The 115,343-nt window shown below is 66.2% G+C and carries 90 protein-coding genes and 1 pseudogene (1 of these 91 running past the window's edge); 47 read left to right on the forward strand and 44 right to left on the reverse strand.

Going from position 1 to position 115,343, the window contains the following annotated elements:
* Positions 1–1,544: ORC-CDC6 family AAA ATPase (locus tag HF203_RS04325; protein ID WP_210424634.1), on the forward strand; the 1,544-nt coding region annotated here is incomplete at its 5' end.
* Between the two features lie 25 nt (positions 1,545–1,569).
* Here HF203_RS04325 and HF203_RS04330 read toward each other — a convergent pair.
* A pseudogene (locus HF203_RS04330) lies at positions 1,570–1,737 on the reverse strand (transposase); the annotation flags it as partial.
* A 298-nt stretch (positions 1,738–2,035) separates the two neighbouring features.
* On the opposite strand from HF203_RS04330, the gene HF203_RS16325 reads away from it, so the two are divergent.
* The 4 genes from HF203_RS16325 (at position 2,036) to HF203_RS04340 (ending at position 3,300) form a co-directional block, all read left to right on the forward strand.
* The gene (locus tag HF203_RS16325) at positions 2,036–2,332 is read left to right on the forward strand and encodes a transposase (RefSeq protein WP_425483197.1); all 297 of its coding nucleotides are present in this window, start codon (positions 2,036–2,038) and stop codon (positions 2,330–2,332) included.
* Between the two features lie 4 nt (positions 2,333–2,336).
* On the forward strand, positions 2,337–2,600 hold the full coding sequence (locus tag HF203_RS16330; protein WP_425483198.1) for a hypothetical protein: 264 nt from the start codon (positions 2,337–2,339) through the stop codon (positions 2,598–2,600).
* A gap of 9 nt (positions 2,601–2,609) precedes the next feature.
* Positions 2,610–2,780, forward strand: coding sequence for a hypothetical protein (locus tag HF203_RS16335; RefSeq protein WP_425483199.1), 171 nt, complete (start codon positions 2,610–2,612; stop codon positions 2,778–2,780).
* 82 nt (positions 2,781–2,862) lie between these two features.
* Positions 2,863–3,300, forward strand: coding sequence for a GNAT family N-acetyltransferase (locus tag HF203_RS04340; RefSeq protein WP_168666954.1), 438 nt, complete (start codon positions 2,863–2,865; stop codon positions 3,298–3,300).
* Between the two features lie 260 nt (positions 3,301–3,560).
* On the opposite strand, the gene zwf is transcribed toward HF203_RS04340, so the two are convergent.
* The 3 genes from zwf to glgX are packed head-to-tail and all read right to left on the reverse strand — an operon-like array spanning position 3,561 to position 8,255.
* A complete protein-coding gene (gene zwf / locus HF203_RS04345) occupies positions 3,561–5,108 on the reverse strand; it encodes a glucose-6-phosphate dehydrogenase (protein WP_168666956.1) in 1,548 nt (515 codons plus the stop codon).
* Positions 5,109–5,136: 28 nt separating this feature from the next.
* Positions 5,137–6,150, reverse strand: coding sequence for a phosphogluconate dehydrogenase (NAD(+)-dependent, decarboxylating) (gnd, locus tag HF203_RS04350; protein WP_168666958.1), 1,014 nt, complete (start codon positions 6,148–6,150; stop codon positions 5,137–5,139).
* Positions 6,151–6,176: 26 nt separating this feature from the next.
* Positions 6,177–8,255, reverse strand: a complete 2,079-nt coding sequence (gene glgX, locus HF203_RS04355; protein WP_168666960.1) for a glycogen debranching protein GlgX — start codon at positions 8,253–8,255, stop codon at positions 6,177–6,179.
* A gap of 282 nt (positions 8,256–8,537) precedes the next feature.
* Between glgX and HF203_RS04360 the strand changes: the two genes are divergently transcribed.
* The 3 genes from HF203_RS04360 (at position 8,538) to HF203_RS04370 (ending at position 13,610) form a co-directional block, all read left to right on the forward strand.
* A complete protein-coding gene (locus HF203_RS04360) occupies positions 8,538–8,906 on the forward strand; it encodes a hypothetical protein (RefSeq protein WP_168666962.1) in 369 nt (122 codons plus the stop codon).
* A 93-nt stretch (positions 8,907–8,999) separates the two neighbouring features.
* Positions 9,000–10,298, forward strand: a complete 1,299-nt coding sequence (locus tag HF203_RS04365; RefSeq protein WP_168666965.1) for an efflux RND transporter periplasmic adaptor subunit — start codon at positions 9,000–9,002, stop codon at positions 10,296–10,298.
* A gap of 27 nt (positions 10,299–10,325) precedes the next feature.
* The gene (locus tag HF203_RS04370; protein WP_168666967.1) at positions 10,326–13,610 is read left to right on the forward strand and encodes an efflux RND transporter permease subunit; all 3,285 of its coding nucleotides are present in this window, start codon (positions 10,326–10,328) and stop codon (positions 13,608–13,610) included.
* A 21-nt stretch (positions 13,611–13,631) separates the two neighbouring features.
* Here HF203_RS04370 and HF203_RS04375 read toward each other — a convergent pair whose 3' ends face one another.
* Positions 13,632–14,486 (reverse strand): damage-control phosphatase ARMT1 family protein, encoded by an 855-nt coding sequence (locus HF203_RS04375; protein ID WP_168666969.1) that lies wholly within the window; start codon positions 14,484–14,486, stop codon positions 13,632–13,634.
* 235 nt (positions 14,487–14,721) lie between these two features.
* Between HF203_RS04375 and HF203_RS04380 the strand changes: the two genes are divergently transcribed.
* A complete protein-coding gene (locus tag HF203_RS04380; RefSeq protein WP_168666971.1) occupies positions 14,722–15,420 on the forward strand; it encodes a response regulator transcription factor in 699 nt (232 codons plus the stop codon).
* A 152-nt stretch (positions 15,421–15,572) separates the two neighbouring features.
* A complete protein-coding gene (locus tag HF203_RS04385; protein ID WP_168666973.1) occupies positions 15,573–16,001 on the forward strand; it encodes a DUF1842 domain-containing protein in 429 nt (142 codons plus the stop codon).
* Between the two features lie 251 nt (positions 16,002–16,252).
* Here the strand turns inward: HF203_RS04385 and HF203_RS04390 are convergent, their stop codons facing one another.
* From HF203_RS04390 to HF203_RS04400, 3 genes are all read right to left on the reverse strand, one after another.
* Positions 16,253–16,402, reverse strand: coding sequence for a hypothetical protein (locus HF203_RS04390; protein ID WP_168666975.1), 150 nt, complete (start codon positions 16,400–16,402; stop codon positions 16,253–16,255).
* A 301-nt stretch (positions 16,403–16,703) separates the two neighbouring features.
* Positions 16,704–17,378: a cysteine hydrolase family protein gene (locus HF203_RS04395; RefSeq protein ID WP_168666977.1), complete on the reverse strand. Its 675-nt coding sequence runs from the start codon at positions 17,376–17,378 to the stop codon at positions 16,704–16,706.
* A gap of 833 nt (positions 17,379–18,211) precedes the next feature.
* Positions 18,212–19,600, reverse strand: a complete 1,389-nt coding sequence (locus HF203_RS04400) for an MATE family efflux transporter (RefSeq protein ID WP_168666979.1) — start codon at positions 19,598–19,600, stop codon at positions 18,212–18,214.
* 660 nt (positions 19,601–20,260) lie between these two features.
* Between HF203_RS04400 and HF203_RS04405 the strand changes: the two genes are divergently transcribed.
* From HF203_RS04405 to HF203_RS04425, 5 genes are all read left to right on the forward strand, one after another.
* Positions 20,261–20,575: a hypothetical protein gene (locus tag HF203_RS04405; RefSeq protein ID WP_168666980.1), complete on the forward strand. Its 315-nt coding sequence runs from the start codon at positions 20,261–20,263 to the stop codon at positions 20,573–20,575.
* Between the two features lie 77 nt (positions 20,576–20,652).
* Positions 20,653–22,158 (forward strand): TonB-dependent receptor, encoded by a 1,506-nt coding sequence (locus HF203_RS04410; RefSeq protein ID WP_168666982.1) that lies wholly within the window; start codon positions 20,653–20,655, stop codon positions 22,156–22,158.
* Between the two features lie 17 nt (positions 22,159–22,175).
* A complete protein-coding gene (locus tag HF203_RS04415) occupies positions 22,176–23,075 on the forward strand; it encodes a metal ABC transporter substrate-binding protein (protein ID WP_168666989.1) in 900 nt (299 codons plus the stop codon).
* On the forward strand, positions 23,072–23,650 hold the full coding sequence (locus HF203_RS04420) for an ATP-binding cassette domain-containing protein (RefSeq protein WP_168666991.1): 579 nt from the start codon (positions 23,072–23,074) through the stop codon (positions 23,648–23,650). The genes HF203_RS04415 and HF203_RS04420 overlap by 4 nt, the downstream gene beginning before the upstream one ends.
* A complete protein-coding gene (locus HF203_RS04425; RefSeq protein ID WP_168666993.1) occupies positions 23,647–24,465 on the forward strand; it encodes a metal ABC transporter permease in 819 nt (272 codons plus the stop codon). Before HF203_RS04420 ends, HF203_RS04425 begins: the two co-directional genes overlap by 4 nt.
* Before the next feature lie 6 nt (positions 24,466–24,471).
* On the opposite strand, the gene HF203_RS04430 is transcribed toward HF203_RS04425, so the two are convergent.
* Positions 24,472–25,146 (reverse strand): histidine phosphatase family protein, encoded by a 675-nt coding sequence (locus HF203_RS04430; protein ID WP_168666995.1) that lies wholly within the window; start codon positions 25,144–25,146, stop codon positions 24,472–24,474.
* Positions 25,147–25,350: 204 nt separating this feature from the next.
* Here HF203_RS04430 and mtgA point away from each other — a divergent pair, with 204 nt between their 5' ends.
* The gene (gene mtgA / locus HF203_RS04435) at positions 25,351–26,109 is read left to right on the forward strand and encodes a monofunctional biosynthetic peptidoglycan transglycosylase (RefSeq protein ID WP_168666997.1); all 759 of its coding nucleotides are present in this window, start codon (positions 25,351–25,353) and stop codon (positions 26,107–26,109) included.
* Positions 26,110–26,217: 108 nt separating this feature from the next.
* A complete protein-coding gene (locus HF203_RS04440; protein WP_168666999.1) occupies positions 26,218–28,686 on the forward strand; it encodes a penicillin-binding protein 1A in 2,469 nt (822 codons plus the stop codon).
* Between the two features lie 8 nt (positions 28,687–28,694).
* Here HF203_RS04440 and HF203_RS04445 read toward each other — a convergent pair whose 3' ends face one another.
* Complete coding sequence (locus HF203_RS04445; protein ID WP_168667001.1) at positions 28,695–29,564, reverse strand: DUF6279 family lipoprotein; 870 nt, start codon at positions 29,562–29,564, stop codon at positions 28,695–28,697.
* The gene (locus HF203_RS04450; protein WP_168667003.1) at positions 29,561–31,426 is read right to left on the reverse strand and encodes a putative bifunctional diguanylate cyclase/phosphodiesterase; all 1,866 of its coding nucleotides are present in this window, start codon (positions 31,424–31,426) and stop codon (positions 29,561–29,563) included. The genes HF203_RS04445 and HF203_RS04450 overlap by 4 nt, the downstream gene beginning before the upstream one ends.
* Positions 31,427–31,524: 98 nt before the next feature.
* Here HF203_RS04450 and alaC point away from each other — a divergent pair, with 98 nt between their 5' ends.
* A complete protein-coding gene (gene alaC, locus HF203_RS04455; RefSeq protein WP_168667005.1) occupies positions 31,525–32,727 on the forward strand; it encodes an alanine transaminase in 1,203 nt (400 codons plus the stop codon).
* A 105-nt stretch (positions 32,728–32,832) separates the two neighbouring features.
* Positions 32,833–34,149, forward strand: coding sequence for a homoserine dehydrogenase (locus HF203_RS04460; RefSeq protein ID WP_168667007.1), 1,317 nt, complete (start codon positions 32,833–32,835; stop codon positions 34,147–34,149).
* Between the two features lie 19 nt (positions 34,150–34,168).
* On the opposite strand, the gene HF203_RS04465 is transcribed toward HF203_RS04460, so the two are convergent.
* From HF203_RS04465 to HF203_RS04485, 5 genes are read right to left on the reverse strand one after another with little or no spacing between them, the layout of a single operon-like run.
* On the reverse strand, positions 34,169–35,722 hold the full coding sequence (locus tag HF203_RS04465) for an FAD-binding oxidoreductase (protein WP_168667009.1): 1,554 nt from the start codon (positions 35,720–35,722) through the stop codon (positions 34,169–34,171).
* Positions 35,722–36,213, reverse strand: a complete 492-nt coding sequence (locus HF203_RS04470; RefSeq protein ID WP_168667011.1) for a hypothetical protein — start codon at positions 36,211–36,213, stop codon at positions 35,722–35,724. Before HF203_RS04470 ends, HF203_RS04465 begins: the two co-directional genes overlap by 1 nt.
* A complete protein-coding gene (locus tag HF203_RS04475) occupies positions 36,200–36,490 on the reverse strand; it encodes a c-type cytochrome (protein ID WP_168667013.1) in 291 nt (96 codons plus the stop codon). The genes HF203_RS04470 and HF203_RS04475 overlap by 14 nt, the downstream gene beginning before the upstream one ends.
* The gene (locus HF203_RS04480; protein WP_168667015.1) at positions 36,487–37,194 is read right to left on the reverse strand and encodes a c-type cytochrome; all 708 of its coding nucleotides are present in this window, start codon (positions 37,192–37,194) and stop codon (positions 36,487–36,489) included. Before HF203_RS04480 ends, HF203_RS04475 begins: the two co-directional genes overlap by 4 nt.
* 19 nt (positions 37,195–37,213) lie before the next feature.
* Positions 37,214–38,668, reverse strand: coding sequence for an aldehyde dehydrogenase (locus tag HF203_RS04485; RefSeq protein WP_168667017.1), 1,455 nt, complete (start codon positions 38,666–38,668; stop codon positions 37,214–37,216).
* A 156-nt stretch (positions 38,669–38,824) separates the two neighbouring features.
* Here HF203_RS04485 and HF203_RS04490 point away from each other — a divergent pair, with 156 nt between their 5' ends.
* Positions 38,825–39,880 (forward strand): helix-turn-helix domain-containing protein, encoded by a 1,056-nt coding sequence (locus tag HF203_RS04490; RefSeq protein ID WP_168667019.1) that lies wholly within the window; start codon positions 38,825–38,827, stop codon positions 39,878–39,880.
* On the opposite strand, the gene HF203_RS04495 is transcribed toward HF203_RS04490, so the two are convergent.
* On the reverse strand, positions 39,820–40,917 hold the full coding sequence (locus HF203_RS04495; protein ID WP_168667021.1) for a DNA-binding protein: 1,098 nt from the start codon (positions 40,915–40,917) through the stop codon (positions 39,820–39,822). The two genes, HF203_RS04490 and HF203_RS04495, sit on opposite strands and share 61 nt — an antisense overlap.
* 234 nt (positions 40,918–41,151) lie before the next feature.
* Between HF203_RS04495 and HF203_RS04500 the strand changes: the two genes are divergently transcribed.
* Genes HF203_RS04500 through HF203_RS04510 form a run of 3 tightly spaced genes read left to right on the forward strand, consistent with a single transcriptional unit; the run spans position 41,152 to position 45,079 of the window.
* A complete protein-coding gene (locus HF203_RS04500) occupies positions 41,152–42,093 on the forward strand; it encodes a site-specific integrase (RefSeq protein WP_168667022.1) in 942 nt (313 codons plus the stop codon).
* 58 nt (positions 42,094–42,151) lie between these two features.
* Positions 42,152–44,230, forward strand: coding sequence for a molybdopterin-containing oxidoreductase family protein (locus HF203_RS04505; protein ID WP_168667024.1), 2,079 nt, complete (start codon positions 42,152–42,154; stop codon positions 44,228–44,230).
* Between the two features lie 9 nt (positions 44,231–44,239).
* Positions 44,240–45,079: a hypothetical protein gene (locus HF203_RS04510; RefSeq protein ID WP_168667026.1), complete on the forward strand. Its 840-nt coding sequence runs from the start codon at positions 44,240–44,242 to the stop codon at positions 45,077–45,079.
* Here the strand turns inward: HF203_RS04510 and yhbY are convergent, their stop codons facing one another.
* Positions 45,080–45,382 carry a ribosome assembly RNA-binding protein YhbY gene (gene yhbY, locus HF203_RS04515; RefSeq protein ID WP_062276170.1) on the reverse strand — a complete coding sequence of 101 codons (303 nt, stop codon included), beginning with the start codon at positions 45,380–45,382 and terminating at the stop codon, positions 45,080–45,082. It lies immediately after the preceding gene.
* Positions 45,383–45,489: 107 nt separating this feature from the next.
* Positions 45,490–46,158 (reverse strand): SOUL family heme-binding protein, encoded by a 669-nt coding sequence (locus tag HF203_RS04520; protein ID WP_168667028.1) that lies wholly within the window; start codon positions 46,156–46,158, stop codon positions 45,490–45,492.
* A 134-nt stretch (positions 46,159–46,292) separates the two neighbouring features.
* Between HF203_RS04520 and hisC the strand changes: the two genes are divergently transcribed.
* The 7 genes from hisC (at position 46,293) to HF203_RS04555 (ending at position 53,592) form a co-directional block, all read left to right on the forward strand.
* The gene (hisC, locus tag HF203_RS04525) at positions 46,293–47,351 is read left to right on the forward strand and encodes a histidinol-phosphate transaminase (RefSeq protein ID WP_168667030.1); all 1,059 of its coding nucleotides are present in this window, start codon (positions 46,293–46,295) and stop codon (positions 47,349–47,351) included.
* A gap of 127 nt (positions 47,352–47,478) precedes the next feature.
* Positions 47,479–48,816: a 3-phosphoshikimate 1-carboxyvinyltransferase gene (gene aroA, locus HF203_RS04530; protein ID WP_168667032.1), complete on the forward strand. Its 1,338-nt coding sequence runs from the start codon at positions 47,479–47,481 to the stop codon at positions 48,814–48,816.
* A complete protein-coding gene (gene cmk / locus HF203_RS04535) occupies positions 48,813–49,481 on the forward strand; it encodes a (d)CMP kinase (RefSeq protein WP_168667034.1) in 669 nt (222 codons plus the stop codon). The genes aroA and cmk overlap by 4 nt, the downstream gene beginning before the upstream one ends.
* A 133-nt stretch (positions 49,482–49,614) precedes the next feature.
* The gene (rpsA, locus tag HF203_RS04540; protein WP_168667036.1) at positions 49,615–51,297 is read left to right on the forward strand and encodes a 30S ribosomal protein S1; all 1,683 of its coding nucleotides are present in this window, start codon (positions 49,615–49,617) and stop codon (positions 51,295–51,297) included.
* Between the two features lie 77 nt (positions 51,298–51,374).
* Entirely contained in the window at positions 51,375–51,740 is a 366-nt protein-coding gene (gene ihfB, locus HF203_RS04545) for an integration host factor subunit beta (protein ID WP_168667038.1), read from the forward strand.
* A 69-nt stretch (positions 51,741–51,809) separates the two neighbouring features.
* Positions 51,810–52,562: a helix-turn-helix transcriptional regulator gene (locus HF203_RS04550; protein WP_168667040.1), complete on the forward strand. Its 753-nt coding sequence runs from the start codon at positions 51,810–51,812 to the stop codon at positions 52,560–52,562.
* A 94-nt stretch (positions 52,563–52,656) separates the two neighbouring features.
* Entirely contained in the window at positions 52,657–53,592 is a 936-nt protein-coding gene (locus tag HF203_RS04555) for a DMT family transporter (RefSeq protein WP_168667042.1), read from the forward strand.
* Here HF203_RS04555 and HF203_RS04560 read toward each other — a convergent pair.
* The 4 genes from HF203_RS04560 to HF203_RS04575 form a co-directional block, all read right to left on the reverse strand.
* Complete coding sequence (locus tag HF203_RS04560; protein ID WP_168667044.1) at positions 53,537–54,190, reverse strand: cytochrome b/b6 domain-containing protein; 654 nt, start codon at positions 54,188–54,190, stop codon at positions 53,537–53,539. The genes HF203_RS04555 and HF203_RS04560 overlap by 56 nt on opposite strands.
* On the reverse strand, positions 54,190–55,839 hold the full coding sequence (locus HF203_RS04565; protein WP_168667046.1) for a tetrathionate reductase family octaheme c-type cytochrome: 1,650 nt from the start codon (positions 55,837–55,839) through the stop codon (positions 54,190–54,192). The genes HF203_RS04560 and HF203_RS04565 overlap by 1 nt, the downstream gene beginning before the upstream one ends.
* 346 nt (positions 55,840–56,185) lie before the next feature.
* Positions 56,186–57,331 carry an aminotransferase class V-fold PLP-dependent enzyme gene (locus HF203_RS04570; protein ID WP_168667048.1) on the reverse strand — a complete coding sequence of 382 codons (1,146 nt, stop codon included), beginning with the start codon at positions 57,329–57,331 and terminating at the stop codon, positions 56,186–56,188.
* Positions 57,328–58,128, reverse strand: a complete 801-nt coding sequence (locus HF203_RS04575; protein WP_210424635.1) for a L,D-transpeptidase — start codon at positions 58,126–58,128, stop codon at positions 57,328–57,330. Before HF203_RS04575 ends, HF203_RS04570 begins: the two co-directional genes overlap by 4 nt.
* A gap of 428 nt (positions 58,129–58,556) precedes the next feature.
* On the opposite strand from HF203_RS04575, the gene HF203_RS04580 reads away from it, so the two are divergent.
* The 3 genes from HF203_RS04580 to HF203_RS04590 all read left to right on the forward strand — a co-directional run bounded on the left by HF203_RS04580 (position 58,557) and on the right by HF203_RS04590 (position 64,475).
* Positions 58,557–59,789 carry a metallophosphoesterase gene (locus HF203_RS04580; RefSeq protein WP_168667052.1) on the forward strand — a complete coding sequence of 411 codons (1,233 nt, stop codon included), beginning with the start codon at positions 58,557–58,559 and terminating at the stop codon, positions 59,787–59,789.
* Positions 59,786–63,286 (forward strand): YhaN family protein, encoded by a 3,501-nt coding sequence (locus HF203_RS04585; RefSeq protein ID WP_168667054.1) that lies wholly within the window; start codon positions 59,786–59,788, stop codon positions 63,284–63,286. The genes HF203_RS04580 and HF203_RS04585 overlap by 4 nt, the downstream gene beginning before the upstream one ends.
* Positions 63,287–63,584: 298 nt before the next feature.
* Positions 63,585–64,475, forward strand: coding sequence for a TetR/AcrR family transcriptional regulator (locus tag HF203_RS04590; RefSeq protein WP_168667056.1), 891 nt, complete (start codon positions 63,585–63,587; stop codon positions 64,473–64,475).
* Between the two features lie 44 nt (positions 64,476–64,519).
* On the opposite strand, the gene HF203_RS04595 is transcribed toward HF203_RS04590, so the two are convergent.
* The 6 genes from HF203_RS04595 to HF203_RS04620 all read right to left on the reverse strand — a co-directional run bounded on the left by HF203_RS04595 (position 64,520) and on the right by HF203_RS04620 (position 71,831).
* Complete coding sequence (locus tag HF203_RS04595) at positions 64,520–64,933, reverse strand: MaoC family dehydratase (RefSeq protein WP_168667058.1); 414 nt, start codon at positions 64,931–64,933, stop codon at positions 64,520–64,522.
* A gap of 14 nt (positions 64,934–64,947) precedes the next feature.
* Positions 64,948–66,588, reverse strand: coding sequence for an electron transfer flavoprotein-ubiquinone oxidoreductase (locus HF203_RS04600; RefSeq protein WP_168667060.1), 1,641 nt, complete (start codon positions 66,586–66,588; stop codon positions 64,948–64,950).
* Between the two features lie 10 nt (positions 66,589–66,598).
* Positions 66,599–68,368 (reverse strand): acyl-CoA dehydrogenase family protein, encoded by a 1,770-nt coding sequence (locus HF203_RS04605; RefSeq protein WP_168667062.1) that lies wholly within the window; start codon positions 68,366–68,368, stop codon positions 66,599–66,601.
* Positions 68,369–68,385: 17 nt separating this feature from the next.
* Complete coding sequence (locus HF203_RS04610) at positions 68,386–69,315, reverse strand: electron transfer flavoprotein subunit alpha/FixB family protein (protein WP_168667290.1); 930 nt, start codon at positions 69,313–69,315, stop codon at positions 68,386–68,388.
* 15 nt (positions 69,316–69,330) lie between these two features.
* Complete coding sequence (locus tag HF203_RS04615; RefSeq protein WP_168667064.1) at positions 69,331–70,092, reverse strand: electron transfer flavoprotein subunit beta/FixA family protein; 762 nt, start codon at positions 70,090–70,092, stop codon at positions 69,331–69,333.
* 77 nt (positions 70,093–70,169) lie between these two features.
* Complete coding sequence (locus HF203_RS04620; protein ID WP_168667066.1) at positions 70,170–71,831, reverse strand: acyl-CoA synthetase; 1,662 nt, start codon at positions 71,829–71,831, stop codon at positions 70,170–70,172.
* A gap of 450 nt (positions 71,832–72,281) precedes the next feature.
* Between HF203_RS04620 and recC the strand changes: the two genes are divergently transcribed.
* Genes recC through HF203_RS04640 form a run of 4 tightly spaced genes read left to right on the forward strand, consistent with a single transcriptional unit; the run spans position 72,282 to position 83,858 of the window.
* Entirely contained in the window at positions 72,282–75,776 is a 3,495-nt protein-coding gene (recC, locus tag HF203_RS04625; RefSeq protein ID WP_168667068.1) for an exodeoxyribonuclease V subunit gamma, read from the forward strand.
* Positions 75,766–79,458, forward strand: a complete 3,693-nt coding sequence (gene recB, locus HF203_RS04630) for an exodeoxyribonuclease V subunit beta (protein ID WP_168667070.1) — start codon at positions 75,766–75,768, stop codon at positions 79,456–79,458. The genes recC and recB overlap by 11 nt, the downstream gene beginning before the upstream one ends.
* Positions 79,455–81,485 (forward strand): exodeoxyribonuclease V subunit alpha, encoded by a 2,031-nt coding sequence (recD, locus tag HF203_RS04635; RefSeq protein WP_168667072.1) that lies wholly within the window; start codon positions 79,455–79,457, stop codon positions 81,483–81,485. The genes recB and recD overlap by 4 nt, the downstream gene beginning before the upstream one ends.
* Positions 81,486–81,488: 3 nt before the next feature.
* Entirely contained in the window at positions 81,489–83,858 is a 2,370-nt protein-coding gene (locus HF203_RS04640; protein WP_168667074.1) for a Lon protease family protein, read from the forward strand.
* Between the two features lie 3 nt (positions 83,859–83,861).
* On the opposite strand, the gene HF203_RS04645 is transcribed toward HF203_RS04640, so the two are convergent.
* The 4 genes from HF203_RS04645 to amrS all read right to left on the reverse strand — a co-directional run bounded on the left by HF203_RS04645 (position 83,862) and on the right by amrS (position 91,054).
* On the reverse strand, positions 83,862–85,037 hold the full coding sequence (locus HF203_RS04645) for a response regulator (RefSeq protein WP_168667076.1): 1,176 nt from the start codon (positions 85,035–85,037) through the stop codon (positions 83,862–83,864).
* A gap of 24 nt (positions 85,038–85,061) precedes the next feature.
* Positions 85,062–85,973 carry a response regulator gene (locus tag HF203_RS04650; protein ID WP_168667078.1) on the reverse strand — a complete coding sequence of 304 codons (912 nt, stop codon included), beginning with the start codon at positions 85,971–85,973 and terminating at the stop codon, positions 85,062–85,064.
* A 29-nt stretch (positions 85,974–86,002) separates the two neighbouring features.
* Positions 86,003–89,884, reverse strand: a complete 3,882-nt coding sequence (locus HF203_RS04655; protein WP_168667080.1) for a PAS domain S-box protein — start codon at positions 89,882–89,884, stop codon at positions 86,003–86,005.
* A 129-nt stretch (positions 89,885–90,013) separates the two neighbouring features.
* Positions 90,014–91,054, reverse strand: coding sequence for an AmmeMemoRadiSam system radical SAM enzyme (gene amrS, locus HF203_RS04660; protein ID WP_168667082.1), 1,041 nt, complete (start codon positions 91,052–91,054; stop codon positions 90,014–90,016).
* Positions 91,055–91,244: 190 nt separating this feature from the next.
* On the opposite strand from amrS, the gene cysZ reads away from it, so the two are divergent.
* On the forward strand, positions 91,245–92,468 hold the full coding sequence (gene cysZ, locus HF203_RS04665; protein WP_168667084.1) for a sulfate transporter CysZ: 1,224 nt from the start codon (positions 91,245–91,247) through the stop codon (positions 92,466–92,468).
* A gap of 9 nt (positions 92,469–92,477) precedes the next feature.
* Here the strand turns inward: cysZ and HF203_RS04670 are convergent, their stop codons facing one another.
* Positions 92,478–93,188 carry a class I SAM-dependent methyltransferase gene (locus HF203_RS04670; protein ID WP_168667085.1) on the reverse strand — a complete coding sequence of 237 codons (711 nt, stop codon included), beginning with the start codon at positions 93,186–93,188 and terminating at the stop codon, positions 92,478–92,480.
* A 219-nt stretch (positions 93,189–93,407) separates the two neighbouring features.
* Between HF203_RS04670 and HF203_RS04675 the strand changes: the two genes are divergently transcribed.
* Both HF203_RS04675 and HF203_RS04680 read left to right on the forward strand, forming a co-directional pair.
* A complete protein-coding gene (locus tag HF203_RS04675) occupies positions 93,408–94,502 on the forward strand; it encodes an efflux RND transporter periplasmic adaptor subunit (protein WP_168667087.1) in 1,095 nt (364 codons plus the stop codon).
* Entirely contained in the window at positions 94,499–97,585 is a 3,087-nt protein-coding gene (locus HF203_RS04680; RefSeq protein ID WP_168667089.1) for an efflux RND transporter permease subunit, read from the forward strand. The genes HF203_RS04675 and HF203_RS04680 overlap by 4 nt, the downstream gene beginning before the upstream one ends.
* A gap of 42 nt (positions 97,586–97,627) precedes the next feature.
* Here the strand turns inward: HF203_RS04680 and HF203_RS04685 are convergent, their stop codons facing one another.
* Positions 97,628–98,356, reverse strand: coding sequence for a nuclease-related domain-containing protein (locus tag HF203_RS04685; RefSeq protein WP_168667091.1), 729 nt, complete (start codon positions 98,354–98,356; stop codon positions 97,628–97,630).
* A 188-nt stretch (positions 98,357–98,544) separates the two neighbouring features.
* Here HF203_RS04685 and HF203_RS04690 point away from each other — a divergent pair, with 188 nt between their 5' ends.
* A complete protein-coding gene (locus tag HF203_RS04690) occupies positions 98,545–98,766 on the forward strand; it encodes a hypothetical protein (RefSeq protein WP_168667093.1) in 222 nt (73 codons plus the stop codon).
* Between the two features lie 68 nt (positions 98,767–98,834).
* Positions 98,835–99,698, forward strand: a complete 864-nt coding sequence (locus HF203_RS04695) for a tetratricopeptide repeat protein (protein WP_168667095.1) — start codon at positions 98,835–98,837, stop codon at positions 99,696–99,698.
* A gap of 195 nt (positions 99,699–99,893) precedes the next feature.
* Here HF203_RS04695 and HF203_RS04700 read toward each other — a convergent pair whose 3' ends face one another.
* Positions 99,894–100,553, reverse strand: a complete 660-nt coding sequence (locus HF203_RS04700) for a class I SAM-dependent DNA methyltransferase (RefSeq protein ID WP_168667097.1) — start codon at positions 100,551–100,553, stop codon at positions 99,894–99,896.
* A gap of 1,328 nt (positions 100,554–101,881) precedes the next feature.
* Here HF203_RS04700 and HF203_RS04705 point away from each other — a divergent pair.
* Positions 101,882–102,208 carry a hypothetical protein gene (locus HF203_RS04705; RefSeq protein ID WP_168667099.1) on the forward strand — a complete coding sequence of 109 codons (327 nt, stop codon included), beginning with the start codon at positions 101,882–101,884 and terminating at the stop codon, positions 102,206–102,208.
* Here the strand turns inward: HF203_RS04705 and HF203_RS04710 are convergent.
* The 4 genes from HF203_RS04710 to HF203_RS04725 form a co-directional block, all read right to left on the reverse strand.
* Positions 102,160–102,810, reverse strand: a complete 651-nt coding sequence (locus HF203_RS04710; protein WP_168667101.1) for a protein-methionine-sulfoxide reductase heme-binding subunit MsrQ — start codon at positions 102,808–102,810, stop codon at positions 102,160–102,162. The two genes, HF203_RS04705 and HF203_RS04710, sit on opposite strands and share 49 nt — an antisense overlap.
* Positions 102,810–103,736, reverse strand: coding sequence for a protein-methionine-sulfoxide reductase catalytic subunit MsrP (gene msrP / locus HF203_RS04715; protein WP_168667103.1), 927 nt, complete (start codon positions 103,734–103,736; stop codon positions 102,810–102,812). Before msrP ends, HF203_RS04710 begins: the two co-directional genes overlap by 1 nt.
* Before the next feature lie 821 nt (positions 103,737–104,557).
* On the reverse strand, positions 104,558–105,475 hold the full coding sequence (locus tag HF203_RS04720) for a bile acid:sodium symporter family protein (protein WP_168667105.1): 918 nt from the start codon (positions 105,473–105,475) through the stop codon (positions 104,558–104,560).
* 37 nt (positions 105,476–105,512) lie between these two features.
* Positions 105,513–106,793 (reverse strand): bifunctional O-acetylhomoserine aminocarboxypropyltransferase/cysteine synthase, encoded by a 1,281-nt coding sequence (locus HF203_RS04725; RefSeq protein WP_168667107.1) that lies wholly within the window; start codon positions 106,791–106,793, stop codon positions 105,513–105,515.
* Positions 106,794–106,970: 177 nt separating this feature from the next.
* On the opposite strand from HF203_RS04725, the gene HF203_RS04730 reads away from it, so the two are divergent.
* Both HF203_RS04730 and HF203_RS04735 read left to right on the forward strand, forming a co-directional pair.
* The gene (locus tag HF203_RS04730) at positions 106,971–107,825 is read left to right on the forward strand and encodes a pentapeptide repeat-containing protein (protein WP_168667108.1); all 855 of its coding nucleotides are present in this window, start codon (positions 106,971–106,973) and stop codon (positions 107,823–107,825) included.
* Positions 107,826–107,886: 61 nt separating this feature from the next.
* Positions 107,887–108,108: a hypothetical protein gene (locus HF203_RS04735; RefSeq protein ID WP_168667109.1), complete on the forward strand. Its 222-nt coding sequence runs from the start codon at positions 107,887–107,889 to the stop codon at positions 108,106–108,108.
* A gap of 12 nt (positions 108,109–108,120) precedes the next feature.
* Here the strand turns inward: HF203_RS04735 and HF203_RS04740 are convergent, their stop codons facing one another.
* Positions 108,121–108,801, reverse strand: coding sequence for a lytic transglycosylase domain-containing protein (locus tag HF203_RS04740; protein WP_343043881.1), 681 nt, complete (start codon positions 108,799–108,801; stop codon positions 108,121–108,123).
* 780 nt (positions 108,802–109,581) lie between these two features.
* Here HF203_RS04740 and mepK point away from each other — a divergent pair.
* Positions 109,582–110,109, forward strand: coding sequence for a peptidoglycan L,D-endopeptidase MepK (mepK, locus tag HF203_RS04745; protein ID WP_168667110.1), 528 nt, complete (start codon positions 109,582–109,584; stop codon positions 110,107–110,109).
* A gap of 110 nt (positions 110,110–110,219) precedes the next feature.
* Here mepK and HF203_RS04750 read toward each other — a convergent pair whose 3' ends face one another.
* The gene (locus HF203_RS04750; RefSeq protein ID WP_168667111.1) at positions 110,220–112,052 is read right to left on the reverse strand and encodes an RNB domain-containing ribonuclease; all 1,833 of its coding nucleotides are present in this window, start codon (positions 112,050–112,052) and stop codon (positions 110,220–110,222) included.
* A gap of 211 nt (positions 112,053–112,263) precedes the next feature.
* Here HF203_RS04750 and ygfZ point away from each other — a divergent pair, with 211 nt between their 5' ends.
* Positions 112,264–113,304, forward strand: a complete 1,041-nt coding sequence (gene ygfZ / locus HF203_RS04755; RefSeq protein ID WP_168667112.1) for a CAF17-like 4Fe-4S cluster assembly/insertion protein YgfZ — start codon at positions 112,264–112,266, stop codon at positions 113,302–113,304.
* Between the two features lie 21 nt (positions 113,305–113,325).
* Here ygfZ and lysS read toward each other — a convergent pair whose 3' ends face one another.
* Together lysS and prfB are read right to left on the reverse strand one after the other, a co-directional pair.
* Positions 113,326–114,855: a lysine--tRNA ligase gene (gene lysS, locus HF203_RS04760; RefSeq protein ID WP_168667113.1), complete on the reverse strand. Its 1,530-nt coding sequence runs from the start codon at positions 114,853–114,855 to the stop codon at positions 113,326–113,328.
* A gap of 17 nt (positions 114,856–114,872) precedes the next feature.
* The gene (gene prfB / locus HF203_RS04765) for a peptide chain release factor 2 (RefSeq protein WP_168667114.1) occupies positions 114,873–115,343 on the reverse strand; it runs 628 nt beyond the window's last position. Within the gene, positions 114,873–115,343 belong to an annotated coding region that runs on past the window's edge; the region does not span the whole gene.

Here is a 115,343-nt window from a genome sequence, read left to right on the forward strand (position 1 = left end):
CCCGCATCATGCAGCGGTCCGAGCGGCAGACAGACATGGGTAAGCTTTTGAGTACCTATGTCGATGTCGGTCTTCTCCCCCAACTGCAAAACAGGAATCACCAAATATTCTATGGTCGCAGAGGTACGGGCAAGACCCATGTGCTAAAAGTTCTAGAAACGCGATTTAGAGATGATGAAAGCCTCACAGTTGTCTATATAGATTGTCGGACCCTTGGTAGCACGACTCAATTTTCTGACACATCGTTGCCAATCGAGCGGAGATGCTTGGCGCTTTTTCGAGACTTCTTGTTGGAGATCCACCATTCATTGCTTGAACATATCGTTGAGGCACCAAACGACAACGCAACCCAGGCATTTGAGGCGGCTGACCAGCTCGCAACCTTGATCACCGAGCCGCTTACGACCTTGAAAACAAATAGAATGGAAGTTGAGGCAGAGCGAAAAAGCACTTTCGGGCGGGCCGCCGAGGCCAGTACTGGTATCTCCAGTGGGAACGCTAAAGCAAGCTTTTACTTCCAAGCAAATGAGGGAAAAGGAGCGAAAGACAGTAGCAACATCGAGTATTTAGTCGAGTCGGAAGAAAAGATCGTTTTTCCAGAGTTACATCGACACCTTAAGCGCGTGTTAGCCTTGGCTGAAACGAATCTTGTTGTGCTAGTGGATGAGTGGTCCTCGCTACCCTCTGATGTTCAGCCATATCTAGCAGAGTTCCTTAAGCGTGGCATCCTTCCGCTTAACGAAGCGACTTTAAAGATTTCGGCGCTAGAGTATCGCTGCAGATTCGTTGAAGGTGGCCCCGACAATTATGTGGGATTCGAGCTAGGTGCAGATATTGCGACGGCGCCTGACCTTGATGACTACTTCGTATATGACCGGAATCCCGAGCACATTACAGACGTATATGCCGATGTCCTGTATCGGCACTTGGCGAGCGAGCTAGAAGATGGTTATCTTAAGGAGCATGGCGTTTCCTCTGGGCGGCAACTAGCTTCTCGACTTTTTACCGAGAGAGCTACGTGCGGAGAACTTGCAAGATCTAGCGAGGGCGTTGTTCGTGATCTGATCAACATCTTCACAAAAGCGTTCTTTGATTCCCATAGACGTAGAAGGAAAACCATAGACAAGCAAGCCGTCTTGGATAGCGCTCGACAGTGGTTCGAGCAGGATAAGGCCCAGTATCTTGATGAGGAACTACAAAATATCCTACGGCGAATCGTTGATGACGTCATTGGAAAAAGAAAGGCTCGTTCATTCTTATTGCCTCGCGAGTTAGAACGAAACCCAATTGTTCAGCGCCTATTCGATGCTCGCGTGATCCATCATATGCAGAGAGGATACGCAGACAAGGATAATCCCGGTGTGCGTTATAATATTTATTCCATCGACTACGGGACTTACGTCGACCTGCTGGGCACAACTAAGGAGCCCGAATTAGAGCTTTTGGAGGTCGTGGAGCGTGTGGAACCAGATGTGATCGTTCCTTTTGATGACAAGCGAAGCATTCGAAGGATCATTCTGCACCCCGATGTTTTGGAGGCATGAGTTCTAAGGGCTTTATCAAAAAGCCCTACGCCCACTCCAAGGCATTCCAGCAAATGAGTGCGAGTCCCAGGAAGAGAAACGCCTCGTGAATATCGGCTCGGCGCTCAAAGCGCACCCGCAGTCGGCGGAACTGATGCAACCACGCCAGCGAGCGTTCAACGACCCAGCGGGTCGTTCCCAGCCCGCAGCCATGTGGCAGAGGAAGGGGACACCCAGAGCGCCGGGAAAAGCCGGCAAGAGATTGGAGGTGAAAGCCCTCTCCCCGGAAAGGTGTAGCGAACCGCCGGGACCTCGAGTCATGGGCCGGACTGTCCGCGAGGGCAGCGGTTAAGCGTTGACAGGGGCATGCATAGGCTCGGTATGGAGCTCCGAAATCAAGGTTGGGAACGCTGACCGCGTTGGGTGAGCGGGAATGTCCCCTTCCCCGAAAATAGGTCCAGCGAAAAGTAGAGACTGGCGGCCTGATGGTGGCCGAGCAGAGGAGCGCCCACATGCGCAAGAGCAAGTACAGCGAGCAGCAGATCGTTGACACACTGCGTCGTGCTGAGTCTGGAATGGCCGTCAAGGACGTGTGCCGGGAGCTGGGGATCAGCGCGGCGACCTTCTATCAATGGCGCTCGAAGTACGGGGGGATGGAGGCTTCGGACCTGAAGCGGCTGCGCGCGCTGGAGGAGGAGAACCGCCGGCTCAAGCACATGTACGCCGATCTGAGCCTGGATCACAAGATCCTGAAGGAGATCGTCGAAAAAAGCGCTGAGCGCCAGGGCGCGGCGCGCCCTGGCGGGTGAGTCCATGGCCGAGGGTGTGAGCAAACGGCGCGTCTGTCGGCTGCTCGGGATGAGCCGTTCGGTGCTCGACTATCACGCCCGCCCGCGTGACGACGGGCCGCTGATCAAGGCGCTGAGCGCGCTGGCCGAGCGCTATCCATGCGCCGGTTTCCGCAAGCTCTATGCGCGGCTGCGCCGCGCCGGACATTCCTGGAACCACAAGCGGCTCCGTGCGCTCCGCCCGCCGCAACCGCTGGCGCAACCGATCCGTCCCAAACTGCAATGGTAGGCCGGCTTCATGAGCGATGCGCTGAGCAGCGGCATGAGCGATCGCACCTTCAACGCCATCGACGACTACAACCTGCGCCGACCGCACGAATCGCTCAGCGATCTTTCACCAATCGAGTTTCTTAACCGCCGCGGACATGCCAGTGTGTCTATTTATGGATGGACCTATATAAGGGGGTGACACTTGCCCCCTTCGGTCGCTGGACGCTGCGCGATAAAGCCGCGCAACGCCGGTTAGCTCTACCGTTAAGACTAATATGAAAATGGAATATTCCTTTCGACCTGCAAATCCTGAGGATCAAGCGCAATTGTTCGAGCTATACCAAGCAGTGATGAGTGGGTACATCGAACAGATCTGGGGCTGGGATAGTCGATGGCAGAAAGATGATTTTTCAGAGCACTTTGATCCAGAGCAGATAACGGTGGTTTTGCGCAAAAGTCAACCGATAGGTTATGTTCAAGTAGAGACGCATAGTGATGAACTCTACATCCGAATGCTTTTAATCGCTCCGGAGCATCAAAAGAAGGGTCTTGGAGCAAACATTTTGAAGCGGATTGTCTCCTCTGCATCGAAGCAGCATCTCGGAGTCAAGTTGCAGGTTTTCAAAATCAACGCGCCGGCAAGGCGTTTTTATGAGCGCCATGGGTTCACAGTAGTTGGTGAAACCCCAGCGAGTTTAGAGATGGCGTTCGATGCCTAATGAGGGTCCCTGTTTTTTCGTCCCCCAAGTGGGGGGCATGCGACCGTCTGATCGCGGCTCTGTCTCGCCTCCCACCGTTGCATGAACTCGATGGGTGAACGGTAGCCAAGTGTCGACTGCAGTCGCTTGCGGTTGTTGAAGACCTCCGAAGGCCGTAGCGCGCATCGCCTCGCGGGTCGGGAAGCGCTGACCGACATGGGGGCTGGTTGCTGAAGGCTGGCCGCTTTCTTTACGGTTCAAGCGTCTTCAGCCGCTGGCGCTCAACTCGTCGAATCCGCCCCTGGCGTGAGGATGCGCCGCCAGCGGCGTCCGTCGTTGCGCAGCAGGTCGCCGGCGGCGGCGGGGCCCCAGGTGCCGGCGGCGTAGTTGGGGAAGTCGCGTGCCGGTAGCGCCGACCACACGTCCTGTACCGACTCGACGATCTCCCAGCCCTTCTCGACGGTGTCGGCGTGCTTGAACAGGGTGGCGTCACCGTGCATGCAGTCGTAGATCAGGGTCTCGTAGCCGGTGGCCGGGGCGTTGCCGAAGTAGTCGGCGTAGCAGAAGTCCATGTTGACGGTGCCAACGCGCATCTTGGGCCCGGGGACCTTGGCCCCGAAGCTCATCTGGATGCCCTCGTTAGGCTGGATGCGCAGCACCAGCATGTCGGGGTCGAGCTGGTCGACATCGGTGTCCTTGAACATGATCTTGGGGGCGCGCTTGAACTGGATGACGACCTCGGTGTACTGGGCGTTGAGCCGCTTGCCGGTGCGCAGATAGAAGGGCACCCCGGCCCAGCGCCAGTTGTCCATGCTGAGCTTGAGCGCGGCGAAGGTCTCGGTGCGCGAGTTGGGCGCCACCCCGGGCGAGGAGCGGTAGGCCGGCACCCGCTCGCCGCTCGGCATCAGCCCCTCGCCGTATTGACCGCGTACGGCGTGGGTGAGCACCTGCTCCGGGGTGAGCGGCTGGAGCGCGTCGAGCACCTTGTTGATCTCGTCGCGTACCGCCTCGGAGTCGAACGAGTTGGGTGGTTCCATCGCCAGGAAGCCGAGCAGCACCAGCAGGTGGTTGGGGATCATGTCGCGCAGCGCGCCGGCCTTGTCGTAGTACTCGCCGCGGTGTTCGACCCCGACGGACTCGGCCACGGTGATCTGCACATGGTCGATGTGCTGGCGGTTCCACAGCGGTTCGATGAAGGCGTTGGCGAAGCGGAACACCATGATGTTCTGCACCGTCTCCTTGCCGAGGTAGTGATCGATGCGATAGATCTGCTCCTCGTCGAGGTTCTGGTGGAGCATGCGGTTGAGCGCCTGGGCCGACTCCAGGTCGTCGCCGAAGGGCTTCTCGATGATCACCCGGCGCCAGTCGTCCGGGGTCTCGGTGGTGAGACCGACGGCGCCGAGCAGCCGGGTGATGTCGCCGAACAGCGCCGGTGGCACCGCGAGATAGAACAGATAGTTGCCGTCGGTGCCGCGCTCGGCGTCGATCCGGGTGAGGCGCTCACAGAGTGCGACATAGCTTTCGCGCTCGGTGATGTTGCAGCGCATGTAGTGGATGCGCTCGCACAGCCGCTCCCAGACGTCCTGATCCCAGGCCGCGCCGACGTGGTTGCGCACCGCCTCGGCCATGCGGTCGCGGAAGGCCGCGTCGTCGAGTTCGAGGCGATCGACCCCGAGCACCGCGAAGGTCTCGGGCAGCAGCCCGCCGCGCGAGAGGTGATAGAGCGCCGGGACCAGCTTGCGCCGGGTGAGGTCGCCACCGGCGCCGAAGATGATCATCACGTTCGGCGGCGCCGGCGGGGCGTTGTCGGAGGTCAGTCGTTGTTGCATGGGAATCGCTCCTTGATGGGCGGGGCGCTCAGGCGGACTTCTCGTGGTGACCGCCGAACTGGTAGCGCATCGCCGAGAGGATGCGATTGGCGAATTCCGCCTCGCCCTGGGAGTTGAAGCGCTCGTAGAGCGCGGTGGTGAGCAGCGGGGTCGGGGTGCCGGTCTCGATCGCGGCGATGCTGGTCCAGCGTCCCTCGCCGGAGTCCGACACCCGTCCGCTGAAGTTACCGAGTTCGGCGTCCTCGGCGAGCGCGTTGGCGGTGAGATCGAGCAGCCAGGAGGAGACCACGCTGCCACGCCGCCACAGCTCGGCGACCTCGGCCAGGTCGATGTCGTACTGGTAGTGCTCGGGGTTGGCCAGGGGCGCGGTCTCGGCGTCGGTGGCGCGCTCGGCGCGCCCGGCGCCGGCGTGGCGCAGCAGGTTGAAGCCCTCGGCATAGGCGGCCATGAGGGCGTATTCGATACCGTTGTGGACCATCTTGACGAAGTGTCCGGCGCCGCTCGGTCCGCAGTGGAGATAGCCCAGCTCGGCGCCGCGCGGCGGGCCCTCGCGCCCGGCGGTGCGGGGGATGTCGCCGGGGCCTGGGGCGAGATCGGCGAGGATGGGTTCGAGTCGGGCGACGGCCTCGGTGGCGCCGCCGACCATCAGGCAGTAGCCGCGCTCGCGCCCCCACACCCCGCCGCTGGTGCCGCAATCGATGAAGTGGATGCCCGCAGGCGCGAGCCGCGCGGCATGGGCGATGTCGTCGCGGTAATTGGAGTTGCCGCCGTCGATGATCGCATCCCCCGCCGCGAGCTGGGGTTCGAGCACGTCGATCACCGAGTCGACCACGCTCGCCGGGACCATGATCCAGACATGGCGGGGGGCCTCGAGTTGGGCGCACAGCTCGGCGATGTCCGCCGCGCCGCTCGCGCCGCGCTCGACCAGGGCGGCGACCGCCGCCGGGTCGCGATCGTAGACCACGCACTGGTGGCCGGCGGCGAGCAGTCGCTGCACCATGTTCGCGCCCATGCGGCCGAGTCCGATCATTCCGAGTTGCATCACTCTCTCTCCGTTGCCTGTTGCACTCAATGGAAGAAGCCCTCGAGCACTATGACCCCGTGCGCCGCGACCTGTAACCGTGGCTGTTCGATCAAGGGCTGTGCGCCCGGGGCGAACACCCCAGGCTCGCGGGCGGTATCGACGGCCAGATACCAGCTCATGCCGGCCACCGGCGGTAGTGCGAAATCGTGTGGTTGGTCGCTCATGTTGAGCATGACATGCAGGGGCGCCTCGCCCTCTTCAAGACCGTCGAGGGTGAAGGCGAGGGCACGATTGTCCGGCTCGTCCCAGTTCGGTTGTTCGAGTCCGACCCCATGCCAGCGAATATCGGGCAGGGCATGACCGGGGGCGCGCTCGCCGGTGAGAAAGCGCTTGCGGCACAGCGCCGGGTGACGGCGGCGCAGCGCGATCATGGCGCGCACGAACTCGAGCATGACGGTGCTGTCCTCGAGCCGCTGCCAGTCGATCCAACCGAGCGGGTTGTTCTGGCAGTAGGTGTTGTTGTTGCCCTGTTTGGTGCGCAGCAGCTCATCGCCGGCGTGGAGCATCGGCACCCCCTGGCTGAGCATCAGGATGGCGATGAAGTTGCGCGCCTGGCGTTGGCGCAGGGCGAGGATGGCGGGGTCGTGGGTGGGACCCTCGACGCCGCAGTTCCAGCTCAGGTTGTGGTTGTGGCCGTCGCGGTTGTCCTCGCCGTTGGCCTCGTTGTGCTTGTGGTCGTAGCTGACTAGGTCGTAGAGACTGAAGCCGTCGTGGCAGGTGACGAAGTTGATGCTGTTGGTCGGCAGTCGGGCGCGGCTCTCGTAAAGATCGCTGGAGCCGGCGATGCGGGTGGCGACCTCGGCCACCAGCCCGGGGTCGCCGCGCACGAAGCCGCGGATCACGTCGCGATAGCGCCCGTTCCACTCCGCCCAGCGATAACCGGGGAAGTCGCCGACCTGATAGAGCCCGGCCGCGTCCCAGGCCTCGGCGATGATGTGCGCGCGATTGAGTGCCGGGGAGAGCTCGATGGCCCAGAGCACCGGCGCGTGATACTGCGGGTTGCCGTCCTCGCCCCGGGCCAGCGCGCTGGCGAGGTCGAAGCGGAAGCCGTCGACGTGCATCTCGCGGCTCCAGTAGAGCAACGAGTCGATGAGAAAGCGGGTGACGATCGGGTGGTTGCAGTTGAGGGTGTTGCCACAGCCGGTGTAGTCGCGGTAACGGCGCCGATCGACGAAGTCGAGGTGGTAGTACATCTCGTTGCCGAGTGCCTTGAAGCTGATGATCGGGCCATGCTCGCCACCCTCGGCGGTGTGGTTGAACACCACGTCCATGATCACCCCGATGCCGGCGCGATGCAGCGCCTTGACCAGGTCGCGGAATTCGTTGCGAGCCTGGCTGACATCGACGGCAAAGCCTGGATGGGGCGCGAAATAACTGTGGGTGCTGTAGCCCCAGAAGTTCTCCAGTCCGCGCGCGGCGGTCGCCGGGGGTACATCCTGGGTGTCGAAGGCCATCACCGGCATCAACTCGACATGGGTGATGCCGAGCGATTGCAGATAAGGGATCTTCTCGATTACGCCGAGGAAGCTGCCTGGGTGTGCCACCCCGGAGGAGGGGTGGCGGGTGAAGCCGCCGACGTGCATCTCGTAGATGACTGATGCGTTGAGCGGGATGTGCAGCGAATGGTCGTCCTCCCAGTCGTAGTCATCACGCACCACCTGGGCGCGCATCGCGGTGGTGGTGTTGGGGCCGGACTGGCAGGCGGCAGCGCGGTCCCACAGCAGATCGCTGACGGTGGTCGCCCAAGGATCGAGCAGGGCCTTGTCGCTATCGAGTCGGCAACCGCTCTCGCGGGTCTTGCAGTGACCCTGGACGCGCCAGTTGTAGTAGGTGCCGTCGGGCAGGTCCTCGACGAAGACGTGCCAGAAGAAGAAGGTCCGATTGACCCTGGGGTCGAGTGCGATGACCTCATCGGGCTCGGGGCTGTCGGCGCGCTCGAACAGCAGCAGCTCCATCGACTCGGCGTAGCGCGAGAAGACGCAGAAGTTGACGCCGCCCTCCATGGGGGTTGCGCCGGTGTTGTCCCAGACACCGGGCTGCACGGAAGATCTCTGTCGCGTCATCTTGTTACCGCTCCTGCTTGTGATCGCTGCCGGCTGCCATCCTGGGCGCCCGCGGCTCGACGGTTGTTGGCCGTCGTTGATGGCCTCGGGCGGGTAGCGCCCGAGGGTTGGGTGTGGGGTGCGGTCCCGGATCCCTGTGCCGCACTGTCCAACGAAACATGCATCTCACTCCGTCCCGATTGATCGAACCGGCGTCTTGAAGTCTAGACCCTGGAGGCGATGTTCGCTCAATACTAAGGGGACAGATTGAAAAATGCCTGTATGAGCGATAGCTTGGAGAGCATGAAACGATCCGGGCGCACACTCCCGCTGTTGCTGGTGCTCTGTCTACTCGCCTTCCAGGCGCAGACGGTGGCCGCGCGTGCGCTCGATTGTCTCCACCTTGATGCGCCCGTCACCGAGGTCGCCTGTCCCGGCCACCTCCAGCCTGCGGGGGGGATCGACCGACAACCCGCAGCGCCCGTGGACAGGGGCAGCCCCTTCGACTGCGCCAAGTGCGCGCTGGCGCTCACCCTTGGCGTACTGCAGGCGCCACCGACAGGCCCGTCGCTGCAGCTTGCAGACCGTGGCGCGGTACATCGGCCGCGTCCTCCCGTGCACTTCTATCTGCACGACCCCGAACACCTGCTGCGTCCACCGCGGATCGACTGACACCGAACCGAGCCATCGCGGGGTCCCGATCGACCCCGTGCCGACCCAGTGTCAGCGGGGCGCGCCCGGTGCGTGCCCCTCGAGGTGTGAACTATGTATCGACGTCATCTATCCTGCCGAGGCGGTGCGCCGACGCGCTATCTCTCGGTCTCGCTACTGGTGCTGGCGCTCGCCGGTTGCGACGCCACCCCCCCGACTCCCCCCCCTACCGCAGGGGCCGAGCACGACCACAGCGCCGAGGCGGCGCCTGCCGCGCGACCGCTCGAAACCCGCTATGTCTGCCCGATGCACCCGCAGATCGTGCGCGATGCCCCCGGCACCTGCCCGATCTGCGGCATGGATCTGGTGGAGCGTGCGCTCGATCCCCTGGCCGGGCGCGGACCCGAGGTGCGACTTGCCCCGGGGCTGGCGCAGACGCTCGGGGTCCGCACCGCCACGGTCGAGCGCGGCACCCTGTGGAAGTACGTCCGCACCCCGGGCCGAATCAGTTATGACGAGACCCGGCTGGCGCATCTCCACCCGCGCGCGCCGGGCTGGATCGAGGGGTTGAGCGTGCGCGCCCTCGGTGAGCCGGTCGGCGCCGGGCAGGAGCTTGCGAAGCTCTATGCCCCGGAGATCCTCTCCGCCCAGGTCGATTTCCTGCTCGCGCTCGCGCCCCAGCCCGAGGGCGTGGCCCGGGTGCGGGTCGATCAGGCGCGCAACATCCTCCGTCTGCTCGATGTCCCCGAGGCCGACATCCGCGCCATTGAGCGCAGCGGCGAGACCCGCCAGACGGTGCCGGTGCTGGCGCCGATCGACGGCGTGGTCACCGAGATGAAGGCGCGCGAGGGGATGTACGTCACCGCCGCCGATGCCATGTACACCATCGCCGATCTCAGCCGGGTGTGGGTGCTGGTCGATGTCTTCGAGCACCAGATCGACTGGATCGCCCCCGGCCAGGGCGCCGAGATCCGGGTCCCGGCCTATCCCGGACGCAGTTGGGAGGGCGAGGTCGATTATCTCTACCCGGCGCTCGATCCGCAGACGCGCACCCTGCGGGTGCGACTGGTGTTCGACAACCCCGAGGGTCTGCTGCGCCCCAACATGTTCGCCAAGGTGGTGATCTACGGCGGTCCCAGGCGCGATGTGCTGAAGATCCCCGCCGAGGCGCTGATCGAGACCGGCACCGCCACCCGAGTGGTGCGCGCGCTCGACGACGGGCGCTTCGCCCCGGTCGAGGTGGTGGCGGGGATGCGACGCGAGGGCGAGGTCGAGATCCTCTCCGGGCTCGACGCGGGCGATCGCGTGGTGACCTCGGGGCAGTTCCTGCTCGACTCCGAATCGAGCCTGCGCGCCGGACTCGACCGGCTCTCGGGCCAGACGCAGGGAGGGCACGATCATGCCGGTCACTGATCCCCGTCACCGCCCGGAGGTGTCGCGATGAAGGCCGTGATCCTCTGGTCGATCCGCCAGCGGGTGCTGGTGCTGCTCGGCGCGCTGGCGCTCGCCGTCTGGGGCGCGCAGGCGCTGCGTACCATCCCGCTCGATGCCATCCCCGATCTCTCCGACGTGCAGGTGATCGTGCGCACCAGCTTCCCCGGCCAGTCGCCGCGGGTGGTCGAGGAGCAGGTCACCTATCCGCTCACCACCACCATGCTGGCCGTCCCCGGCGCCAAGGTGGTGCGCGGTTACAGCTTCTTCGGCGACAGCTATGTCTATGTGCTGTTCGAGGACGGCACCGATCTCTACTGGGCGCGCTCGCGGGTGCTCGAGTATCTCAACCAGGCCGCCGCGAGCCTCCCCGAGGGGGTCCAGCCCCGGCTCGGGCCGGATGCCTCCGGGGTCGGCTGGATCTACAGCTATGCCTTGGTCGATCGCAGCGGACGGCACGATATCGCCGAGCTGCGCAGTCTCCAGGACTGGTTCCTCAAGTTCGAGCTGCAGGCGGTGCCGGGGGTGGCCGAGGTGGCCACGGTCGGCGGCATGGTGCGCCAGTACCAGGTGGTGGTCGATCCCGACCGGCTGCGTGCCTATGGCATCCCGCTGGCGCGGGTGGCCGAGGCGCTGCGCGCGGCCAATGCCGAGGTCGGCGGCTCGGTGCTGGAGCTGGCCGAGGCCGAGTATATGATCCGCACTCGCGGCTATCTGCGCGGGATCGAGGACATCGAGACCATCCCGCTGGGCGCCACCGAGGGCGGCACCCCGATCCTGCTGCGCGACCTGGCGCGGGTGCGGATCGGGCCGCAGATGCGCCGCGCGGTGGCCGATCTCGACGGCGAGGGCGAGGTCACCGGGGGCATCGTGGTGATGCGCTCGGGCGAGAACGCGCTGGCCACCATCGCCGCCGTCGAGGCGCGCCTCAATGCGCTCGCCACCGGGCTCCCCGAGGGCGTGGAGATCGTCGAGACCTATGACCGCTCGCGGCTGATCCGCGCCGCCGTCGACAACCTCGGCGACAAGCTCGTCGAGGAGTTCATCGTCGTCGCCCTGGTCTGCGTGCTCTTCCTCGTCCACCTGCGCTCGGCGCTGGTGGCCATCGTCAGCCTGCCGCTGGGGGTGCTGGCCGCCTTCCTGGTGATGAACACGCAGGGGATCAACGCCAACATCATGTCGCTCGGCGGTATCGCCATCGCCATCGGCGCCATGGTCGATGCCGCCATCGTGATGGTGGAGAACGCCCACAAGCACCTCGAACGCGCCGGCCCCGGCATCGACCGCGCCACCCACTGGCGGGTGATCGGCGAGGCGGCCACCGAGGTCGGACCGGCGCTGTTCTTCTCGCTGTTGATCATCACCCTGAGCTTCCTGCCGGTGTTCGCGCTCGAGGCGCAGGAGGGACGGCTGTTCGCCCCCCTGGCCTATACCAAGACCTATGCGATGGCCGCGGCGGCGGGGCTCGCCGTCACCCTGGTGCCGGTGCTGATGGGCTATCTGGTGCGTGGCCGCATCCCGCGCGAGCAGGCCAATCCGCTCAACCGCGCGCTGATCGCCGGCTACCGGCCCGTGCTCGGCGCGGTGCTGCGTCGCCCCTGGACGACGCTGGTGGCAGCCGGGGTGCTGCTCTACAGCAGCCTGATCCCGCTCGGCGGGGTGGGCGGGCTGCTTGCGCCGCTCAAGTGGCCCTTCCAGCTCGCCTCGGCGGTGGTCGAGACCCCGCTCGCCGAACGCGCCGAGGCCCGGGTGGGGCAGTGGCAGCAGGCGCTCGCCGAGGGTTGGCGCGCGCACCTCGGCGCGCTGCCGGTGATCGGCGGTTGGGATCGCGGGTTGGGCTCGGAGTTCATGCCCGAACTCGACGAGGGCGATCTGATGTACATGCCGACCACGCTGCCCGGAATCTCGATCGGCAAGGCGCGCGAGCTGTTGCAGCTCACCGACCGGCTGATCGCCTCGGTGCCCGAGGTCGAGCGGGTGTTCGGCAAGGTCGGGCGCGCCGAGACCGCCACCGACCCGGCGCCGCTGACCATGATCGAGACCTTCATCCATCTCAAGCCGCGCGAGGCGTGGCGCGAGGGGATGACGCTCGCGCGGCTGATCGACGAACTCGACGAACGCGTCCAGGTGCCCGGCGTGACCAACGCCTGGGTGATGCCGATCAAGACCCGCATCGACATGCTCGCCACCGGCATCAAGACCCCGATCGGGGTGAAGATCTCGGGGCCGGATCTGGCCGAGATCGAGCGGCTGGGCCAGGCGCTGGAGCCGATCCTGATGGGGATCGAGGGCACGGTCTCGGCCTATTCCGAGCGTGTCGCCGGGGGGCGCTATGTCGAGATCCGCCCCGACCGCCTGGCCGCCGCGCGCTTCGGGCTGAACATCGACGACATCAACCAGGTGGTGGCCGCCGGGATCGGCGGCATCGAGGTCACCCGCACCGTCGAGGGGCTGGAGCGCTATCCGGTCAATCTGCGCTTCCCGCGCGATCGGCGCGCCGATCTCGAGGCGCTGCGCGAGCTTCCGATCGTCACCCCGAGCGGGGCGCAGGTCGCGCTCGGGCAGGTCGCCGAGGTGGTGATCGTCGACGGACCGCCGCTGCTCAAGAGCGAGAACGCGCGGCTCACCGGCTGGACCTTCGTCGACATCCGCGGCCGTGATCTCGGCGGCTATGTCGCCGAGGCGCGGGTGCGGGTGCAGGAGGCGCTGGCGCTGCCGCCGGGCTATTCGCTCGACTGGTCGGGCCAGTACGAGTCGATGGAGCGCGCCCAGGCGCGGCTGGCGCAGGTGCTGCCGCTGACCCTGGCGATCATCCTGGTGCTGCTCTATCTCGCCTTCGGCTCGCTCGGGCGGGCGCTGCTGGTGCTCGGCTCGCTGCCGCTGGCGCTGGTCGGCGGGCTGTGGCTGATCTATCTGCTCGACTACAACCTCTCGGTGGCGGTCGCGGTGGGCTTCATCGCCCTGGCCGGGGTGGCGGCGGAGTTCGGCGTGGTGATGCTGGTCTATCTCGACGCGGCGCTCGCGCGTCGCCGCGCCGAGGGACGGCTCGATGACCGCGCGGCGCTCCACGCCGGGCTGATCGAGGGCGCGGTGCTGCGCATCCGTCCCAAGGCGATGACGGTGGCGACCATCTTCGCCGGGTTGCTGCCGATCATGCTCGGCGCCGGGGTCGGCTCGGAGGTGATGCGCCGCATCGCCGCGCCCATGGTCGGCGGCATGATCACCGCGCCGCTGCTCAGCCTGCTGTTGCTGCCGGCGGCCTACGCCCTCTGGTACCGGCGCGGGCTGCGCTGAGCGGGGCCGCGTCCGGGGCGCCTAGCGCGCGAGCCCGGGCGCGGCCTTGACGATCAACCCGCCGGTCGGCACCCCGATGTCGTCGGCGATCACCCCGCACTTGGCCTGGAGCAGGAAGACGATGGGCGCCTCGACCTCGCTCAGGCTCTCGTAGTTGGCCTGACCCTTGGCGATGATCAGGGGCGCGGCGGCGAAGCGCGCGCCGAACTCGGCCGAGCAGCGATCGAGCAGGGTGCCGACGGCGTCCGAGCCGTTGTCGACGAGGCTGGCGCAGCCGTCGAGCCCGGCGGCGCGCGCGTCCTCCAGGGTGGCGTCGTTGATCGCCGGGCCGCCCTTGCAGACATAGGTCACCGGCTGGTCGAGCTGTTCGATCAGGGCGCGGTCGAACACCGTCTCGCCGGCGTTGTCGCCGAGATAGAGCACCCAGTCGACGCGTGCGAGCGCGGCGCGCAGCACCGCCAAGTCGTCGATGGCGAAGGGCTGGCGCAGCACCCGCTCGAGGGTGGCCTCGAGGTCGTAGTGCTCGAACACCCCGAAGTCGATGATGTTGCCCGCGATCGCGCCGCGCACCGCCGTCTCCAGCGGATCGGCCGAGGCGGCGATGGCGGCGACCAGCCGTGGGTAGAGGTCGAGGGCGCGGCGCGTCGCCTCCTGCTTGGCCGCGAGATAGGGATCGACGGCGCCGGTGCGGGTGCGCACCAGACGGTGGATGGTCTCGGCCATCCGTGGCGGTGTGGTGTCGAGCGGCAGCCTCTGCAGCTCGGCCATGGTCTCGACCAGGATCGCGTGCTGCAGCGCCTGATCGGCGCCGGCGCGCCGCGCCGCGCTCAGCGCCTGGCGCAGGAAGCAGGGATAACAGTCGAGATGAGTGTGCATGACGGCTCCGTCGGTTGCTGGCAGGGAGCGGCGACCCTAGCACGGGGTGGCGACGCGGCGCCTTGACGACTGTCGCCGGCCCGTTCTCGGCCCTGAGGTTCTGAACGGCGAGAACGCTGTGCGTTGGTCAGTTACGCCTTGAGGATCAAGGGATTGGCCCCATGAACGATCACCTCTCCATCATCAACATCCGTGAGTAGTGGCGCGGAATGGATCGGACACAGGGAGGATCGACATGACTGAGCCGACTTGCGTGATCCTGATCGAGGGCGATGCCGAGCTGCGGGCCACCCTCTCCGCGGCCCTCGAGGAGGCCGGTTGTGCGGTCACGACCGCAGGCGATGCGGTCTCTGGCTATCGTCAACTGAATGAACAGGGGTTTGCCGTGGTGATCGTCGGCCTGGCGCTCCCCGATCAGCCGGGACAGGTCTTGATCGACTACACCAGACGCAATACCGCTAGCGCCGTCGTTGCCCTGGGGCAGCGTGGTGGGGTCGAGGTCCGGGTCGATTGCTACCGTGCTGGCGCCGACTTGTTCCTGCAGGGGCCCGTCGACCCAGAAGAACTGGCCGCTGCCGTCTCCAGTCTGACCCGGCGCTATGCCCAGCTGCGCGCGTCCGCGCCGCGGTTCGTCGGTTGGCGCCTGCTGGTGCAGCGTCGGGCGTTGGCCATTCCTGGCGCCGGTACCCTCGAACTCAGCCCGCGTGAGTGCCAATTGCTCGATCTGCTCTCCCCGGGCGCGGGTGAGGCGGTACGCCGTTGTGAGTTGCTCGATCGGCTCTACGCGCGGCGCGACGAGAGCGCCGAGCGTGCCCTCGAGACCTTGGTGCGCCGCACACGTCGCAAGATCGCCGGCCACCACCCTGGGCCGAGCCCGATCCTCACCCAGCACGGCGTCGGCTACGCCTTTGCCACCCCGTTGATGCGGGCCTGAGCACAATGGTCAGATTCGGTCAGATGGGGTCGGATCCCGTGGGTTGAACATCAGCGTCCGGGCTGTCACCTTAGCTGCCCAGCGTTCCGGGGGCGACTGCCCAAGGGATGCGGGTTGGCTCAGAGCAATGGTGATCAATGGGGGAATCTGGAATGAAGACCTTCAGCGCGGTGGCCATGCTGGCCCTGATCGGTAGCGCCTCGGGCGCGGTGTTTGCCGGGGACATGGAGAAGGGGGTGAACGCCTTTCGCGCCTGCTATGGCAGCGACATCCCGTCGGGGATGACCGGTGCGCCGGAGTTGACCATCGAGGTGGTGGTCGACTCCCAGCCCGAGCACAAGGCGATGGGCACGGGTAAGGTGACCTGGGGCTCGGTGCAGGGCTTCGAGCCGATCGAGACCGAGATCAGCGGTCCCTGGTACTACATGTGCACCATGGACGCCTGCTCGATCCGCTTCGACTTCTCCGGCGAGGGGCTGGACGGCATGCTGGTGGCGACCAACTGGGGCTCGCCCGGCACCTTCAAGTACAGCTTCAACGATGGCGACCCCGTCGAGCAGGAGGCGATGGTGTGTAACTGAGGCAACCACCGTCCGGTCCTGGATCAGCCTCCAGCGACCAGCCGACAGCTTCCGGTGGAGAAGCGTGGCTGACCGCTGGAAGCTGATCGCTCATTTTTCAGCCTCCAGCGGCCACGGCCAGCTGACAGTCTCCAGTGGGGAGGGCCGACGTCATGATTTGGCGAGAGAAGGCGTCCCGCTGGTCGCTGACGACTGGATGCTTACCGCTTTATCCCTTCGCGTCCTTTGCGGTTCGAGTCAGCTTCCAGCGATCAGCCTTCAGCCTCCAGCCTCCAGCCTCCAGCCTCCAGTGTCGGTGTGCAGTCGACCGCGACGCGACGAGACCAGTCAGCCTCTTCACTGGAGGCTGGCGGCTGGAAGCCTTTCTTCATCTTCGCGCTCTTGGCGTCTTTGCGGTTCATGCCTCGAAGCTCGGCGCTCGCGCCCCGGTGTTGGGTTAACCGTCGACGAATGCCGCAGCTTCGTCGATGGCATGGTGGGCGGACGGTTAACCCAACCTACGAGATCAGCTCTCAGCCGCCAGCCTCCAGCCGCCCGCCGTTGCGCAGGTGTTTGGCGGCTGTGTGCCACCACTGGTGGCTGGCGGCTGACCGCTGGGGGCACTTCTCTCCTTTGCGCCCTTGGTTTGCGGTTCAATCTCCTGGCGGCTGGCGGTTCGGCCGATGGGCACGCTGCGCTTTGCCCATCCTACCGGCTGGCGGTTCAGCCGAGCCCCATCTCCTCGAGCAGCTCGTCGCTGCGCATCACCTGGCAGTAGATCATGTTGAGGATCTCCAGCTCGTGCTGGTGCAGGCTGTCGGTGCCGGCGGCGCAGCAGTCCTCGAGGAGGATGACGTGGAAGCTCTCGTCGGCGAGACTGCGCACTGTCGAGGAGACGCACTGGTCGGTGTAGACGCCGGTGACGATGACGTTGCGGATGCCCATGTTGTTGAGCACCAGGCGCAGGTTGGTCCCGGTGAGGGCGCTGTCGGTGGTCTTGGTGACGACGATCTCGCCCGGTTCCGGGGCCAGCTCGGGGACGATCTGCGAGGCCTCGGTGTCGAGCGGCATCAGCAGGTTGTTCCAGCCCGGCAGCCTCTGGCTCAGTGAGCGGTCGCGACCGTCATCGAGCAGACAGGCGATGCGGGCGTGGATGACATCAATCCCCGCGGCGCGGAAGCGTTGCTGGAGGGCGCGGAGGTTGGGGATCAGGGTCTCGCGCATGCGTTGCTGGAAGGGGGCCCAGCGTGCGCGTTCATCGGGGTCGTCGGCGAGCACCATACCGTAGTTCTGCACGTCGATGCAGAGCAGCGCGGTCTCCTCGGGAATGAGGGTGGGGAGTTCGGGGGCCGGTGCCTTGGCGTAGTAGAAGGAGCGGTGTCGCGTCTTCCAGGTCATGCGCGGTGCCTCCTTGATGCGCGGGCGGGGCGGCGCGCGGCTTGTCCCCAGACCCTGTGGTTCGTCCTGTGGATAAGTTGTGACGAGTTGCGCTAGGTCACTGAGATACAAGCCTATGAAACGGATTGGTCGAATCCTGTCCACTTAGACCAATCAATTAGCCTAGTCGAGAAAGATTCTCTCTGCCAGTGATCCAGGACAAACGGGCGTGAGATGGGAGCAGCGACCAGCGGCATTGAACCGCCAAGATACCGTCTTGCCTGTCAATCGACGATCAGGCAACACCAGCCTCCCCGACTGGAGTCTGGAAGCTGGTTTGAACCGCGAAGACACGAAGCGCGCAAAGGAGAGAAGTGCCCCCAGCGGTCAGCCGCCAGCCACCAGTGGTGGCCTCCCCTCAAACACCGCCGCCAGACACCTGCGCAACGGCGGGCGGCTGGAGGCTGAGAGCTGATCTCGTAGGTTGGGTTAACCGTCCGCCCACCATGGCATCGACGAAGCTGCGGCATTCGTCGACGGTTAACCCAACATCGGGACGCGAGCGCCGAGCTTCGAGGCATGAACCGCCAAGTCGCCAGTCGCCAGTGATGGGGCTGGGTTGTCTCGTCGTGTCGCGGTTGACTGCACGCCGACACTGGAGGCTGCTTGCTGGAAGCTGGTCGCTTTCTTCGCGTCCTTTGTGTCTTTGCGGTTCAATCTCCCGGCGGCTGGCGGCTGGCGGCTGGCGGCTGGCGGCTGGCGGCTGGCGGCTGGCGGCTGGCGGCTGGCGGCTGGCGGCTGGCGGCTGGCGGCTGGCGGCTGGCGGCTGGCGGCTGGCGGTTGGCGGTTGGCGGCTACTGCAGGGCCGGGACCAACCGCTGTCGTCGCCGCGCGGTGGCTACTAGGGCGATACCGAGCATCACCGCCGCAGCGGTCAATCCGGCCACGAGCCCCAGCCACAGACCAGCCGGGCCTCGTGCCGGGCCGAGCAGGTCGGTGAGCGCAAGGCTGTAGCCGATCGGCAGGCCGATAGCCCAGTAGGCGACCAGGGTGATGATCATCGGCGTGCGGGTGTTCTGATAGCCACGCAGGGCGCCGGCGGCGGTGACCTGGATGGCGTCGGAGAACTGGTAGAGCGCTGCGTAGACGATCAACTGGGTGGCGATGGCGATCACCGCCGGGTCGGGGGTGTAGAGGCGAGCCACCCAGTCACGCCCGAGCAGGATCAGCGTCGCCGAGCAGCAGGCCAGGGTCAGCGCCGTACCCAGTGCGACCCGGGTACTGAATCGTGCCTGTCGCGCCGAGCCGCGCCCGAGCGCTTGGCCGACGCGTACCGTGGTCGCCATCGACAGCGAGTAGGGCACCATGAAGATCATGCTGGAGAAGTTGAGCGCCACTTGATGCCCGGCCACCACTACCGGGCCGAGACCGCCGATGAGTAGGGCGATGACGGCAAAGATGCTGGCCTCGGCGAATACGGCGATGCCGATCGGCACGCCGAGCGCGAGTAGCGCGCCGAGGGTGGGGAGGTCGGGGGCCTCGACCCGGGCGAAGGGGGCGCAGGGGCGATAACGTGGAGCGAGCGCGATCCAGCTCGCCAGCCCGATGAGCATGAACCACATCACCAGCGCCGTCGCCCAGCCGCAGCCGACACCGCCAAGGGCCGGCAGCCCGAACCAGCCCCCATGGATGAAGATGTAGTTGGCCGGGATGTTGAGCAACAGCCCGAGTAGCCCGAGCACCATATAGGGACGCGGCTGTCCCAACCCGTCGCTGAAGCTGCGCAGTACCTGGAACAGGGCCGCGGCGGGAAAGCCGAAGGCGACGGCTTGGAGATAGCCCATGGTCGGGGTGATGAGTGCGGGATCGACCTGCATCAGCTCGAGCAAGGGCTGCGCCGAGGCCAGTATCGTGGCGGCCAGCGCCCCGAGTGCGAGTGCCAGCCACAGTGCTTGACGCACCAGGGGACCGGTCGCAGCCAACCGCCCTGCACCGACGAGATGAGCGACCTTGGGGGTCGTGGCCATCAGCACACCGTTCATCAGCAGGAAGACCGGGATCCATACCGAGTTGCCGAGCGCTACTGCGGCAAGATCGCGCGCGCCGACCCGACCGGCCATCAGGGTGTCGACGAAGCCCATCGCGGTGTGCGAGAGCTGGGTGATGAGGATCGGCCAGGCAAGGGCGATCAAGGCGATGAACTCGACGCGGACGCGTTGAGCGGTGGTGCGCTGGGAAGACATGAAAACCGTCTTGAAAAACAGTTAATTATCTTCCTTTTGATTGCGGGTTGTCAATCGTCTCGAAACGTGTATCTAGCTGTCGAGCAGCGACCAGCGGGGTTGAACCGCAAAGCCGCCAAGAGCGCAAAGATGAGAAAGGCTTCCAGCTGCCAGCCTCCTTCCAGCTGCCAGCCTCCAGTGATGGGGCGGGGTTGTCTCGTCGCGTCGCGGTTGACCGCACACCGACACTGGAGGCTGCTTGCTGGAGACTGGCCGCTTCCTTCGCGTCCTTTGCGGCTTTGCGGTTCCATCTTCAAACCACAAAGCCGCCAAGAGCGCGAAGATGAGGAAAGGCTTCCAGCTGCCAGTCTCCAGTGATGGGGCGGGGTTGTCTCGTCGCGTCGCGGTTGACCGCACACCGACACTGGAGGCTGCTTGCTGAAGACTGGTCGCTTTCTTCGCGTCCTTTGCGGCTTTGCGGTTCAATCTCCTGGCGGCTGGCGGCTGGCGGCTGGCGGCTGGCGGCTGGCGGCTGGCGGCTGGCGGCTGGCGGCTGGCGGCTGGCGGCTGGCGGCTGGCGGCTGGCGGCTGGCGGCTTGAATCTCCGCACCGACTTGCACGCAGTGAGTGTAATGCTATAACGTCCCGCGCTCTGTCTTGCGATTTGTCAACGCCTCCTCCATGCCGTCTCTCGTCCAGCCACAACCCCGTCGTGCCCCATTGGTCGCGTTGCTGCTCGGTGCCGTGTTGTTGTGGACGCAGACAGCGCTGGCAGTGCATCAGCTCGAGCACCTGGTCATCGATGCCGATGAGCCCTGCCTGATCTGTCTGGGGGGCGTCGGGATCGGCTCGCCGCTCGGGGCGGCGGCGCCGTTGCTGTACCAGGCGCGCCTGCGCGAGGTCGGACGGCTGCGTTCGGCACCGCTCGTCTGGCCGGGTGCGCACTCCTTCCTGCCGCAGCGCGCTCGCGCGCCCCCCGGCTCGGTTCGCTGTTGATCGCTGTGACGCTTTCGATCACCCGCTGGTGACCGTTGGCGTCCTTGTGCTCCACCCAATGATCAGGAACCGAAGCCATGTCCACACCGAACCTGGTGCGTGGCGGAGCGGGCGCGCTCGCGCTGCTGCTGCCGCTGTGTGCCGCCGCCACCACCGATGAGGCCGAGATCGCCGAGCTGCGCGCGATGATCGAGGCGATGAAGGACCAGTACGAGACCCGTATCCAGTCGCTCGAACGCCGTCTCGCCGAGGCCGAGTCGCGGACGCCGTCACGGGCGACCGTCGCCCCCAGTGACACCGAGTCGCGTCCGATGCGCGCGCCCGTGGTGCACCAAGCGCCGACACCCGCGCCGAGGCGTGGCGCACTGAGCGCGGCCAATGCCTTCAATCCGCGGATCTCGGTGATCCTCGACGGCAATTACTATCACGACGATCTCGACGGCGGTGGCTCGGGCCTGGTCGGCCACGCCTTCCAGCCCTCCGGCGGCGACCATCACGATCACGACCACGCCGGTCACAGCCACGGCACTTTCGACAACGGCTTCAACATGCGCGAGGCGGAGCTGAGCTTCGCCGCGACCATCGACCCCTATTTCGATGCTGCCATGCACATGGCCGTCGACAGCGACGGCAACGTCGAACTCGAAGAGGCCTATCTGCAGACCCGCGCGTTGCCGCACGGGCTGCGGGTCAAGGCCGGACGCTTCCTCAGCGGCTTCGGTTATGCCAACGCCCAGCACCCACACCAGTGGGCCTTCGTCGACCAGAACCTGCCCTACCTCAATCTGCTCGGGGTGCACGGCCTGCAGGACACCGGGGTGCAGTTGACCTGGCTGCCGGCGCTGCCGGTCTACACCCTGGTCGGGGTCGAGGCGCTGCAGGGCGATCAGGAGCGCTTCGGCGCCACCTTCGGCGGCGAAACCCTGGAATCGCTCGGGGTCGATGAGGCCGACGACGGCCCGCGGCTGTGGACCGCCTTCGCCAAGATCGCCCCTGACCTCGGCGACCAGCACGCGCTGCAGTTCGGTGTCTCCTTCGCCCATGGCGACCGTCAGCAGGAGCTGCTTGCCCATACCCATGGGCATGACCACGACGCCGAGGTGCACCAGACCGCGCTCGACGGTGACGCCGATCTCTGGGGTGTCGATCTGGTCTACGCCTATGACGCGCCCGGCTACGGCGGCAAGGGCGACCTGCGGCTGCAGAGCGAGTATCTGCGCTCGATCAAGGACCTCGGCATCATCGCCAGCGCCCATCCCGAGCAGCTCGGCGAGCGGCGCACCTTCACCACCGACGGGCTCTACGCCCAGCTCACCTATGGGATCGCGCCGCGCTGGACCCTGGGGCTGCGCTATGACGTGCTCGGCCTGACCAACAGCGTCGGTGGCGACGCCGATGCCGACTACGGCAGCTCCGAGCGCTGGACCCTGGGGCTGACCTGGGGGCTGACGGAGTTCTCCCAGCTGCGCGCGCAGTACGCCCGCAACGACATCCTGGTGGCCGAGGATACGCGCGAGCGCTTCGACGCCTTCTATCTGCAGTTCCTGATGAGCATGGGCAGCCACGGCGCCCACGCCTTCTAGTGCCCCGGAGGAACACCATGAACAGCTCACTGATGATCCGCGCGGGCGTGCTGCTCGCGGCCCTGGTCGCGCTGCCGGCGCAGGCGCTCGAGGTGGTGGCCACCAGCCCGAGCATGGGCGCGCTGGTGCGCGCGGTCGGCGGCGCGGACACCGCGCTGACGGTGCTCTCCGGGCCCGAGCGCGACCTGCACCGGTTGCAGGCGCGCCCGAGCATGATCGGCGCGCTGCGTCGCGCCGATCTGGTGGTGGCGGTCGGCGCCGAACTGGAGATCGGCTGGCTGCCGCTGGCGATCGCCAGCGCCGCCAACCCGGCGATCCGCCCCGAGACCCCGGGCTACTTCGAGGCCGCCGCCCAGGTCGCGCTGCTCGATGTCGGCACCCCGGCCGATCGCGCGCTCGGTGACGTCCACCCGCTCGGCAACCCGCACCTCAACCTCGATCCGTTGCGCATGGCGACGGTGGCGCGGGCGCTGGCCGAGCGCATGGCCGCCCTCGACCCGGCCGGTGGCCCCGACTATCGCGCCGGCGCCGCGCGCTTTGCCGCCGCCGTCGAGCGGCGCCTGCCGGCGTGGTCGGCGCGGCTCGACGGCGCGCCGGGCGCAGTGCTCCATCACCGCGACGGCGTCTATCTGCTCGATCGCTTTGGCGTGCCGCTGCTCGGCACCATCGAGCCGGTGCCCGGGGTGCCGCCGAGCGGTCGTCAGCTGAACGCGCTTACCGAGCGGCTGCGGGGCCAGGCCGGGGTGGTGATCCACACCCCCTATCAGCCGGCGCGCCCGGCCGAGCGGGTCGCCGCCGCGCTCGACTGGCCGGTGGCGGTGCTGGCGCTGGAGCCGGCACGCGCGGCCGACGGCGCGGCCTATCTGGCGCACATCGACCGCTGGGTCGAGGTGCTCGCCGGGGCGGCGCGGCGATGAGCGAGGCGCTGTTGCGGCTCGACGGACTGGTCGCGGGCCATCGCGCGCCCGTGGTCGGTCCGCTCTCGTTCGCCCTGGGGCGTGGCGAGGTGCTGGGGTTGTGGGGCGGTAATGGCAGTGGCAAGTCGACCTTGCTCAACGCCATCGCCCGCGCCGCGCGGGTGTTCGCCGGGACGATCCGGCGCGCACCTGGGTTGCGCCTGAGCTATCAGGAGCAGCGCCCGGTGCGTCTCGACCCCATGCCAATGACCGGCGCCGATCTGCTGCGTGCCGCCGGGCTCGACCCGCGCCGCGCGCCGGCGCCCTTGGTCGCGCTGCTCGGCCAGCGACTCGATCGGCTCAGCGGGGGGCAGTACCAGCTGCTCTGCGTGTGGTGCGCGCTCGGCGCCGAGGTCGATCTGGTGCTGCTCGACGAGCCGACCAACAACCTCGATCCCGGCGCCGAGCGGTCGCTGCGCGCGCTGCTGGAGACGGCGCGTGCAGACCGAGCGGTGTTGCTGGTCAGTCACGAGCGCGCCTTTCTCGAGGCGGTGAGCACCCGGGTGCTGACGCTCGAGGCCGGGGGGCGGTCATGAACGAGGGACTCGCGCTGCTCGTCGACCCGCTGTTCCGGGTGCCGCTGCTCACCGGGCTGGCGGCGAGCCTCGCGCTCGCGCCGATCGGGGTGCTGTTGATGCTCCGCGACGAGTGGCTGGCGGCGCTGGGGCTGGCGCATCTGGCGGCCGCCGGCGCCCTCGGCGGGCTCGCGCTCGGTGCGCCGGGGCTGGCCGGTGCCGGGCTCGGCGCGCTCGGCGGTGGACTGATCAAGGGCGCGTTGGGCCGGCGTGGCAACGGTGTCTACGGCTTCATGATCCTGATCGGCTGGGCGTTACTGCTGCTGATTGCGGCCAACAGCGCGGTGGGCGAGGGGCTGGGGCAGGCGCTGATCGACGGCCAGCTCTACTTCGCCCGCTGGCCCGAGCTGATCGCGGCCCTGGCGCTGGCGCTGGCGCTGCTGTGGGCGTTGCCCCGGCTGGCCTGGCCGCTGTTGCGCGCGCGTCTGCTGCCCCGGCTCGATCGCGCCAATGGTCGCGCGGCCTGGCGCACCCACCTGGGGATGGATCTCGTTGCTGCGCTCGGCATGGCGGTGGGCACCGCCACGGTTGGGTTGATGGGGGCCTTCGCGCTGGTGTTCGTGCCGGCCTGGGTGGCCTTCCGGGTGGCGCACGGCTGGCGCGCGACCTGGGTGGTGGCGGGGGGGATCGGGGTCGCTGGTTATCTCGGCGCCTTCGTGCTGGCGCTGGCGCTCGATCAGCCGTTTGGCCCGGTGCTGGTGGCGGTGCTGGTCGTGTTGGCCTGGGGCGCGAGCGCGCTCCAGGCGGGGTGGCGATTGCTGACGGGCTGGCGCTGAACGGGTTCAGTGGCAGGGGTCGCTCCACCAGTGCGAGAGCCGCTGTTCGAGTTCCCGCGCCGGCAGCCCCTCGTAGTGTGAGATGTCGTTGAACAGCCGCAGCCGCGCGCGTACCTCGCTGGCGAAGTCGAGGATGGTCAGCCCCGCCGGGCTCTGGTCGAGCCGGTCGCGATAGCCGCGCGCATCGAAGCCGAGCAGACTACTGACCAGTAGCCGGTTGGTGCCCTTGTGGGCGACCACCAGCACCGAGCGGTCGTGGTGATCGTGGACGATGCGGCGCATCACCGGCAGGGCGCGGGCGAGCACGTCGATCCCCGACTCGCCGCCCTTGGGCGCGCTGGTCAGCGGGTCTTCCTGCCAGGCGCTGTACTCATCGGCGAAGTCGGCGGCGACCTGCTCGCGGGTCAGGCCCTCCCAGTGGCCGTAGTCGATCTCGCGCAGCCCAGGCTCAGGGGTGGGTTCGAGACCGTGTGACTCGGCGATGATCCGTGCCGTCTCCATGGTGCGCCCCATCGGGCTGGCGAAGACCGCATCGAGGCTGTCGCAGCGCAACCGCGCGGCGAGCGCGCGGACCTGGGTGCGGCCCTGTTCGGAGAGTGGTACGTCGGTGGAGCCGGCAAAGCGGTCCTCGGCGGTGAGTTCGGTGGCGCCGTGGCGCACCAGATAGATTCGGGTCGGCATCGGTGTTCTCCTCGTTGGCACCCGGTTATCCTCGTGACCCCATGGTCGGGCTGTGCACAGGCGTTGTCCAGATCGGATCTGCTCGGCGCTGTGCGCGAAAAGTGTACTGGGGCTGTGTCAAAATGGACGATCGAATCGGCGGCCGGTCCCGCAATGAGGGGTGGCGATCGGTGGCACGGCGATGACGGAGGTCTGGATCTGCTCATGAGCGCACGGAAAACGCGCAAACGCCCCGGCAAGGGGCGGGCTCGTAAGCAACGACACGACACACCGGGGATTCTGCGGCTGCTGGTGCTGGCGCCCTTGGTACTGGCGCTGTGTTCGGTGGTGATGGTCGGTGCGTTGCGTTGGCTCGATCCGCCGAGTTCGGCTTTCATGCTCGAACACCGACTCGCCGGGTTGTGGGCAGAGGGCCGCGCGCCGCGACTGGAGTACCGCTGGGTCGATCTCGACGACATCGACCCGGCGCTGGCGCTGGCGGTGATCGCCGCCGAGGACCAGCGCTTCCCCGAGCACCACGGCTTCGACCTGGTCGAGCTGCGCAAGGTCCTCGCCGATCTGGGCGAGGGCGGTCCCAGCCGGGGGGCGAGCACGCTGACCCAGCAGACGGCGAAGAACCTCTTCCTGTGGCCGGGGCGGGACTATCTGCGCAAGGGCATCGAGGCCTGGTTCACGGTGCTGATCGAGACGCTGTGGCCGAAGCGACGCATCCTCGAGGTCTATCTCAACATCGCCCAGTTCGGTCCCGAGGTCTATGGCGCCGAGGCCGCCAGCCGTCGCTACTTCGACCGTTCCGCGGCCAACCTCGGGCGGTCACGCGCCGCCCGGCTCGCGGCGGTGCTGCCCGATCCACGCGGCTATCGGCTCGATCGCCCCAGTGAGCGACGGGAGCGGCGTGTGGGCTGGATCCTCGCCCAGATGCGCCAGCTCGGCGGTATCGCCTATCTCGAGCGGCTGCGCTGAGCGCGGCCTTGCGGGGCGGGACGCGATCGCGCAGGATGTCGCCGCCGGTGCCGCGCTGATGGGGTATCGGGATGAGGCGTGCCCGGCGCGCGCGCCCTGGAGTCGCCCTTGGAACACGCAGCCGATCAGCAGCCCGCTCCGGAACAGCCACCTTCGTCCGCGCCGCGGCGTCTCGCGCCGGGGCGCTGGCTGCTGCGCCTGTCGAGCGCGCTGCTCGGCGCCGGGTTGCAGCTCATGCTGCTGGGGCTGCTCGGTGCCGCGGCCTTCGTCCACTTCACCCTGCCCGAGCTGCCCGACGTCGAGCAGCTGCGCGACGTCCAGCTCCAGGAACCGTTGCGCGTCTACAGCGCCGATGGTGCGCTGATCGGTGAGTTCGGGGTGCAGCGCCGTCGCCCGGTGCGTTATCGCGATGTCCCGGCGCTGGTGGTGCAGGCGGTGCTCGCCACCGAGGACAGTCGCTTCTTCGAACATCGGGGGATCGACCTGATGGGGCTGGCGCGGGCCTCGTTGAGCTATGCCCTGACCGGGGAGAAGACCCAGGGCGGCAGCACCATCAGCATGCAGCTCACCCGCAACTTCTTCCTCACCCGGGAGAAGACCTTCGCGCGCAAGCTCGCCGAGGTGCTGCTGACCCTGCACGTCGAGCGGACCCTGACCAAGCAGCAGATCCTCGAGCTCTATCTCAACAAGATCTTCTTCGGTCATCGCGCCTACGGTATCTCGGCGGCCGCCGCGCTCTACTACGACAAGCCGCTCGAGGCGCTGACCCTGCCCGAGGTGGCGATGCTCGCCGGCATCCCCCAGGCGCCCTCGAGCAACAACCCGGTGACCGACCCGGCGCGCGCGCTGGAGCGGCGCAACCATGTGCTGGGGCGAATGCACGCACTCGGCTATATCGACACGCCGCGCTACGAGCAGGCGATCCGTACCCCCGACAGGGCGCGGCTGCATCGCCGCCTGCCCGACCTGGAGGCCGGTCACGTTGCCGAGATGGCGCGCCAGGAGATCATCGAGCACTACGGCGAGGCCGCGCTCGGGCACGGCTATCGGGTCATCACCACCCTCGACACCCGGCTGCAACGGGCAGCGCAGGGCGCGGTACGCGAGGCGCTGCACGACTACGACCGGCGGCACGGTTATCGCGGCGCCGAGGCACGCATCGCGCTTGCCGGTCGCACCGAGGCGGCGCTCGACGCGCTGCTCGCCGCCCACCCGCCGCTCGGCGGGCTGCGCGCGGCGCTGGTCACCGCGGTCTCGGCGGGCGCCGCCGAGCTCTATCTCGGGCGCGGCGAGCGCGCGCGGCTCGATCTGGGGGCCGTCGCCTGGGCGCGGCCGTTGATCGACGAGAACCGGCGCGGACGGCGGCCGCGGCGCGTCTCCGACGTGCTCACCGTCGGTGACCTGGTGCGACTCTCGCGCGCCGAGGACGGCAACTGGCGGCTCGATCAGCTCCCGGCGGTCGCCGGCGCGCTGGTCTCGATCGATCCGCGCGACGGCGCGGTGCGGGCGCTGATCGGGGGCTACGACTTCGCGGCGAGCAAGTTCAACCGCGCGCTCGACATGCGTCGTCAGCCCGGTTCGAGCTTCAAACCCTTCATCTATGCCGCCGCGCTCGCCGAGGGCTGGACCCCGGCGAGCCTGGTGCGCGATGGTCCGGTGGAGCTACCGCGCGGTTCGCGCTGGAACCCGCAGAACGCCGATCGTCGCGCGCTCGGTCCGATCCGGTTGCGCCCAGCGTTGGCGCGCTCGCGCAACCTCGCCACCATCAATCTGCTGCAGAGTGTCGGGGTGGAGGACGCCAAGCGCTATCTCGAGCGCTTCGGCTTCGCCCTGGTCGATAACCCGGTGGGACTGTCGTTGGCTCTCGGGACCGTCGAACTCTCGCCGGTGAGCCTGGCCGAGGGCTATGCGGTGTTCGCCAATGGCGGCTATCACGTCCATCCGCACTTCATTCGCCGGATCGAGGACGGTGAGGGGCACGTGATCTTCGAGGCCATGCCCCCGCGCGCCTGTGACGACTGCTGGTATCGGCGCGAGGCGCAAGCGTCCCGCCCCGCTGCGCCCTCGGTCGCCGCCGAACAGGTGATCGATCCGCGTATCGCCTATCAGCTCACCTCGATGCTGCGTGATGTGATCGAGGTCGGTACCGGGCGCCGCGCCCGTGTCCTTGGGCGTGCCGATGTGGTTGGCAAGACCGGGACCACCAACGATCTGCGCGATTCCTGGTTCGCGGGTTATCAGGCCGACTTCGTCACCATTGCCTGGATGGGGTTCGACGACTTCTCCGAGCTGGGACGTGGCGAGTACGGCGGCGTGGCGGCGTTGGGGATGTGGGTCGAGTTCATGCGTCAGGCGCTCGCCGAACGACCGGAATTACGGCTGGCGCCGCCACGGGGGATGGTGCGGGTGCGGATCGATCCGGCACGTGGGGTCGAGTTGCGTGGGCCAGGTGGCATCACCGAGTGGGTGCGCGAGGAATATCGTTTGATGTTGCTCGGCCCCGACCCGATCCGTGCGACACCTGCGCCAGTGGTCGAGGACAGTGCGACCCCTCGGGTCCTCGACGCGCTGTTCTGAGCCCGGGCTCAGCTGCTACAGGGTAGCGGCCTGGGGGTGGTGTGGCCGCGTTGCAGTCGGCGCAGGGTATCGCGCAGTTCACCGAGGCGGTGCTGCACTCGGGCGCGCTGTTCGGGGGCGAGACTGGCGCCGAGCCGGGCGGCAAGGGTGACGAGCTGCTCGGTCAGGCGCTCGCCATCGCGGCGCAGTTCGATCGGCATGGCGTCGAAATCGGTCAGCCACGCCCGCAGGAAGGCGGCGATGCGCCGCTCCCCGGCGCCCTCCTCGAGCAAGGTCATCAACCGCCTGCGCTGGGCGGCGCGATAGGCATCGAGCGCCGGTTGACTGTGTGGCATCGCGGCGGTGATCTCGCCGATCAGTTGCTGTTGCTCGGGGGTGAGGGGGCCGGTCCAGTCGCTGATGTTACGGATATAACGCCGGGCACGCCGCTGGCGTTCGCGCGCGGCGTCGGGCGGTGCGCCGCGCTCGGTCTCTCTCTCGTGCCACCGCTGCTCGAGACGGGTGCGCTGGGGCGGGGTGAGCGCGGCGAGCAGCGGGGCTGCGGCGGTGATGAAGAGCTCGGCGTGGTGGCGATAGACTGGCGCGGCGGCGGCCATCAGGCAGGCGAGATCGCTGCGTGCAGGGCCTGTCGCGGTCGCCTGGAGTAGTCGCTCGAGGAGGGCGACGAGTTCGGGTAGGGCCTCGCGGCGGTGGCGCTCCTGGACCGTCTGGAGTACCGGTTTCCAGCCACGCAGCTGTTGAGGGTCGAGATCGAGCTGGTGATCGACATAGACCCCGGTGAGAAAGGGGGCGTTGTCGTAGACCAGCGAGATCCGGCTGCAACCGACAGCGAGGAACAAGCAGGCGAGTGCCACTAGGGGGCGTCGTACGCGACTCATGAGGCGTACTCCGTCTCCAGGACCGGGGCCGAGAACAGATAGCCCTGGGCCCAGTGGACACCAAGGTCACACAGGGTGTGGGCGGTGGCCTCGTCCTCGACGCACTCGGCGATGGTGGTGATGCCGAGCGAGTCGGCGGTGTACTGGATACTGGCCACCAGGGCCCTGGACTTGGGCTGGGAGTGGATCTGGGCGATGAGCTGGCGATCGATCTTGATGAACGAGATCGGCAGCTCGGCGAGATAGCCGAGTGAGGAGTAACCGCCGCCGAAGTCGTCGATGGCCAACCGAAAGCCACGTTCGATGAAGGGGGCGAGGGTCGTGCGGAGCTGGCGCGCCTGGCCGAGTGGTTCGCGTTCGGTGATCTGTAGTACCAGGGATCGGGTCTGGCCCCTGGGGCCGAGTCGGGGACAGTGCGCGGCGGCATGGTCGGCGAGGGCGGCGACCTGCTCCGGGCGGCGCAGCAGGTCGCCCGAGAGGTTGATGAAGCGCTTGATGGCAAGCCGTCGCCCGTTCTCGGTGGCGCAGCGGGTGATGGCGCGTCGAGCGAGGATATCGTCGATGTGATGAAGCAAGCTGAGGCGATCGGCGACCTCGATGAACTCCTGGGCGCAGAGTACGTGCTCGGGGGCGGTGACGATGCGGGCGAGGACCTCTTCGCCGACCACGGTGCGACTGTCGAGGTCGATGATCGGCTGATAGGCCGGGCGGAGCAGTCCCCCGCCGATCGCGCGTTGGACCAAGGCCGCGGTGGTGAGTGCATGGGCCTGTTCGGCATTGGTGACACAGCTGCGATTGCGCCCACGTAGTTTGGCCTCGTAGAGCCCGGCATCGGCGCGGGCGAGGACCTCGTCGATACCGTCCTTGCCCGGGCTACTCACGGCGATCCCTGCGCTCACCGTGACCTTGAGCGTCTGCCCGGCAAACTCCGTGCGGGTGTGTTCGACGCTCTTGCGCATGCGCTCGATGCCCTGATGGGCCTGTTCGACGCGGGTTACCGGGAGCACCACCAGGAACTCCTCGCCGCCCCAGCGCCCGAGCCAATCGCCCTGGCGGATGCTGCGTCTGAGGGCGAGGGCGACCTGCTTGAGGACCTGATCGCCGGCGCCATGGCCGTGGATGTCGTTGATCAACTTGAAGCGATCGATATCGAACAGGCCGAGGCAGTAGGCCACGCCTGAGCGCTCGCTGCGAGCCTGCTCGAGACGCAGATAACCATTGAGCGCGCGTCGGTTGGGTAACCCGGTGAGGTCGTCGTGGGTGGCCATCTGGAACATGCGTTGTTCGAGTCGTCGTAGCCGCTCGCCCTGCACCGAGGCGCCGAGGACGTTGGCCGCCGCGCGCAGTGCCTGGACCTCGAGTTCGCTCCAGTGCCGCTCGTGTTCGCAGTCGTCGAGTCCGATAAAGCCCCACCAGTGCTTGACGACGAACACCGGCACCACCACCAGAGAACGAATGTCCTGGGCCTCGAGGGGGGCGCGTTCGGCCGTCGGGAAGGTGTTGATGCTTCCGTGGACCACGCCGCCGGCGCTGAGTATCTGGCACCAGTGGTCGAAGCCGGCCTCGAGCGGGAGGCGTTGCAATTCGGGGTTGTCGAGCTGACTCTCGATCCCGGGGGCAGAGAACTCGTGACGTTGGCTGGTGTAGAGTACGCCATCAATACCGAGCTGGTTCTCGAAGACATAGGCACGGCTCGCATGGGTCGCACGTGCCAGGTGTTCGAGCATGCGTGGGACGTATTCGCCCCAGTTGGGGTGACCGAAGTATTCGGCCGCCAGACCGACGGCCTTGAAGATTGCCGTGGCGCTGTCGTGTGCCGGAGCGGCATCATCGTCATGACCAGTGCAGGGTTGCGGTTGCATGGGGTGCCAGTAGGCCGATGCATCGTCTTGCTTGCTTCTTTCCCTGCTGGCTGTACACTCTGAACCTTTTTCCAACTTCATCTTCAACGAGGTCCCCCGTGGTCGCCCCCGAGTCAGATTTCCATCGCATCAAGCGCTTGCCGCCCTATGTCTTCAACATCGTCAACGAGTTGAAGGCCGCGGCTCGAGCGCGGGGCGAGGACATCATCGATTTCGGCATGGGCAACCCCGATCAGCCGACGCCACAGCACATCGTCGATAAGCTGATCGAGGTCTCGGCGCGCGGCAACACCCATCGCTACTCGGTCTCGCGAGGTATCCCGCGGCTGCGTCGTGCCATCTGCCACTGGTACCGCGATCGCTTCGATGTGCACCTCGACCCCGAGACCGAGGCCATCGTCACCATCGGCTCCAAGGAGGGGCTCGCTCACTTGGCGATGGCGACCATGGATGCCGGCGATACGGTATTGGTGCCCAACCCGGCCTATCCGATCCATCCCTACGGTTTCATCATCGCTGGCGCCGACGTGCGTCATGTGCGCTTGACCCCCGAGGTCGACTTCTTCGAGGAGCTGCGCCGCGCCATCCAGGACTCCTGGCCCAAGCCCAAGATGTTGGTGCTCAACTTCCCTGGCAACCCCACCGGGCAGTGTGTCGAGCTGGAGTTCTTCGAGAAGGTCATCGACATCGCTCGCGAGCACGGCATCTGGGTGGTGCACGACATCGCCTATGCCGATATCGCCTTCGACGGTTACAAGGCACCCTCGATCCTGCAAGTGCCCGGGGCCAAGGAGATCGCCGTCGAGTTCTTCTCGATGTCGAAGAGCTACAACATGCCCGGTTGGCGGGTCGGTTTCATGTGCGGTAACCCGACCCTGGTTGCGGCGCTGGCGCGGATCAAGTCCTATCTCGATTACGGCACCTTCACCCCGATCCAGGTCGCGGCGATCGCTGCGCTCGAGGGGCCGCAGGAGTGCGTACGCGAGATCAGCGACATGTATCAGAGCCGACGTGACGTCCTCTGCAGCGGGCTCAATGCCGCCGGTTGGGCGGTCGAGCCGCCCAAGGCGACGATGTTCGTGTGGGCGCCGATCCCCGAGCCCTACCGGGAGATGGGGTCGCTGGAGTTCTCGAAAAAGCTCTTGCGCGAGGCCAAGGTAGCCGTCTCCCCCGGCATCGGCTTCGGTGAATATGGCGACACCCATGTGCGTTTCGGTCTGATCGAGAACGAGCATCGCACGCGTCAGGCGATCCGCGGTATCAAGGAGATGCTGCGTCGGGAGTCGCAGGCCGGCGCCTGATCCCCGTCTAGAGCGGTGGCGCGCGTCCATCACGGACGCGCCTAGCCCGATTCCAACCAGGATACAGCGCTCCGCCCGCTCGGCGGGCGACGAAGAGGTAATATGATGAAACCGGTGAAAATCGGACTCTTGGGCTTGGGTACGGTCGGTGGCGGCACGGTCAGCGTGCTCACCAACAATGCCGCTGAGATCGCGCGCCGCGCCGGTCGCCAGATCGAGATCGCGCATGCCGCAGCTCGCACCTATGACGCCACCGCTATTGACGGGCTGGAGCAGATCGGACAGATCGGCGAGGATGCCTTCGCGGTGGTCGAAGATCCCGAGGTCGAGATCGTCATTGAGCTGATCGGTGGCTATTCGCCGGCGCGCGAGCTGGTGCTGCGTGCGATCGAGAACGGCAAGCACGTGGTCACCGCCAACAAGGCGTTGATCGCGTTGCACGGCAACGAGATCTTTGCCGCTGCGCGCACGCACGGCGTGATGGTCGGCTTCGAGGCGGCGGTGGCCGGCGGTATCCCGATCATCAAGGCGGTGCGCGAGGGGCTGGCGGCCAATCACATCGAGTGGATCGCCGGGATCATCAATGGCACCGGCAACTTCATCCTCTCCGAGATGCGTGACAAGGGGCGTGCGTTCGCCGACGTGCTCGCCGAGGCGCAGGCACGCGGCTACGCCGAGGCCGACCCGACCTTCGATGTCGAGGGGATCGATGCGGCGCACAAGCTCACCATCCTCGGCGCGCTCGCCTTTGGTATCCCGCTGCAGTTCGAGCGTTGTTTCACCGAGGGCATCTCCGAGATCGATGCCCTCGACGTCGCCTATGCCGCCGAGCTTGGTTATCGCATCAAGCATCTCGGCATTGCCCGGCGCGGGGCCGAGGGGATCGAGCTGCGCGTCCACCCGACGCTGATCCCCGAGCGCCGCCTGCTGGCCAATGTCGACGGGGTGATGAACGCGGTCTTGGTCAAGGGGGATGCGGTCGGGCCGACGCTCTACTACGGCGCCGGCGCTGGCGCCCTGCCGACGGCCTCGGCGGTGGTCGCGGATCTGGTCGACGTGGTGCGTGCCCTGGCGACCGCGCCGGGTGATCGGGTGCCGCACCTCGGCTTCCAGTCCGATGCCCTGGTCGACACCCCGGTGCTGGAGATGGAGGCCGTCGAGACCGCTTATTATCTGCGTCTCTCCGCGCTCGATCAGCCCGGGGTGATGGCGCGTATCGCCAGCATCCTCGGCGAGCACGGCATCAGCATCGAGGCGATCAAGCAGCAGGAGCCGGCCGAGGGCGAGACCCATGTGCCCTTGGTGATGCTCTCCCACCGGGTGCTCGAGCGGCAGATGAATGCCGCGATCGCGCAGATCGAGGCACTCGACTCGGTACAGGGTGCGGTGACCCGCATCCGCATGGAGACGCTCTCGGGCTGACGCCCGCTGCTCCAGTCGTTCAGCCACGGATCCCGCAACGCCCAGGGGCGAGGATGCCGTTGGGGTCGAGCGCACGCTTGAGGGTGCGTTCGACCTCGCGCTTGACCGGTCCATAGCTCTGCGCCACCCGCTCTTGGAAGGCGGTGTTGACACGATAGACGGCATAGCCCTCGGCCTCGAAGACATCGAGCAGGGTGGCGAAGCAGTCATGGGCGCGCCGCATCTCCTCGGGGTCGCTGCGGTCGTAGAGCAGATCGATCACATGGTGCATGTCGCGCCAGCCGACGATGAATTCACCGACATAGTCGAACCCATGGTGTTCGAGCACCGTGGTGGCGAGTTCGACCTGTTTACCGCACTCGCTGCCGCGCGCCTGACTCACCGGCGCGAACCACATCGACCCACCGCCGCCTCGCCAGTTGTAGAGCCCGAACTCCTGGAGGTTGGGGATCCCTGACATCAGCTCCGCCCGATACTGGAACGGTTGGGTCTGGCCGGCCTCCTCGGCGGTGATCAGGGTGCCGCGACCGTTGCGCTCGACCGCCTCGGTGACGATCCGCCAATTGACCTCGACTTGCTCTGGCGTGCCGTAGAGTGCGGCATAGACGTTCCAGGCACCGAGCCCGTGGTCGCGCCGGATCTGTTCGATCACCGCGCGCGGCGTGCTGCCCGGGGTGTCGAGATAGTCGCTGCGGCGCAGGTTACAGCCGCCGGCCTCCCACAGGGTCCCGGCGATCACTACCGCATTGGGGATCACCTGGGCGATGCGCAACGGGCGTAACAGCTCGACGATGTCGGCGATATCGGTATCGTCCGCGTAGCGGATCGAGAACGGCTTGATCACCGGAGGTCGTGGCATCAGCCAGAATCCCATCTTGGTGCAGATGCCGTAGTTCGATTGGGTGAAGAGCCCATCGAGGGTCGGCCCATACCCCCACTTGAACACCTGCCAGGCGCGATCGCCCTCGACCCCGCCCATCCCGGTGCGCAACACCTCGCCGTTGGCCAGCACCACCTCCATCCCGCACTGCATCAAGAAGTGTTCGCCATAGGGGGTGTAACCGACCCCGCGATCCAAGGTATTGCCGACCGGCCCGGCGATCGCCGAGGGGGCGGAGAAGGAGAGCATCAGCGGTCGTTCGTGCTCCTGGAGGTGGTCGTAGAGCTGTTGATAGGTGACGCCCGGCTCGACCAAGGCGGTACAGAGTTCGGGATCGATCTCGAGGATCCGGTTCATGCGTCGCAGGTCGAGCACGACCTGTCCGCGCTCGCCAGGGGCGGCCGAACCGTAGCCGAAGTTGCGCCCGGTGGAGATCGGCCACAGCGGGATGCGGTAGCGGTTGCAGATGCTGACCACCGCCTGGACCTGCTCGACGGTGGTGGCGAGCAGGACCGCAGAGGGTCGGTGCGCCTCGGTCTCGACCGCCATCATGATCTTGGTGTAGGGGCGCAGATGGGCCGTCGAGGTCAGCACCTGGTCGGCGCCGAGGACTGCGCCGAAGTCGGCGAGGGCGCGGGAAAAGGTTGCGGCATCGATGCCCTGTGGTCGTACTTGATGGGGGGTGGTCTTCATCACGACTCCCGAGACGCTGCGGGTTGAATCCAGGCGCTCAGCGCCAAGCGTGCAGAGTGGTGCGGTGGTGTGGAGGCTTCTGGTGGGTGCAGTAGAATTCGCGCCAGGTGTGTTGCTGCTCGTGTCGGTGGTGGTTGTAGCCGTTGTTCGAGCAACAGGTGACCGGCGTGGTCGCGGACGCACTCGCCGACCAGCAGCGCGTTGGCATCGTCGAGCCAGCCGATCAGTCGGGTTGGTGTGATGGCGTGCGCGAGCCGGTGATCGAGCGCGGCGAGTGCCGGGGCGTCGAGTCCGTGTAGTGGCCAAGGCGTTACCGCTGCGGGTGTCTGGGTGGTCACGGCACTCGCTAGGGCGGTATCGAGCCTGCCGCCATCAAGGAGCAAGATCACCGGCGCGGTTGGCCTGGGGGGCGCGGGTGCGGGCGCGCTGACGGCGGCCAATGCCGGGGTGCTGGCGAGTAGCCGTAGCAGGTTGCGTCTAGTGATCGGCATGGGCCGTCTCCGGTGGCGGCGGGGTGGCCGCAAGATACTCGGCGAGTTCGAGCAGGGTCTGGTCGTCGATGTCGGTGACGCGGAAGGCGGGCATGGCATTGCGCCCACTGCGGGCGATGATGATGTAGGTGGCCACCGGCAGGTCGCGCCCTGTGATCACCGGGCCGATGCCGGTCTCGTGGCAGCGTGCACAGACCTTCTCGAAGACCTCGATAGCTGGTGCGGCGATGGCTGTCGGGGCGGCTGTTATGAGTGTGATGAGCAACAGGGTCCTCATCGCGGCCTCCTCCCGGCACGGGCTGATAGGGTGGCGATATGCGCGATCACCGCCTCGAGTTCGGGGTCGCTGTAGTGGGCGATCGTCTCGACCATCTCGGGGTCGGCATTGCGCCGCACCCGATCGCGAATACCTTGCGCCTGGCGCAACAGATAGGCTGGGTGCTGATCGGCGAGTCGGGGGTAGAAGGCGTTGGCATCGCCCTGAGCGTGCTCGCCATGGCAGTGCAGGCAATCGCGTCGATAGAGTCGCGCGCCCAGCGTTGGGGCGGTGGTGTGGGGCGGTGCAGGTGTCGAGGTGGGCGGATCGAGCCGCTCGAGATGGAGGGCGATGTCGGCGAGCTGGCGCGCCGAGACCTGGTGCTCGGAGACGGCGGGATACATCTGGGCGTTGTCGCGTTGTCCAGCGCGGATGTCGTTGAGCTGCTTGATGAGCACGGTTGCGTGCTGCCCGGCCAGCCGTGGATAGCGTCCCGCAGTATCGCCCTCGCCAGCGTGGCCGTGGCAGCGCCGACAGACCAGATAGGCATAGGCACCGCGCTCGGGGTCGGCGTGATCGCGTAATGCCTGCAGCATGGTCGCGCGTTCGGCGTTCCAGACATAGTCCGGTGACTCGATCCCGGGGGCGTGTGGCAGCGACATCGGTTGGGCCTGGGCGAGGACGCTCGGTATCGCCGCGGCGATCAGCAAGAGCAATCGATCCATGTCCCGATCCTCGGTCTATTCAGCACGGTAGCTGGCGTGGGGTGGTCTGGAGGCTGATCCAGCGCAACTCGGTGAAGGCGTCGATGCCGGCCTGGCCGCCGAAACGGCCATAGCCCGAGGCCTTGAGGCCGCCGAAGGGCATCTGGGGTTCGTCGTGTACCGTTGGGCCGTTGATGTGACAGATCCCCGATTCGATGCGCTCGGCAACCTGCCAGGTCCGCGCGAGATCACGACCGAATACCGCTGCGGCCAGACCGTAGGTGTTGTCGTTGGCGCGGGCGATCGCCGTTTCGGTGTCGGGTACCCGCATGATCGCCGCGATCGGGGCGAAGCTCTCTTCGTGATAGAGGCGCATCTCCGGGGTGAGTCCGTCGAGTAGCACGGGGCGCATCAGCAGTGTCTGGTCGGGCTCACCGACTACCAGCCGGGCGCCCTGGGCGAGCGCATCCTCGATCAGGGCATTGGCGCGTTCGAGCGTGGCCGGTTCGATTACTGCGCCGAGGGGGGCATTGCCGTGGCGTGGATCGCCGGCCGTGAGGGCGCGGACCTGTGCGGCAAGTCGTTCGGTGAAGGCATCAGCGACAGCGGTGTCGACGATGAGACGCTCGGTGGACATGCATACCTGTCCGGAGTTGACGAAGGCCCCGAAGCGAGCCGCCCGAGCCGCCGCCTCGAGATCGGCGTCGTCGAGTACGATCAGTACCGCCTTGCCACCGAGTTCGAGGATCGCCGGCTTGAGGTGTTCGGCGCAGCTGTGGGCGATGGCGCGCCCGACTCGGGTCGAGCCGGTAAAGTTGACCCGGCGTACTGCGGGATGGGCGATCATCGTCTCGGTCAGCGCGGCCGCATCCTCCGGGGCGTGGCTGATGAGGTTGAGGACGCCAGCGGGCAGACCCGCAGCGCACAGCGTCTCGACCAACAGGGCATGGGTTGCCGGACAGCGCTCGGCGCCCTTGAAGACCAGGGTGTTACCACAAGCCAAGGGGGTGGCGATGGCGCGTGCACCCAGGATCAGTGGCGCGTTCCAGGGGGCGATACCGAGGACCACGCCGGCGGGGCGTCTGACCGCACACGCGATGTTTCCTGGTAGGTTGGACGGGATCAGCGATCCTTGGATCGCGGTGGTGAGGGCCGCCGCCTCGTGGAGGATGGCGCAGGCCTGCTCGATGTTGAGTTCGGCCCAGGTGGTGCTGGCGCCGGTCTCGTCACAGATCCGCGCGATGAAATCGGTACGGCGCCGTGCGAGCCGTGTCGCTGCCTCCTGGAGTAGGGCGCGGCGTCTGGCCGGAGGGCTCCCGGCCCAGTCGGGTAGGGCTACCGCGGCGGCCTCGATTGCCGCCTTGGCGTCACTGTGATCGGCTGCTGCGGCGCGGGTGGTCACCGCGGTGGTGGCGAGCGGGCCACGCCATTCGAAACAGCGGGCCGTGCTCCCGGGGCGCCACTCGGCGCCGATCAGTAGCTGGGTCTGGTACATGGGCACGTCCTCCTGACATGGCTCGGTGAGGCGAGGGTAGACGGGCATCGGGTGGATGGCTGTCCCCTGAGTGCACTCAAGACATGCCTGATCGTGCACGAAGTGTTTATCTTGGATCTTGTCCGGGTATGACCAAACGGTCAATAATCCGTCCCCATGACTGTCTCGCCGCTGCGCCTCAGTACCGCCGAGCTATCGCCGGCCGATGCCAGGATCGCCTGGCGCGCCTGGATGGCATCGCTGTTCTTCGGGGTCGAGTCCGAGTTCGATGAACGGCGCGTCTTCTGCGGTGAACTCGACACCTATCGAGCCGGAGCGCTCTCGCTCACCCGGCTGTGTGCCGAAGGCCATCGTGTGATCCAACCCCATGATGCCCAGGGCGCGGGCGGTGAGGGCGCCCTAAAGGTGCTCGCGCCCTGGCGTGGACATGCGGTGGTCAGCCAGTCTCGACGTCAGGCCTGGGTGCGCGCCGGTGGCTGGGCCCTCTATGACACCACCGCGCCCTATCGGGTGAGCAGCCCGGAGTGGGCCGAGCACTTGATCTTGCTGTTGCCGCGTGAGCGTTTTCTGACACGGGGTCTGCCGTTGGAGACGGTCGTGGGGCGGCATCTCGGTGGGAGTCGAGGGATCTCCCGAGTGGCGCTGGAGACCATGCGCCATACCTTCCAGGCTCTCCCCGAGATGAGTACGCAGAGCGCACAGGGGGCCGGAGAACTGATCCTGGAGTTGGTCGAGCTGACGCTGCGTGAGTTGCTACAGGAGGAGGCCGCTGGCTGCTCACGACAGGCACTGTTTCGCGATCGGGTCCGGGACCATATCGCACGTCATCTGCGTGACCCGGGGCTATCGGTGACGAGGATCGCGCAGGCGCTCCACTGCAGTCGGCGGCACCTGCACAATGCCTTTGCCGATGACGACGAGACCCCGGGGCGCTATATCCAGCGGTTACGGCTCGAGGGCTGTATGCGCGATCTCGTCAATCCGGCGCTGGCGCACCGCACCCTCACCGAGGTGGCCTTTTCCTGGGGGTTCACCAACAGCGCCCACTTCAGTCGGGTGTTTCGCCGCCACGTCGGGGTGGCGCCGCGCGAGTTTCGCGAGGCGGCCTCTGCTCATGAGAGGAGATGGCCCCGGGTGCCGGATCTGGTCGGTCAGCGTGATTCGGCTGGCCCGGGATCTGTGTGCGTCTTGTCCGATTCCGTCTCCGGTTGAGTCATACGCGCGGCGAGTAACCGTTCGAGCTGTTGCTCGAGGGTTTGGCGCCGTGCGTGCTCGGCGAGCAGTCGGGTCTGGAGTCGTTCGCGCCCCCGTTCGCTGCGCCCTAGCCGTGCCTCGAGCTGGGCGTGTGCGTCGGTGAGCTGACGGTGCTGTGCGTCGAGCGCTGCGCGTGTCTCCTCGCTGTGCGCGAGTTGTGTTTCCAGCTGATCGCGCATCCGTTCGCCCGCCTGCTGTGCCTCGCGCAGCTTCGCCAATGCCTGCGCTTGTTGTTGATTGTCCCGTTCGCGCTCGCGCAGCTCGCCGGCGAGGGCGGCGTTGTCGCGATTGAGCCGGGTGATCTCATCCTGCTTGACGATCAGGGTCTGTGCTTGCTGGCGCAGTTCCGCCTGCAACTGCTGGAGCTGCTGGTCGTGGCGGCGTTGATCCTGCTCGCGCTGGAGGCGGCTGGCCTCGCGATAGTGTTCGAGCGCCTCGCGGGCATGACGGTGCTTCTCCTCGATCGAGGCGAGATGCTGCGCCTGGACCTCGAGCCGTTCCTGTAGTCCCAGTTTTTCCTGCTCCAGGGTCGCCAAGGCGATCGCCTGTCCCTGACCCCGTTGCTCCAGTTCAATGATGCGCGCGGCCTGCTCGGCGAGGGTCGTCTCGCGCGCGGCGATCCCCTGGCGCAATCCCTCGACCTCTGTCGCGAGTCCATCGCGGACTGTCTCGATCTCTTCGAGTTGCTGACGCTGTGTCTCTATGTGCGTCTGATGGCGGCGCTCGGCGGCGGCGACGATCTCCTCAGCCTCGGTCTCGAGGGTGCGGGCGAGTTCGGCGACGAGCTGCTGGATCGGCTCGCTCAGGCCCTTGGCGTCGCCGAGCCGGCGTGCCTCTTCTTCTTCCAACTCCTTGAGATAACGATGGATCGTGCTCTTCGAGCCGGTGTTGCCAAGAGCGACGCGGACGGCGTCGATTGAGGGGTGTCGGTCCTGTGCGAGCAGGGTGTCGCGTGCCTGTTTGACCAGCGCCTTGGTGATGCCACCGCGTGCCATGGGGTCTCCAATTTATTTCGTACTGTATTACGTAGTATGTATATACGTATTATTTTTGAACGTCAATTTTTGTGTTCAGTAAAAATCAAAGGCGGGATAATATGACTTATCCCATGTCAGACCGAGATGAGGGCCGCAATCAGGCCCTCTCCGAGCAGGTTGGGTACAAGCGGTACGGATCCGGTATCGAAGACGGGGCCGTCAGAGACGATGAAGAGAAGGAGCACATCGGGCATGCAGCGGATCGAGCGCTATATCGAGGCGGCCACCCGCGACAACACCAGACGCGGCTATCGCGCGGCGATCCGTCACTACGAGGAGACCTGGGGCGGGTTGTTGCCGGCGACTGCTGAGTCCGTTGCCCGCTATCTCGCCGATCACGCCGAGCAGCTCGCGCTCAATACCCTGCGGCTGCACCTGGCGGCACTGGCGCGCTGGCATCGTGATCAGGGCTTCCCCGATCCGACCAAGGCGCCGGTGGTGCGCCAGGTGATGCGCGGCATCAGTGAGCTGCACCCGGCGCGCGAGCACCAGGCGCGGGCGTTGCAGCTGGAGGACCTGGTACGGGTCGATGCCATGCTGGAGACGCGGATCCGTGAGGCTGGGATCAGTGAAGCATTGCGCGCGCGGCGCGATCGGGCGCTGCTGCTGGTCGGCTTTTGGCGCGCCTTCCGTGGCGATGAACTGCTGAGGCTCGCGGTCGAGGACGTGCGTCAGGAACACGACGGCGGGCTGCTGATCCGGCTCGCGCGGACCAAGACCTCGCACGGCGAGAGCCGCGATTATCCGCTGCCCCGGCTCTCCAGGCTCTGTCCGGTCACGGCCTATGCCGATTGGGTCGGTTGCGCCGGGATCGAGCGCGGCGCGGTGTTCCGTGGCATCGACCGCTGGGGGCGGGTGCGCGAGCAGGGGCTGCACCCCAACAGCCTGATCCCGCTGTTGCGCCGTCTGCTCGAGGAGGCCGGGGTGGCGGATGCGGCAAGCTACAGCGCCCACTCGCTCAGGCGGGGCTTCGCCTCCTGGGCGAGCGCCAGTCAGTGGCAGCTGCGCGAGCTGATGGACTATGTCGGCTGGCGTGACGCGCGCTCGGCGCTGCGCTATATCGAGCGCGCCGCGCCCCGGCTGGGCGGGCGTATCGAGCGCGCGCTGGCCGCACCGGAGGACGCCTCGGGTTGAATTCGCCGCGCCCGGCGCACATCCCCGGGTCATGCCAGCCCGAGCGGGGACGAAGGAGATGCCGAGCGCGCAGACGACCTGTTACGAGTGTGACGCCAACTGTCCGATCGAGGTCGAGTTCGATACCGGCGGCGAGCCGGTAAAGGTCCGCGGGCCCGACTGCCCGCGCTGTTATGTCCAGCTCGAACGGCGCGATCACCCCGAGCGACTGCTCCATCCGCTGCGCCGCATCGGCCCGCGCGGGTCCGGGCGCTTCGAGCAGATCGGCTGGGATGAGGCGCTCGACACCATCGCCGCCGAGCTGACGCGCGCCCGTGAACGTCACGGCGCGCCGGCGGTGGGCTTCTTCGCCGGCTATACCAAGGAGGCGCGCCCACAGCTGCAACGACTCGCCCACAGCTTCGGCTCACCCAATTACATGACCGAGAGCGGCTGCTGTTTCTCGGCCACCATGGTCGCCGAGAAGCTCACCCTCGGCTACAAGATCAAGACCACCTCGACCGTGGTCTCGCCGAAGACGCGCTGTCATCTCATCTGGTCGACCAATCCGCGCGGCTCGATCCCGCCCTTCGATCAGCACCCGCTGGCCAGTCCCCGCCCCGAGCGGGCGCTGATCGTGGTCGACCCCAGACGCACCCCGCTGGCCGAGCGCGCCGACGTCCATCTGCAGATTCGTCCCGGCACCGATGGGGCGCTCGCGCTCGGCTTCCATCATCTGATCTTCGCCAACGGCTGGCAGGATCAGGTCTTTCTCGATCAGTGGGGGCAGGGGGTGGAGGCCTTCCGCGACTATGTGCGCGACTTCGACCCGCGTCGGGTGGCGGCCATTTGTGGGGTGGCGGCCGCCGACATCGAACGCGCCGCCGAGTGCTACGCCACCACCGCCCCGGCGCAGATCACCCTGTCGCCAACCGCGACCGTGCAGCACAGCAACGGCTTCCAGAACCATCGCGCGCTGATCCTGCTCGGTGCGGTGACCGGCAACCTCGATCGCGAGGGTGGCAACCGCTTCTTCAACGACAAGGCGCTGCCCCGGCCGATCGAGCGCTTCGATCACTGTCTGGCGGCCTTGCCGCCGCGTGTCGGCAGCGAGCGCTTCCCGATCTGGACCCGCTACTGGCCGGCAGCGCAGAGCATGCTGCTGCCCGATTGCATCCTCGAGGGCGATCCGCAGCCGATCCGCGCGCTGCTGGCGATGGGGATCAATACTGCGATGTGGCCGAACTCGGCGCGGATGGAGCGGGCGCTCGGCGCGCTCGATTTCTTCGCCGCCAGCGACTTCTTCCACAACCCCGCGACCCGTCAGGCCGATATCGTGTTGCCGGCGGCGACCAACCTGGAGCGCCCGGCGCTAATCGCCTATCCCGGCTGCGCCTATCAGGGCGAGGTGCGCTATCGGCGCGCGTTGCTCACCCCGCGGGGCGAGGCCCGTGCAGACGGCGAGATCTTCCTCCAGCTCGGGGTGCGGCTGGGGATGGGGGCGCTGTTCTGGGGCGGGGACCTCGAGGCCTCCTGGGCGGAGGCCGCCGAGGGGCTGCCCGAGGCGGTACGCGAGGCGATCTATGCCAGCCCCGACGGGGTGACCGTCTATGCCGATGCGATCGACGACCTGGTCGATCATGGCTTCATGGACGCCGATCGACTCTATCGGCTACGTGGCTTCCCCACCGACAGCGGCAAGGTGGAGTTTGACTCGGACGCGCTGCGCGCTGCTGGTCACGACGGTCTGCCGGTCTATCGCGAACCGGCCGAGGGGCCGGTCTCCACCCCGGCGCTGGCCCGGCGTTTCCCGCTGGTGCTGACCAGCGGCGCGCGCACCAAGTTCGACACCCACTCGCAACACCAGCACAGCGCGCGGATGCGCCGGGCCATTCCCCGTCCCCTGGTCGAGATCCACCCCGAGGATGCCATGGTGCGCGGCATCGACGATGGCGATGCGGTGATGGTCGGCTCGCTCCGTGGCGAGGTGCGCTTCTATGCCCAGGTAACCGAGCGCATCAAGCCGGGCGTGGTGCACTGTGTGCACGGCTGGAACGAGGCCAACGTCAATCTGCTCACCGATGATGTGCACCTCGACCCGATCAGTGGCTTCCCGCCGTTCAAGTCGGGGCTGTGCGAGATCCGACCGATCGATTGAGGTCAGGCCATGCCCTTTATCGGTGTCCTCCCCGAGCGCGTGCAGCTGTTCCGGCCCCAGCCGCGCCGGGCGGTGGCGGTGAGCGATGCCGCCGCCTGGCAGCTCAACCCGGTGCATCGTGGGGTCTACGACAAGCTCGCCCTGGCGCTGGCCGAGGGGCTGCTGGCCGCGCCCTGCGGGGTGTCGCCGATGGCGCTCGGGCTCGCGCCGGAGACGCCGGTGTTCGTCAAGCCGATCATCAACCTCGCCGGGATGGCCCTCGAGGCCGGGGTGTCTCGCGCCGACGCCGTGCCGGTGCGGCCCGGGAGCTTCTGGTGCGAGCGGCTGGAGGGCGAGCAGACCAGCAGCGACCTGCTACTCGAGTCCGGACGCATCCGTTGGCAGGCGCACACCCGTGCTGGCCAGTGGCGTGACCAGAGGCGCCCCTGTGTCTGGGAGGTCGGGGTCGCGATCCCGGCGATCGAGCCGGTGCTGGCGCAGTTGGTCGAGCGCCATCTCGCCGACTACACCGGGCTGTGCAACATCGAGCTGATCGGGGGGCGGCCGGTGGAGATCCATCTGCGCGGCTCCAACGGCTTCTTCGATCTCTATGGCCCGGGGTTCGTCCCCGCCTGGGTGGCACTGGTCGACGACGCGCCCTTCGCGCCGCCACCGCCGGTCCCCGGTGGCATGGTGATCTCGGTGTTCGGTCGGCGACCCTTGAGCGGGGAGAAGAATGCGGCATTGACTGCGCTCGGGGTCAGCGTGGACGAGGATCGGCACACCCCTGACCGGGTGGCGATCCTGCGCGCGACCGATCGCGCGCTCGGTCGCGCGGCGCTGGCGCTGCTCGAGCGCCGGCGCGGCTGATCAGATCCGGGGCAGGGCGAGCGGGTCGCGCTTGCGCGGGTTGGCGCGATAGAGGATGGCGATGTTGCCGATGCGATTGACCAGCATCGCCCCGGTGCGCTCGATGAGCTCGGCGATGGCCGCGTCGCGCAGCTCACGATCGCCGGCGCTGATCTTGGTCTTGAGCAGCTCGTGATGATCGAGCGCGATCTCGAGCTCGGCGATCACCCCATCGGTGATGCCGTGCTGACCGACGATGACGACGGGCTTGAGATGATGCGCTTGCTGCTTGAGCCAGCGTTTCTGTTTTTCGGTGATGCTCATGAAGGCCTTGGCTGTGTTGTGCGAAACGGGTCGGGGCCGGTGCAGGACCGGCCCCGATGGGGGGCGATGATAGCAGTCCCGGCGGCGCTCTGCCGCCTCGGATCGGCTCAGTCCCCGAGCGCTGTCGGTGCGCGCTCGACCTCGACCAGGACCTCGTTGCGGCGCAGGAACGGCAGCGAGAAGGGCGAGTTGTAGCGGGCATAGATCGGCGTGCCGACCGGGCTCAGGCCGGCGCCCTGCACGGCGGCGAGCAGCTGCGACTCATGTTCGCGATAGCGTCCCTCGCCCCAGCCGCCGGAGTAGCGGTGCGCGGCGAGCAGTCGCGCCGGGATCTCGCGGATGTGGACGCGCCCGTCGTTGGGGCGGGGCAGGGTCTCGCGGGTGAAGTGTGCGGGCATGATGAAGCTGATGCGATAGCGTGCTTCACCGCTCGGTTGCTGGGTCACCGGCGCGGTCATGGCGATCTGCTCGCCGCGCCCCAGCGGTTGTTGGTTGACCGGTGCGGTCATGGCGATCTTCCGTGACCCCTGGTTGTTGCCGAAGATGTAGTCGGCGAGCAGGCGAAAGGCGCGACCGCCGACGGCATCGAAGCTGCCCTCGACCTCGACCTCGGCGACCAGCATCGGTGGATAGCGGCGCAGCTCGAAGCCGCGGTGTTGTTCGATCAGGGTATAGGCGGGTTGTTCAGTGGCCATCAGCGCTCCTCCGATGCTGCCCAGGATCAGCGCGAGCGCCAGGGCGGCGAGCGTCGCGCGCCGGATGTTCGATCTCGGCATGGGTCCTCTCCTCGTGACGTCCTTGGTCCCCAGGCTATGGGCGCTGGTCGGTGATTGACAGGGTGAGCCTGACAGTGAGCCGGCCCAGCGGATAAACTGAACGATTGTCCATCCAACCCCGCGATCCGCCGAACATGAGTCAATACTGGAGCGACCTGGTCCACACCCTGCAACCCTATGTCCCCGGTGAGCAGCCCAGGCATGTCGAGCTGACCAAGCTCAACACCAATGAGAACCCCTATCCGCCCTCGCCGCGGGTGCGTGCGGTGCTCGATGATGCGGCGGTCGACGCGCTCCGACTCTATCCCGACCCCGACAGTGGCGCGCTCAGGGCCGCGCTCGCCGCGCGCGCGGGGCTGGCGCCGGAGAACGTCTTCATCGGCAACGGCTCGGATGATGTGCTGGCGCTCGCCTTCATGGCCTTCTTCAAGCAACCCGAGCCGCTGCGCTTCCCGGACCTGACCTACGGCTTCTATCCGGTCTACTGCAAGCTCTTTGGGATCGCCTCGCGGATCGTCCCGCTCAATGCCGCCTTCGAGGTCGACCCGGCCGACTATGCCGCCGAGAGCGGTCCGATCGTGCTCCCCAACCCCAATGCCCCGACCGGTCGGGCGCTGCCGCTCGAGCAGCTCGAGCGCCTGCTCGCAGCCAACCGCGAGCGGGTGGTGCTGATCGACGAGGCCTATGTCGACTTCGGCGCCGAGAGCGCGGTGGCGCTGCTCGCCGAGCACCCGCAGCTCTTGGTGGTGCAGACCTTCTCCAAGTCGCGCTCGCTGGCCGGGCTGCGGGTCGGCTTCGCCTATGGCTCGGCCGAGCTGATCGCGGGGCTTGAGCGGGTCAAGGACTCCTTCAACTCCTATCCGCTCGACCGATTGGCGCAGGCCGGTGCGCTCGCCGCACTGGAGGACGAGGACTACTTCCGCGATTGCATCGCGCGGGTGATGGCCACGCGCGAGTGGACGGTCGCTGAACTCACCCGGCGCGGCTTTGCGGTACTGCCCTCACAGACCAACTTCGTGCTGGCGCGGGTGCCCAACGGTCGGGCCCGCGCGCTCTTCGAGCAGCTGCGCGAGGTCGGGGTGCTGGTGCGCTATTTCGATCGACCACGGCTCACCGAGCACCTGCGCATCTCGATCGGCACTGATGCCGAGATGCGGCGCCTGGTCGAGGAGATCGACCGTCTGCTGGGTTGAGAGCCGTGCTCGCTGGGGTGATTCGGGGCGCGACCACCCCGACATGGCGGTTTACCCGGCTGTGCCCGGGCGCGTAAAATTAACCGTTTATCCATAAAAACCCGGTCGACACGACGCGGAGGGACACTTGGCAGAGGTTGAGGATATCCGTTATCTGGTGGGTCCCGGCGGGGCGCTCACCGGGCGGTTGCGCGTACCGGGCGACAAGTCGATCTCGCACCGCTCGATCATGCTCGCGGCGCTGGCCGAGGGCGAGACCCGGATCAGCGGTTTTCTCGAGGGCGCCGATGCCCTCGCCACGCTCGCGGCCTTTCGCCGCATGGGCGTCGAGATCGAGGGTCCGGAGGCGGGCAGGGTGCGGGTGCGTGGGGTCGGTCTGCACGGGCTCGAGGCCCCGGACGCGGTGCTCGACATGGGCAATTCCGGCACCTCGATGCGGCTGCTCGCCGGTCTGCTCGCCGGTCAGCGTTTCGCCACCACCCTGGTCGGAGACGCCTCGCTGACGCGGCGGCCGATGCGTCGGGTGACCGAACCGCTGGCGCGGATGGGCGCGCGCATTGAGACCTCGGAGAGCGGTACCGCGCCGTTGCGCATCACCCCGGTCGAGACACTCGCCGGGATCGATTACGCACTGCCGGTGGCCAGCGCCCAGATCAAGTCGAGCCTGCTGCTCGCCGGGCTCTTCGCCGCGGGCGAGACCTGTGTGACCGAGCCCGCGCCAACGCGCGATCACACTGAGCGCATGCTCAGCGCCTTCGGCTATCGGCTGCGTCGCGACGGCGCTCGGGTCTGTCTGAGCGGTGGCGGACGGCTGCAGGGCTGTGAGCTGGTGGTGCCGGCCGATATCTCCTCGGCGGCCTTCTTCCTCGTCGGTGCGAGCATCGCGCCGGGCTCGGATCTGCTGCTCGAGGGGGTCGGTATCAACCCCACCCGGATCGGCGTGATCAACATCCTGCGCGCCATGGGCGGTGACATCGAGCTGCGCGACGAGCGCATGGCCGGCGGCGAGCCGGTGGCCGATATCCGCGTGCGCCACGCATCGCTCCACGGCATCGAGATCCCGCGCGACCAGGTCCCCCTGGCCATCGACGAGTTCCCGGCGCTGTTCATCGCCGCCGCCTGTGCCGAGGGCGAGACCCGGCTCGGCGGCGCCGAGGAGCTGCGGGTCAAGGAGAGCGATCGCATCCAGGTGATGGCCGATGGTCTGGCCACGCTCGGCATCGAGGCCGAGCCGTTGCCCGACGGCATCCGTATCCGTGGCGGCGCGCTCGGCTCGAACCTCGGGCGCGCACCGATCCAGGCCCACGGTGATCACCGCATCGCCATGTCCTTCGCCATCGCCGCGCTACGTGCCGCAGGGCCGGTGGAGATCCACGACTGTGCCAATGTCGAGACCTCCTTCCCCGGCTTCCCACGGCTGGCCGCGCGCGCCGGGTTGCAGATCGAGGAGCAACAACGCGCATGATTCCGGTAATTACCGTCGATGGTCCCTCTGGGACCGGCAAGGGGACCCTGACCGCGCTGCTCGGTGAGCGGCTCGGCTGGCACTGCCTCGATAGCGGGGCGCTTTATCGGGTGCTGGGGCTCGTCGCCGGTCGCGCCGGGGTGGACCTCGATGACGCTGAGGGGCTGGCGGCGCTCGCTGCTGGGCTCGAGCTGCGCTTCATCGAACGCCGGGTGCTACTCGCCGGCGAGGACGTCAGCGACCTGATCCGCACCGAGCAGGCCGGCATGGCTGCCTCGCGGGCCGCCGCGCACGCCCCGGTACGCGCCGCGTTGCTCGAATGGCAGCAGCGCATGGCGCGCGAACCCGGACTGATCGCCGATGGTCGCGACATGGGGACCGTGGTCTTTCCTCAGGCCCCATTGAAAGTCTTTCTCGATGCCAGCCCCGAGGTACGCGCCGAGCGGCGTTATAAACAGTTGAAAGAAAAGGGGTTGGATGCTAGTCTCCCCGACCTCATAAAGGATATCCGCGAGCGTGATCAGCGCGACCGCAACCGTGCGGTCGCGCCGCTGCGTCCGGCAACGGACGCCGTGACGCTGGATTCGACCGCGATGTCCATTCAGGAAGTGCTCGATCGGGTCTTGGAAGAGGTAAGGCGCGTCTTCCCGGAGCTGGTCTCTTGACGTCGACCCCGTCCTTCGGGATGGGCCGACACTTGGTCGGGTCGGTGCGCTGCATCGACCTTGTCGTTTAATTCATCACCCACCGCTCCGGACGGAGTGGAACGCGCGCCGTTCTTCAGGATAATTGGATCTCATGACCGAAAGCTTTGCCGAACTTTTTGAACAGAGTCTGAACACCACCCAGCTCCAGCCGGGCACCATCGTCATTGGTACCGTCATCGAAATCACGTCCGATAACGTGATGGTGAACGCCGGGCTGAAGTCCGAGGGCGTGATCCCGCGCAGCCAGTTCATCAGCGCCGAAGGCGAGCTCGAGGTCGCCGTCGGCGACGAGGTCGAGGTCGCCCTGGACGCAGTCGAGGACGGTTTCGGCGTCACTCGTCTGTCGCGCGAGAAGGCCAAGCGTTTCGCGGCTTGGGATCACCTGGAGAAGGCCTTCGAGGCCGCCGAGACCGTCAAGGGCATGATCAACGGCAAGGTCAAGGGTGGCTTCACCGTCGACCTCGGCACCGTGCGTGCCTTCCTGCCGGGTTCGCTGGTCGACGTGCGTCCGGTGCGCGATACCACCTACCTCGAAGGCAAGGAGCAGGAATTCAAGGTCATCAAGCTCGATCGCAAGCGCAACAACGTCGTGGTGTCGCGCCGTGCGGTGGTCGAGGAAGAGTACAGCGCCGAGCGCGAGGCGCTGCTCAAGAACCTCGAAGAGGGCATGGAGATCAAGGGTATCGTCAAGAACCTCACCGACTACGGTGCGTTCCTCGACCTCGGCGGTATCGACGGCCTGCTGCACATCACCGACATGGCCTGGCGTCGTGTCAAGCACCCCTCCGAGGTGGTCGAGATCGGCGACGAGATCACCGTCAAGGTGCTCAAGTTCGACCGTGAGCGTCAGCGCGTCTCCCTCGGCCTCAAGCAGATGGGCGAGGATCCGTGGGTCAACATCTCGCGTCGCTACCCCGAGGGCACCCGTGTCTTCGGTAAGGTGACCAACATCGCCGACTACGGCTGCTTCGTCGAGATCGAAGAGGGCGTCGAGGGTCTGGTGCACGTCTCCGAGATGGATTGGACCAACAAGAACATCCACCCGACCAAGGTCGTCGCGCTCGGCGACGAGGTCGAGGTCATGGTGCTCGACATCGACGAGGAGCGTCGCCGCATCTCGCTCGGCATCAAGCAGTGCGCACTCAACCCCTGGGACGAGTTCGCCGCCACCCACAAGAAGGGTGACCACGTCACCGGTAAGATCAAGTCGATCACCGACTTCGGTATCTTCATCGGTCTCGAGGGCGGCATCGACGGTCTGGTGCACCTCTCCGACATCTCCTGGGACGAGTCCGGCGAGCAGGCCCTGCGTCGTTACAAGAAGGGCGACGAGCTCGAGACCGTGGTGCTCTCGGTCGACCCCGAGCGCGAGCGCATCTCGCTCGGCGTCAAGCAGCTCGACAAGGATCCCTTCTCCAGCTTTGTCGCACTGCACGACAAGGGCAGCATCGTCACCGGCACCATCACCGAGGTCGACCCCAAGGGTGCGACCGTCGCGCTGGCCGAGGGTGTCGAGGGCTATCTGCGTGCCTCCGAGATCTCGCGTGACCGTGTCGAAGACGCGCGCACCGTGCTCAAGGCTGGCGAGGAGATCGAGGCCAAGTTCCTCGGTGTCGATCGCAAGAACCGCACCCTGTCGCTGTCGATGAAGGCCAAGGACTTCGAAGAAGAGCAGGCAGCACTCAAGGGGTATGCCCGCGAGTCGGCCAGCGGTACCGCAACCCTCGGCGACATCCTCAAGGAGCAGATGGAAGAGGCCCAGCGCGGCAACTAATGCCGGCTTGACGCTTCCATGACCCTCCGGGGCTCGCCATCTGGCGGGCCCCGCATGCTTTTCCAGGAGTCGATACCATGACGAAATCCGAGCTGATCGACGTTCTGGCCGCCGAGCAGGACCATCTTCCCTACAAAGATGTCGAAGAGGCGGTTCGTAAGATCCTCGAGCGCATGAGCAGCGCGCTCGCATCCGGTGAACGGATCGAGATTCGTGGCTTCGGAAGCTTTTCGCTCCATTACCGCCCACCCCGCATCGGTCGCAACCCGAAGACCGGCGAATCGGTGGCCCTGGCTGGCAAGCACGTCCCGCACTTCAAGCCAGGCAAGGAACTCCGGGATCGCGTCAACCAGGCATTCCAACGGGAGCGGGCCGCGCAGCTCGACGTCGACCACGACGACGAGGCCAGCGCACCTCCCTTGCAGGTCGCAGTCTCCAGCTGAGACCGCTCGACGGGCATCGTGATCATCACGGTGCCCGTTTTCTTTCTAGCCCCGGTGTTTCCCGGCACCATGTGTGACGACCAACCTTATCTGATCGAGCTGCGTCACTACGCCCCTCGGCAGACGCGCCACCATCACCGGCACGCCCAGGTGGTGATCCCGTTGCAGGGCAGCATGGATCTGGCCATTGCCAGCCACGAGACCCGACTCGCTGCGGGGATGGTCGCAGTGCTTGCCCCCGGCGCCCGACATGACTTCAGCGGTAGCGCGCGCAACCGTTTTCTGGTGTTCGATCTCCATGACCCGGTATTGATTGGGATCTGTCTGCAGCCCGATATGGCGCCGCTACGGGCATTAGGTGTGACCGCCTCAGGTTACTTGGCGTTGCTCGCCGGCGAACTCGAACGGGGCGGACAGCGACTCTGCTCGCGCGCGGCGATCACCACCGCCTGCGAACTGCTCACCGAACCGGCTCCCACTTCCAGCGCGATCGAGCAGACCTCCCGGTTGCGTCGTGGCGAACGGTTGCTCGCCGAGTCCGGTGCCGATGGCGCCGGGGTGGCCGAGATCGCCGCGACCATCGGACTCTCGGTGAGTCAATTCAACCGCTTGTATCGGGCGCGTCACGGCTGCTCTCCCAAGCAGGCCCAGATCGCTGCACGGCTTGCGCGGGCGAGTCGGCTGCTGCGCGAGACCGAGGCCTCGGTCTCGACCATTGCCTATCTGCTCGGTTATCGCAATCCATCCTCCTTCTGTGCGTTGTTCAAGCAGCATCTCGGGATGACCCCGAGCGATTACCGGCGCACGTCCGGTCACGGCTGACGAAATACCGAATCCTTTGCGCGATTTGCTGAACGACGCCAGTCCCATCCTCCTTTAGGCTGTTGCGAGTCGTTGTCGATGAGATGCTCCTGCGATGTGGATGATCCTGGTTGCCGCCGCGCTTTGGGGGATGCTCGGCCTGTTTGCGGTAACGCTCAATGGCGCTGGTTTCGATGGTCAACAGGTGGCGCTCCTACGTGTCCTCGGTGCGGCATTGTGCATCGTGTTCGGTGCACGCTGGTTGCTGTGCGGTCTCGATGGCCGCTCGTTGATCTCGCAAGCCCCCTGGTTGTTGCTCCACGCGATGATCGGGGTGCTCGGTTACAACCTTTGCTATTTCCAGGCAATCGATGTCGTCGGTGTCGCTATGGCGGTGGTCCTGCTCTATACCGCGCCGCTCTGGGCTCTGGTCCTGGGGGTGGTGCTTGATGGTGAGTCGGTGACCGGTCGCGGGCTTGCCGCTGCGCTCGCCGCTGTGTGCGGGGTGGGATTGTTGCTCGGACAGGGGGTGTCGACAGCAGGGGGATCGATGGAGGGGGTGATATTCGGGCTTGCGGCTGGGGTCTGTTATGCCCTCTATCCGGTGCTCGGACGACGGCTGGTCGTGCAGCTCGGACCGGATCCGGTCATGGCCAGTGGCTTTCTCCTCAGCGCCCTGGTGTTGCTGCTGTTACCTGAGACTTGGGAGGTGCTCGCAGGGCTCGCGGTGCACCGGGGAGAGGGAAGGATCTGGGGGGCCTTGCTGGCGATGACGCTGCTCGGGACCCTGCTCGCCTATGCCCTGTTCACCCGAGGGCTGCAGCGGGTCACCGCCTCGCGGGCGGCGGTACTGGCCACCGTCGAGCCGGTGGTGGGGGTGCTCGGTGCCGTGCTCTGGGTCGGCGAAGGCCTCTTGCCGTTGCAGTGGGGTGGGTTGGCATTGATCCTCGTTGGTGCACTGCTGGTGGCCATCCCTGGCCCGGGGCTCGACCAGGTCAGCGGATCATCGCCGGCTGATCCTTCTCCAGATAGGCCTCTTCCTCGGGGTTGAGATCGACCAGGTCAAAGCCGGTGATCATCGGGGCGACGTGCTCGCGGAAGGAGTGTCCGGTGGTGAGCATGTAGACATGGATGAAGGCGAAGGCAAGGATCGCGAAGGCCGCACCGGTATGGATCATCGCGATGGCCTCCAGCCAAGTGGTCGCGAGGGGGATGTCGCGCCACAGGAAGTAGAAGATATAGAGCAATCCGGTGACCCAGATCAGCGGGAAGAGCACCACCTTGAGCATCAGATAGGCCAACGCCTGGAGCGGGTTGTGCTTGCGCCAGAAGGCCTTGCGATAAGGGTGACGCTCCCCTCTGAAGATGCCGTAACTGTAGAAGCGCAAGACCTGCCAAAGGCCGCGTCCGGTGGGCAGGAAGTGACGCCAGGTCTCGGTGGTGAACAACCAGAACACGCTGAACAGCCACAGGATCAGCAACGCGGTCGCGGCATACATGTGGACGGTGACCGCGGTCTCGAAGTCGAACAGGTTGTGGAAGCCGTGCAGGCCGAAACCGGTGAACATCAGGATCACGATCAGCACCATTTGGCTCCAGTGCCAAAAGCGTTCGAAACGCCCGAATATCAAGACCTTACGCATCGCCATCAGTGTTGTTCTCCCTTCGAGAAGAGCCGGATCAGGGCATGGATGAGGATCCCGAGCAAGGTCAGGCCGACTGCGAGGATACCGATGAGATCAAGCCAACGGTTATGGTCGCGTCCAGGCAGATAGACGCCCTCGAGTCCGGCCAGCCGCCCCTCGGCAGCATGGCAGTCGCGACAGGCGAGGGCGTCCTCCTTGGGTGCGACCATGTGGGTGATCGGCCACCAGGAAAGGGTCTCGACGAAGCCGAATTCGCCAGAGTAGTCGAGCCCGAAGTCGGCCATCCCCCGGGCGATGGCCTGCCCCATGTCGTAATTCCCCCAGTAGGCGGTATCGTCGACGCCCCAGAGATGGGTGTAGACCAGGGTGGCGTTGCCGGCATCATAGGGCATCCAAGTGCGCATGCGCTTGAACGGCCAGATGCGTGAGTCGCCATCGGCGCGCGTACCACCGAAGTGGTTGACCTCGATTGGCTGCTGGCTGTCGTCGAACCGGGTATCGATGGTGGTGTAGTGCATCTGTCCATCGAACCAGGCGTATTCCGGGACCACGTCCTCGGCGTAGATGAAGTCCCCCTTGATCGATTTGTAGGTGTAGCGCTGTTCGCCGTTGCCCTGGGTGTAGCCGTGTTCGTGATAGCCCTCGCCATCATGGGTCTTGCCAGCGGTGCGCCAGTCCCAGTCGGTGATGGTGGCCACACCGCCGCGGGCGAACTCGGGGATGTGGCAGGTCTGACAGGCCACGCTCGAGATATGGTCGTTGAGCTTGAAGGCGCGCACCGAGTCGATCGGATGTGGGGAGAGCCCGTGACAGGACTCACAAGTGGCGACATCACGGCGCTCGCCGGGGAGACCGGTACCCTCGGTGTCCTTGGCGATGACCTTGTAGCGACTCCCCGCCCAGAGGTGCTGTTTGGTGATGTGGCAGGCGGTGCAGGCGAAATTGAGTCCTGCGGCGTCCATGTGAACATCGAGCGTACGCGGAGGGTCGATGAGCGCGGTGGAGAGGTCGCCATGCTTGACGTTGTCGCCACCGCCGCCGTTGAAGTGACAGGTGCCGCAGTTGGCGCGGCTCGGTAGGGCGACGTTTCGGGCGATCTCACCGAGATCGAGCGGGGGCATGTCCTCGAACATCACCGAGCAGGCCGAGTGGCCCTCGTTGTTCGGGGTCTTATAGTAGTTGCCGGTGCCGTCGTGACAGACCAGACAGTCGATCTGGGTCTGGTCGGTGAAGTCGAAGTGCTCGTCCTTCCAGCCGTAGCCGGCATGACACTGGGCGCACATCCCCTCGTTGCCACGGGCGTTGGTGCAGAAGTTGTTGATCAGGTGACGCTTCCCGAGCTGCTGGTCGGTCTCGGGGTCCACATAGTCCCAGGTCCAGTGGATGTTGCGCATGAAGTGCTGGCCGGTCTCGGTGTGGCAGCTCAGGCAGGCCTCGGTGACCTCGGGACCGGTCGTGAAGGTCTGTTGTAGGACCTCGAACTTGGTATGGTCGGCGCTGCCGCCGCTGAGTGGGCCAGATTGTTGGGGCCGCTGCCCCGGTGTCTCCAGCGCCGTCTGATCTACCGCTGTGGGCGACGGCTGGGTCGCCGCCGTCGGTGAGCAGGCGGCCAGCATCAGACCCACGGCGACCAGTCGTGTGGTGATGGACATCTCGCACCTCGGATTGGATGAGGAAGGCTTTGCGGACCGGACTTGTGTCGAGAGGATCGCCCGCTTCGGGGCTAAATAAACACACAAATCACGACCGCCGCCTTGAGCAAGCGCAAGTTGCCCACGTTTTGTCTCCGTCCCCGCCGATCAACCGGGTGGGTGCCGGGGCTGCGCTACATCAGTGCAGCATGGCCGGTACCAGCAGATAGCCGATGATGGTCCCGAAGAAGGTCCCGAGCAGGGCACCTAGCAGGATTCCGTACCACTTCACGCCGTTACGACTCCAAGGAGGTGGGGGATGAGGCCATTGTGCCCCCGGCGGTAAACGGCCGGCAAGGCGTGCGCCTCAGCCACGGGCGAGCTGCTCGACGCGTTCCATGGCCAAGGTCAGGGTCTCCTCGGTGGTGTGGAAATGCGGGGAGAACCGGATCCCTCCGCCGCGCTGGGCACAGAGTACCTGGTTGGCCATCAGTGCCGGATAGAGCCGCTCGCTCGCTACCTCCGGCACACGGAAGGTGATGATCCCGGCGCGGCGTTCCGGTGCGCGAGGACTGAGCAGCTCGAATCCGCGCCGATCGATCGCCTCGATCAGCCAGTCACAGCGTTCCCGGATCAGGGGCTCGATGCGGCTTATACCGACGTCCTCGAGTAACGACAGACTCGCCTCTAACGCATGGACGGCGAGCAGGTTGGGGCTGCCACACTCGAAGCGGCGGGCCTCAGGCGCTGGTGTCCAATCGTACTGCTCGAAATCGCCAGGGTTGGCGACCATGTGCCAACCGAATTGATGTAGGCCGAGTGTCTGGCGGTGGGCGGGGGCGGCATAGAACAGTGCCAGTCCCTCGGGACCGAACATCCACTTGTGACCGTCGGCGACGACGAAATCGGCACCGCTGTCGGCAAGTGAGAAGGGCTGTGCACCGAGGCCCTGGATGGCATCGACACAGAAGCGGATGTCATGTGCGCGACAGAAGGCGCCGATCCGCGCCAGATCGAGCCGTAGGCCGCGGGCGTACTGTACCCAACTTACCGCGATCAGGCGGGTGTGTTCGTCGCACAGGGCGCAGAGATCGCCCTCTGGATCGCTGCTCTGGTCTAGATCGAGCGCCCGCCAGCGTACCCCTCGTGGGGCCAGTGATTCCCAGACGATGCGGTTTGAAGGGAATTCCTGGGCGATTCCGACGACGTTCTCGCCCGTGCGCCAGGGCAGACCGTGGGCGATGACCGAGAGCGCCTCGGAGGTATTCTTGAGCAGGGCGATGCTGGCGCTGTCATCGCTGCCGATGAGTCGTGCCAGACGGTGTCGTAGGTGTGTCTCGACCTCCAGCCACTGGAGATAGTCGAGCGACCCGCGTGCGGCATTGTCGGTGGCAAAACGGCATACCGCCTCCATGGTGCGCCGAGGCCAGGGACCGATGGCGGCATGGTTGAGGTGACAGAGCTCAGGGTCGAGCGCGAACTCGGCATCGAGTCGGTGACGTTGCAGGCTCATCCTTCGTTGGCCTCTGCGGTGTTTGCCGCACCAGGCGAGGGATGTTGCGCCATCCCCGAGTTGGGGGTGAGACGCGGTGTGGTCTGCTCGGGGGGGCGAGGTACGTCCTCGGTCGGTGCGGGCTCGGTGATGGTCGTCGTTTGTGCGGCGGTCGCAGCGTCCCCCTGGGGAGCGGCGCTGGAGGGTGCCGATTGTGGCTGCCGGCGTGGTTGCACGGTAGCGGCTGGTGGGGGGGGCTCGGGGACCGTCTGCGCCGGGGCCGGAGTGCGCTGGGCACGGGCGGTACGCTCGGCGGCGAGCCGTTGCTGGCGCTTGGCGTAATCACCGTAATCAGGACCGCTTCCGATGATGATCACCGGGGTCCCGCGCCCGACCTTGGCGAATAGTAATGGCGCGACCTCCGCGGGCACGCGAATACAGCCGTGCGAGGCCGGGCGTCCGGGGCGGGGGATGGGACCGGCGTGTAGTCCGATACCATCATAGGTCAGGCGCATGAAGTAGGGCATCTTGGCACCGACGAAACGGGCGCCATCGGGGGCCGGGTCACGTCCGACCTTGACGTTCGACTGGATCAGTTTGCCGCCAGCACCGAAATAGCGTCCATAGAGGTTGGAGCGCTTGTTCTCGACCTTTTCCATCACCGCGAAGCGGCCGGTCGGAGTGGGGTGGCGTGAGACCCCGGTAGCGACAGTGGCCCAGCCGATCTCCTCGGCCTCATCGTAGAACCGCGCCTTTTGCTCATCGGTGTCGATGACGATGTGCGAGACCCGTCGTCCGTCTCCGTTCCAGGCGTACAACGCCGGCTCCTTGGGGATGACCGGGGTCGATTGTGGGGGCGGTGGTGCGGGTTGCTCGACGGGGCGTGGTGGGGGTGTCGGCTGAGGCTCTGGGCGCGTCGCCAGCCGAGGCCATTCACTACACCCGCTCAGCACGGTGAGGGCGAGCGCACAGCAGCAGAGGGCCGCCGCCCGGGGTCGAGCCAGGGTCCTGAGGGGGGGCGTGTGGGAGCTGCTCATCATGGGATTCCCCGGTGGTTGATTCGGTGGCGTTGCAGCCTTCTCAATATGATTAGGATAACGTGCCCAGGTTTCGAGGGCATCCGCACCATCGCGTCGATAACGGCTACGAGCACGGCAACTCGAATACACGCGGTTGGACAGGGCGTGCAGGGCAGGGCGAGAATGCCCGGATCAATGGATCCGCAGCCGCATGGAGGGTTGGACGCGTGAGATTCCTGCACGCCGCCGACATTCATCTCGACAGTCCGCTACAGGGGCTTGAGCGTTATCCCGGCGCACCGCTCGAGGCCCTACGAGGCGCCACCCGGCGCGCCTTGGTCAATCTGGTGGAGCTGGCGCTCGCCGAGTCCGTCGAACTGCTGTTGATCGCCGGGGATCTCTATGATGGTGATTGGCGTGACTACAACACTGGGCTGTTCTTTATCACCCAGATGCAGCGCCTGCGGGCTGCGGGTATCCCGGTCTGTCTGATCGCGGGCAACCACGATGCCGCCAGCCAGATCACCCGTGTCCTGCGACTACCCGACAACGTCCATGTCTTCGCCACCGATCGTCCCGAGACCCGGGTCTTCGACTCACTCGGCCTGGCTGTGCACGGTCAGGGGTTCGCGACTCGGGCGGTGACGACCGACCTCAGCCGCAACTATCCGCCACCCGTTGCCGGGTTGTTCAACATCGGGTTGTTGCACACGGCGCTCGAGGGGCGAAGTGGGCATGCTCGTTATGCACCGTGTCGGCTCGAGGCACTGCGTCAGCATGGTTACGACTACTGGGCACTGGGCCATGTCCATACCCGTGAGGTGTTGGCCGAGGCACCCTGGGTGGTGTTCCCGGGCAATCTTCAGGGACGTCATATCCGTGAATGCGGAGCCAAGGGGGCGACCTTGGTGACATTCGATCATGACCATCGGGTCTCGCTGCAACATCGCGCCCTCGATGTCGTGCGTTGGGCACGGGTCGAGGTGGCGCTCGATGGTTGTGATGACCTTGACGTGGTCCACGCCCGGATCGACCAGGCGCTGGCGCGCACTGGTGAACAGGCCGAGGGGCGTACCCTGGCGCTGCGTCTGGAGCTGACTGGTACGACGGGGCTCGATGCCCAACTGCGCGCCGAGTACGAACACCTGGTCAATGAGTGTCGTGGACTGGCTGGCGCGCACGGTCATCGACTGTGGCTCGAACAAGTGCGGGTGGAGACCCGACCCGAGGGACAGACCGTGGTCGCTGATGCCGCGCTCGGTGGTCTACTCGAGGCGATCGAGCGCCTCGAGCTCGATCCATCGACACTTGCCGAGGACCTCGAGCCACTCGCTACCCGGTTGCCGTCCGCCGTGCGCCAAGGGGGGGGCGATCCTACCGATCCGCAACTCCTGCGCGCCTGCCTCGAGGATGTACGAGCCTTGCTGCGGGCGCGTCTGCTCGGGACCGAACAACGATGAGACTGCTGCGACTGGAATTGCGCGCCTTCGGCCCCTTCACTGATCGGGTGCTCGATCTGAGCGCCGGTGAGGCGGGGCTACACCTCGTCTATGGTCACAACGAGGCCGGTAAGAGTTCGGCGCTGCGTGCCCTGCACGGGCTTTTCTATGGTATCCCAGAGCGGACCCGTGACGACTTCTGCCACCCGGCCCGAGCGCTGCGTATCGGTGCCGTTTTAGTCAGTGCTGCAGGTGAGCGGCTGTACTGCGTGCGGCGTAAGGGACGCAAGCACACCCTGCTCGATGCGCACGGCGAGCCGCTCGAAGAGGCGTCGCTTCAGCGTCTGCTCGGTGGCGTCGACGCCGGGGGGTTTGCGCGCCTGTTCGGGATCGATCACGAGACCCTGGTCAGTGGTGGTCGCACCCTGCTCGAGGAGCGTGGTCGCGAGGCCGAGGCCCTGTTTGGCAGTGGGCTCGGTCGTGTAGCAGTCCATCGGGTCCTATCCGAGCTCGATGAGGCCGCTGCAGCGCTGTTTCGCCCGCGCGGACGCAAGCCGCTGATCAACGCCGCACTCAGTGCACGCGCCGATCTCCAGCGCCGCCAGCGTGAGGTCGAACTCAGTGTGCACGACTGGCAACAGGCCTGCGCCGAGCGTGATGCTGCGCACCAGGCATTGGTCACACTCGACCGTGAACGCGACCAGGTCTTGCGAGAACGGGCGCGCCTTGAGCGAATCCGCCGTACCCGTGCCGATTTGGAACTCCGTCGTGGAGTGCTGGCGCGGTTGGCGGAGTTGGGTGAGCGGCTACATCTACCAGAGGATTTTGCCGCGCGTAGACATCAGGCCGAGACCCAGCGTATCCGTGCCATCGAGTCACGTGAACTGGTCTCGGCGCGGCTTGCCACGCTCGAACAGGCGCTGGCGGGAATCGTCGTCGACGACCGGGTGCTGGCCGCTGGCGCCGAGCTGGCGGCCTTGCGCGAACGCCTCGGCAGCCATCGTAAGGCCGCCGCCGACCGATCGATGCTGGTTGCCCGACGTGATGCGTTGCAGGCTCGGGTCGTCGAACGGGTGGCCCGAGTCGACGCCGAGGCCGCCGCCACACCCACCGAGGCGCTGCATGATTGGTTGGATGTTCGCCGGCGCGTCAACGCACTGGGCGAACGTCGTGAGACACTCTGGGGTGAGCGGCAACGGGCCCGGCTAGCACGCGACCGCGCCGAGCAGACCTTGGTCGAATGCGAGCGTCAGCTCGCTGCGTGCGATCCTCCACGGTCATCGACGTCCCTGGAGCTGGCGCTGGATCAGGCGCGTGGGGCAGGGGGGCTGGATGCCGAACTTGCCGAACTCGCTGCCGAGGCGCGTGCACTCGAACAGCACTGCGCCACGGCACGCGCGCGTCTGAACGGTTGGGAGCTTGAGGTGGAGGCCCTGCTGAAGGTCCCGCTCCCAGAACCCGAGACGCTTGAACACTGGGTCGCCCGCGCCGAGGCGCTGGATCAGGAGCAGCAACGACTGCACGAGCGGCGACAACGCTGCGAACAGGAAGCGAACACCATCGCCGCCGAGCTGCGTACCCTCGAGGGGGACGGTGAGGTCCCCTCCGAAGCGGCGCTGCTGGCGATGCGTGAGACACGCGAGGAGCATTGGGCGGCGCTCAAGGCGTATCAGGGGTCGATGCAGCAGGAGACGGGGCGGGCGCTGGCGTCGCGCTTCGAGCAGGCGCTGCGCGATGCCGATACCCTGGCCGATCGACTGCGTCGTGAGAGTGATCGGGTGCAGCGTTACCAATCGCTACAGCGGCGGGACGAGGCCTGCGCACACGAACGCGCGGCCTGCCGCGATGTGGCCGATGAGTTGGAGGCTGCAGCTGAGGACTTCGAGACCGCCTGGCAAGCACTCTGGCGTGAGTGCGCGCTGGCGCGACCACTCCCACCACGTCAGATGCGTGCCTGGCTCAATCAGGCGCTGCGTCTACGTGAACAGGTTGAACGCTGGGTTGCCGTGCGCAATCAACGCCAGGCGCTCGAACAACGGCGCCACGAGTGTCTCGGGCTGCTGCGTAAGGTGCTATCAGCGCTCGGAGAGACACCGCCGGCCGAGCACGAGGGCATCAACCTCTGGATCGGTGAGTCAACGCGAGTGCTCGATCGGCTCCACCACCAAGCCCACATCCATGCCGCCTGTATCTCCGCGCTGAGCGAGGCGCGCCAGGCCCGCGAGCACGCGCGCAGCGGTGCCGAACAGGCCGAGCGTGAGTGGTCGGTCTGGGCGCGTGACTGGGGCGAGGCGATGACCCGGATCGGGCTTGCCATCCACTGCTTGCCGGCCGAGGCCCAGGAGCATCTTGCTGAGTTGGCCGAGGCGTTGCAGGACGCCCGTGAAGCGGCCGGATTTCAGACCCGTATCGATGATATCGATACCGATGCCCAGCACTTCGTCGCCGAGCTGCGCGCTCGGGTTGCGCACCTGGCGCCGGATCTCGTCGATGCGCCCGTGGAGCTCGCGCTCGAGACCTTGGATACGCGCCTCGAGCACATGCGTGCCCAGCAAGAACGACACGACGAGCTGCAGCGCCAACACGATGAGGCGCAGCGTCAACTCGAGATGGCCACCGGGGCCTTACGCGGTGCCGAGGCGCAGCTTGCCGATCTGTGCAACCAGGCCGGTTGTCGCGAGGCTGATGAATTGGCCGGGGTGGAAGAGCGTGCTCGACTGCAGCGTGAACTCGAACAGCAGCTCGAGGCCATCGAGGTCCGCCTGCTGGAGGCGGGTGACGGTCTCGCTCTGGAACGCCTCGAGAACGAGGCGGGCGCCGAAGACATCGCCGGAGAGGCCTTGCTGGAGACCTTGGCCCAAATCGAACGCCGTCTCGATGAGACGCTCGATCCCGAGCGCGAGCGTCGCTTGGCGGTACGCGTCGAGGCCGAACACCGTCTTGCGGCCATGGATGGCACCGATACTGCCGCCTCGGTGGCCGAGGAGATCGCAGGTATCGATGCCCAGCTGCATGATCAATGCGCACGCTATCTACGCTATCGGCTGGCAGCAAGGGTACTGCGTGAGACCATCGAGCGCTTTCGGCGCAGTCATCGCGATCCGATCCTGGCCCGTACCGCCGAGGCCTTCACCCGTTTGACCTGTGGTGCGTTCAGTGGGGTGGAGAGTGACTTCGGTGACGACGATCAAGCAGTACTGGTGGGGATTCGTGACAACGGTGAACGGGTGCGTGTTGAGGCCATGAGCACCGGGACGCGAGATCAACTCTATCTTGCTTTGCGCCTGGCAGGTTTAGAGCATCATCTAGGTCAGGCTGAGCCCTTGCCGTTCATCGTCGATGACATCCTGGTGCAATTCGATGATACGCGTGCGCGGGCTACTCTCGAGACCTTGGCGCTGTTCTCCGATCAGACCCAGGTGATCCTCTTCACGCATCACCAACATCTGCTTGAGCTGGCGCAATCGGTCGATCCCGATGGGCGCAGGGTCTTCATCCATCGCTTGGATCAGGTCTGATCTGAGTGGGTAATGGGTTGAGCCAGACCTTTATGAAAGGAGAGTGGCCCCAGCTAATCTCTGGGCCTACCTTCTGCCACCTCCTTTATTTCGCATAATGTATATTATGTTAACTTAAGGATCCTTTTTTCTTTTCTTTCTGGTGGTGAAGACGTGGTCCAAGGTGCGGTCCTTTGTTTTTGGATTTTTTATCCAATCTATTAAAGAAAACTTGTCAAATAACTGTTTAGGTAGTTTATAAGAAAAAACACACGTGTTATTCTCAACTCAACCTTCATTTCCAAAGGCGCATCACACCATGAGAGCCAACCCTCCCACAGACCCGGATCGCGAGGCAGCCATCCTCAGACTCGCTCGCGAACGACCAGAGCTTGGTCAGGCATCAATCTCGCGCCTGCTATGCGCATCAGGATTACGCATCTCTCCATCCGGGGTACGCTACGTCCTGCAACGCCACGGACTCGAGACCCAGGTCAAGCGCCTCAAGGCGCTGGTACGCAGTACACCAGAGGGAATCAAGGGACTTGATCAACGACAACGCGCCCTACTGGCCCGCGGCAAACTCTCCGAGGAAGATCCTATCGAGGACGCACCACCACGCGATCGCCGTACGCGCATCCTCGATGCCGCCGCCGAACTCTTCTTCGACCTCGGTTACGACGGTACCTCGATCCGTGACATCGCCGGCAAGGTCGGCCTCCTCCCCGGCTCGGTCTATCACTACTTCCCATCGAAGGAAGAACTCTACCTGGCCGTACACCGCACCGGGATCACCCGGGTCGAGGCCAGAATCAAGGCTGCCATCGCTGATCTAGACGATCCATGGGAGCGATTGCGTGTTGCCTGTGAGGTCCATGTAGCCGGGATCGTCGAAGGTTCACCCGTAGATCGGATCACGGGACGCAATCTCGCACTGGTTGGAAAACACAACCTACTCAAACGCATCACGCCGTTTCGCAAGACCTACGAAAACCTCTTCCGTGAGCTCATCGAAGAACTCCCTGTCGCCGCAGGTACCGATCGCTCGCTCCTACGATTGTTCCTACTCGGTGGAATGAACTGGGCGTGTCTGTGGTACCGACGCGGGATCCGAACCCCAGAGGAGATCGCCGACATCATGCTGGATATGGTACGTCAAGGCGTCCATTCAGCGCCGCACACGATTGTGCAAACGCCAGAGACCGCCTAAGCAGGCGGTCTCTCTTCCATTCTCAAATTTGGCGCGGATGGGGATCAGACCTGGAGCCAGGGCACGTACATCCGCGCTTCACCAACGATCAACACACGCTCCGTCTCGGCGTCGACGCAACACGTCTCAAGGGTCACGATCGGCTTGTCCTCGCGAATCGCGGTGATCTCGACCGAGGCGGTCACCGGCATATCGAGATAGACCGGTGCCTTGAAGTTCAGCTCCTGGCCAAGATAGATCGAGCCATCACCAGGCAGGTGATGCCCGAGCAATGCCGAGAACAGACTCGAGACCAAGATCCCATGCACGATCCGCTGCCCGAACCGGGTCTCGGCGGCATAGTCGGCATTGAGATGCACCGGATTGAGATCGCTCGAGAGTTCGGCGAACTGACGCACGTCGGCATCACTAAAGGCGCGCGTCAGGGTCGCACGTTGACCGATTTTGAGGGTCGACATCCTTGGTTCCTCATTCACATGTTCGGGTAGTTCGGTCCACTCCCCCCCTCGGGGGCGACCCAGGTGATGTTAGCGGCCGGATCCTTGATATCGCAGGTCTTGCAATGCACACAGTTAGCGGCATTGATCTGCAACCGCAACGCGGCGCCCTCCCCCACCAACTCATAGACCCCGGCCGGACAATAACGCTGTGCGGGTTCGGCATAGTCGCTCAGATTGCTACCGGTCGGGATCGATGGATCGGCCAGGTGTAAGTGACAGGGCTGATCCTCCTCGTGCGCGGTATTGGCAAGATACACCGAGGAGAGTCGATCGAAGCTGAGCACCCCATCCGGTTTGTCATAGGTGATCGGTGAACAACGATCAACAAGGTCAAGTCTGGCGTGATCAGGCGCATCATCGGTGCGACGAAGGGCTCGCCGCGCACCGAGCAGACGCTGATCAAGGGTATTGAAGGCACCACCGAACACCGTGCCAAAACGGCGCAAGGCCGTGCCAAAATTACGCCCAGCTCGTAGATCGGCATAGAGCCAGGAATCATGCAGTCGGGCATCCAACCCAGTGAGATCCCGACCACCAGGATCACCTGTAGCGAAGGCCGCAAGGATCTCGTCGGCAACCAACATGCCGCTCTTGAGCGCGGTATGCACCCCCTTGAGCTTGGCGTTATCGAGGGTCCCTCCCTCGCATCCAGCTAGACACCCCCCGGGAAAATGTTGTCTCGGCAAGGCATCGAAACCACCCTTGACCAGGGCGCGCGCGCCATAGGCCAACCGTGTTCCGCCTGCGAGTGTCCCCGCAAACAACGGATGATGCTTCATTCGCTGAAACTCGTCGAAGGGACTGAGCCAAGGATTGCGATAATCGAGATCGACGATCAGCCCGACAGCGACCTGACGCGCACTCAAGTGATAGAGAAAGAAACCACCGTGGGTCCCTTCGGGTAGGGGCCAACCGGTACCGTGCTGTATCAACCCAGGTTCATGTTGAGCCTCGGGGATCTCCCACAACTCTTTGATCCCCAATCCATAATGCTGCGGTTTACTGCCAGCATCCAGTGCAAAACGTTGATACAACTGCTTACCGAGATGCCCGCGACACCCCTCGGCAAAGACGGTCTGACGAGCGTGTAGCTCGACTCCCGGCGCATGATTGTCCTTGGGTCGACCATCAGCACCGATCCCCATATCCCCAGTCGCCACACCGATCACCGCCCCCTGGGCGTCAAACAGCACCTCAGTGGCGGCAAACCCTGGGAAGATCTCGACACCCAGGGCCTCTGCCTCGGCGGCCAGCCAACGACAGAGATTACCGAGACTGACCAACTGACAACCCGCATTATGTAAACTTGGAGGCAACAGCGCCTCGGGGACCCGCCAGCTGCGCCGCGCGTCACGTAGCAGATACAGCTCCTCACGCTCGACCGGCGCCTCCACGGGGGCACCACGGGCGCGCCAATCGGGGATCAACTCGTCGAGCCCTCGAGGCTCGATCACCGCGCCGGAGAGGATATGGGCACCGACCTCGGCCCCCTTCTCCACCACACAGACGCTCGGCGCGGTCTCCGCCTGGCACAGGCGGATCGCCGTCGCCAGCCCGGCCGGACCGGCGCCGACGATGACCACGTCAAACGTCATCACATCACGATCACTCATCAGCGACTCCTCAGAATTGCTCGGCATCGAGTGCCATCAGACTCGTCGCTCCAGCCAGCACCGAGGTCAACGCACCCTGGGTACGCGCCAGCAAATGCTCACAATAGAATCGCGCCGTGACCAACTTGGCCTCGAGGAAGGCGCGCTCACCCTCCCCATCGGCGAGCAACCGGAACGCCGCCAGGGCGCTGCGCGCATGCATCCAACCACCACAGAGATAGCCCAAGAGCATCAACAACTCGACACTGACCGCACCGGCCAACTGACGATCAGCGCCGGCCTCGCGCAACACCCAGCCGCATGCTTGGCGCGCCCTGGAAAGCGCCTCGGCAAAGGGGCCGATGAGTACTGCCAGGGTCTCGTCCTCGGCGCGGCCGAGTGCAGCCAGGGTCTCGTCCATCTCGACGAACAGGGACTCGAGCCCCGCCCCCTCGTCGGCGAGCAGCTTGCGCGAGACCAGATCGAGCGCCTGGATCCCGGTGGTCCCCTCGTAGATGGTGAGGATGCGGGCATCACGATAGTGCTGCGCGACCCCGGTCTCCTCGACGAATCCCATGCCGCCATGGACCTGGATCGCCAGCGAGGTCAGTTCCTGGGCGAACTCGGTGATCCAGCCCTTGACGATCGGGGTGTAGAGCTCGAGCCGAGCGAGATGATGAGCGCGGCCCTCGGCATCATGGGCACCACAGGCGCGGTCGCGTTCGGCGGCAGCCTCGAGCACCAGGGCACGCATCGCCTCGAGACCACTCTTCATCGTCATCAACATCCGCCGAACATCTGGATGAGCGATGATCGGCACTCGTGAACCGTCACGCCGCGTCCCCTGCAAACGCTCCATGGCATAGAGCCGCGCCTGCTGGTAGGCGCGCTCGGTGATCGCCAACCCCTGTAGACCGACCACCTGGCGCTCGTGATTCATCATCGTGAACATGTAGGCGAGCCCCTGGTGTGGTTCGCCGACCAGCTCTCCCCAAGCATCGTCGAACGCCATCACGCAGGTCGGACTGGCGTGGATCCCGAGCTTGTGTTCGACCGACAGGCAACGCACCCCATTGTCCTGGCCAGGGGTCTCCGGGCGATGCTTGGGGACCACGAATAACGAGATCCCCTTGACCCCGGGTGGGGCATCAGGTAAGCGCGCCAGTACCAGATGGACGATGTTGTCGGTCATCCGATGATCACCCCAGGTGATGAAGATCTTCTGACCACTGATGCGATAACCCTGGCCATCGGTATCGGGCACCGCTCGAGCCTTGATCGCCGCCAGATCGGAGCCGGCATCGGGTTCGGTGAGGTTCATGGTACCGGTCCACTCGCCACTGGCCAGGTGTGGCAGATAACGCGCGCAGAGCGCCTCGTCACCATGCTCGGCAATGGCGTCGATCGCCCCCTCGGTGAGCATCGGACACAACGCCAATGACAGGTTGGCGGCGTGCCAGATCTCGCTGACGGCGGCGTTGAGTACGTTCGGCAGTCCCTGACCGCCGTGACGCTCATCGACCATCAGCGACTGCCAGCCACCCTCGGCGAACTGCCGATAAGCCGCGGCAAACCCCGGAGCCTCGACGACCCCGTGCGTATCCATGCCAACCCCCTCGCGGTCACCGACCACGTTGAGCGGCGCCAGCACTTCGGCGCCGAGCCGGGCGGCCTCATCGATCAGGGTGTTGGCGAGCTCGAGATCGACTCCTTCGAACCCGTGCTCGACACAGAGCGCGTCGAAGTCGATCAGGTGACGCAGGACGAAGTCACTCTCACGATAGGCGTGCTGATAACTCATTGCATATACCAAAAGAGTCAGATTTGTTCGATAAGCTCGGGGACGGCCTCGAACAGGTCGGCGACCAAGCCATAGTCGGCCACTTGGAAGATCGGCGCATCGGGGTCCTTGTTGATCGCCACCACCACCTTGGAGTCCTTCATCCCCGCCAGGTGTTGAATCGCCCCGGAGACCCCGAGGGCGATATAGAGTTCAGGGGCGACGACCTTGCCGGTCTGACCGACCTGCAGGTCATTGGCGACGAACCCTGCGTCGACCGCAGCGCGCGAGGCCCCGACTGCCGCCTCGAGTCGATCGGCGAGCTGGTAGACCAACTCGAAGCCCTCGCGACTCCCCAACCCGCGCCCCCCGGAGACCACCACCCGGGCACTGGTCAGCTCGGGCCGTTCGGACTCGGCACGCTGCTCACCGAGCAACCGGGTCGAGGGCGCCTCGATCACCTGCTCGAGTTCGACACGCTCGGCATCACCACCACGGGGCTCGACGGCGGCAAAGGCGGTCTGACGCACCGTCAGCACCTTCACCGGATCATCGCTCTCGACCGTGGCGATGGCATTACCGGCATAGATCGGTCGACGGAATCGCGACGACGATTCGACACCGATTACCTCGGAGAGCTGATTGACCCCGAGTCGCGCCGCCACCCGCGGCATCAGGTCCTTACCGACACTGCCGGCGGCGGCCAGCAGATGGCTGTACCCGGCGCTGACCGCAACGACCAGGGGGGCGAGGTTCTCGGCCAGGGATGCGGCATAGACCGGATCATCGGCCACCAATACACGCTCGATACCTGCGATTGCACAGGCACGCGTCACGGCGTCTGCACACCCCTCCCCGACCACCAGCAGATCGCAAGGTGCGCCGAGTTGACGGGCCGCCTCGATCACATGGTAGGTCGCCGCTGCCAACTGCCCCTTGTCCAGGTCTGCAATCACCAAACTACGCATCATCTCACCCTCCACTCAGATCACCTGCGCCTGGCGCAGGTGCTCGACCAGTTCACCGACCGATTCGACCCGACGACCACCGGCACGCGGCTCGGGCGGATGTACGGCCAAGGTCCGGGGCCCGGGCGCCGGATTCACGCCGAGCTGCTCGGGAGCGGTATGGGCAATGGGTTTACGCCGGGCCTTCATGATGTCGGGAGCACGGATGAAGCGCGGGGTGTTGAGCCGCAGATCGGTAGTGACTACCGCAGGCAGACGCAGGGCCAGGGTCTGCAGCCCACCATCGATCTCGCGAACGACCTCGACCTCCTCGTCTCCGAGCTCGAGTCCGGAGACGAAGGTGCCCTGGGGGTAGTCGAGTAGCCCGGCCAGCATCTGCCCGGTCTGGTTGTTGTCGCCATCGATCGATTGCTTGCCAAGTAGCACCAGCCCCGGCTGTTCCTCACGCACCAAGGCGGCGAGCAGCTGCGCGATGCCGAGCGGACCGAGCCCCGCCGTCTCCGGGGTCTCCGGGGTCTCGATCCAGATCGCTCGATCAGCCCCCATCGCCAACGCGGTTCGTAGCTGCTCTTGCACCACCTTAGGACCAACCGAGACGGCCACCACCTCACTGGCCTTGCCGTCCTCACGCAGTCGTACCGCCGCCTCGACAGCGATCTCACAGAAGGGATTGATGGCCATCTTGACGTTAGCCAGATCGACATCCGAGTGATCGGACTTGACCCTGACCCTGACGTTGTAGTCGATGACCCGCTTGACCGGGACCAGTACCTTCATGACTTCCTCCTCACGCACCCCGGATACGGCCCGGAGTGCTCTTCTCTGTCTCTGTGTCCAGCAAGGGCGCGATCAGATCAAACCGGTGTCGACGCCCCTGCGCCCTCCTCGTTGGCCCATTGGCGCAGGATGTATTTCTGCAGCTTGCCGGTCGAGGTGCGCGGCAAGGTGGTGAAAACGACCTGCTTGGGCGCCTTGAAATGGGCCATGTGTGCGCGGCAGTAATCGATCACCGCCTGTTCGGTGAGTTCGGCACCGGGCATCAGGGTGATAAAGGCGCAGGGCACCTCCCCCCACTTCTCGTCGCGCTTGGCCACGACGGCGACATCCTGGATCAGGGGGTGGGCCGACAGTGTCTCCTCGACCTCGATCGAGGAGATGTTCTCCCCCCCGGAGATGATGATGTCCTTGGAGCGATCCTTGATCTCGACATAGCCGTCGGGGTGCCAGACGGCGAGATCGCCGCTGTGGAACCAGCCTTGGTCGAAGGCACGACGGGTGGTCTCGGGATTCTTCAGATATCCCTTCATCACCAGGTTGCCGCGGATCATGATCTCGCCCAGGGTCTCGCCGTCCTGACGGATCGGCTGCAGGGTTGCCGGATCGGCGACCATAATCGCCGCCTGCATCGGCATCCGCACCCCCTGGCGAGACTTGAGGCGCGCCCGTTCCTCCAGCGCCAATCCGTCCCACGCGTCGTTCCAGGCACAGGCCACGCAGGGCCCATAGGTCTCGGTCAGTCCATAGACATGGGTGACCTCGAAGCCCATCGCCTCCATGCCCGCGATCACCGACGACGGTGGCGGCGCGCCGGCGGTCATCACTCGCACCGATTGCGTGATCTCGGCCTTCGCCTCGGCCGGTACCTCGTTGATCATCTTCAATACGATCGGTGCCCCACACAGATGGGTGACTCCTTCGCGGGCGATGGTCTCGACGATCGGTCGCGCCCGGACATGACGCAGGCAGACGTTGACCCCGGCCATCGCCGCCATCGTCCACGGGAAGCACCAGCCGTTGCAGTGAAACATCGGTAGGGTCCAGAGATAGACCGCGTGATTCGGTAACCCCCAGCTCAGTACATTGTTGATCGCACCGAGATAGGCGCCGCGATGGTGATAGACGACGCCCTTGGGGTTGCCGGTGGTGCCTGAGGTGTAGTTGAGGGTGATCGCCCGCCACTCGTCATCGGGCACTCGCCACGAATACGTCGGATCACCCTCGGCGAGAAAGGACTCGTAGTCGAGTTCGCCGATCGGCGCCTGGGCTCCCTCGAAAGAGGCATCGGCGATATCGACCACCAGGATCTCGCGCTCGAGGCGCGCCAACGCCCGACCGACGACCTCGGCGCACTCACAATCGACCAATACCGCCTTGGCCTCGGCGTGCTCGAGGATGAAGGCGATCGCCGGGGCATCGAGGCGGGTGTTGATCGAGTTCAGTACCGCGCCCGCCATCGGGACACCGAAGTGGGCCTCGAAGTGGGCGGGGATGTTGGGGGCGATGATCGAGACGGTGTCACCCGGCTTGATACCGCGACGCTCGAGTGCGCTGGCGAGACGGCGGCAACGTCGATAGGTCTCGGCCCAATCGCGTCTGATCTCGCCGTGCACCATCGCTAGCTTGTGCGGATAGATTGCGGCGGTGCGTTCGATGAAGGTCAGCGGGCTGAGCGGCTCGTGGTTGGCCGCCCTGCGTTCGAGGTCCTGCTCATAGATATCAACGACTGGCTCGGACATACGTTCCTGTAACTCCGATGGTGTTGAGAATCGCTTCCTCGTCTCTTGCCGGAAGCCTGCGCCTGGGTGTTCGGGACCCGGTCGGTGATGGTTGCTTCACCTGTGAGAGCGGACTCGAACACGTTTAGTTCTCAACGCGTCTCGTCAGCCCGTACTTGATTGCGATTCGTCAACGACGCTAACACCTGACAAACTAGCTTGTCAAACGCTCGTGTAAAAAGTTTTACATAATCTCTACAAGCGAGTTACGGGTGAATGACGACAACACCCGCGATGTTGTCCAACCCACCATCGACGATGGCTGCCGAATGGTAACGATCAACACAACGTCGACCCATGGGTTCATGAACGAGACTTGGATTGATCGCCCCCCGGTCCTGATGCAGGATGGAACGAGAAGACCGCCGCACGGCGGTGATGACGAGACGAGCGGATGAGGAGTCGCAAACGGTGACGGATTCGGCGCACTGGCCCACCGGATTCATGCTGATCCAGGGCAACCGGCTGGAGTCGCTGCGCGACCTGCTGACCACCTGGATCGCACGTTATCCACTCCACCCACTCGAAGACGAAGTGGTCCTGGTACAGAGCAACGGTATCGCCCAATGGATCAAGCTCGCCCTCGCCGAACCACCCACGGAGGCGATCGGCGGTGGCTGTGGAATCTCCGCCGCACTGCGGGTGATGCTGCCCGGACGCTTCGTCTGGGAGGCCTATCGCGGCGTGCTCGGTGAGCTGCCGACAAACTCCCCCTACGACAAGGCCCCGCTCACCTGGCGTATCCACCGCCTGCTCGGCACGCTCTCACAACGCCCCGCCGATCCGCTCCTCGCCCCACTACAAGCCTTCATGCACGGCGAGGAACGCGACCGGCGCCGCCATCAGCTCGCCGAACGGCTCGCCGACCTCTTCGACCAATACCAGGTCTATCGCGCCGACTGGCTGGCTGCCTGGGGGGCCGGCGACGACTGCCTGATCCGCGCCAATGGCACGCGCCAGCGCTTGCCCGAGGACCAACGCTGGCAACCCCTACTGTGGCGACTGCTACACCAGGACCTCGCGCACAGCGACCACGCCGGCGATCCACTCGCCCAGGCCAGTCGCGCCGAGATCCATCGCCGCTTTCTCGCCACCGTCGAGGACACCCCGGCCGCGCGCCTTCCACGTCGGGTCATCGTCTTCGGTATTTCCTCACTCCCTCGCCAGACCTTGGAGGTCCTCGAGGGGATCGCCACCCACAGCCAAGTGATGCTCTTCGTCCACAACCCCAGCCGTCACTACTGGGGCGACATCATCGAGGGCCGGACCCTGTTCTCACGCGCCTATGGGCGCAGCCACGCGCGCAAGGTCCCGGAGAACGTCGACGAGACCGCACTCCACCTCCACGGCCACCCATTGCTCGCCGCTTGGGGACGGCAGGGTCGCGATTACATCCGACTGCTCGACGAACACGACCGGCGCGAACACTACGAAGGCGTGTTCCGCGCCCAATCACTCGACATCGACCTGTTCGACCCACCCGAACAGCACCACCTGCTCGCCCAGCTCCAGGACGACATCCTCGAGCTGCGCCCACTCGCCGAACGCCAGCAACGGGCCGCGACGATCGATCCACGAGACGACCACAGCCTGCGCTTCAGCATTGCCCACAGCGCCCAGCGTGAGGTCGAGATCCTCCACGACCAGTTGCTCGAGGCCTTCATCACCGCCGAGGCCTCGGGCCGCCCGCTCGCACCACGCGAGATCCTGGTAATGGTCCCCGACATCGACGTCTATGCCCCGCACATCACCGCGGTCTTCGGGCGCATTCCCCGCCAGGACCCACGTCACCTGCCCTTCCATATCGCCGATCAAGGCGAACGCCACCGCAACCCGCTGTTGATCGGACTCGCCACCCTGCTCGAACTACCGCGCGCGCGCTTCACCGTCACCGAGTTGCTCGATCTGCTCGACATCGCCGCACTGCGCACGCGCTTTGGCATCGGCGCCGAGGATCTACCACGCCTGCGCCACTGGATCACTGGCGCCAATGTGCGCTGGGGACTCGACGGGCGCCAGCGCGAGCACCTCGGCCTACCCGCTGCGGCAGAGCGCAACACCTGGCGCTTCGGGCTGCGACGCCTGCTGCTTGGTTTCGCCGCCGGCCCCGCCGCCGCCTGGCAAGGTATCGAGCCCCACCCCGAGGTGGCAGGGTTGGAGGCGGCCCTGCTCGGCCCGTTGATCACCCTCCTGGAGACCCTGGAGCACTACTGGGAGCGGCTCGGTGACCCGCGCACCCCGGGGGCGTGGGTCACGACCCTCGAGCAATTGCTCGATGATTGCTTCACCCCTTGCGGCGAGAACGACGAGATCGCCCTGACACGGGTGCGCGAGACCCTCGAGCAATGGGAGGAGGACTGTCGCCAAGCCAGGGCCGAAGACGAGAAGCTCGCCCTCGAGGTGATGCGCGAGACGCTACTGCGCGGACTCGACGCCCCTAGCCTCACCCAGCGCTTCCTCGGCGGCGCGATCAACTTCGCCACCCTGATGCCGATGCGTGCCATCCCCTTCCGTCAGATCTGGCTGCTGGGGATGAACGACAGCGACTATCCACGCAATCATCGTCCCCCGGACTTCGACCTGATGGCCGATGACTACCGCCCGGGCGACCGCTCACGCCGTGAGGATGACCGTTACCTCTTTCTCGAGGCACTGCTCTCGGCGCGCGAGCGACTATCGATCAGCTGGATCGGGCGCAATATCCGCGACAACACCCCTAAGACCCCCTCGGTCCTGGTCGGTCAGCTGCGAGAACACCTCGCCGCCGGTTGGCGCTGCGCCAACCCCGCCGGCGACGGCCAGACCCTGCTCACGGCGCTCACCACCGAGCACCCGCTACAACCCTTCAGCCGCGCCTACTTCCGCCCCGAGCGCGATCCACGTCTGTTCACCTATGCCCGCGAGTGGCGCCAGATCCACGAGCCCACGTCCCCCGACGGCAGCGCCCGCCTGCCGCACTGGACCCCAGAGGGGCCGCTCGACCTGCGCCGACTCGCCCAATTCCTCCGCGCCCCGGTCGATGCCCTGTTTCGCCAACGTCTCCAGATCGATCGCCCACGCGCCAGCGAACGCCCGGCCGATGTCGAGACCTTCGCCCTCGACGGCCTGCTCAACTGGCAGCTCAGCGATGCGTTGATCGCCGAGCTGTTCGACCCGGCCGATATCGAGGCCGAACTCGCGCCCCGGCTGGAGGCCGCGCTCGAACGCCTGCAGATCCGTGGTGATCTACCCGCGGGCGCCCAGGGCGAACTCCTCGCCGCGCGCATCGGCGCACGCCTCGTCGACCTTCACGAGCGCTGGCGGAGACTGCGCCGCGACCACCCGCACGATCTCGGCTATCCCCCACCCCTCACCCTCGAACAGCGCACCGACAGCGACGTCGTGTTGCGACTCGAGGACCAGCTCGGCGCCCAACTCGGCGCCGCGCACCAGGACACACGCATCCAACTTCGGCTCAGCGCCAGCAGCATCGTCAAAGACAAACGCTACCGCTGGCACCAGATCGTCGAGCACTGGCTGCACCATCTCGCCGTCCAGCTCTCCGGCGAACCGGTCGCCACCTGGGTGCTCACCCCCGCAGGCCGACTGCAGCTGCGCCCACTCGACCCGGACCAGGCACGAGGCTGCCTGCAACGACTGCTCACGGCCTGGTGGGCGGGGATGCGCGCACCCCTGCCGGCAACCCTGGAGACCGGCATCGCCTGGCTTGAGCAACGCGACGACACCTCGGTCCTCGAAACCGCCTTCGCCCGCGCCCGCGCCCGCAGCGGCTATCTCGGACGCTGTTACCCGGACGCCGCCAGCCTGCAGCAACACGCCCAGTTCATCGACTGGGCCGAGCGGCTCTACGCCCCTCTCTACACCACCATCAAGGATCCCGATCAGGCCACCTGGGATGACTGCTGAACCCAACCGTCTCGACCCACTCGCCATCCCGCTCTCCGGTGCCCGCCTGATCGAGGCCAGCGCCGGCACCGGCAAAACCTTCACCCTGGCGATGCTCTATCTCCGGCTGGTACTCGGCCATGGTGTCGCCCTCGGCGCGCGCACCCGCCTGCAGCCACCAGAGATCCTGGTGGTGACCTTCACCAATGCCGCTACCGACGAGCTGCGTGGGCGCATCCGCGCCCGGTTGGTCGAGGCCGCCGCCGCCTTCCGCGCCCCCGAAACGGCCATCGCCGACCCACTGCTCGCTCGATTGCGCGAGGAGATGACCGCGCACACCGACCCCAATCTCTGCGCCCGTCATCTCGAACAGGCCGCCGAGTGGATGGACGAGGCGGCGATCTCGACCATCCATGCCTGGTGTCACCGCATGCTGCGCGAGCACGCCTTCGACAGCGGCAACATGTTCGAACTGGAGCTGGAGAACGACGCCGCACCGCTCCTGCGCCAGGCCGTCGAGGACTATTGGCGTAGCGGCTACGGCGGGCTCGATCGCACCTCCCTCGCCCAGGTCCACGAGCACTGGCAGTCCCCGGCCGCGCTCGAGACAAACCTCGTCGCACTGCTCGGGCTACGCGAGCACGCCCCGCCCGCGCCCTCGCAGCCTCCCGAGGCGATCATCGCCGACGTGCTTGCGGCACGTCGCCAACGGATCGATACGCTCAAGCGGGAGTGGGCGGAACAGGATTGGTGCGGCCAACTCGAGACCCTCTTCGAGGAGGCCGCCGCGCGCAAGGCGTTCAACCAGCGCCAGCTCAACAGCAAGCACCGCAGTGAGGTCATCGCGCGCCTGCGTGACTGGATCGCCGACCCCGAGGCCGAACACCCCGCACTGAAGCGCGACAGTCGCTCCTGGCAGCGGATGTCCTCGCGGGCCGTCACCGAGATCTGGAAGGATGGCCACCCACCGGTCGACCGCCCCGCCTGCCGCGCGCTCGAGGCGCTCTTCTCCCAGCTCGCCGAACTCCCCGAACTCCGCCCGGCGTTGCTCGCCCACGCCCTGCACGGGGTCGCCGAGCGCATCGAGCAGGAGAAGCGCGCCCGGGCGCTGCTCACCCAACACGACCTGCTGGAACGACTCGACCGGGCCTTGCAGGGCGCGCAGGGTGCGCGCCTGGCTACCACCATCCGTCGCCAGTTCCCCTTCGCCCTGGTCGACGAGTTCCAGGACACCGACCCGCTGCAGTACCGCATCTTCGCCACCGTCTACCGCCCCGAGGAGAATGCCCCCGAGACCGGGCTGTTCATGATCGGCGACCCCAAGCAGTCGATCTACGCCTTCCGCGGCGCCGACATCCACACCTATCTGCGCGCCCGCGCCGCCACCGCGCCCCGGCACTACAGCCTCGATACCAACTATCGCTCCAACCCGGCGCTGATCGCCGGCATCAACGCGCTCTTCACCCAGGCCGAGCAACGCCCGGGAGGTGCCTTTCTGTTCCGCGACGAGACCGCCGACCCGGTCCCCTTCCTCCCCGTCTCGCCCAACCCGGCACGCACCGACGACGACCGGCTCCGGGTCAATGGCCGCCCCGCCCCGGTGCTCCAGGCCTGGGTTGCCACCAGCACCGAGGGCAAGCCACTCGGCAAGGACGACTATGTGCGGCGGATGGCCGAGAGCACCGCGCGTACCATCGCCACGCTCCTCGCCGCGCAGACGCACGCCACCCTCGGCGAGGGCCGGGCGCTACGCGCCGGTGATATCGCGATCCTGGTCAATCGCCACCAAGAGGCACGCCGGGTCCGCGACGCCCTCCACCAGCTCGGGGTGCCCAGCGTCTACCTCTCCGAACGCAGCAGCGTCTACCAGAGCCAACAGGCCCAGGACCTACTGCTGTTGCTGCGCGCCGTCGCCGCCCCCTTCGACGAGCGGCTGATGCGTCAGGCGCTGGCCTGTGACCTCATCGGTCTGCCGCTCGACCAACTCGATCGGCTCAACCACGACGAACTCTATTGGGACGACTGCGGCGAACGACTCAGGCGCTATCACCAACTGTGGCGCACCCAGGGAGTGCTACCGTTGCTCTATCGCGCCCTCGCCGACTTCGCCATCGCCCCCCGACTGCTCGCCCGTGCCGATGGTGAACGCGCACTCACCGACCTGCTCCATCTCGGCGAGCTACTCGCCCGCGCCAGCCAACAACTCGACGGCGAGCAGGCCCTGGTGCGCGCGCTCGAGGAGCGCATCCAGGGCGAGGGCGGCGAAGATGCCGAGACCCAGCAATTGCGCCTGGAGAGCGACGCCGATCTGGTGCAGGTGATCACCATCCACAAGTCCAAGGGGTTGGAGTATCCAGTGGTGTTCGTCCCCTTCATCGCCACCACCCGTCAGGTGCAGCAGGGCGATCTCCCGATCAAGACCCATGATGCCGAGGGCCGACTGCAAATCCATCTCCATGCCAACCCGACGCTGATCGAACAGGCCGACCGCGAGCGCCTCGGCGAGGACCTGCGCAAGCTCTATGTCGCCCTGACCCGGGCGCGCGACGCCCTCTGGCTCGGGCTCGGACCCACCAAGGACCTGCCGGTCACCGCGCTCGGCTATCTGCTCGGGATCGACGAACCGCTCACGCTCGAAGCCGCACTCAAGCGCTGGCCGGCGCTGACCACACACCCCGAGCCCACCCCGGTCGCGGCGCTGAGTGCACCGGGGGCGGCCGAGCCGCTCGACAGCGCTCGACCACCACCGCACCATCCGCCGCGCCCCTGGTGGATCACCAGTTACTCGGCACTTGCCCGGCGCAGCGCCAGCACGACCGCGCCCGATGAGCGTGAAACCGCCGCTCAGGAGACCGCCTTCGAGGAAGCATTGATCACCCCCCAAGAGACGGTCATCATCGATCCGAGCACCGCCACCGGGCTACACGGCTTCCCGCGAGGCAGTCGCTATGGCACCTTTCTCCACGGCCTGCTCGAGTGGGCCGCGACCCTGGAGTGGCACGCCCCCGAGGGCGAGCCCCAGCGCAGCTATCGCGCCGCGCGCGCCGCCACCGCGCTACGCCGCGAGACCATCGCCCGGCGGTGCAACAGACGTGGGTTGAGCACCTGGGTCGACACCCTCGACCAGTGGCTGGCGGCCTATCTGGAACGCACCTGGTCGCTCACCGCGATCGGTGGCACCTCCTTCAGTCTCGTCGATCTCGATCCTGCGCACCTCCAGGTCGAACTCGAGTTCTGGATCCAGGCCCGAGCGGTCGACACCACCGTGCTCGACACCCTGGTGCGCCAGCACATCATCCCGGGCGCGGCACGCCCAGCGCTCGAGCGCCAACAGCTCGAGGGCATGCTCAAGGGCTTCATCGATCTGGTCTTCGAGCACCAGGGACGCTTCTACCTACTCGACTGGAAGTCCAACTGGCTCGGCCCGGATGACGCCGCCTACAGCGTGCCGGCGATGCGCGAGGCGGTACTCACCGCCCGCTACGACCTGCAGTACGCGCTCTATCTACTCGCGCTCCACCGCCTGCTGCGCGCGCGACTGCCGGATTACGACCCCGCGCATCATCTCGGTGGCGCCATCTACGCCTTCCTACGTGGCGCCGAGGCCCCCACCCAGGGGCTCTATCTCGACCGGCCACCAGCGGCCTTCATCACCGCGCTCGACCGGGTGTTCGCCGGGCAGGGCGAGGAGGCAGCGGCATGAACGAGGACCTCCCGGCATTCTTCGACGAGTGCTCCCGCTGGGTCGAGCAAGGGGTGCTGCGAGCGCTCGATCTCGCCCTCGCCCGCTTCGTCCATCACGAGGCCGACGAACACGACCCCGTGGTGCTGCTCGCCGTCGCCCTGGTCAGCGAGCGCAATGGCCACGGCCACGTCTGTCTCGATCTGGCCGATACCATCGCCCACCCCGAGACCCTGCTCGCCAGCGAGACCGATCGAGCGCCAGAACCCGACACCTACAACGCGCTCACCACTCGACTCGTCGGGCTCGACCCCGCCGCCTGGGCGGCACGACTCGGCGCCAGCAGCGCCATCTGTGATCTCGCCGCCACCGGCGACGATGGCCGCGCCCCCTTGGTTCTGGCCGGCAGCACGACTCAACGCCCACTGCTCTATCTGCGTCGCTACTGGCGCTACGAACGGATCATCGAACAGGGCATCGAGCAACGCCTGGCGCGCTGCCGCCAGCCGCTCGACCCAAAGCGGCTTCGCCCCCTGCTCGACACCCTCTTCCCCGCTGAACACGGCGACCCCTGGCAGCGGATCGCCTGCGTGCTCGCCGCACGCAGCCCCTTTGCGGTGATCACCGGCGGCCCCGGCACCGGCAAGACCACCACCGTGGTCCGTCTGCTCGCCCTGCTCCAGGGGCTCGCGCTCGCCGCCGACCGGGCGCCATTGCGCATCCGCCTCGCCGCCCCGACCGGCAAGGCCGCCGCCCGACTCAACGCCTCGATCGCCCCGCAGGTGGCCGACCTACCGGTGGCCGCCACGCTGCGCGCGACCATTCCCACCACGGTCTCGACCCTGCACCGGCTGCTCGGGCCGCTGCCCGAGAGCCGCCGCTTCCGCCACCATGCGCGCAACCCACTCGATGCCGACCTGGTGGTGGTCGATGAGGCCTCGATGGTCGACGTCGAACTGATGGCCGCGCTGATCGAGGCGCTGCGCCCGGAGACGGCACTGGTCCTGCTCGGCGACAAGGACCAGCTCGCCTCGGTCGAGGCCGGTGCGGTACTCGGCGATCTCTGCCGACGCGCCGCCACCGGCCACTACACCGAGCCGACCGCCGCCTGGATCAGCGCCGCCTGTGGTCAGACGCTCCCGCCCGAGACCATCGACACCGCCGGCACCCCGCTCGATCAGGCCATCGCCATGCTCAGACACAGTTACCGCTTCCGGGCCGAGGGCGGGATCGGCGCACTCGCCCAGCGCATCAACTCGGAGCCGCCCCCCAGCCACACCGAGATCCAGGCGCTCTTTGCCCGCCCCCAGCACCACGCTCTCGGGACGATCGCCGAGCAACGACTCGACTCCCCGGACGATCCGGCGCTGATCGAGCTGGTCGTGGCAGGCTATTCGGGCTATCTCAGCGTGATGCGCGAGGCCGCTCCGGGAGCCGATGCTGCCCAGGCGCAGATCGATGCCTGGGCGCGCGCCGTGCTCGCCGCCCACGGCCGGTTCCAGCTGCTCGTCGCGCTGCGTCACGGCCCCTGGGGGGTGAGTGGATTCAATGCCCGCATCGGCGGCTGGCTCACCCGCGCCGGGTTGCTCGACGGCACCGATCACGCCTGGTTCGCCGGCCGGCCGGTACTGATCACCCGCAATGATGACGGGCTGCGGTTGATGAACGGCGACATCGGTATCGCCCTAGAGACCCCGCTGCGCGATGCCGGGGGCGCGACTCGACAGATGCTCCGGGTGGCCTTCCCGCATCCCGACGGCGGTGAGGCCATCCGCTGGGTGCTGCCGAGCCGGCTGCAGGCGGTGGAGACAGTATTCGCGATGACGGTGCACAAATCCCAGGGCTCGGAGTTCACCCACACCGCGCTGGCCCTGCCCGACCATCCCACACCGGTACTCACCCGCGAGCTGATCTATACCGGCATTACCCGCGCTCGCGAGCGCTTCACCCTGATCCACCAAAATCCACGCGTGCTCAGCACCGCATTGCGCCGCCGCGTCAGGCGTGTCAGCGGGCTGCGCCTGGGACCCGTCGCCGAGGAGCCGTGACCCATGTCCACCACCGCCCTACCCGCCACGGCACTCCGCCGCCGCTGTGATCCGGCAACGCTGGCCTTTACCACTACCGCCGAACTCGAGGGACTCGACGGTTTCGTCGGCCAGGATCGTGCCCTCGAGGCGATCCGTTTCGCCATCGATATCCGTCACCCGGGCTACAACCTCTATGCCATCGGCCCGGCCGGCAGCGGCAAATCGGCACTGGTCCTCAGCGAGCTACGCCATCGTGCCGCCACAACCGCACCAGCACACGATTGGTGCTATGTCCACAACTTCGACCATCCCCACCGTCCACGAGCCCTGCGGCTCGCGCCCGGTCAGGCATCGCGACTGGCCAAGGACATGGAGCGCCTGATCAAGAATCTGGAGCGGGCGCTGCGCCGCACCTTCGAGAGCGACGACTACCGCAACCGTGTCCGCGCCATCGAACACGCCTTCGAGCAGCGCCAGGAGCAGGCCTTCGCAGAGATCGACCAACAGGCCCGGGCTCGCGGCGTGGCATTGCTGCGCACCCAAGAGGGACTGAGTCTGGCGCCGCTGCGCGAGGGCAAGGCGATGCCACCGGATGCCTTCGCCGCGCTCACCCCCGAGCAGCGCGGCGCCATCGAGACCGAGATCGAGCAGCTGCGCGAGCAGCTACACAGCGTGCTCGATCAAGTCGCGCGCTGGAAGCGGCACAGCGAGGCCGAGATCGACCGCCTCAACAGCGATCAGGCCCGGGATGCGATCGCACACCTCTTTGCCGAGTTCGAGACCGCCCACCCCAGCTCCCCCGAGCTGTTGGCCCATCTGCACCGGGTCGAGGACGATGTGATCGGCCACTTCGAGCACTTCCTCGACAAGCCCCAGCCGCCGCATCAGGACACCACCCCCTGGCAACAACGCTACCGGGTCAATGCCTTGCTCTCGCACCAGCACGGCAGGGCCGCCCCGGTGATCCAATGCGATCTTCCGAGCACCCGCGAACTGGTCGGACGCATCGAGCACCGCGCTGTGCTCGGCACGCTCGAGACCGACTTCACCATGATCCGTGCCGGTGCCCTGCATCGGGCCAATGGCGGTTATCTGGTGATCGAAGCGCGGAAACTGCTCAGTCAGCCCTTCGCCTGGGAGACGCTCAAGCGCGCCCTGCAGAGTGGCGAGATCCGCTTCGATCCACCCGACGGTGGTGACGGTCCGCTGACCACTGTGGCACTCGAGCCCGAGCCCATCCCTCTGGCGCTCAAGGTGGTGCTGCTCGGCGAGCATCGCCTCTACGCCCTGCTCGCCGAGGCCGACCCCGAGTTCGAGGAGCTGTTCAAGGTCAGCGCCGAGTTCGAGGAGCGGATGCCCCGCGACCCCGCGCACGAGCATGCGCTGGCACGACTGATCGCCACTTGGGTGCAGGCCTCGCGCTTGCGACACTTCAGCAACAGCGCGGTCGCCCGGGTGATCGAGCACAGTGCCCGCCTCGCCGGCGAGCGCGACCACCTCAGTGGTCAGATGCGCGCACTCACCGATCTCGTCCACGAGGCCGATCATCATGCCGCCACCCGTGACGCCGAGCGCGTCGAGGCCGAGGACGTCGAGCAGGCGATCGCCGCGCGACGGCGCCGCTGCGATCGCATCAGTCGCCGCATCCGCGAGGCGATCCTCGAGGACACCCTGCGCATCGCCACCACCGGGCGTCTGCCCGGGCAGGTCAACGGTCTGGCGGTGGTCGAACTCGGCGCCAACGGCTTCGGCCATCCGGTGCGGATCAGCGCCAGCGCACGCGCCGGCGATGGAGACGTGATCGATATCGAGCGCGAGGTCGAACTCGGCGGCCCGATCCATTCCAAGGGGGTGATGATCCTCTCGGGCTTCATCGCCGGACGTTATGCCCGCCACCACCCGCTCTCGCTGACCGCCAGCCTGGTGTTCGAGCAGTCCTACGGCCCGGTCGACGGCGACAGCGCCTCGGCCGCCGAACTCTGCGCCCTACTCTCGGCGCTCTCCGGACTACCGATCCGGCAATCGCTGGCGATCACCGGATCGATCGACCAGTACGGTGCCATTCAGGCCATCGGGGGAGTGAACGAGAAGATCGAGGGCTTCTTCGCGCTGTGTCAGGCGCGTGGCCTGGATGGTGAACAGGGGGTGCTGATCCCGACGGCCAACGTCAGACAACTGATGCTCTCCGAGGCCTTGGTCACGGCGGTCGAGGCCGGTACATTCAGCATCCATGCCGTCGCCGACATCGACCAGGCCATCGCCTTACTCACCGACACCCCGGCCGGGATACGCGATGCGCATGGCGCTTATCCCACCGGCAGCGTCAACCAGCGTGTCGAGCAGGCCCTGATCGACAACGCCCGATTGGCCTCGGGGTGCCGTCGCGACTGAGGCTCAGTCAGCGCTCGCGGCGGCCTGGGCACGCAGCGCCGCGGCCGCCTGCCGGATCCCGAGACGCGCCAGTAAGCGCCCGACCTCGTCATCATCGCTACCGTGATGGAGTAATCCGGCGATACGCATCAGGATGGCATCACGATGTACGGTCCCGCTGGGAAGCTGGTAGAGCGCGCCGATACGTGCCTGGAGGGCGGTGGGGATCCCCCACTGGACCTTGAGCTGATGACTGGTCGCGGCCGCCTGCGTGGCCAGCAACCGTTCGCAGTCGCTCGCTTCGAGCCGCCCCCCCAGATCGACCCAGCGTTGCTGCAGCACCAGCAGCGCCAGCTCGCCGAGTCGTGCGAGCATCATCGCGGCGCGACACCCGGCGACATCGACCTGCAGCGCCCGCCCGAGGACATTGAGCAAGCGCACCAGCGCCAGCGCCTCCTGACGCAACCGGCGCTCGTGCTCGACGAGCACCTCGACACCGAGCGCACTACCGGGATAGAGCGCGATGGTGACGGCAATATTGACCAATCTCGCCGCCCCCACCCGCTCGATCGCCCGCACCGGCGTCTCGATCAGCACCGAACCATCGTTATAGGGGGAGCTGTTGGCCAGCCCCAGCAGTGGACCGATCAGCGCCGGCTCGAACTGGCAGCGCCGGATCAGGTGGGTCCGCGCCTCTGCCTCGAGCTGTACCAACCCCTCGAGCGCCTCGGCCAGCGCCGGATCGAGCGGGACGCACAGCGGCTCGTGCTCGAGCATGTGCGCCACAAACTCGGGCAGGGTGGCCGGGGCGCTCGGCGCCGGGGCCGCCTCGGTCTCGTCGACGACCTCGCGCAGCCGCGCCATCACCTCGGCGGCCCGAAACGGCTTGACGATATAGGCATCGGCCTGGAAACGCCTGGCCTCGATGATACGGTCGCGATCGGCATGCCCCGAGACCATCACACACACCGTCTTGTGGCCGCTGGCCCGGATCGTCTTCAGCAACGCCGTGCCCGTGGTATCGGGTAGCCCCCAGTCGAGTAGCACCAGATCGGCCCCGTCGCCACGACGCCAAGCCTCGAGCGCCGAGCGCCCATCGACACAGTGCTCGACCGTCGCCAGCGGCCAGAGCTTACGGATCAACTGAACCAATAGCGGACCGATGGAGAGGTCATCCTCGACGACCAATGCTCGACGCATACTCACCACCTCGACTGCTGACGCTCAACCATCATCGGCCTCCGCCGCGTCGCTCAGACTCACCCAGGCCTGGACGATATTGCCGCGCCCCTGGTACTCGATCGCACTGAAGGCGAGCTGGCGTGCCATGGCGATGCCGCGACCGTGATGGTGGAAGGCGCGTTCCGGGGCAAGCTCAAGATAGGGCTCCCAATCGAACCCCGCGCCGTGGTCACAGACGGTGAAGCAGATCTGCTCGGGCTCACGGCGTAACCAGAGTTCGGCCCAGCGCGCGTGGTTCTCGGGGCGGGAGAGGCGCCGGGCGATCTCCTCGGGCAGCGCCTCCTGCGCCAACAGCCGCCCCTTCTCCGCGTAGCCGATACCGAGCAGACCGTGCTCGATGGCGTTGATCATCAACTCCGAGAGCCCCATCGCCACCAGCGATGAACGTGGACAGAGGTCGGCCAGCTGAACCGCAAGCAGCGAGGCCTGATCCGGCTCTCGGAAACGAAAGCGTCCTTCGTGCAACAGCCCCCAGGCGCTCGAGATCTCGCGCCGTAGCTGTCGAAGTGCATGTCGATTGCGACGATCGAGGAGCGCGGCGTTGACGATACGCTGCAACGCCTCGGCCTGATAGGGCTTGGCCAGGTAGTACCAGGCCCCGGCCGAGAGCCCCTGGGCGACCTCCTCGGGAGAACTGGCCACCGTCTGCATGATCACCGGCAGATCCTCGAAGCGCGCGTCCCGGACCACGCGCTCGAGCAGCTCGATACCATCCATCCGTGGCATCCGGCGATCGAGGATCAGCAGGTCGAAGCGTGCCGGCTCGGCCTGCAGCCGGTCCCAGGCATCCTGTCCGTCCTGGGCGAAGGTGAAGATGCGATCGGACGACTGCAGAAAATCGGCGATGATCTCCAGATTCAAGGGTTCGTCGTCGACCACTAGCAACTCGGTCATGCCAACCTCCAGCGGATCCGTTGCTCAACTCATGGGGGCGCGATCTCCTCGAGCAAGCGCGCCAACATCTCAGCCAGACGCAGCGCCAGAGTCTCGGTCTCGGGGGCGGCGGCACGGGCGGCGCGTTCGAGGTCGCGCGCCTGCAGCGCCAGTCCCTGGGCCTCGAGATTGCCGGCACTGCCGGCCAGGGTATGGGCCAGGGTGGCGATGCGCTCGTAATCGGTAAGGGCGCTCGCCTCACGGAGCTGCGCCGGGGTCCGTGCGTGTGCCTCCGACATGGCGCCGAGCAGGCGCTGGATAAACGCGTCCCGACCACCGAACTTCTCACGCAAGGTCTCCCAATCGATCAGTCGCTCGACACCGACATCAATATCGGGTTCGGGTTCGGGTTCGGGTTCGGGTTCGGGTTCGGGTTCGGGTTCGGGTTCGGGGGACACGCTATCATCACCGGCGCCGGCGTGCGCGGCCAGCGTGTGCAGCCCATCACAAACCTCGTATAACGCCCGCTCGAGCCCGGTCAGCGCGGCACCATGATCACGCGCCGCAGCAAGCACCTCGACCAATGCCGCAGCCGCCTCGCGCACCCGCACCAACCCCAGCCTCTCGGCCACCTCCACCAGGGCCCGGGCATGGCGTGCCGCCAGCTGGCCATCGCCGACACGCTCCGTGCCGAGCAGTGCACGCAACCGCGCGGCATCGGCACCGTGTGCCTCGACAAAGCGCCCCAGGGCCGCGAGCAGTGCCTCGCGCTGACCACCAACAAGCCTCAATCCCTGCTCGAGATCGACCCCCGGGATCGCCTTCTCCCCGGCGCGGGGTTCGAGCCACTCGACGATGGCCGCATACAGTGCATCGGGATCGATCGGCTTGGCCAGATGGCCGTTCATCCCCGCCGCCTGGCTCCGGCGCTGATCCTCCTCGAAGACATTGGCCGTCATCGCCAAGATCGGGGTCTGCGCATACCCGGGCAGGCGCCGGAGCCGGCGCGTCGCCTCGAGCCCGTCGAGCACCGGCATCTGGATATCCATCAACACCAGCTCGAAGCAGGTCTCGGCGGCACGCGCCAGCGCCTCGGCACCATCGCCGGCGACCCAGACCTCGACCCCGAACCCGGCGAGGATGTCGCGGGCAACGTCCTGATTGACCGCGTTGTCCTCCACCACCAGCACCTTGGCCCCCCGCAACCGCTCGGGGGCATCGAGCAGCGCACGGGGCCGCTTGGCCACCACCGGCAAGGGCTGCTCGGCGATCTGGAACGGCAACTCCACCCAAAAGGTACTGCCGACCCCCAGTTCGCTCTCGACCCCGATCTCACCGCCGAGCAGCAGCGTCAACCGCCGGCTGATCCCCAGCCCCAGCCCGGCACCGCCATAGCGACGCGTCGGTGAACCATCGACCTGCTCGAAGAGCTCGAAGATACGTGCCTGCTGCGTCGCGTCGAGTCCGATACCGGTATCGCGTACCGCCAACCGCACCCGGATGCGTTCGTCCTCGCCGCCGACGAGCTGTGCGCTGACCACGACCTCGCCACGCTCGGTGAACTTCAGCGCGTTACCGAGGAAATTGAGCAGGATCTGGCGAACCCGCAGCACATCGCCGATCAGCGCCAGCGGGATCTGTGGATCGATCTCGCGGCGAACCACCACCCCTTTTTCCTGCGCCCGACTCTCGAGCTGGGCGATGGACTGATCGAAGAGATCGGCAAGGGCTAAGGGCGCACGGTTGATCGTCAGCTTACCGGCCTCGATCCGCGAGAGGTCGAGGATGTCGTCGATCAGCTCCATCAGGTGATGCGCCGCCTCATTGATACGCTCGACCCGATCGCGCAGTCTGGGGTCGGACTGTTCGCGCCGCAGCAGCTCGGTCAACCCGACGATGGCATTCATCGGGGTACGGATCTCATGGCTCATGTTGGCTAGGAACAGGCTCTTGGCCTGACTGGCGCTCTCGGCAGCGCGCTTGGCCGTCTCCAGCTCGGCGGTACGCGCCCGTACCTGGGCCTCGAGGTCGCGCCGACGGCTGTCGAGCTCGGCCTCGATGCGTTTGCGCTCACTGATATCCTCGACCAGGACGGCGAACTGCCCCCGGGTCGGCGAATAGGCGATGAGATTGAACCAGCGCTCGAAATAGACCGCATAGGTCTCGAAGCGGATCGGCTCGCCGGTGAGCGCCACCCGGCCATAGCGACCGATCCAGTCGATGGGGTCCTCGTCGATCCCCGGAATCACCTCGCTGATACAGCGGCCGATGACCTGCTCCTGCGAGAAGCCGGTCAACCGGGTATAGGCCGGATTGACGGCGAGGAAGCGGTAGTCGATCGCCTGCCCCGCCGCATCGGCGATCACCTCGTGCAGGGCGAAGCCGACATGCATGTTCTCGAACAGCGCGCGAAAGCGTTGATCGCTCTCGCGCAGCGCCGACTCGGTCCGCTTGAGTTCGGTAATGTCGTTACCAATGGCGAGCACCTCGAGCAGCGCGCCATCGGCATCGAACACCGGCTTGTTGGTCCAGTTCACCCACACCTGCCGACCATCGGCGCAGCGATTCTGATCGACGCGGTTGAGGTGTCCGACACCGCACTCGAGCAACCTGCCCAGCTCGACACTGAGGCTGTCGTGCGGCGCGGCCATCAACACCGTGAAGGGGGCACCGATCAAGGTCTCGGCGGCATAGCCGAAGAAGCGCTCGGCATAGGGATTGACGAATTCGATATGACCATCGTGCCCGAGCCGGATGATGGCGCTGTTGGCATGCTCGACCAAATCACGATAGCGCTTCTCGCTCTCGTAGAGCGCACGCTGGGCCTCGTGGGCGGAGGTGACATCACGCCCGACACCGAGCACCCCGGTCAGCTCGCCAGTGGCATCGCGGATCGGGGTGTTGATCGTCTGCATCCGCACCCGCCGACCCGCGGCGCACTCGATCCAGGCCTCGTAGCGGATCGCCGCGCCCTGGTCGCGGACCTCGCGGTCGCGCCGCACCACCCCCTCGGCGAGTCTCGTCGGGAGCAGTTGATGGTCGTCGCGACCGAGGATGTCGGCCTTGTCGAGCCCGAGACAGTGGGCAAACGACAGGTTACAAGCCAGGTAGCGCCCCTCCAGGTCCTTTAACCACACCTGGTCGGGGATCGCCTCGATCAGTGCACTCAGACGCCGCTGCTCGTCTTCGAGCGCGATCTCGGCGCGCTTGCGCTCGGTGATGTCGTGCAGATAGCCGTGCCAGAGCACCCCGCCGCCGGGCTCGCGCGCCGGCACCGACCAGGCCTCGAGCCAACGCTCGCCGAGCCGCGGATGGAGGTAACGGTACTGGTCATGACGACGCGCCAGCGTGCGCTCGCAGTGACGATGGTGGGCGATCACCCGCGGCAGGTCCTGGGGATGGATCTGTGCGATGAAGCGGCGCCCATCGGCGATCAGCGCGGCCCTGCGAAACCCCAGTACCTGACGCGCCGTCGAGGTGATGAAGGTGATCCACGGCAACGCCTCGGCATCGAGCCGATAGGCATAGATCACCCCCGGGACACTGGCGACGACACGCTCCAGGCGCAGGTGCTCGTCATCCTCGTGCAGCGGCGCAGGTGCGGCCATCCGCGCCAGGTGGTCGAACAGGTCGCCAGGCAGCGCCTGCCAGCCCAGATGGCGTGGCGTGGCGCCGCGCTCGTCGACGGCGGTAAGCAGCAACACCGGGCACGCCAGCGCCAGCAGGGGGGGAAGATCGGGCGGCTGACCGCCACGACCATCGCACAGGATCAGGTCACAGTCCCCGGCGCCGAGGACAGCGAGCGACTCAGGGTCGTCGAGACGACGGCGTTCGAGCTGGTGCGACACCCCCGCGAGGTAGGCATCGAGGACCAGTGGTTCACGGGTGGCATCCTCCAGCAAGAGGATGCGCAAGGGCGGCTGCTGCTCCATGGGATCTTCCACCAAGGGGGCCGGCGGCCCGCGTCCCGCGACAGATCGATCGAGAGGCGCCGACCATGGGGACGACACCGGCGCAAGCCACTAGATAGGCATGCGGAGACGGCGATCCAAGGGGCGTGCTCAGACGCGCGGCGCGGAGGTGAAGAGCCCGCGACAGCGGGTCGCGCAATACGGACAGCATCCGGCCTCGTCGAGGCCAAGGTGTACCAACCGATGACCGGCACGCGCGATCACCCGGGCACCACACCCGCGACACCAGGTATCCCCCCCGCCCTCGAGCCGCAGGTTGCCGAGATAGACATGGCGCAACCCGTTGGCCCGGGCGATCTCGCGCGCCCTGATCAGGGTCGAGGGCGGGGTCGCGGCATGCTCGCGCAACCGATGCGCAGGATGAAAGGCGCTCAGGTGCAACGGTACCTCGCAGCCGAGGTGACCGGCGATCCAGGCACTCAGCGCATGCAGGCGCCGCGGATCGTCGTTCTCGCCGGGGATCACCAGGGTGGTGACCTCGACCCAGACTGCGGTCTCGTGCACCAGATACTCCAGGGTCTCGAGCACCGGCGCCAGCCGGGCGCCACAGAGTTGCCGGTAGAAGCGGTCGTCGAAGGCCTTGAGGTCGATGTTGGCCGCATCGATCGCGGCATAGAACTCGGCGCGCGGAGCGGGCAGCACATAACCGGCGCTCACCGCCACCGTATACAGCCCCGCCGCGTGCGCGGCCGCGGCACACTCGAGCGCGTACTCATGGAACACCACCGGATCGTTGTAGGTGAAGGCCACCGACCGACAACCAGCCGCCCGGGCCGCAGCGGCGATCTGGGCCGCAGCGATCGGCGGCCCAGCGCTCGCGCTCGAGGCCCGCGACCGGCTCATCTCCCAGTTCTGACAATAGCGACACGCGAGATTGCAGCCGGCGGTGCCGAAGGAATAGGTCAACGACCCTGGCAAGAAGTGGTTGAGTGGCTTCTTCTCGATCGGGTCGGGAGAACAACCGAGTGGTTGGGTGGCACCGCTCAGTACCAACGCACCCGCATGACAGACGCGCACGTAGCAGCGTCCACGCTGACCCTCGGTGAGTCGACAGCGGTGCGGACAGAGCAGGCACTCGACCCGGCCATCGGCCAATGCATGCCAGTGACGCGCCGGATGCTCGGCGAGCATCGTCCACCTCCCGTGCGTTTTGTGCACTGCGTCGTGGTCTTCGGCTGAGTATACTGCTGCGGATGCGCGTCGCCGCCACCGGCGGGCGCATCCACCGACCCCGTCCTCATCCGGACGGTCGAGTCCCGTTAACCCTCGGGCGCTGCTCACACGCCGAGCGCCCCTTCGCTAACGACGTCAGATGCCACTTATGGTCGCCAAACCCATGCTCGGTGCCGGATACCTGTTGCAAGGCGTCCGGCTGATCACCCGTCCCGGGCTCAGACGCTTCGTGCTGATCCCGCTGGCGGTCAACATCCTCGTCTTCTCGCTGGCGATCTATCTCGGGGTCCGCGAGTTCGCCACCTTCCTCGAACTGATCGAGGCCCAAATCCCGAGCTGGCTCGGCTGGCTCGACTGGATCCTCTGGCCGGTGTTCGCGCTGCTGTTGCTGGTGGTGGTGTTCTACACCTTCAACCTGGTCGCCAACCTGATCGCCTCGCCGTTCAACAACCTGCTCGCCGAGAAAGTCGAGCTGCTGCTCACCGGTCGACCGCTGCAGGACAGCGGCGGGGTCGGCAAACTCCTCAAGGAGTTGCTCCCGACCCTGTTCGAGGAGCTGGTGAAGGTGGTCTACGCCCTGGCCCTGGCCATCCCCTTCCTGGTGCTGTTGTTCGTGCCGGTGGTCGGGCCGCTGCTGTGGTTTCTCTACACCGCCTGGATCCTCGCGGTGCAGTACAGCGACTACCCGATGGGCAACCACGGGCTGAAGTTTCGCGAGATGCGGGCACGGCTGCGCGGCGAGCGCGGACTCAGCCTCGGCTTCGGCGCCGCCGCCGCCGGGCTCGGGATGGTGCCGGTGGTCAACTTCATCCTGATGCCGAGCGCAGTGGCCGGTGCCACCGCGATGTGGGTGCGCGAGTTCAATCGCGAGAATACCCGGGCGCGCTATCAGGGCCCCTACGAATCGCGCATGACCACCCGCTGGGTCCGACTCGAGATCGACCATCTCTCCGGGCACATCGACGGCGAGGTCCTGCTCGGTCCGTTGCGCGGCCAGCGTCTGGGCTCGATCACCACCGAGGCACTACTCGAACTACTCGCCGGCGGTTGCGCCAGCGACGCCGACTCGGCCGAAGCACTCGAGGTCTATCTCGGTCGTGAGCGCGGCCAGCGTTTCAGTGAACGCCCCCGCGCCCGGCAAGAGACCGAACCGCGCAGCAGTGCCCCGCAGCCACCGCAGAGCACCCGCATGAGCCGTGACGAGGCCTGCGCCATCCTCGGGGTTGGTGCAGACGCCGACAATGCCGCGATCCGCGCCGCCCACCGGCGACTGATCCAGCGTATGCACCCGGATCGCGGTGGCTCGGCCTATCTCGCCGCCAAGATCAACGAGGCCAAGACGGTGCTGATGCGCGCCGCAGAGGCGGCCTGAATACCGTCGCTAACCCGGCTTGCGCAGCACGTCGACGCGATGCGGTTTGAGAAAGTGCGCACCACTCGGGGTCAGGTGGCGCTCGAAGGCGGCACGGATCGCGGCACGGCGCCCCGGCGGCAAGGAGGCATCGCGATGGCTGACATCAATGAAGCGCGCGGCGAAGCACTCCCAGTCGGGATAAGCACCCTCGGCCTGGTAGAAGACCTCGCGCTCGCAGCGAAAGTACCCGGCCTCGACCGCGCCCTGGAGTGCGGCGAAGGCCGCCGTACGCGCCGTGCGCTCGTCGTGGATCAGCCCGGTCAACTCGGCGAAGGGGCCCCAGTAGACCGGCTCGGAGACATAGAGCGCACCGCCCGGCACCAGCACCCGGTGGATCTCGCGCAGCGCGCACGCCATCAACGCCGGCGGCACGTGATGCAGCGACTTGAACATGAACACCTGTGCATAGCGCTCGTCGGGATCGGCGATGGCCTGCGCCCCACCCTCGCGCAGCTCGATTGCGGCCGGCAGGTCGAGGGCACGATTGCGCGCCAGCTGGGCGCGATCGACCTCGGTGGCCACCACCCGCCGCGCACCGAAACGCTCGACCAGCAGCCGTGTCATCCAGGCCGCACCGCAGCCGAGTTCGAGGACCTCCTGCCCTGCCGGGTCGAGCAGCTCGGCGAGGATCTCGGGTTCACTGCCGCGACCATAGGCGGCGGGATCGTTGAGGCGCATCTGTTGTATCAAAGGGGAACTCTCCATATCGAGACCGGTCGTTTGGACGGGACCTTGCGTGACCGACGAGACGTCCGCGTCCCCACACCCGTATACTTCGGTTGACCTTGTCGCTCGGAATTCGACGGACCGGGTCCGATGCCTGCCATCGGCTCACCCCTCACCCGCGCCCCAGACGACACACCCAAGACATCGACCCGAAAGAGGCTCGTAGCACGCATGATCGCCCGTATCCTCACCGTGCTGGCAGCGCTCGCCGCGCTGATCGGCGCCCTCGCCGTCTTCAAGTACAATCAGGTCGCGCAGGAGATCGCCGCCTTCTCCCAACCCCGGCCCGCCGCCGCAGTCGCCGCCGTCACCGTCACCACCACCCGCTGGCAGCCCTCGCTGTCCGGGGTCGGCACGGTGCAGGCGGTCCAGGGTGTGGAGGTCAACAGCGAGGTCGACGGCCAGGTCCGCGAGATCCTGTTCGAGTCCGGCGCCATGGTCGAGGCGGGGCAGATTCTACTGCGCCTCGAGGACGATGTGGATCGCGCCACCCTCGAGGGTCTCAAGGCCGCCGAGCAGCTCGCCGAGATCCAATTGCGACGCAATCGTACCCTGTTGCGCGACCGCGCCGTCGCCCAGGGCGACGTCGACGAGCGTGCCGCCCAGCTCGATCAGGCCCGCGCCGAGGTCAAGGCCACCGAGGCCAACATCCGCAAGAAGACCATCCGCGCGCCCTTCGCCGGGCAACTCGGTATCCGTGAGGTCGATCTCGGCCAGTTCCTCGCCGCCGGCACCGCCATCGTCTCGCTCCAGGCGCTCGACCCGGTCTATGTCGACTACGCCCTGCCCGAGCGCCATCTCGCCGCACTCCACCCCGGTCAGCCGGTTCGAGTGCGCGTCGCGGCCTATCCCGATCGCCTCTTCAGCGGCGAGATCGAGGCCATCGACCCCGGGATCGACCAGGGCACGCGCAACGTGCGCATCCGCGCCCGCTTCGCCAACCCCGACCTGGCGCTGCGCCCGGGCATGTTCGCCCGGGTCGAGACCCTGCTGCCGACCCAAGACGCGGTGCTGACCCTGCCGCGCGAGGCAATCACCTTCAATACCTATGGCGACTCGGTCTATCAGATCGTCGAGCGTGAGGGTCAGACCCTGGTCGAACGCCGTCAGGTCACCACCGGTGCCGTCAACGGCGAGCAGGTCGCCATCCTCGACGGCCTCGCTGCCGGTGACCGCGTGGTACTCGGGGGACAGGTCAAGCTCACCAACGGCCAGCCGGTGCAGGTGATCGAACAGCCGGCGACCGACGAGGGCGATGCCGAATGAGATTCACCGATATCTTCATCCGCCGCCCGGTACTGGCGAGCGTCGTCAGCCTGCTGATCCTGATCCTCGGCATCCGTTCTTTCCTCGATCTCGAGATCCGTCAGTACCCGGAGACCAACAACACGGTGGTCACCGTCACCACCGCCTATCCGGGCGCCAGCAGCGACCTGGTACAGGGCTTCATCACCACCCCGCTGCAACAGGCCATCGCCGAGGCCAACGGCATCGACTTCATCCTCGGCACCAGCAGCGCCGGCACCTCGATGATCGAGGCGCACATGAAGCTCAACTACGACCCCAACGCCGCGGTCGCCGAGATCCAGGCCAAGGTCGCCAGTCGCACCAACGTCCTCCCCGAGGCGGCGCAGAACCCGGTGATCGACTCCTCCACCGGCGACTCCACCGCGCTCATGTATCTCGCCTTCACCAGCGAGCAGATGACCCTGCCGCAGATCACCGACTATCTGCTGCGCGTGGTCCAGCCCCAGCTCCAGGCGATCGATGGCGTCGCCAAGGCCGAGATCTTCGGCGACCAGACCTATGCCATGCGCGTCTGGCTCGATCCCACCCGCATGGCCTCGCTCGGGATCAGCGGCGACGAGGTCGCCCAGGTGCTCGCCAACAACAACCACCTCGCCGGCATCGGCAAGGTCAAGGGCAACATGGTGCAGGTCGACCTCTCGGCGACCACCGATGTCAGCGCAGTCGAGGACTTCCGCCAACTCGTCATCCGCGATCAGGACGACACCCTGATAAGGCTCGATGACATCGCCCGGGTGGAACTCGGCGCCAAGAGCTACGACTCGAGCAGCCTGCACGACGGCAACCCGGCGGTATTCATCGGGATCGAGCCGACCCCGGGCGCCAACCCATTGCAGGTCGCCTCTCGGGTCAAGGAGCTGATGCCGGCACTACGCGCTCAATTCCCCGAGGGCCTACAGGGCTTCGAGGCCTACGACGGCAGCGAATTCATCCAGTCCTCGATCGACGAGGTCTTCGCCACCCTCGGCGAGGCGGTGTTGATCGTGCTGCTGGTGATCTTCCTCTCGCTCGGCTCGATTCGCGCCGCGCTGGTGCCCTCCATCGCAGTGCCGCTGTCGATCATCGGTGCCGGCTTCCTGATGCTGCTGCTCGGCTTCTCGATCAACCTACTCACCCTGCTGGCGATGGTGCTGGCCATCGGTCTGGTGGTCGACGACGCCATCATCGTCGTCGAAAACGTCCATCGCCATCTCGAGATGGGCAAGAGCGGGCTGCGTGCCGCACTCGACGGTGCCCGTGAGCTGGCGCTACCGATCATCGCCATGACCACCACGCTGATCGCCGTCTACGCCCCGATCGGCTTCATGGGCGGACTGGTCGGCTCGCTGTTCACCGAGTTCGCCTTCACCCTCGCTGGCGCGGTGCTGGTCTCGGGCGTGGTCGCACTCACCCTCTCGCCGATGATCGCCGGACGGGTACTGCACGCCAGCAGCGAGCAGAGCCGCTTCGAGCGCGGCGTCGAGCGCTTCTTCGGCTGGCTCTCCAACAGCTATCGCGGCCTGTTGGTGCGCTGGCTACGCTACCCCTCGGCGACGTTGCTGGTCGCAGTGACGCTGCTCGGCGGCATCTATGTGATGTACAGCATGACCGAGAAGGAGCTGGCCCCCACCGAGGACCAGAGCATCCTCTTCTTCATGGCCACCGCGCCACAGACGGCGACCATCGATTACGACAAGCACTACGTCAACACCCAGATGTTGCCGATCTTCGAGTCCTTCCCCGAGTACAAGGAGAGCTTCATCATCATCGGCATGGGTGGCGACCAGAGCACCACCTTCGGCGGTTTCAAGATGCCGCCGACCGATGAGCGTGAGCGCTCGCAGATGGAGATCGAGCCGCAACTCCAGGGCGCCGTCTCCCGGATCACCGGGATGGAGACGGTGATCTTCCCGCGCCCCAGCCTACCCACCCCGGGCGACGGTCTGCCGGTGGAGTTCGTCATCCTCTCGGATCGCTCGCACCAGGAACTCACCGGCATCGCCGACGCCCTGCTCGGGCAGGCGATGGGCAGCGGCAAGTTCATGTTCCTCACCAAGGACGTGAAGTACGAGCGACCGCGCACCGTGCTCGAGGTCGATCGCGACCTCGCCGGCGATCTCGGCATCAGCATGGCCGACCTCGGGCGCAGCCTCGGGGTGATGCTCAACGAGGACTACGTCAACTGGTTCAGTCTGGAGGGACGCAGTTATCAGGTCATCCCCCAGGTCGAACGTGCCTTCCGCGACAGCGTCGAGGAGTTCAGCGACTACTATGTGCGCAACGGCGACGGTGAGCTGGTGCCGCTCGACGCCCTGGTGACCGTCCGCAACCAGGTCGAGCCCTCCAAGCGCATCCAGTTCCAACAGCTCAACGCCATTACCCTGTCTGGGGTTGCGATGCCCGGTGTCACTCTCGGCGAGGCGCTCGGCTATCTCGAGGAGACCGCAGGCGAGCAGTTCCCGCGCGGCGTGAGCTGGGACTACAAGGGCGAGTCGCGTCAATACAGGACCGAGGGCAGCGCGCTCGAGGTCACCTTCTTCCTCTCGCTGGTGGTGGTCTACCTGGTGCTCGCCGCCCAGTTCGAGAGCTGGCGCGATCCCTTCGTCATCCTGATGTCGGTGCCGCTGTCGATCGCCGGGGCGATGATCTTCCTCTTCCTCGGCTTCGCCAGTGTCAACATCTACACCCAGGTCGGGTTGATCACCCTGATCGGGCTGATCGCCAAGAACGGCATCCTCATCGTCGAATTCGCCAACCAACTACGCGAACGCGATGGGCTCGACAAGCGCGCCGCGATCGAGGAGGCCTCGACGATCCGGCTGCGCCCGATTCTGATGACCACCACTTCGATGCTGGTGGCAATGATCCCGCTGCTCACCGCCAGCGGCCCGGGCGCGGTCAGCCGCTTCGACATCGGTCTGGTGATCGTCACCGGGCTGGGGATCGGCACCCTGTTCACCCTGTTCGTGGTCCCGGCCTTCTATCTGTTGCTCTCACCCAAGGAGCACAGCGGCCCGGTGATCGACGAAGACGAAGCCGACACCGCACCCCAGGCCGGCTGAGCCGCAGCGCCCGTGGACTCGTCCACGGGCGCCCTACCCGGCTCACGCCCCGACCGTCCCCCACAGCCGCCACCACAACAACCCCGCCAGCGCGCCCGCCGCCCCGAGCAACACCTTACCCAGCCGGGTGCGGTAGTCGCGCCCGTGGCGGCGTTCCACCTGACGCCGGTGCCGCCAGCGCGCGAGCCAACCGCGTCGGACCTGCCCCCGCAACCGCGCCCAGGCCGCGCGCTTCGCACGCCCCACCCGGCCACCACGCAAGGTGCCCAGATCGCGCGCCAGGGTCGCGCAGCGCGACACCCCGGTCGGAACCGCATCGATAAACCGCGCCCCATCGGTGAACACCACCCGCGCATGGACCGGCTGCCCCAGCCCCAGCGCCTCCACCGCGCGGACGTGACGACGGTTCTGGTGTAGCGGATTGACGAAGGGATAGCGCCGCCGACCGATCAGCTGCACCCAGTGCGTCGCCTCGGCCGCGCCCTGGATGGCGCCGCGATAGTGCTTGGTCTCGACCACCAGCAACCCGCGCGGGGTCAGCGCCAGATGATCGATCTGGGTCAACCCGCCGCGCCCGTCGGGCAACACCACCCCGTGCAGGACCTCGGGGAACAGCGCCTCGAGCCGTCGCCCGACCATGCGCTCGCCCTGCCAGCCCCGCCAGCGCGGCAACAGCAATCGCGCGCCGAGCAACACCAGCAACGGCGGCAGACACCACAACAACGGCAGGACCAGCGCCTGGAACACCAGCGCCAAGGGATCGGAGGACAAGGAAGACACGGCAGAGGGGGAGCGGACGAAAGCGGCACACGAACGGGATCGAACCCCATGATAGCGCAAGCGGGTGGGTCGCGGCGCAACCCCATCGGCCCAGCGCTCCACCACAACCTCGGGCATCATCACCGAACCGCACCCATATCCCGTACAATTGGCCGAAAGCGTCAATCCCAGAAAGACCCATGACCGACACCCCATCCGCCATCACCCGTCTCTACCAGCAGTGCGAACCTACCGAATCGCTCTTGCCCGATGATGACCGCTGGGTGGATTTCGATGACGTACGCGGCGAGGACAACGTCGTCGAGCTGTATGCCCGCAGCCTGCGCCGCGCCAAACCCGGCCACTGCGACTACAAGCTCTTCAAGGGTTCTCGCTCCAGCTCTGCACCTGCGACTCCCTGATCACACGTGACCGGCTGATCGAGAACCTCGATGCCTCACTACCGGGGACGACCGTCCACCGCATCGAGTTGCCCGATCCCGACGAACTGGAACCCATCGACGCCGTCGCCGAACTCAGCCCACCAGGCCCGGTCATGATCGTCGGCCTGGAGACGCAGCTTGTCGACGAAAAACGCACCGAGCGCCTGTCCAACGCCCTCAACCTGAGTCGTGGCGACTGGCCCAGGCGCGTACCGGTCGCGGTCGTCATCTGGCTCCCTCGCCGTCTCCTCGGCCGTCTGACCGCCAGTGCACCGGACTTCTTCGACTGGCGTAGCGACACCCTCGACTTCCCCGAACTGACCACCGACCAGACACGCACCGTCGCCCCCCGCGACTGGCAATGGGGCATCGATCCCCGCCTCACCCGCGAGGAACAGGACGAACGCGTGCAAGAACTACAGGCCCGACTTGCCACCACCGGCGACAACGACGACGAACGCATCTGCCGTCACCGTCTGGAGTGGTGGGACGAGTTAGCGGAACTGAAACGGGTTCGTGGGGATCTCGACGAGGCGTTGCGCATCCGCACAGAAGAACAACTCCCCGTCTTCGAAAGACTCGGCGACGTCCGCGAGAAGGCCGTCACCCAAGGTCAGATCGCTGACATCCTTCAGGCGCGCGGCAACCTCGATGAGGCGCTGCGCATTTTGACGGAAGAAGTTCTCCCATCCTTCGAAAGACTCGGCGACCTCCGTTCATTGCTGGTCTGTCGCGCAAAGATTGCCTTGGCCTTGCTGCAACGAAACACGCCCACCGATCGCGCCTCGGCCAACAGGCTGCTCTGCATCGCCCTGTCCGCCGCGCGGCAGATACGTATTCCCGAGGCCGGACAGATCGAACAGATCCTGCAACACCATGGTCTGACCTGCGACCAGGATACCGCCCCCTGATTCCACCCACCCCGCCTCTCCCGTACTCTCCCGTAGGGTGGGCAAAGCGCAGCGTGCCCACCCTGTACGCACCAGCAATCAAGGAGCAGCGGCAAGACCGACACACGCCGATCGCGATCGCGAACGCGACGCGGCGGCCTGTGACCGATGCCGGACATCGGCCACTGGCCTTGGCGAATCAATCGCCTGGGACGATTACTTCACGCGGAAGATGTCGAAGATGATCGCCTGGTCGTCACCAAAGTCCTGGTGGCCGGGGATGTAGGGCTGGGGCTCGGAGTGATGGACGTGGGTCCAGTGGCCTTGGTCGGTGAGCGCGCCGAGGGCCTGTCTGTAGGCGTCGTCGTAGAGGTCGACACGGTGGCTGAGCTGGACGATGCCGCCGGGCTTGACCACGCGATGGAACTCGCGCATCAGCCCGGCCATGTTGTCGATATAGGTCAGGGTGCCGATGCACTGGGCGGCGGCGAAGTGGTTGTCGGCGAAGTCCAGCGGCTTGTTGAGGTCGACGCGCGCCAGCTCGGCGTAGCAGTTGCGCGCCTCGGCCTTCTCCAGCGACTTGGGGGAGTAGTCGACACCGGTGATCGCGGTGTAGCCGAGCTTGCCCAGGTGCAGCCCGGTCAGGCCCACGCCGCAACCGGCGTCGAGGATCGGGTGCGTGGGATCGATGTTGTGCGACTTGATCGCCTCGGCGGCGAGGCGCGGGGCCTCGTAGCCCATCGACGTCAGGTCGTCCTCGTAGGTCTCGGACCAGCTGTCGTAGTACTGCTCGAGTTCGTTGAGCTTGGCTGCGGTCACACCGATCAGCTTGTGCACATCACGACCAGCCTGATTCATGGATTGGGAGTCTTTCATGGTTTCTCCTGTTGTGTTTTGGCAAGCACGAAATGCACTCGCCATGGTGATTGCCTCGCACTGGGGAGGAGCAATGAATACCCATTCCTGACATTCTCGGACGACGGGCTTTACTTCATTTCGCTAGGGTGTTCCTCAAACACATTGAAACTGTTGCCTTACCGGCCCCTGGGGCAGGGCTATCGCATCAAGCACCCCTAATATTCGATTACGCTAATATTAGATATAATTCAAAGCGATAGGGGGTTCTGCACTCGTTGCTTAAGACGAGGTTTCGCCGAGGGCTCGCTTCTTGGCGCCATGATCAAGACGAAGCCTCGCTCCAGTTGCGGATCTTGTCTTGCACAGTCCGAGATCTTTCGTGGGAATAAGGACGGAGTTTCGATGCACGATGGCGACAATAGACTGATATCAAAAGATATTGGCATCTTATAATATTAGAGATCCTTGATGCGATAGCCCTGGCCCCTGGGGCTCTCCGGAACCACGCCTTTGTTGGTTCCTGAAACGGCGCACAGGCGCCTGCAGGCACACGATAAGCGCGCTGCTCCATGGCACATGGCAGAACGACCATGTACGCATTGATATCCGATGACGATTTGCTGGGCTCACCACCCGCTTGCCGGATGGTCACAGGCTGTGATGTTGCGCGGGCTCTGCCGCCTGGCCAAGGCCAGAACGCCAAGACAAGACGCGCGTTCACACCTGTCGACAGGTCGCGGCGGCCCCACCCGATCAATGCCGAGAGCGGTCGACGCGAGGGATGTGCGCAATAAAGCGCAAATGAATCGAGCGTTAATTAAGGACCGTGCTTCTGCAGATTATGTGCAGCAACGCCTCGGCCCTCGATCTACATGAACATGCCCAGGATGGGCGATATCGGTCACGAACAGACGGGGCACAAAGATAGGCGCTGTCGTCATTGATCGACGAGGGACAGATGACTCGACAGCGCGATCCGTCGCAGGCCATGGCGTTTCGTCTTCAGGTCATCAACCGATGACTTGCAAGAACCATCCTGGACACTCGATGTGTTTTCCATGATACAGGTTGATTCGATGAATACAAGGGGGCTTACGGGAAGCGACCGTCAATTCCACCCTATCCCTCTGTTTCATTTGCGCGTTTTCCAGATCGAACACCCTGAAGAAGGCCATCGCCCCGATTGGTTTCGAGACCACCAGATGTGGCCGAAGACGGCCCTGGAGGTGATCAGGGGCGCCTCGGCAAGGCCCGGCACCAAGCGACAGCGGGACCACGACCAGGGTTTACCCGCCGCAGAGGCATCCCTAGACTGAGACGACCCCTGTCCCCAGAGCCAACACACCATGCACGATACCTCCGCCGCCACCCACCAACTGATCGAGGACTGGACCCGGTTGCAGACCGGCACCATCGAGCCCGAGCGGCTCGCCCGACTCGATCGCGATCACCCGGAATGGCGCTGCCAGGCCGCGACCCTGGTCGCCGAGAGCCTGTTCGCCTACATCACCCTGGAGATGGTGGCCCCGGATCTCGCCTATCGGCATCGCGACCAGCCCGAGCACGAGCCCGAGGCCGGCGAGATCGATGCCCGGCTGGGCGCACACCTGCTCGACTTCCTCGATTATCGCGACGAACTCACCGAGCGCCGCGCCACCGCCGGGGCGGACTGAACCCAGGCACGCCGCCAGCGCCCCCAAGGCAGCCGCAGCGCCAGCAGCACGCCGAGGATGACGGCATAGATCAGCGGCTCGCGCAGATCGGCCTTGACCAGCCAGAGGAAGTGCAACACCCCGAGCACCCCGATCAGATAGACGGCGCGGTGCAGCCGCTTCCAGTTGCGCCGCAGCCGACGCTGCCAGCCACGGGTCGAGGTCAGCGCCAGCACGCTCATCAGCACCAGCGCCACCATGCCGACGATGATGTAGGGCCGCTCGGTCAGGTCCTCGACGATCACCGGCCAGTCGAGCGCGCGGTCGAGCCACAGATAGACCAGCAGATGGAGCATGCCGTAGAAGAAGGCGAACAGCCCCAGCATGCGCCGCAGCCGGATCGGCCAGGGCCGCCCGAGGGCACGGCTGAGCGGGGTCAGCGCGAGGGTGAGCAGCAGCATCCGCAGGGTCCACAGCCCGCTGCGATGGAGCAACGTCTCGACCGGGTTGGCCCCCAGCGCCAGCCCACCACCGAGCCCCTGCGCCAGGGTCAGCGCCAACGGCAGCAGACAGAGCAGGAAGACCCCGGGCTTGGCCCAGACCACCCAGTCGCGCCCGGCCATCAGTAAAAGCGCCTCAGGTCCATGCCGGCATAGAGCCCGGCGACCTCCTCGGCATAGCCGTTGAACGGCAGGGTCTCGCGCCGCTTGGCCAACCAGCCGTCACCGATCATGCGGTGGCTCTTCTGGCTCCAGCGCGGATGGTCGACGGCGGGATTGACGTTGGCATAGAAGCCGTACTCGTCGGGTTGCATCCTGTTCCAGGTCGCCGGCGGCTGCTCGGCGGTGAAGCGGATGCGTACGATCGACTTGATGCTCTTGAAGCCGTACTTCCAGGGCACCACCAGCCGTAGCGGCGCGCCGTTCTGGTTCGGCAGGGTCTCGCCATAGAGCCCGGTGGCGAGCAGCGTCAGCGGGTGCATCGCCTCGTCGATACGCAGCCCCTCGCGATAGGGCCAGTCGAGCACCTGGCGACGCTGACCGGGCATCTGCTCGGGGTCGAACAGGGTCTCGAAGGCGACATAGCGCGCCCGCGAGGTCGGCTCGAAACGCGCCAGCAGCTCACCGAGCGGGAAGCCGACCCAGGGGATCACCATCGCCCAGGCCTCGACACAACGCAGCCGATAGATGCGCTCCTGCTGATCGAACCCGCTGAGCATGTCCTCGATGCTGATCTCGCCGGGACGCGCGCACTCACCGTCGACCACCACCGACCAGGGCCGGGTGCGCAGCCGATGGGCATGCGCCGCCGGATCCCCCTTGTCGGTCCCGAACTCGTAAAAGTTGTTGTAACCGGTGACGAACTCACGCGGGGTCAGAGGTTCGTCCTCGCCGGGACGTGGATAGGTCGAGGCGACGGCGCCGAGCGGCGCCAGCGCCGCCGCGCCCACCCCCAGCGCGGCACCCTGGATGAAGGTACGACGCGCGCGCCACACCTCCGGCGGGGTGATCTCGGAGGACGGGATATCGGCAGGCTTGCGAATCAGCATGACGGAGGCTCCTCGGGTCGTCACCCACCGCCGCCGACGCCCCCGCCACGCCCACCCCGTCAAGGGGTTAGACACCCATAGAGCAGTAGCTTCGAGCGATCCGGCAACCGATGGAAGGATCTCCTCGAGGTGGGGCAAACACCTCCCCCGCGCAAGCCCTCATCCTCGATCGAGGATCATCAAAAACTTACAAGCCGTTGATAATCAAAAAACCGCAAAGACACAAAGGACGCGAAGGGGGAAAGAGCTTCCAGCGATCAGCCTCCAGCCGCCAGTGGCGGTCTGTCCTCGACAACTGGCGCAAGGCGCAGCGTGCCTATTGAAGATCGCGCTACCGCCGAGTACAGCTCCCACTGGCGGCTGACGACTGGAGGCCGGAGGCTTAAAACCCCTTTGCGTCCTTGGTGTCTTCGCGGTTCGAGTCAGCGGCCAACCGTAGGTTGGGTTGCCCGCTCCACCCCGGCGACATAACCTCACCCCAGGACGGGCAACCCAACATCGACAACGACGCGGCGTTGGGTTGCCGTCGGCAACCCAACCTACGTCCTGACCTGAGCCGTCAGCTGACGGCTGACGGCACTCCTCTCCTTCGCGTCCTTAGCGCCTTTGCGGTTCGAATCAGCGTCCAGCTGGGAAGGCTGGCGCGTATGATCGGCGGTTGACGGGCAAGACGGTATCTTCGCGGTTCAAGCGTCGAAGGATAGGCAAAGCGCAGCGTGCCCATCGAAGGTCGCGCTGCCGTCGAGTACGGCGCCCGCTGGAGGCTGACGACTGGAGGCTGGCGGCTTAACCCCCCTTTGCGCGCTTTGAGCCTTCGTGGTTCAAGCCCCAGACGGCGGCGGCCGCCGCGACCACCACCCGGCGAGCAGCGCGCCGGAGAGGTTGTGCCAGATCGAGAACAGCGCCCCGGGCAGTGCCGCGGCGGTGGAGAAGGACTTGATCGCAAGTGCCACGGCGAGCCCTGAGTTCTGCATCCCGACCTCGATCGCCAGGGTCCGGGCCCGTGCCTCGCCCTGCCCCAGCAGGCGCGCCAGCGTATAGCCCAGGCTCAATCCGGTGAGGTTGTGCAGCACCACGGCGAGCGCGACCAGTGGCCCCAGGGTGAGGAGCTGGTCGTGATTGAGCGCCACGATCACCGCGATGATGAACACGATGGCCGCCACCGAGATCAGCGGGAAGACCCGTTCGAGCATCGCCACCCGCGCCCCCAACAGCCGGTTGACCAGCACCCCGAGGGCGACCGGCACCAGCACGATGCGCAGGATCGACCAGAACATGTCGAGGGCGGGGACCGCGACCCGCTCGCCGACGTAGAGCAGGGTGAGCACGGGCGTGAGCACCACCGCCAGCAGGGTCGAGACCGTGGTCAGGGTGATCGAGAGCGCGAGATCACCGCGCGCCAGATAACAGATGACGTTGGAGGCGGTGCCACCGGGGGCGGCGCCGACCAGCACCAGCCCAGCGAGCAGTTGCGGCGGCAGGCCGAGGGCGAGTCCGATCCCCCAGGCGGCGAAGGGCATCAGCAGGTATTGTAATGCCACGCCCAGACCGATAACCCCGGGACGACGCAGCACCGCGGTGAACTGCCCCGGGCTCAGGGTCGCACCCATGCCGAACATCACCACCCCGAGCAGCGGCACGATGCCGGGCTTGAGCGCGGCCAGGGGATCTGGAAAGGTGAGCGCAAGCAGGCTCGCAGCCAGCGCCCAGAGCGGAAACAGTGAGGTGATCCGTGCCATGACAGGGACGCCCCGCGACAAACGCGGGGCGAACGGATCAACCCGCCGAGGCGGCCAGGGCCTGGTCGAGATCGGCGATGATGTCGTCGATGTGTTCGATGCCGATCGAGAGTCGGATCAGGTCCTCGCTGACCCCAGCGCGCGCCATCTCCTCGGGCGAGAGTTGACGGTGGGTCGTCGTCGCCGGGTGGCAGGCGAGCGTCTTGGAGTCGCCGATGTTGACCAGCCGCACGGTGAGCTTGAGCGCGTCGATGAAGCGCGCCCCGGCCTCACGACCGCCCTTGATGCCGAACGAGAGGATGGCGCTGGCCTTACCGCCGTCCATGTAACGCTGGATGAGCGGGTAGTCGGGGTTGTCGGGCAGCCCCGCATAGCGCACCCAGGCCACACGCGGGTGGTCCTGGAGATACTGGGCGACGGCCAGGGCGTTGTCGCAGTGACGGTCCATGCGCACCGCCAGGGTCTCGATACCCTGCAGCACCAGGAAGCTGTTAAAGGGCGCGAGCGCCGCGCCCATGTTGCGCAACGGGACCACCCGGGCACGGGTGATGAAGGCCGCCTCACCCATGTCCTGGGTGTAGACCACGCCGTGATAGGACGGATCGGGCTCGTTGAGCATCGGGAAGCGCTCAGCGTGCTCGGCCCAGGGGAACTTACCCGAGTCGACGATCATCCCGGCGATGGTGGTACCGTGACCGGCCATGTACTTGGTCAGGGCGTGCACCACGATATCGGCGCCGTGCTCGAAGGGACGGTGCAGATAGGGCGAGGGCACGGTGTTGTCGACGATCAGCGGCACGCCGTGGGCATGGGCCATGTCGGCCATCGCCTGGACGTCGGCGACGTTGCCGGCGGGGTTGCCGATCGACTCACAGAACACCGCCTTGGTCTTGGCATCGACCAACGCGTCCATGGCGGCAATATCGTTGGGGGCGGCGAAACGCACCTCGATGCCGAGACGCGGCAGGGTGTGGGCGAACAGGTTGTAGCTGCCACCGTAGAGTCGCGACACGGCGATGATGTTGTCACCGGCCTGGGCCAGGGTGAAGATGGCGTTGGTCACCGCCGACATACCGGAGGCGAAGGCCAGCGCACCGATCCCGCCCTCCATCGCCGCGACCCGGCGCTCGAGTACGTCATTGGTGGGGTTCATGATCCGGGTATAGATGTTTCCCGGGACCTTGAGGTCGAACAGATCGGCGCCGTGCTGGGTGTCGTCGAAGGCGTAGCTGGTGGTCTGGTAGATCGGGGTCACCACCGACTTGGTGGTGGGATCGGGTTCGAACCCGGCATGAATGGCAAGAGTTTCGAGTTTCATGGCGCTTCCTGTTGGATGGTCTCGTGAATCGACCACGAGCGACGGCCGCCATCGGTCGCCGAACCAAGAATCTTATCCGCGCGATCGACGGCCTGTCGATCGGCCCGGTGCGGCGCGGGAGGCGCCGACAGGCCCAGACCCAACCATCAACGACACGGATCAGGAGGAGATCCCGGCATGATCGAAATCAGACACCGCGACAGTGGCGACGTACTGGCAGAAATCGACCGTGACAGCCTCGCCGGCGCCGATCTGCGCGACATGCGCCTCGACGGCGCCGACCTCTCGGGGCTCGACCTCAGCGGCGCCGACCTCAGCGCCAGCGACCTGGTCGGCGCTCGACTGCACGGCAGCTGTCTGCGCGAGGCGATCCTGGTCGGCGCCCAGCTGCGCGCGGCCGATCTCGCCGAGGCCAATCTGGTGCGAGCCCGGCTCGGCGCCGATCGGCCATCGCGGGCGGCGATGCTCAACGCCGCACGACTGGCCGGAGCCGACCTCACCAGCGCCGATCTGCGCAACGTCGAGCTACGCCAGGCCGATCTCGCCGGCGCCACCCTCGCCCACGCCGATCTGCGCGGCGCCGACTTCCAGGGCGCCAACCTGGTTCGGGTGCACGCCCATCGCGCGCTGTTGATCAAGGCCAATCTCACCGAGGCCGATCTCAGCGGCGCCGACCTACGCGACAGCCACCTCAACGACGCCAACTTGGTACGCGCCCGACTGTGCGCGGCCGACCTCGGCAGCGCCTTCGATGACGGCTTCACCGTGCTCAATCTCGCCAACCTCGAGGAGGCGAACCTACACGGCGCCAGGCTCTCCCACGCCTCGGCGCAGGACGCCAACTTCCGCTATGCCGATCTCAGCGACGCCGACCTCAGCGACGCGGTGCTCGGTGGCGCCATCCTCCATCGCGCCGACCTCACCAACACCGATTTCACCGGGGTGGAACTGGCCAGCGTGACCCTGGAGTTCGCCAACGTCTCCAAGGCGCGCAATGCCCAGGTCCCCTCCTACAAGAAGAATCTTCGCTAACCTCGCCCCGCGCCCGGACGGGCGTGGGGCGCGTCACACGCGCGCCACCAGGAGGATCCGTATGCCGTACTTCGTCTATCGCATCACCACGCAGCCACTCAGGCTCGAACACCTCGACACCTTCACCCGCTATCAGGACGCCCGCGCCCTGGTCCGTGCTCGGCGCCAAGCCACCGACGCCCCACCCGGGAGCGACTATCGGTTGATCTTCGCCGCCCAGCAGGCCGAGGCCGAGCGCCTGCTCTCGACCCCGCGCGATGAGCGGGTCATCGGCGAGGACTGAACCGCCGCGCGCTCAACCACCCTCCCCGGGCACGCTGGAGATGGTCACGTGCACCGGGCGCTCGGCACCCAGATACCGCAGCACCTTGCGCACATAGGCCTGGGTCTCGGCATAGGGGGGGATGTCGCGCCCGTGCTTGAGCACCGCGCCCTCACCGGCGTTGTAGCCGGCCAGGGCGAGGCGTAGGTCGTTATCGAAGAGATCGAGCAGATCGCGCAGATAGGCCGCGCCGCCGCGAATGTTGTCAGCGGGATCGAAGCTGTCGGCAACCCCGTAACGGGCCGCTGTCGCCGGCATCAGTTGCATCAGGCCCTGGGCGCCGACCGGCGAGACGGCGCGGGGATCATAGGCCGACTCGGCACGGATCACCGCATGCAGCAACGCCGGCGAGAGCCCGTAGCGACGGGCATTGGCCGAGATCAGCGCGGCATAGACGGCCCGCCGCTCACGCAAGACCCCAGGCAGCGGCGCGGCGCGTTCGATCCGCAGACGTGCGGCACTCGAGGAACGATTCTCGGCGGCAAGCTGGCGCGAGTGCCGATGCCACAGCAACCGATACTGCCCCCCTTCGAGTTCGACATCGGTGAAATAGATGTTGCCGTGGGCATCGGCGTACTTGTAGACATCGGCCACGCCGACACCGCAGCTCCCCCACGACACCACCCAGAAGGCTAAGGCCAGGGTGCGTTCCACCCCACGTCGAAAGACCACACCGCTTGATTTATCAGCGTGTTGCGTCGGCATCATGCGTCCCCTCGAAGTGGATTCTGCGGTCATTACCGCACCCCGTCGGCGTCTGCAATTGGCCACTAATCAGCACGATATCGTGGCACTCATCACCAGGCATGAAACGACATTCTCGCCGGCCATTCAACCACGACCGTTACAGCGCCTTTTCCAGCCACCACAATATCTTTTTAAAACAAGTGTTAAAGCGCATTCAACAGCGCTGCTTTTTATCATACACAGGCATTCTAAAAATTATTCCAAAAGACGCCTTCAAGCTCCTGAAAAACCGTCTAGCACGCCCACCAAAACATCAACAAAAACAAACAAAAACAGCGCGTTAAAGAAAAAACCGAGACACCAAAAAACGCCCCTGAACAGTTTTCATAAAAGACTTCAAGAACGACGGCGACGTGCTTTTGACAAATCACTTAATCTATTAAAAACACATTAACAAAACAATTAATAACAACACGTTGCAAAAAACACTTAAAGCTAGTTGTCAAGTTTTACAATAATCACTATTAGGCAAATAGCATTTGACTCAATCACGCCAAAGGATATAATGACCAACCCATGGATCGGGGTCATGCACAGGCTGTCAACGCCGCCTTTGAGCAGACTCACCATTCCATATCGCTCGAGCGTCAAGCGCCACCCTGCCATTACACGCAGCGCGCACCCGGACGCCCCGGGCGAAGCATATTCGCCACGTCATCCGTTCAACGTCATGTACCGGGGGGGAACATGAACAGACGCCATTTCCTGGGGCTCGCCCTGTCGACCGCTGCAGCGCCCGTATTCGCCAGGACGCCGGCCGAACGACCACGGGTGCTGTCCCTGCACCATCTGCATACCAATGAGAAGATTGCAGTCACCTACCGCATTGGCGACCGCTACCAGCGCGAGGGGCTGAACAAGCTCAATCACTTCTTCCGCGACTTCCGCACCAACGACGTCGTCGCCATCGACCCGCAACTCTTCGACATCCTCTACGACGTCAAGCTGCGCCTCGGCGACCCCGATGCCACCTACCAGATCCTCAGCGCCTATCGCTCGCCACGCACCAACGCCATGCTGCGACGGACCTCGAGCGGCGTGGCCAAGAAGAGCCTGCACATGACCGGACAGGCCGTCGACGTACGCTTCCCCGATCTCTCGATCCGTCATCTACGCGATACCGCCGTGGCACTCGGACGCGGCGGCGTCGGCTACTATCCGCGCTCGAACTTCGTCCACCTCGACACCGGAACGGTACGGCGCTGGGGCGCCTGAGCCCGGTGCTGCACGTCGGCCGGCATGCACCGGCCGACCACTCGATGCCCCCGCGCCTCATCGGCACGAAGCCATAACGTTCGCAAGGGTATACCCGAATCCCCGGGCGCTCAACCGAGGACGCGGAAGCTCGCGCTGAGTTCGGGCAGGTCGATGTTGGCGACGGCCAGGCGCAAGGTGTCGTTGAGCGCCGGGCGTTCACGGGTGCGCACCCGCGCCTCCAGCGCCAGCTCGGGCACCAGCACCACCACCTTGCGCTCCTCGACGGCCACCACCACGCCCTCGCCCCGCCAACCGGGGTTGTCACGCAGATAGACCAGCTTCCAGTGCTGATTGGAGAGCCGCTCGCCGCGCCGGGCCGCGACCGCGCCCAGCTCCGCCTGCGCGGTACGCTCGGTCACCTGCTCGCGATCGAGCGGTCGCGCCCCGGTGAGCCAGGCCCGTAGCTGTTGATGGACCAGCAGATCGGAGTAACGACGCAGCGGGCTGGTGGCGCGGGTGTAGAGCGCCAGCCCCAGCCCGGCATGGAGGTCGGGCTCGCACAGCAGCCGGGTCGGTTTGAAGCAACGCCGCCGCGCGTACATGCTGGCCAGGTCGGTGGCCTCTTCGGCCGGGTCCGGCGGCACCTGGGTGGCGAAGGGGATCGCCAGGTTCTGCTCGAGACAGACCCGTGCGGCGGCCTCACCGGCCATCAGCATCGCATCGGTGACCAGCTCACGGCTCTCGAGTCGGGGCAGCGGACGGATCACCACCCGACCCTCCTCGACCCGCACGTTGACCTCCGGCAGCGCCAGCCGCGTTGCACCGTTGGCCTGGCGGCGGGCATGGAAACGCCCGATCGCGGCCCGCAACGCGTCAAAGGGGGGCTGGTCGAGACGACCTTCCACCTCGCCATAGGTCAGTCGCTGCACCCGCACCCAGCTGCGCGCTACCTCGATGTCGTACAGCTCGCCCTGCGCATCGCAGCGAAAGCCGAAGGAGAGCGCCGGCGAGACCGGCTGCAGTCCCAGCCCGAGCCGCGTGGTGGTCTCGCCCGGAAGCATCTTCACCATCCGCTCGGGCAGATAGAGGTTGGCACCACGGGTCCGCGCCTCGAGATCGAGCGGGCTGTCGGGGCCGACCAGGGCGGCGACATCGGCGATGTGCACCCAGATGCGATCACCCTCGAGACTGAGCGCATCATCCGGATCCTCGTTGCCCTCGTCATCGATGGCGAAGGCCTCGAGATGGGTCAGGTCGAGACGCGGCTCGTCCTCGTCGAGCGCCGGGACCGCGAGCGCGGCATCCTTGGTCGAGACCCCGCGCCGCGCTGGGTGGGGGTTGTGGTTGGGCGGCCAGTAGGCGACCTCGACCAGGGCACGATGGGCGTGTTCCGGGGTCTGCGGATAACCGAGCGCCTCGAGGATACGGCTGCGCTCGGTCTGCGCCAGCGCCAGACGCTCGACCTCGGCGAGGCGCGGACGATCCTCCGGGGCGGGGGCCGCCGCGCGCATGCGTTCGAGGAAGGCCTTCCAGTCACGCTCGGCGGCGGCCTTGGCCTCGCGCTCGGCGCGCTCGCGCTCGACCTCGGCACGCGCCTGCACCTCGATGCGCTCCGGGGTACCGCGAAAACGCAGCCCTTCGGCCACCAGCAGCCAGCTCGCCCAGGCGCTCGCCGGGGTGAACTCGGCAAAGGCCAACTCGGCAAGGTCGGCGAGCGTGGTCACCTCTCCCTCGAGCAGTTCCCAGGCCTCGTCGACTGCACCCTCAGGGGCGACCGTCAGCTCCCCGAGCGAGCGCAACGGCCCCGGGTGCAGCAACACGATGTCTTTGGGACGCACGCGTTTGGTGCTGCCGCCGTCGAGCTGGATCTCGATCTTGTCGCCGACGCCGAGGACGCGGGCCGGATGGGTCTTGTAGAGCACCAGACTGTCTACGGGCGGGGTCGCTTGATATCTCGACAAGGCGCTGTTCTCTCCATATGGACAGGGCGGCGACGCACGCCGGCGTCACCCCCCCTTCGGGTTGATGGGTCGTGGCGATGGGGATGACCGTGTACCCGGGGCGCCCCCCGACAGGCACAGCGCCATCGGGGTTGTCCCGAGGTGGCTTCGGTCGCATAAGGATTAGCAAGTTCCCGCGTAGAGACCAAAGGTTCCAAGGTAGGTATTGACGATGACGCAATGGCGAGAGTTTCTCGACACCCGCGGCGCCCGGTTCGACGAACACGGCCAGGCCCACTTCCCCGAGCACAACCACACCCCCGGTTGCCGGCTGTTCGCGCTCACCCAGCTCGACACCCTGCTCGTCAGCGGTGAGGATGCCGCCGACTTCCTGCAGGGGCAGCTCACCAATGATGTGCGTGAACTCTCCGCCGAACACAGCCAGCTCACCGCACTCTGCACCCAAAAGGGACGGGTGCTCGCCTGTGGTCGGCTGCTCGCGCTCGATGCCACGCGCGCACTGTTGCTGCCGAGCGAACGGGTCGAGGCCGCGCGCGCGCAACTGCAACGCTACGTGTTGCGTAGCCGCGTACGACTCGAACGTGCAGGTGAGCAGCTGCTCGCGCTCGGGCTGGGCGGCACCGAGGCGCCCACGCTGCTCGAACAACTCGACCTGAGTGCCCCGGCACAGGCCAACGCCCAGCGCACCCACGACGGGGTGAGCGTCATCACCCTGCCCGACGCCACGCCACGTTATCTGCTGCTCGCCGCCGGCGAGCGCGTCCGTGGCCTGTGGGACGCCCTGGCCGCGCACGCCACGCCAAGCGACGGCGCGATCTGGCGACGGCTCGACATCCGCGCCGGGCTGCCCAGCGTCTACGCCGCGACCGCCGAGGCCTTCATCCCACAGATGCTCAATCTGCAACTGCTCGACGGGGTGAGTTTCCACAAGGGCTGTTATACCGGACAGGAGGTCGTGGCCCGAATGCAGCACCTCGGTACGCTCAAGCGCCGCATGTACCGCGCCACGGTCGAACTCGCCGCGGAGATGACACCGCCACCGAGCCCGGGTGACGTCCTGTTCGCTGCGGCCAGTCGCTCCAACCAGGCCAGCGGCCGGGTGGTCGATGCCGCACCACATGGCACCGGACGCTACGAGCTGCTGGTCGTGCTGGAGACTGCGATCGCCGAGCACGGCGAGGCGCGACTCGGCGAGCACGGGCCAGTGCTGGAACTCCACTCCCTGCCCTACGCCCTCGAGCCGGGGGCCTGAGGCACGGTCGACGACGACGGCTCAGGCCGCCGGGCCCCGTCCCTCGGGGCGCATGTGCGGGAACAGCAGCACGTCGCGGATCGAGGGGGCGTCGGTGAACAACATCACCAGCCGATCGATGCCGATACCCTCGCCCGCGGTCGGCGGCATGCCGTGCTCGAGCGCGCGCACATAGTCAGCGTCGTAGTACATCGCCTCCAGATCCCCGGCCTCCTTCTCGGCGACCTGCTTGCGGAAGCGCTCGGCCTGGTCCTCGGCGTCGTTGAGCTCGGAGAAACCGTTGGCCAGCTCGCGCCCGCCGACGAAGAACTCGAAGCGATCGGTGACGAAGGGGTTGGCGTCGTTGCGCCGCGCCAGCGGCGAGACCTCGGTCGGGTACTCAGTGATGAAGGTCGGGTCCATCAAACGATGCTCGGCGGTGTGTTCGAACAGCTCGATCTGCACCTTACCCAGGCCCCAGGTCGGCTTGAGCGCGATGCCCAGGCCCTCGGCGACACGCCGTGCAGCATCGAGGTCGTCGATGTCGGCGGCGGTAAGCGCGGGGTTGAAGTGGAGGATGGCCTCGCGCACCGTCATCCGCGCAAACGGCTTGCCGAAGTCGTAGGTCGCGCCCTGGTAGTCGATGGTCGTGCGCCCCAGCACCTGCTCGGCCATCGCCCGCAGCATCGCCTCGGTGAGATCCATCAGGTCATGGTAATCGGCATAGGCCTGATAGAACTCGAGCATGGTGAACTCGGGGTTGTGTCGGGTCGACAGCCCCTCGTTGCGGAAGTTGCGGTTGATCTCGTAGACCTTCTCGAAACCGCCGACCACCAGCCGCTTGAGGAACAGCTCGGGGGCGATGCGCAGGAACAGATCCATGTCGAGCGCGTTGTGATGGGTGATGAAGGGACGCGCCACGGCGCCGCCCGGGATCACCTGCATCATCGGGGTCTCGACCTCGAGATAGCCGCTGGCGTTGAGATAGTTGCGGATGAACTGCACGATCGCGGTGCGCACCCGGAAGGTCTCACGGGTGGTGGGATTCATGATCAGGTCGAGATAGCGCTGACGGTAGCGGCTCTCCATGTCGGTGAGACCGTGGAACTTCTCCGGCAGCGGGCGCAGCGACTTGGTCAGCAGCCGCAGGCTCTCGCACTTGACCGACAGCTCCCCGGTGCGGGTGCGAAACAGCACGCCCTCGACACCGAGGATGTCGCCGAGATCGAGGTCGCGCTTGAAGGCTTGGTAGGCCTCGGTGCCGAGCTGGTCGCGCTGCACGAACAGCTGGATGCGACCGCTCATGTCCTGGATGTGGGCGAAGCTCGCCTTGCCCATCACCCGACGACTCATCAGCCGGCCACCGAGACGCACGCGCACCGGCTGCGCCTCGAGGCCCTCGCCGTCGACCTCGGCATAGCGCTCGAGCAGCTCGCCGGCCAGGGCATCACGACGGAAATCGTTGGGGAAGGCCACCCCCGTCTTGCGCAGCTCGGCGAGCTTCTCGCGCCGCTGCGCGATCAGCTTGTTGTCGTCGGCTTCGGCAACGGGCTGTTGTGCCTGTTCGGTCATCTGGGTCTCCGGGTTCGTCACAGGCCGCTCTTGAGGCTGGCCTCGATGAAGGGGTCGAGGTTACCGTCGAGCACCGACTGGGTGTTGCCGATCTCGACGCCGGTGCGCAGATCCTTGATCCGCGACTGATCGAGCACATAGGAACGGATCTGGCTGCCCCAGCCGATGTCGGACTTGGTCTCCTCCAACGCCTGCTGACTGGCCTGGCGCTTCTGCATCTCCAGCTCATAGAGCTTGGCGCGCAGCTGCTTCATCGCCTGATCCTTGTTCTTGTGCTGCGAGCGATCGTTCTGGCACTGGGTGACGAGACCGGTCGGGTTATGGGTGATACGCACCGCCGACTCGGTCCGGTTGACGTGCTGACCGCCGGCACCACTGGCACGATAGACATCGATGCGCAGGTCGGCGGGGTTGATCTCGATATCGACGGTGTCGTCGATCTCGGGGGAGACGAACACCGAGGCGAACGAGGTGTGACGGCGGTTACC

This window comes from Marichromatium bheemlicum (assembly GCF_012276755.1).
Classification (GTDB): Bacteria; Pseudomonadota; Gammaproteobacteria; order Chromatiales; family Chromatiaceae; genus Marichromatium; species Marichromatium bheemlicum.

Excerpts from the sequence above, each read along its gene's own strand:
- HF203_RS16325 (WP_425483197.1), top strand. The coding sequence starts at position 2,036 with ATGCGCAAGAGCAAGTACAGCGAGCAGCAGATCGTTGACACACTGCGT.
- HF203_RS16330 (WP_425483198.1), top strand. The coding sequence starts at position 2,337 with ATGGCCGAGGGTGTGAGCAAACGGCGCGTCTGTCGGCTGCTCGGGATG.
- HF203_RS16335 (WP_425483199.1), top strand. The coding sequence starts at position 2,610 with ATGAGCGATGCGCTGAGCAGCGGCATGAGCGATCGCACCTTCAACGCC.
- HF203_RS04340 (WP_168666954.1), top strand. The coding sequence starts at position 2,863 with ATGGAATATTCCTTTCGACCTGCAAATCCTGAGGATCAAGCGCAATTG.
- zwf (WP_168666956.1), bottom strand. The coding sequence starts at position 5,108 with ATGCAACAACGACTGACCTCCGACAACGCCCCGCCGGCGCCGCCGAAC.
- gnd (WP_168666958.1), bottom strand. The coding sequence starts at position 6,150 with ATGCAACTCGGAATGATCGGACTCGGCCGCATGGGCGCGAACATGGTG.
- glgX (WP_168666960.1), bottom strand. The coding sequence starts at position 8,255 with ATGACGCGACAGAGATCTTCCGTGCAGCCCGGTGTCTGGGACAACACC.
- HF203_RS04360 (WP_168666962.1), top strand. The coding sequence starts at position 8,538 with ATGAAACGATCCGGGCGCACACTCCCGCTGTTGCTGGTGCTCTGTCTA.
- HF203_RS04365 (WP_168666965.1), top strand. The coding sequence starts at position 9,000 with ATGTATCGACGTCATCTATCCTGCCGAGGCGGTGCGCCGACGCGCTAT.
- HF203_RS04370 (WP_168666967.1), top strand. The coding sequence starts at position 10,326 with ATGAAGGCCGTGATCCTCTGGTCGATCCGCCAGCGGGTGCTGGTGCTG.
- HF203_RS04375 (WP_168666969.1), bottom strand. The coding sequence starts at position 14,486 with ATGCACACTCATCTCGACTGTTATCCCTGCTTCCTGCGCCAGGCGCTG.
- HF203_RS04380 (WP_168666971.1), top strand. The coding sequence starts at position 14,722 with ATGACTGAGCCGACTTGCGTGATCCTGATCGAGGGCGATGCCGAGCTG.
- HF203_RS04385 (WP_168666973.1), top strand. The coding sequence starts at position 15,573 with ATGAAGACCTTCAGCGCGGTGGCCATGCTGGCCCTGATCGGTAGCGCC.
- HF203_RS04390 (WP_168666975.1), bottom strand. The coding sequence starts at position 16,402 with ATGAACCGCAAAGACGCCAAGAGCGCGAAGATGAAGAAAGGCTTCCAG.
- HF203_RS04395 (WP_168666977.1), bottom strand. The coding sequence starts at position 17,378 with ATGACCTGGAAGACGCGACACCGCTCCTTCTACTACGCCAAGGCACCG.
- HF203_RS04400 (WP_168666979.1), bottom strand. The coding sequence starts at position 19,600 with ATGTCTTCCCAGCGCACCACCGCTCAACGCGTCCGCGTCGAGTTCATC.
- HF203_RS04405 (WP_168666980.1), top strand. The coding sequence starts at position 20,261 with ATGCCGTCTCTCGTCCAGCCACAACCCCGTCGTGCCCCATTGGTCGCG.
- HF203_RS04410 (WP_168666982.1), top strand. The coding sequence starts at position 20,653 with ATGTCCACACCGAACCTGGTGCGTGGCGGAGCGGGCGCGCTCGCGCTG.
- HF203_RS04415 (WP_168666989.1), top strand. The coding sequence starts at position 22,176 with ATGAACAGCTCACTGATGATCCGCGCGGGCGTGCTGCTCGCGGCCCTG.
- HF203_RS04420 (WP_168666991.1), top strand. The coding sequence starts at position 23,072 with ATGAGCGAGGCGCTGTTGCGGCTCGACGGACTGGTCGCGGGCCATCGC.
- HF203_RS04425 (WP_168666993.1), top strand. The coding sequence starts at position 23,647 with ATGAACGAGGGACTCGCGCTGCTCGTCGACCCGCTGTTCCGGGTGCCG.
- HF203_RS04430 (WP_168666995.1), bottom strand. The coding sequence starts at position 25,146 with ATGCCGACCCGAATCTATCTGGTGCGCCACGGCGCCACCGAACTCACC.
- mtgA (WP_168666997.1), top strand. The coding sequence starts at position 25,351 with ATGAGCGCACGGAAAACGCGCAAACGCCCCGGCAAGGGGCGGGCTCGT.
- HF203_RS04445 (WP_168667001.1), bottom strand. The coding sequence starts at position 29,564 with ATGAGTCGCGTACGACGCCCCCTAGTGGCACTCGCCTGCTTGTTCCTC.
- HF203_RS04450 (WP_168667003.1), bottom strand. The coding sequence starts at position 31,426 with ATGCAACCGCAACCCTGCACTGGTCATGACGATGATGCCGCTCCGGCA.
- HF203_RS04460 (WP_168667007.1), top strand. The coding sequence starts at position 32,833 with ATGAAACCGGTGAAAATCGGACTCTTGGGCTTGGGTACGGTCGGTGGC.
- HF203_RS04465 (WP_168667009.1), bottom strand. The coding sequence starts at position 35,722 with ATGAAGACCACCCCCCATCAAGTACGACCACAGGGCATCGATGCCGCA.
- HF203_RS04470 (WP_168667011.1), bottom strand. The coding sequence starts at position 36,213 with ATGCCGATCACTAGACGCAACCTGCTACGGCTACTCGCCAGCACCCCG.
- HF203_RS04475 (WP_168667013.1), bottom strand. The coding sequence starts at position 36,490 with ATGAGGACCCTGTTGCTCATCACACTCATAACAGCCGCCCCGACAGCC.
- HF203_RS04480 (WP_168667015.1), bottom strand. The coding sequence starts at position 37,194 with ATGGATCGATTGCTCTTGCTGATCGCCGCGGCGATACCGAGCGTCCTC.
- HF203_RS04485 (WP_168667017.1), bottom strand. The coding sequence starts at position 38,668 with ATGTACCAGACCCAGCTACTGATCGGCGCCGAGTGGCGCCCCGGGAGC.
- HF203_RS04490 (WP_168667019.1), top strand. The coding sequence starts at position 38,825 with ATGACTGTCTCGCCGCTGCGCCTCAGTACCGCCGAGCTATCGCCGGCC.
- HF203_RS04495 (WP_168667021.1), bottom strand. The coding sequence starts at position 40,917 with ATGGCACGCGGTGGCATCACCAAGGCGCTGGTCAAACAGGCACGCGAC.
- HF203_RS04500 (WP_168667022.1), top strand. The coding sequence starts at position 41,152 with ATGCAGCGGATCGAGCGCTATATCGAGGCGGCCACCCGCGACAACACC.
- HF203_RS04505 (WP_168667024.1), top strand. The coding sequence starts at position 42,152 with ATGCCGAGCGCGCAGACGACCTGTTACGAGTGTGACGCCAACTGTCCG.
- HF203_RS04510 (WP_168667026.1), top strand. The coding sequence starts at position 44,240 with ATGCCCTTTATCGGTGTCCTCCCCGAGCGCGTGCAGCTGTTCCGGCCC.
- yhbY (WP_062276170.1), bottom strand. The coding sequence starts at position 45,382 with ATGAGCATCACCGAAAAACAGAAACGCTGGCTCAAGCAGCAAGCGCAT.
- HF203_RS04520 (WP_168667028.1), bottom strand. The coding sequence starts at position 46,158 with ATGCCGAGATCGAACATCCGGCGCGCGACGCTCGCCGCCCTGGCGCTC.
- hisC (WP_168667030.1), top strand. The coding sequence starts at position 46,293 with ATGAGTCAATACTGGAGCGACCTGGTCCACACCCTGCAACCCTATGTC.
- cmk (WP_168667034.1), top strand. The coding sequence starts at position 48,813 with ATGATTCCGGTAATTACCGTCGATGGTCCCTCTGGGACCGGCAAGGGG.
- rpsA (WP_168667036.1), top strand. The coding sequence starts at position 49,615 with ATGACCGAAAGCTTTGCCGAACTTTTTGAACAGAGTCTGAACACCACC.
- ihfB (WP_168667038.1), top strand. The coding sequence starts at position 51,375 with ATGACGAAATCCGAGCTGATCGACGTTCTGGCCGCCGAGCAGGACCAT.
- HF203_RS04550 (WP_168667040.1), top strand. The coding sequence starts at position 51,810 with ATGTGTGACGACCAACCTTATCTGATCGAGCTGCGTCACTACGCCCCT.
- HF203_RS04555 (WP_168667042.1), top strand. The coding sequence starts at position 52,657 with ATGTGGATGATCCTGGTTGCCGCCGCGCTTTGGGGGATGCTCGGCCTG.
- HF203_RS04560 (WP_168667044.1), bottom strand. The coding sequence starts at position 54,190 with ATGGCGATGCGTAAGGTCTTGATATTCGGGCGTTTCGAACGCTTTTGG.
- HF203_RS04565 (WP_168667046.1), bottom strand. The coding sequence starts at position 55,839 with ATGTCCATCACCACACGACTGGTCGCCGTGGGTCTGATGCTGGCCGCC.
- HF203_RS04570 (WP_168667048.1), bottom strand. The coding sequence starts at position 57,331 with ATGAGCCTGCAACGTCACCGACTCGATGCCGAGTTCGCGCTCGACCCT.
- HF203_RS04585 (WP_168667054.1), top strand. The coding sequence starts at position 59,786 with ATGAGACTGCTGCGACTGGAATTGCGCGCCTTCGGCCCCTTCACTGAT.
- HF203_RS04590 (WP_168667056.1), top strand. The coding sequence starts at position 63,585 with ATGAGAGCCAACCCTCCCACAGACCCGGATCGCGAGGCAGCCATCCTC.
- HF203_RS04595 (WP_168667058.1), bottom strand. The coding sequence starts at position 64,933 with ATGTCGACCCTCAAAATCGGTCAACGTGCGACCCTGACGCGCGCCTTT.
- HF203_RS04600 (WP_168667060.1), bottom strand. The coding sequence starts at position 66,588 with ATGAGTGATCGTGATGTGATGACGTTTGACGTGGTCATCGTCGGCGCC.
- HF203_RS04605 (WP_168667062.1), bottom strand. The coding sequence starts at position 68,368 with ATGAGTTATCAGCACGCCTATCGTGAGAGTGACTTCGTCCTGCGTCAC.
- HF203_RS04610 (WP_168667290.1), bottom strand. The coding sequence starts at position 69,315 with ATGCGTAGTTTGGTGATTGCAGACCTGGACAAGGGGCAGTTGGCAGCG.
- HF203_RS04615 (WP_168667064.1), bottom strand. The coding sequence starts at position 70,092 with ATGAAGGTACTGGTCCCGGTCAAGCGGGTCATCGACTACAACGTCAGG.
- HF203_RS04620 (WP_168667066.1), bottom strand. The coding sequence starts at position 71,831 with ATGTCCGAGCCAGTCGTTGATATCTATGAGCAGGACCTCGAACGCAGG.
- recB (WP_168667070.1), top strand. The coding sequence starts at position 75,766 with ATGACTGCTGAACCCAACCGTCTCGACCCACTCGCCATCCCGCTCTCC.
- recD (WP_168667072.1), top strand. The coding sequence starts at position 79,455 with ATGAACGAGGACCTCCCGGCATTCTTCGACGAGTGCTCCCGCTGGGTC.
- HF203_RS04640 (WP_168667074.1), top strand. The coding sequence starts at position 81,489 with ATGTCCACCACCGCCCTACCCGCCACGGCACTCCGCCGCCGCTGTGAT.
- HF203_RS04645 (WP_168667076.1), bottom strand. The coding sequence starts at position 85,037 with ATGCGTCGAGCATTGGTCGTCGAGGATGACCTCTCCATCGGTCCGCTA.
- HF203_RS04650 (WP_168667078.1), bottom strand. The coding sequence starts at position 85,973 with ATGACCGAGTTGCTAGTGGTCGACGACGAACCCTTGAATCTGGAGATC.
- HF203_RS04655 (WP_168667080.1), bottom strand. The coding sequence starts at position 89,884 with ATGGAGCAGCAGCCGCCCTTGCGCATCCTCTTGCTGGAGGATGCCACC.
- amrS (WP_168667082.1), bottom strand. The coding sequence starts at position 91,054 with ATGCTCGCCGAGCATCCGGCGCGTCACTGGCATGCATTGGCCGATGGC.
- cysZ (WP_168667084.1), top strand. The coding sequence starts at position 91,245 with ATGGTCGCCAAACCCATGCTCGGTGCCGGATACCTGTTGCAAGGCGTC.
- HF203_RS04670 (WP_168667085.1), bottom strand. The coding sequence starts at position 93,188 with ATGCGCCTCAACGATCCCGCCGCCTATGGTCGCGGCAGTGAACCCGAG.
- HF203_RS04675 (WP_168667087.1), top strand. The coding sequence starts at position 93,408 with ATGATCGCCCGTATCCTCACCGTGCTGGCAGCGCTCGCCGCGCTGATC.
- HF203_RS04680 (WP_168667089.1), top strand. The coding sequence starts at position 94,499 with ATGAGATTCACCGATATCTTCATCCGCCGCCCGGTACTGGCGAGCGTC.
- HF203_RS04690 (WP_168667093.1), top strand. The coding sequence starts at position 98,545 with ATGACCGACACCCCATCCGCCATCACCCGTCTCTACCAGCAGTGCGAA.
- HF203_RS04700 (WP_168667097.1), bottom strand. The coding sequence starts at position 100,553 with ATGAAAGACTCCCAATCCATGAATCAGGCTGGTCGTGATGTGCACAAG.
- HF203_RS04705 (WP_168667099.1), top strand. The coding sequence starts at position 101,882 with ATGCACGATACCTCCGCCGCCACCCACCAACTGATCGAGGACTGGACC.
- HF203_RS04710 (WP_168667101.1), bottom strand. The coding sequence starts at position 102,810 with ATGGCCGGGCGCGACTGGGTGGTCTGGGCCAAGCCCGGGGTCTTCCTG.
- msrP (WP_168667103.1), bottom strand. The coding sequence starts at position 103,736 with ATGCTGATTCGCAAGCCTGCCGATATCCCGTCCTCCGAGATCACCCCG.
- HF203_RS04720 (WP_168667105.1), bottom strand. The coding sequence starts at position 105,475 with ATGGCACGGATCACCTCACTGTTTCCGCTCTGGGCGCTGGCTGCGAGC.
- HF203_RS04725 (WP_168667107.1), bottom strand. The coding sequence starts at position 106,793 with ATGAAACTCGAAACTCTTGCCATTCATGCCGGGTTCGAACCCGATCCC.
- HF203_RS04730 (WP_168667108.1), top strand. The coding sequence starts at position 106,971 with ATGATCGAAATCAGACACCGCGACAGTGGCGACGTACTGGCAGAAATC.
- HF203_RS04735 (WP_168667109.1), top strand. The coding sequence starts at position 107,887 with ATGCCGTACTTCGTCTATCGCATCACCACGCAGCCACTCAGGCTCGAA.
- mepK (WP_168667110.1), top strand. The coding sequence starts at position 109,582 with ATGAACAGACGCCATTTCCTGGGGCTCGCCCTGTCGACCGCTGCAGCG.
- ygfZ (WP_168667112.1), top strand. The coding sequence starts at position 112,264 with ATGACGCAATGGCGAGAGTTTCTCGACACCCGCGGCGCCCGGTTCGAC.
- lysS (WP_168667113.1), bottom strand. The coding sequence starts at position 114,855 with ATGACCGAACAGGCACAACAGCCCGTTGCCGAAGCCGACGACAACAAG.